Here is a 115,343-nt window from a genome sequence, read left to right on the forward strand (position 1 = left end):
CATGCTCACTAATGATTAACCACCTCATTTATTTTTTATAGGACTATATTCTATTTGGGGAATCTCTAAAATATAAGCTGATGAAGAATGCCAAAAGGTAGCGCATTGGATTTATTTAACCTAATATTGGAATATTAAGTAATTGTTAGTATATTATAGGGTGTGCGGAAAATAATCAATGGGGGTGATGAAACGGTGGTTAAGGCTTTATTTGCCAAACGTGTTGCAACGTTTATTCCCCGAGGCTTTATATGTGCATACTATGGCAGTTACATAATTACGGCATTCAATTATCAGTTAAATGAAATTCAAGACCACCAATGTCTGATCTTTCCGCTCATGCGTGAAATCTGAATCTGAAATTATAGTGAGGTATACATCTAGCTGACGGAGATGAGCCGTGCTTGATTTAAACTTTTTTATCTCAAAGAATGAGGGTGTTTAATAGGAATGGTACAGAAATCACCTTTGTCGTTTATGGTGGAAAGGAGTGGATAGCTTAAATGGAAGGGGCTATAAAACAAAAATAACTAGACAGGGGCAAGGTCTTATTCATGTTGAAATTGTCATCTTTGATTGGCATCACGAATTAGTTTTATGTTATCTGATTGACATAAGGAGGATTTGAATGAAAAGTTTAGCAGGGACACTATCATTATGTTTTTCATTTACATTATTCATCTATTTGTTTGGCTTAAAAATGGAGCATTCCATCAAATATAATGCAGGATTCTTTTTCCTTCCCGTTATTTTACTAGGACTTTCACTCTTTTTCTTTATTTCAGATTACAAAATAAATATAAAAAAATAAGGGAAGGGGGCAATGTATTTGCTTAGGCGATGACAATACATTATTCAGTAACGGCGTTGGAATTAATTCAATTGGATGTAGCTTCGAAGCAAACATCAAAGCCGAATAATCTTTTTTATCAAGCATCCTCTTATGATAATTTGGATGCTTATTAATATGTATCTAATTGGAGGGCTAAACAATAGTAAATGGTAAAATACGGATTTCAAAAAATCCTGGTAATTCGACGCTAGCCCTCTGTTAGCACATTAAATACCTAACATATATTATTCCTTCAAATCAGAGGCTAACATTCCATATACAATGCTATCAGTCCACTCATTTTTATTCCAAAAATCTTGTGTGAAATGGGCTTCTTTTCTCATGCCAATTCGTTCACATAATTTTTGTGAAGCGATATTCCGTGCATCCAGTTTAGCTTGTATACGATGTACATTAAAAACATCAAATAATTTACCTACTAAACTACTAACTGCTTCGGTTGCCAAACCTTTCCCAGCCACTTCATTAGAAAAGCTATATCCAATTTCAACTGTATCTTTCATATCTGTATACCATACAGACAAATCACCAATTACTTTGTTCTTATATACAACTGCCAAACTTAGCATGGACTCATTAGAGAGTAATCCATTTGCTACTTTCTTATTGAATTTTTTCTCCATATTTTCATGAGTCCATTTATTATGTAATAGGAACTTACAAGTATCTTCATTATTATAAATAGCAAATACGTCCTGTAAATCGGTATTCTTAAAAGGTCTAATTATTAATCTTTCTGTTGTGAATTCCAAGCTAGTTCGCCTCCCTTTCATTCATTCTACAAAATCAACCAAAAACATACAATGTTTAGGTGCTTAATAGAAAACCTTAATGAAAAAATATGAACCTGTGCCTTGAGATGTTTTCTGAAAGTTTGAGGTTGGGCCTGATATACTGACTAGTGGTGATTAGAAAGAATTAGATATTTTAAACAATGTAGTAAAAAGTAGCCTTAAAACTCAGGAGGTCACATCATAATATTACAATTATGTGAAGAAGATTTATTAACTTGATATTTCGAAATTAGTTTTTTTCAATTGTTTTTTCTTATGTTCACAAGAAATATTACTTTTGTAGTATGGAAAATTAGGAACATCATTAAAAGTGTTCTCAGATGACGTGAATTGACTCTTGAATTAGAAAAATTGCCATTTAGATAATGGAGGATATTTATTATGAAAAATAACTTAATTAAAAGTATTATAGGATTAATTTGGTTTACATTGGTTCTCAGTATTATTTCACCTAGTTTTGCACAGGCGAATGAATCTTAGGGTTTACAAATAAATTCTTTGAGTCAAGAAACAGTTGTAAATAATGGAATGGATAAAGAAAAAGTGATAAATGATTTTTTGTATAATGAAGAAGATTTCCAAGACACTCTTCCATATGAAGAGTCTTTCTCGATAAATTGAAATAAACTACTAGAAAACTCTAACTCAAATGGTGGAAATTGTAATTGAGGTGTTTTATGGAGGACATTAAATTAAATAATTTTATTGTAAGAATAGATAAGGATAAAACTCTTGAATTGTATAAAGAACTTCCGAAAAAACTCATTGTGGTTGCGAGGATTGTCAACTTTTCGCTAAGCAAATTCAACAGGCGAGTCCAGAAGTTTTGAAATTCTTGGAGTGGACCCTACAAAAAAGGCAGAAGTGTCTTTTGGACTTGCAAACCATATTGACGATTTACCAAGTCCGATGATTCCAAGTACTTTTTCAAAGCCAATTGTAGAATTAGCTGTAAGAATAACAATGCCACATGTGGACATATAATATAGAAAGTAATTATTCTATAAAACTATATATACCATTATAATTTTTAACTTCAAAGCCTAGGTACTCAATTTGAGTCGAGGCTTTTCTTTGTGTTTTGGTAAATTTAGTAATTCTAAGTATACTTTACATTAAATTTATACTAGGAGCGATGAAGCATGTTGAAAGCTTTGAATTGTCAAATGGTGCTGCAGTATTCAATCCCAATGACAGCACTCGTGGTTACTGAGGGAGTTACATCATCACAAATGACTCCAAACAATTTACATACATCCAAATTTTAATTGAGAAATTCGACTAGCAGACAAAGATTGAGCCGTGTTTGGTTTAAATCTTCTTATCTCTCGAAGAATGAAGATGTTTGATGAAAAGGTACGGAAACCATCTTAGTCGTTTAAGGTGGAAAGACGTGGTTAGCTAAAATAGAAGGGGCTAAAAACGGAAATAAAGAGCAGTGACATTGAATACTTTGCGTGAAAAACAAATCAAACGCAACCGTAAAATAGTATTTTTATAATTTTTTGGTAAAATTAATAAGTATGTCCTGTTAGAAAATGTATTGGGGGTGTCTATATTGAGAATAATTGGAGTTGCGCTTTTAATTATGGCTGGATTGATTTACACAATAGAGTGTGGGTTTACCATGCTATCAACTAGCATTGTTCAAGCTGGATTTTTTGCAGGTAATATGTCCGGAGAAGTTCCGGATATTAAAATGAGTTCGTTTACCGACAATTTATTTGTTCCACTTTTTTTTGTTTTAGGAATAATTACACTAGTTTATAGTTTTCTTAAAAAATAAAAAACAAAGAGATTTTTTTGTTCCTATTAAAGTTATTTCTTCCAAATAAGTTGCAGATGCAATTGTAAGTCGAGTAGTTGCTATTGCACGTAAGCTAGGCACAGGGTGAAGATTGGACAGGTAATATTGATCATCCCCATTTTGTGGTTAAGCCAATTTGGATTATGCCGAAGAGGTACAGAATTGAAGGTCAAATAATTATTCCAACTAATAGGAAATACCAAGCCAATACAACTAAAGGATGATGATAAATTGCCATTTACTTGATAAATTCGACCAAGGTACGATGACAAGTGGTGATTTTGAGGGATTAAAAATTATAATCTCCCAACGATAAAACAAATGCCTGTTACCTAAATTAGTAATGGGTATTTTTTCACAAATTATTGCTTAAAAAAGGAAAAATATAACGAAAGGTAGAATTACTATTCCAATCATAAACATAATAAGCCAGTGTATAATTTCGATGTTATCTAAAGAAATCATGTACGAAAATACACTTATAGCTGAGAGTACCAAAAATAAGAATCCGTTAATATGAGTATATCCCTCATTAACATTGCCTCCATATTCATTTTCAAATTCATCCTGGACTTCTGAATTAACAATCTTCTGGTATTTTTTTATCTTCTATAACTGTATTACAGTACTCACACTTTATTAATACTAAACCATCTTTGTATACTTTCGTAAAAGAATTATTGGCTAAACAATTAGGACAATTATTCATTCATTTCCACCGCAATATATCTATCTACTATTTACCATTTTAGGCAAATTAACATGTTTTGTACATTGAAATAAAAATCGGTAATTGAATTAGATAGAAGGGTATTTAACCTATTATGTAGAAATATCTGTAAAAAGGAGTAGGTATTATGAACTGTGAAGTAATAGTATTCAAACGTGAGCCTGACAATGTACCAATTATAGATTTATCAAGCTTACAATTAACAAACAAGGATTATAAGGTAGTAACAGAGGATGTTGCTCTACTATTTTTGTTGCTGCAGAATCAATTTTAGGGTGCTTCATAATGGAATGGAGTAATAGCTATAGAATTATGTCCAGCTAACTCAGCATCATCTATTTACTTATAAATGCGTCTATACTTTCATTTAAATCATCCACAATCTATCATTTGTATGTAACTTAATTGAATTTCTATAGTATCATGTAAACTAATTGTTTGGATAGAAGACAAATAATTTTGAACATCTCTTTGTAATTAGAATTTTCTGGAGTATCTAAGTAAGACCAATCTTTGGAATACCCCCTGTTGCAGGATTTTTTTTATAAATTCTTCGTCGATAGATAAAGAATCAAAGACTGTACCTTCACTAATCAATAAAATGAATAGCATAGAAAAATGATATTTTTTCATTGTAAAATTCATCCTTTTGTAACATATAGAGTGCTGATCGGTTAATGAATTTTCAGATAATAAGATAAATTAAAGTAGGAGATAGTAAATGTTTTTTATATTGATTGGAGTTTTAACTATTTTATCTGTTGGTATTACTTATCTTTGGTTTTTAGGAAGTCAAGTTTATATAGACCTTAGTCGAAGCTATGCAGCCTCAAATTTTCCAGGAGATATAACAGCTACACAAAAAATGGCTTACCAAATTTTTTTCCCTTCGTCATTACTAGTATCTTTATTCATTTTTACATTTTTACTATATTTACTATTTAAGAAAAAAATAGATTTCACATTTGGAAAAAAAGTAGCTATGTTCAGTGTATCCATAGCTTGTACTGTATATTTTTCTATCAAATTGTACATTTTTATTTTTTTATAAAATTATAATGATTGACCAAGGCTTTTTTAAGGTTATTTTTGTTTCACTCTTAGTGAAACAAAAGTTGGAATTTTGTGAATTTATAACACCGATGGACATTATAGTGAGATTTTCAGTTTTAACTTCAGGGTGATCCATACTGGATATATTTTAAAATATATTTTGGATATCTAACATTTCATAAAAGGTGATTAAATACCATAGTTTACCAATTGATAAATATTAAAACCATATGTGTTATAAATAAGTAAATTAAAATTTTTTAGGAGGTTTATCACATGGATCCAAAGGAAACACCAGAAGAAAAAAGAGAACGTTTAAGACAAAGTGAACTTAAAAAGAATCCTACTGGTTCTTTAAATGATGGCATTAATAGAGGAATTGGCGGGAATTTAACTGGTATGGGTTGGAAAGAATCGATTGCGTTAATTTTGTTGATATTTGTCGGATATATCATATATAAATTATTTTTTAGTTAAAATTTCAGAAAATTATATATTTTCAGTCTGTTATGTGTTGATATGGAAAAAATAAAGAAAGGGTGATAATAATATGTTCAAAAAAATCTTAAATTCTATTTTTGCACTAGCTATTTTCGGATTTTTGTCAACGGGTACAAGTCATGCAAGTGAGGATTTATTAAGCTCTAAGTTAGATAATGTTTAAGCTTACGTTAAAGTTAGTATTACTAATGATTAAACAGGCGAAACAAAATTTTTAGGCCCGAAAATTTTGAAGAATAATCGGAAGGCTAAATCTTTTAGTTCTGACAATGTATCATCTTTGTTAATCGCTTTATGTATGAAACGGATACGATGCAACATATCGTGAAAATGATAGTTTTTCAATTGAAAGTGAGTACCTTATAAAATCCTCTCTAAATTAGAGTGATGGCCGCAATAACTAAAATCCCACCCATTAATTCCGTTTTTGGGGTTGTAACAAGCGATTAACAAACCAACCCTCGTTACACAAAAAGTCACATTCCCCCCGAAAACCCCCGAAATCAAACAAAAAGCATGTCTTTGTACATTCATACAAAACCTTGCTATAATAAGGTTTGCGAATACATAGGAAAGAGGGTAAAAGCATGAACGCTTATGATGAATATATGAAGCAGGTTGTGAAACCAATGCGTGAGGAGCTGGTGGGAGCTGGGTTTACGGAGCTGACGACGGCTGATGCGGTGAATGAATTTATGGCTGAGACGAAGGGGACTTCGTTAGTAGTCATTAACTCGGTGTGTGGTTGTGCGGCAGGGCTTGCTCGTCCAGCAGCGCGAGAGGCGATTGCGGCAGTGAAGCCAGATCATCTTGTGACAGTGTTTGCGGGGCAGGACCCAGAGGCGACTGCGGCGATGCGCGGTTACTTTGAAGATGTGCCACCAAGCTCACCTTCCATGGCGATTTTAAAGGATGGAGAATTGGCTTACTTTATTCCACGTGAACAAATTGAAGGCTTCCCTGTGGAGCAAATTGTTGCTCATTTAACGGGCGTGCTAGAGCAAACATGCGAGCAATAAATACGATTGTAACAACAGCGGGCAGACCAGACGAGGAATCGATGGCGCTCGCTGCTTTTGCATGTCAAACATTAGGAGCTGCGTTTGAGCCGAGGAAAAAGCGCTCTGTTTGGAAGATGTCACAGGAATTTCAGGCGAATATCCTAGTAGCAGGGAAGAATCGCTATGATTATTATGCTTTTGGGGCAGGAGAGCCGTTTTTCTTCCATCCTAATTCTGCGGCGTTTCGCTTAAAACGGATCGCTCGAGGTGAGGCGGAGCCATTTTTAGAGGCTGCCCAGCTTCAGCTAGGTGATACAGTGCTGGATTGTACGCTTGGGCTAGCGGCGGATGCCATGTTGGCGGCTTATATCGTCGGGGAAACAGGGCGCATAGTAGGCTTGGAAGCGAATCCAAATGTGGCCTTCGTTGTGGGGCAAGGGATGCAAACTTATGATACAACAGAGCTACCATTAACGGCCTGTATGCGACAAATCGAGGTCGTCCATGCCGAGGCAGTCCGTTATTTAAAAGAATTGCCAGCGAATGCGTTTGATGTCGTTTATATGGATCCTATGTTCGAAGAAGTGATTGAAGAGTCCAATAATTTCGAGGCATTGCGCTTAGCAGGTGAGCATGTTAATTTAACCGATGAATGGGTGCAAGAAGCGATGCGGGTCGCTAAAAAGAGAGTGGTGCTGAAAGCCCATTTTCGATCAGAATGGTTTAGGAAATATTATTTTCAGCAATACGAGCGAGTGACAGCTAAGTTTCATTATGGTGTTCTCGAAGTGTAGGGGCTTGTTTTTAGACAGGCCTCTATTTAACTAGATTGTAATAAGAAGGAGGCTCCAAATCCCATATGACGATTAACGAAATTAGAACCCCTTTTGAACTAGATTTACTAGCCAAGGCACAATCTTTGAAAACTACAAAGCCTCCGAGTCCGTGGGAACATGAAACGGTAATTGCTGCCAATGGTGTCCTAGCATGTGGATGGGATCAAGATGAAAATATCATCCTCATAAGTGGGTCTGGCTTTAGTGTTACTGAACCGATAACGGGTCTTCGTCTTCATCGAGAACGAGATAAGGAATTGACGGAGGACTGTGTCAGTGAAGACCGCTTAATTTTTCACTCTCCGATATCAAAAAAGCCTACCGCCATTTTTGGCTTGGAAGCGGGAGATGGGATACATGTGACACCGGATGGCTGGCAGGTTGAAGTCATTTACCCGTGGTGGCCACGTGCAACAGTAGTACTCGATTATCTATTTACACCCCGTTATAGCTATTTGAACCATGCTACAGCTATTGATATACAGCGTTTGGATGGTGCTATAAAATGTGGGTTTTCTCCTTCCGGTAAACATGTAATGATTATGGGATCAGGTGGTGCCTTCATCTATTCAAGAAAAGAATGCCATTCAATATAGGAACTCAATTGATTTTTGTCCTATAATTCGAATGGTGCTAACATACTTTAAATTAGTGCTTTACATTTTTAATGTAGAGTGCTATAATTGGAAACGTGCTATTTTAGGTGGCATATTTCAGTAATCTGGCATTCTGCTTTTTGTTTTTGTAGATACTTATTCACACTGGCGCATGCTTTGGGGCTGCAAGGACGCAAAAGATGGTAGGGTTTGCGTTGCTTAAGTTAGAGAGCACACAGTGGAATTTTACCGCGGTGATGAAACAACTATTGTTTCAAGATAATATTCCCCAGATGATTGGGTTGAGACTTTTACAATTTACGAAAATGTTACCTATAAATACTAAAGGGGTAGTTTCGCATGAGCGAGGCTGCCCCTTGTCTAATTGATGAACGCTGTCGCATGAGTTGCTGGCAGTTTTTTTTGTTGCCAAAATTATGCTGGTATACATTGCCGTTTACTATGCTAGACAAATAAGTAATAATGAAAGCAAGAATTTTAGTAAAAGTCAAAATTCTATAGTTGAAAATCTGAAAAATCAAAAAGGTGAGGGAAGTTTATGGAGAAAATCAATACACAATCAGCAGATGTAATCACACAATTAACAAAAATGGCAGAAATGAAGAATGCAAGCATTGAGCAATTAATACTGTTTTATTGTCAGGAAAGACTTCTCAACCGTTTATCAACATCATCCTATTATGATCAATTTTACATAGAAGGGGATTTTTTATTCTTTACATTGGCTGAAGGAGTAGGGATGCCACCAAATGAACTAACGCTTACAGCCCAACAAAGCGCTTATCAAAACGACTTAGTTCAACAGGCATTTGCAGAAATTTGTTCGATTAAGATACCAGAGGACGGTGTTCAATTTTTCGAAAATGACATAGAAAGTATCATAATGGATACGAGTATTCACTTGAAAATACCAGCTACATTGGGCTCTATCACTACATACATAGAATTAAAAATAACCTTTATAGAAAATCGAGTCGCACCACAGATCATTACTTCCCCATCAGTGCTAGACATGAAGCCAGCGGAGCTCTATACATATCCAATTGAATATGTAGTTGCCCAAGCCCTGCTTGACATTTACCAATATCCAGCTGTGACCTCAAAGGTCGTATTGGATATAGAGAGGGTACTACAAACACAACACATAGAAGGTCGTAAATTACAGGCTTATCTTGAAGAAATGCTTGATCAACATCGTCTGACATTAGAGGTAACACCTATACTAGAAAAAGGAATCGTTAAGCAATTTTTCGATCCCATATATGAAGCCATGGTGGCAGATGGAGAGTTTTTTAAACAATGGAATAGTAAGGAGCAAGCTTGGCAATAAAAATACTACCCTTGCGAATAATAATGAGCTGCACCCCAATTGTTAGATATGTGCTACTGAGCTAATGCAAAAAATCATTTCCAACGGTATCGCAATAGGGGATAATAAAGGTGATTTTTAAAGACTGCAACCACAACCCGTGCAGAATTGGCGATAATAATGAATTGTCTCCTTAACAAGCTAGGGTATATATAAACAAGCCGTTGGAGCATAATATAGCAGTTATCAGTTATAGTAAGACCCTGAACATACGTAAATATGGTTTTATAAGAGCATCATTCCTGAAAAGGATGATGCTCTTTATTTTTAATTTAGAATAGGAACTGGAGCAGATCGAGTCGAATAGAAAGCTCTTTATTCTTTATCAAATTACCAATGTAAGCTGATTGATGGTGTTAAATTACATTTCTTGAAACTCATTTCATTAAGATTCGTTCTATAAAATGGTACTAAAAAAAGGATAAAGAATATATTTTTGGAATCTAATCTAATATATTATTCCAGCTAAATAATACACGAGGTGAGTGTGGTGGCATTTGATAATAGAAAAACGACGTTCATTTATATGGTACGGCACGGTGAATCTCCGTATGTTGGAAATGAACGGACAAGAGGGTTAACTGTGAAAGGACATTTAGGTGCTCAAAGTATAGCTGATGTGTTAAAGAGTGAAGGAATCGATATTATCCTATCCAGTCCATATACTCGTTCAATATTAACTGTTGAGCCATTAGCTAAACAATTGAGTCAGGAAGTGATCGTTTGTGAAGAATTAAAAGAGAGAATTTTTTCTTCAGAAGAAAAGCGATTACCTGATAGTAAATTATTTCCGCTATTGGAGAAATCCTTCTTGGACCCCAATTTTGCAATAGAGGGTGGAGAATCGAATACCGATTGTCAAACAAGAGCTGTAAAAGTTTTAAAAGAGCTATTAATTACTTATGAGGGACAAAAAGTAGTAATAGGAACTCACGCATTAGTCATGACCTTGATGATGGGATACTTTCATGAAACGTACAATTTAGATTTTTTGCTACAAACAACCAAGCCGGATATATACAAAATGGAATTTAGGGGACAGCAATTGGTGGGTGTTAAGAGGCTAGGCATGTAGTAAGGACGGCTAATGCATGTGCTTAAAGTTTGGTTATAGAAATCATATGTTAATAGACCAGTTTAGATTGAGCAGTTGGTTTCCTGAACGCACAGGAAACCGACTTTTTTTGGCTTAATTTTATGTGCTAGATACATCTATCGTTGCCAATAGAAAACAACTATCATCGATAATTTTTTTATGATAAAAAATGTTCAAGCAGTTTTTCAATTTCTTCCAATGAATAAATAGAGAATTTTTTATTTTTATAGCTTATAGGGCCCTCATTTCTGTTCGTGTTCATTATGCCCTCCAATAGATTAATAGTTTAATTCAAAAATTTTTGCAGGTTACTGTGGTGACGCTACGAGGAAAGCTTTCCAAATCGCTCTTTAACGAAGTAGAAAGGTGAAAATGTAAAATATTTGAAATAATTGCATGGTTAATATATTCTAATATGGTAATCAATTACCAATTAATTGATTTCAAGGAGGTTATTTATGAAAATAACAGAAGGCTACGGCAAAGTGATGATAGATGATTTTGAATTTTATGGTGAAATGAAACAAGATAAATGTTCTAAATGCAAATGTAATTTATTATATTACGATGATTTTGATGCTTATTTTTGTCCTAAATGTAATAGTTGGACTGAATCAACATGTAGTGATCCTACTTGCAAGTATTGCTCTAGTCGACCAGAAACACCGTTAACTCGCATATAACGAAATTAAACTCGAGAACTTAACCAGCTTTCAATTTCTGTGATGGCGTGCTAACTTGGCCCTACAAGGAAGGCACACGGGTGGTGCTTTAATGAAAAGAGGATTTAACGTATACATAGATAAACTTAAAAACATTCCCAAATTAAAGTTTGGAGAGAAATCGAAATTCGAGAAATGCTGTTAAGCCAACATTTCATGGATTTTCCTTTGATTATTGTTTATACAGCTTTGATGTGTAAGTGTGTTTGCTGAATAAAAACCTGTATATTGACGCTTTAAAACTACATTTTCTATCGTTCCTATACTTCAATTATAGGGTCTTTAAGTGATAAACGATATTCAACAATCGGGAACATTTCTTTAATAAGGAATGTGAAGAATGTCCAACGTGCTGCTACGATTTTTACAATGAACTGAATTGTATTAAAAAGCAATTGTAAAAAAATGAAAAACCTTGCGCTTTCCATATAAGAGGGCACATGGTTTTTCATTTAGGTTTAATTCAACGATGAGTGGGTCCTGAGAAATAAAATTTTTAATTACTATATATTGGATTTCTTAAGCTTCATAAGGTAAATCTAGTGTTGTAATAATTGAGTCGTGACCAGTAACAATTAGCGTAGCTAATAGAGCAAGAATTAATACTGTTTTTAATTTTTTCATTTGATATTCTCCTTTTAAATATATTTAAAGGTAAAGAGGTGTTAGAAAATGAATATACAAGAGTTAGGAAATGTAATATATAATACTAGAAAAAACTTAAAGCTAACCCAAAAGCAGCTTAGTGATGGAATATGTACACAACCGACAATCAGTTTAATTGAGAAGGGTGAAATATTACCAAGCTTAGATACAATTTATTACTTATCTCTCCGTTTGAAAAAACCATTTTCTTATTTCCTCCATGTCTTGTTTATGAATAATTACAGTCAAGTCCACCAGCTGGTCATGTATTTCGAAGAATTGACAGCAAAACATAAATATGAGCAAATTTATGAAATTGCGGTAAAAGAAATCGCAGAACCCGTTGATCCATGGCTTAACCATTTCTTAAAATGGCAATTAAATTTGAGTTCTTATAAATTAAAGAAAATACGATTCAATGAAGTAATACGTAATTTAAAAGAGCTCCTATCAACAAAATACTCTGTGATATTAGATAAAGATTTTTTAAAGGAACGTATTTGTAATACTATTGCGTTTATCTATGCAACGAATAATGATTATAAATCCGCATTGGTTTACTATAATAAAATCAATTTAGAGCTACTTAATGAAACTTCACCAAAAATGAGCAGGGACGTTTATATATTAAGAGTTATTTATAATAAATCCAAAACTTTCTATGATATGAAGTCATATAAGGAAGCAATAGATTTACTACAAGAAGGGATTAAACGATCTGTCAAATTAGAAAATATGTCTTTTCTTGGTCACTATAATTATTATTTAGCAAAATGTTATGAACGTGTTGGAGAAAATAAGGATTTAATAAACACGCATTATAAGAATGCAGGATTCTTCTTTAAATTATTAAATAATTCTTTGTATTATCAAATTGTCTACCATGAGCAAAGGCACTTGTTCACATGATATGTATAAAAAATTGCTTCCCTATGAATCAGGTAAAAGGGGAGCTTTTTTTTATTTACCCACTCTTCATAATTCATATACCTCCTAGTGAAACATTCTTATATCCTATTCTTACCCATTTCTAAGGCTAAATGGGTAAATATAAGTATCTTTATATTTTTCACTTCAGATCGAAATGATTTTTTACAATATTTGTATTAATATGAGTACATCCTTAAACGCAAAGGGGGGAAATGATGATGAAAAAGCCATTATTGGTACGCAAATCAAAAATCTATGTTTATAATGGTTGATTTTTGAAGTTGCTGTAATCTGTAACTAGATACTTAATGTTATGGGTTATTGAGGGTGTTTATTTGCGTAAGTGAAAGTAATTATTTTAATAGTCTAGTTATTTGGTTGACAGGCTAAAAACATCAATAGACTAGAATTATATGACTCTGTCGTTATTTCATTATAATTTAATTAGAAGGGTGTATGATATCATGGTTTTAAAGAAATTAGTACTTTCAGTTTCATGCGCAGTTATGACTTTCGGTTTAATAGGCACATCAACATCATTTGCCGCAGAGAAAAAGGATACTATTAGCTTAGAGGCGAGTCAAATTTCACAGTTTACACCAGAACAACAAAATATTGCAGATGAAGTGGTGACACAACTTCAAGCAATTAATGAAGTATTAATAGGGTTAGACACTGAGAAACAACAAGAAGATTTTTTAGGTGCACTATTTGACCCTAATTTTAGTACAGATCAATTAGATAGTAATATTGTATTAGCAGAAAATGCTAAAGAAGTAACGGTTTTAAATGACATGTTTGAAGAACTTGGATCTCCTGTTCATTTTTCAGCAGATGTCAAATCTGTTATAGTAGAGGAGAATGGTGATTTAGTTGCTATTAAAAAATCTGGGGAAAATGAAATTATGCCATTAGGTTTTTGGGGAGATCTTTGGGACGACATAAAGGTTATAGCTGGTAAAACTTGGGATATAGCTAAATGTGGAGCTGCCATTACAGCAGTATTTGTTCCAGGAGCGGCTGCCTATAAAGCAATTAAAGGATTAGGCGGAGTTAAAGCTACTGTTCAATTATTAGCTAAAGCATCAACTACTAGCGATTGGTTAGCAATTGGTGGAGGAGCGGCTGCTGAAATTTTAGGTATCGATGGAGTTCAAACCTATTGCTTTGAATAAGAGAGGTGTTTAAATGAAGAACCCTAGGACCTCGCAAAGTGGAATTTTTGATCCAATTAGTCATGGATTCATGTCATTATTAGTTTTTGGGATGCTATTTATTGCTTTAATGATTGCATTGAATGGACCTATTACTTTTGATACGCTTATTATGCCGGCTGCTTTTATTTACGTAGTAGTTCGAGTGATAGAATATGTGACAATAAAGAAGACTAATCATGTTCCGCGCTGGTTAGTACTGGGATCTTTTGGAGTGGCTGTTCTAACAGCTATTGGCATGACATACTGGATCATTTAAATACTTAGAATTTTTTAAAACATAAGGCACTGTTAAATTTTAATGTTGTTTTATCTGGTATAGATGAGCCCTTACAATCGATTTTTCCTTATTTTTAAAAATGCCTTTTTGTGGTATTAATATATATTTGAAACTAAATGGTTAAAGTAGTCGTATAAGGTATTATAGATTAGAGGAGGTCGGAAAAATGGATTATACTAAAATCTATAATAAAGAACTGATTGCCTTAGTAAAAGAGAAAATAAAGTCCGACGGTGAAATTAAAGCGGTGAAGTTTGTGAGAGAGCAAACCGATATGTCCTTAATACAGGCAAAAAAATTTGTGGATTTTTGTAAAGAATAGACATAAAATTAGAGTCACTAAACTGTGGCTCTAATTTTTATTAAAAGTATCTTCAATAGTCATTGAACTACTAAATAAAAAATACGACAGTGTCCACTACGATATGTTTCTGTCATTTTTTGTGCCTTCATTACTATGACTATCTACAAATAAAAACCGCTCTAAGTAATGATTGAGGTATTTACAAACAACTCCTTTAAAACGATTTATCCAATGTTTTAAACGTGCATGTAGTCGGTTCACAAAGAAAAAGAGACTTTATTAAACGAGAAAATTAGTCCAATTTTGATGCAGAAATCGATACTCATAAAGGCGAAGGGTGGATGCACAGTTAATGCAGCCAAAAGTTAATACGCATTACTACATAAATTTACTTTGCGTTAATCTGCATTGTAAAGAATAAATGAAAAACCCCAAAAGCTGCATAGAACAGGCTTTTGAGGGCTTTGTAGGGTACATATTACAAAATAAAAAAATTAGTCCGTGAAACATAAAGATGATAAATAACCTAACATTAATAAAAGACCAATACCCATTGCGATGCTCATGCTTTGTACCTCCTTTAAAAAACGACACATTATTCATAAATATTGTACAATGAATTATAGAAATATGAAACCTTTTAATGGCGAGAACGTATATAATAATAGGAGAATTACCAATTTGTACATAAAGAGTAGGTGATACTGAATGAAAACGTGGGTTAAAAAAAGTATTGTCATAATGGTTGCGTTTTTAACATTTGGTTTAATTACGCCAACGCATGAAATATGGGAAGCATTTGATCAAAATCCTTCGAATCGTGCATCTATTGGTCCTGCATCAGGGACAAGCACGGCTCTAGCTGCTGAGCCTGATCTTAGTAGGGACGAGCAGGTTCATATCCAAGAGGAAGAAATTGATTATAATGCCTTGCTTATGGATGCAGCGAGAGAGCAATCATACATAAAGTTTGGTACTAAAATTGGTCCAAAAATTAGCCATGAATTCGACAACATCATCTTCCCAAAAATGGAGGAGGCGATTGCAATGACTGTCGCTAGTTTGGACGAGCAAGCTTTAGCATCTTTAACCATCTCAGAAAAGCCAAGTGGTAATTATGGTGAGAAAATTTTTAACGTGATCAACACCGACACAGGAGCTGATGTAATCCGCTTCCATGTACGTACAGAAAAAAGACCACAGGAAGGCTATTATTACAACTTCCATTATCACAGTGTCGAGGACAACTTCATGGCACATTATAACCTAGGCGATATTTATTGGGAAAAAAACACACCACCGAAGTGGTTGTCATAAAAGATTCGAAACACTCGTTTACAAAACGGGTGTTTTTTTGTGGGAAAACGTTGATATATCAATGTTTGTGTTAGTTCATTAATTTATTAATGCTGAATGTAATAGGGAGAGGGACAAGTAGGAGAAATAATTTTAAGTTTTTACTTTGGATTTAGCAAAAATGTATCTTTTGGCTTATGAGGGATAAAACAACGCCAATTCACGCCAGTGAATGACGAAATAATTGGCGTGATAAGAATTGCGCGCCATATAATTGGAATATGACCACCAAGGATTTGGCAGTAATCCCCCCTTGAAATGGCGTTGCTGGAAATGATAGGATAATAATTGTTCGAGTTAAATTTAGCTATAGCTAGATAAAAAGTATTAAATGGCATGTTAGTACGTACCTATGGTATATAGTTCTACTAATATATTTATTTTATCGATTCACCACAATAAAATAATAGATTCAAAAGCTGTTTTATACCAAATATATAAAATTGACTATGGAAAAGATAAAAATAGTCATTTTACGAAAAAAAGCTTCAATTTTAATTTAGAAATTTAACGCTTATTTCATTTAGGCAAAATCTTATATTAAAAATTTTTAACCACTCCATTGAGTGGTTTTTTATTTTGCCCTGATAAGTAAGTATAGGGCAGTTCCTCACCCTTGATTCACAACCAACAACTACGTATAAATGTGATTAGGTGAAAAGATTTACAAGATATTAATATCTATTTAAAAAACAAATGTTATTTTGTTTAGGTAAAAGAATTAATTACCTATAATGGAGGAGAAGAAATAATGGAAGAAAACATTGAAGTGTTAAGAACAGAGGGGGACATTAATTTAACAAAAACTCGTTCTTTATGGCAAGAAAAACATTTGAGCAAAGAATCTTTTGAGTTTTTAAACGATGACTCTAAGTATTATTTACATCAATCTCTTTCTACTCCTTGTTTAAATATTATTGAAAAAAGCTATGGAATTTACATAGAGGATATAGATGGAAGGAAGTATATGGATTTTCATGGAAATAATGTTCATCAAATAGGCTATGGTAATGAATATGTTATCCAAGCAGTAAAAGAGCAGTTGGATATTCTTCCATTCTCACCAAGACGTTATACAAATAAAGTTGCGATCCAGTTGGCAAAAAAATTAGTTGATATTGCACCAGAAAGTTTAAATAAAGTACTGTTGACTCCTGGGGGAACTTCAGCTGTTGGAATGGCTTTAAAACTTGTTAGAAAGGTAACAGGTAAATTTAAAACTATATCTATGTGGGATTCATTTCATGGTGCATCTTTAGACGCTATTTCAGTTGGAGGAGAAGCACTTTTCCGTAACGGTATGGGCCCTCTAATGCCAGGGAGTCTGCATATAGCTCCTTACAATTCATATCGTGGTTTATTTGATGATGTCAATGGTAGATTTAAATCCCTTGACTATCTAGAATATGTACTTGAAAGAGAAAATGAAATCGGTGCAATTATTTTAGAGCCTGTTCGTTGTACAGACGTACATATCCCACCAAAAGAGTACTATCAACGTTTACGTAATATTTGTGATAGGAACAATATATTATTGATTTTTGATGAAATTCCAACAGCTTTAGGGCGAACAGGTAAAATGTTCACTTTTGAAAACTTTGGAGTTATTCCAGATATTGTTTTATTGGGAAAAGGATTGGGTGGAGGCGTATTTCCAATGGCAGCGATGCTTGTAAAAGGAGAACTTGATGTTGCCCAAGATATTGCACTCGGTCATTACACTCATGAAAAAAGTGCATTAGGTTGTGCAGCAGCATTGGCTACTCTTAATTATATCGAGGATTTTAAATTAATTGATAAAGCTAATCAATTAGGAAATTATATGAGAATACGTCTTAAAAAGATGCAAGAGCACTATGAAATTATAGGTGATGTTCGAGGAATCGGTCTTTTATACGGAGTAGAATTAGTATTAAATCGCAATTCGAAAGAAAAAGCTATATCTGAAGCAGAGCAAGTTATGTATAAATGTATGGAAAAGGGATTAAGTTTTAAAGTATCCCAAGGAAATGTGCTTACTCTCACTCCACCACTTATCATTAAGGAACATGAATTAGAACTGGCAATGGATATTTTAGAACAATCTATCCAAGAGGTTTTAGAGCAGTAATATAGATTTACGATTTATTAGACTGAAGAAACTAAACATCTCATATGAGGTGTTTTTATGAAATAAAGAAATTTGATGTAGTATTCCAAAACAAACAAATGATGTCGGTGGTGGTTATGTTAGATGGCATTGGGCAACCTAATTGTTATTTTGAAAAAAACAGTTGTCATAAAAGATTCGAAACACTCGTTTACAAAACGGGTGTTTTTTTGTGGGGGAACGTTGATATATCAATGTTTGTTGTAGTGTATTAAGTTATTAAATATAACATGAAAGGTTGAGGGGAGAGGTAAGGAATAGTATGTACCCCAAATTGTACCCCAAAATCATCATGATTTGATTTCATAAGATTTTTCAAATGAATTTAAGGTGATGATTTTATCCATGAGGGTAGATACATGTATCTCATCTTTTTCGAATGAATGTTATTGATAGTGCATTTCCATAAATTAAGTGGCATGACAGCATCGATTAAAAAACAAAAAAATTAAAAATTGGGGTTTATTAGGTTGTTCATTACGTCAGTTAATATTTTGCCGTAGGGGATGGGCAATCGCATTGTTAGCCTACTTAAAGCAAAATTGAACAAAGTTTTAGAAATCATAATATACATAACCTGCTGTAAGTGAGCGACATAAAAATAAAGCCCGAACATTGGCAAGACACTTCAACATGTGCCTTGCGCAATGATTCGAGCTACAATACCTTTATTTGAATAATGTTTTACAGTGAAAATTTATCTATTTCTTTTCTTAGTTGCTCCGCGAATAAATTCAGGTCACGAGCTTTTTCTGATACGATGTTGATACTCTTTAATTGTTCTTGTGCAGATGCGGAGACTTGCTCTGTTCCAGCAGATGTTTCCACTGCCGACCCAGAAATATTGTGAATAGAGCTAATAATTTTCTCCTTGCTCTGATTCATTTCAGATGAAAGCTGCTGAACATCACGAGCAACTTCAATTGTTTGATCTAAAGCCTCTTTAATTGTATTGAAAATATTGCTAGTGTCTGTAGCTGCCTTTGCATTTTGTTCAACGATTTCAATGCTAGTTTTGATTTCCGTTACAGCACTTTTCGAAATCGCTTGAATGGCTGTAATTTTACTTTTAATAATTTCTGTTGCGTTAGATGTTTGCTCAGATAGCTTCCGAATTTCATCAGCAACAACTGCAAAGCCTTTACCAGCTTCGCCAACACGAGCAGATTCAATCGAAGCGTTAAGAGCAAGTAAATTTGTTTGGGAAGCAATTTCTGTAATTGTATTAACAATACTCGAAATGTCTGAAGATGTTTTATCAACTTCTTGAACAATTGTACTAACTTGCTGTGATGAATCGCGATTTTTTTCCGACCATATAGAAAGCTGCTGAACTGTATCTACACCTTGATTGCTTAAATCATCAATTTGAGCTGTCATTGTTGCAATTTTTTCAGTATGCTCAAATACACGGTCAATATTGCTTGAAAGCTGTTCTAATTGTTCGGCTCCTTTTTCGGTATCGTATGCCTGCTCCTCAGTGGATTTAGCAATTTCGCTAATCGCTATACCAATTTCATCCGTTGTTTGTACAGTATCATCTGCAATCTGTAAAAGTGTTGTAGATGATTCTACTAACTCATTGCTTGTACTTTGAATATTAACCGTTATATCTCTAAGGGCGGAACGCATGGCTGTGATGCCTTGAGCCATTTGTCCAATTTCATCTTTGTGATTCGATAGCTTTACTAATTCCACACTTTCATGGAAATCTAAATTTGCGGTTTGCTGTAGCGTATTTTCTAAACTTTTTAGTGCTCTAACGATACGATCAATAATCCACCACATTAAGCTACCAATAATTAAAAAACTAGCAATGCCAATAATGATTTGAAACATTAGAACAGGTTCAATAATGGATTTGATTCCACTTTCAGGGACTCCGATGTCCATAACACCATAAAGCTCACCATTACGGTAAATAGGTTCCATAATATCATACGTCCATATACCTTGAACTTCGGCATACCATCTTGTAAATTGTTTTACCCCTTTAGTGGCCCCTTCTATTGTGTAGTCATCCTCATAGACTTTATTTAACTTATTTGAGTCACTATGTGCAACAGCTTTGACATTTTTATCAATAATAATGGCGTATGTTACATTGTCCTGTTGTACTTTTGTATCAACTAATTTTTGTAGTTCAGGTATTGGATCTGTTTCAGCATTTAAAATTGTTTCGGCTTGTTTAGCCATTTCAAAAACTTGCTCTTGAGCCTTTTCTATTAGTACTTCTTGGCTCTTTTTATTAACAATCCATACAGCTAAGCCCGCATTAACAATGGAGGCTACTAATAGTAATCCCAGTGTGAAAAAAAGTAACCGCTTTTTAATGCTCTTCATGTTTTTTCCCCCTATACCAAAGTTTCAGTGGTTTAGCCTCTTCGTTGATAGTTAAATGTAAAATCTCTAATGAATTCAAGCAAGCTCAAAAATCTGGAATAAAGTTAATCGATATATAATGGATAGAGGCTTTACTACTGGATAACATACTAAAACTTTGGTAGATTTATCATACTTAAAAATAGTATTATATAAGGGAAATATAAAGTCAATACAGTTTGTGTAGAATAAAGACGAATTCTGTCTAAAAAACATTATTCTAGAATATGTTAAAGAGTGAAGCGTTAGGCCTCCAATGGCAGATAGTGAAGATACATTTTATCGATTTTAGCAGTTTATCTTTAATGTAAAAAAAAGCACATTCTAATCTTCCATAGAAACGTCCAGTTGGACAGGAACCATTGCAAAATGTATCCGCTTATTAAAGTGTTAGCGCCAGGAGTTTCGTTAACTATTCTATGACCTTGACATCTTTGGAGCACATTCGTTCATTTTTTATAATAATAGGGTGGGTAATCACTACTATAAGTACAACATGATATTCAATTAATGATAAAAGAATCCTACGGAAAAGAAGTCTGCTTTTCCGTGGGATTTTTTGTGTTGTGTTTGGTATAGAACCAGTATCTACAGCAACTTTGTGGAGTTGTAAAAAATACATACTCAATTAACAGAATATTCCAACTTTAAATAGAACCCGATTTTAGAGGCGCCAAAAGTTCCATCAATCTATCTAACAGTTTCTGATAATTTAAAGGTATCAGGATCATCTATAAAGAAGGTTTTATAGGGGGGATTTTCGTTATACCAGCAAGACCCTAAGTCATTCTCCGTAATGGGTATTTTTTTAATTCTTCACTTCCGATTTTTGTTCCACCTACCTTTCGATGGAGAGGTACAAGCTAAAGATGTTGGAACTAATAATTACATATATAAGAAAGGGATTGGTATCTTGAAGAAAATTTTGCTTTCTGGCTATTTCAGTATAATTTTTTGTATAGGTATATTGTACGTACCTGTGTCATTAAAGTGGGGGCCACATCTTGAATTTTATGATAAAAGGTATGTTCCTTTATGGCAATTACACACGCAGGAATTCCAAGTTGATGATTATTATCCAATTTATGAGCTTGATATGATAAGAATAATTTATGAAATTGGCATAGTAACTTTATTATTCTTAATAGTGTATTTACTATTAAAGGAAGTCTTTCTTAAAAATTCATAATTATAATTCTGAAAAATAGGGTGGTTAAACGGAAAAAAGCACCCTCAACATGAGCGTGCTTTTTATAAAACAAATGGTCACTGATTTAAATTTGGGATGAATTAAGAGCATTAACGGCTCTTGTTCATTTTACGGCTGCATCCTATTTTTAATATTTACATATTTTGTTACTCGAAGAAGATATTATTTTTTTAAATTATACTGCTCCCCCCAATCTCTCATCAGTTTGATTATTGGTTCGAGTGTTCGACCGAATTCAGTTAATGAATATTCTACTTTGGGTGGTACTTCTTTAAAGATTTCTCTATGGATTATGCCATCCTTTTCTAATTCACGAAGTTGTAACGTTAGCATTCTTTGAGTAATATCGGGCATTAAACGTCTAAATTCATTGAAACGCTTCGTCCCTGACATAAGGTGATATAAAATCACACCTTTCCATTTACCACCAATTACTGCGAGTGTTGCTTCAACTGGACATCCATAGGCATCCGGACAAGCAGTATATAAAGTTAAATTACTATTATCTGTCATAAGATAACCTCCAAAATATTTAGTATACAAATTGATACTATCCAACAAAAATGTGTGTACTTACATTAAATATATCATCGTATTATTATAGCTGATATAAAGAATTAAAAAATGAATGGAAAAGGAGCAATTTTAATGATGGAAAAAATGAAAGCTGTAGGTCTACATCAATACTTACCTGTTGATGATGCAAAGAGTTTATTAGATATACAAATAGAAAAGCCGGTAGCTAAGGATAGGGACTTATTAATTCAAGTAAAGGCTGTTTCAGTGAACCCTGTTGATTATAAAGTTAGATCTCCGAAAGAAAAATATGAAGAAATTCCTAAAATTTTAGGGTGGGATGTGGCAGGCATTGTCGTCGAGGCTGGTCCTCTATGTACATTGTTTAAACCTGGTGATGAGGTATATTATGCTGGTGATATAACTCGCCAAGGCTGTAATAGCGAATTTCATCTTGTCGATGAGAGAATTGTAGGTCATAAGCCAAAGTCATTAAATTTTGCAGAATCTGCCGCATTACCATTGACTTCAATTACTGCATATGAGGCCATTTTTGATAGAATGAAAGTTAGTCATTTTTCAAACGAAAATAAAAATAAAACAATTTTAATTATTGGTGCAGCTGGTGGGGTAGGTTCTATTGCAATCCAACTAGCTAAATGGGCTGGATTAACCGTTATAGGTACAGCTTCTAGACAAGAGTCACGCATTTGGGCTACTGAACTAGGTGCAGACTTTATGATCAATCACTATGAGGAATTTATTCCACAGCTAAAAAAAATAGGTTTTGAAGCAGTTGATTATATTCTATGTTTGAATTCGACACAAGAATATTGGGTCAATATGGCGGAGGCTATCGCTCCACAAGGAACAATTTGTTCTATTGTAGAAACAGATGAGCCAATGAATTTGACATTACTTAAAAATAAAAGCGCAACATTTGTGTGGGAGTTTATGTTTACACGATCTATGTATCAGACTGAAGATATGAATGAACAACATAAATTATTAAATAGAATAGCAATTCTAGTGGATAGTAATATTTTAAAAACCACAATAACTAAAATTCTATATCCCATTAATGCAGACAATTTGAGAAAGGCGCACTCTATTCTAGAAAATGGAAAAACCATTGGGAAAATTGTGCTTGAGGGTTTTAAATAAGCAATTGTGACTGCCTTTGTATGAGGCAGTCAATTTGCTTATTCAACTAATATGGAGGTAGGGAAAAGCATGTATCCCCAATTTTTTATAAGTGATGATTTCATCCATGAGATTAGAATGCATGTACCTTATCTTTTTAAAATGAATGTGCATAAACTTTATAAATCGTCTGAGGAGTATCTCCAACTAAACCGCAACTGTAGATATAGGAGTATGTACATGTTGAAACAACTTATAAAAAAATGGAAAAATCATTAATACCGGCATATGGTTCTTGATGTCTGATTTTGTCTTCTAAATTCTGTAAAGTATATCCTTGCCATTCTTCTAAATTACCTGTATTCCATTTTTCTTTAAATAATTGATATAAATAAATCTCTCTTATTTTTAAGAAAATAGGAATTTGTATAATTATATCCTTATGAAGCATATTTTCTGTTCTATAGCCTGCAAAAAAATTACTCATAAAGAGTTCACAAAAAGAATTTGTACTGTCATTGTATGAGCTATGCTGCCAATAAGCATGATAGAAAGCTACTGCAATATCTTGAGCATACCAATTAAAAGAGCAGTCATCAAAATCAATGATAGTTATACTACCTTCCTCATTAATAATGAAGTTTCCTTGATGATAATCATTATGAATAAGCCCGAAAGTATCAGGAGTAATCGTGTATGAAGTGAGACTGTGCCCCAGCTTTTTATATTTCTCGCTAATCCATGGTTCTAACTTGCCTCTAATATTAAATACATCAGGGTTTTCAACTTTCCATTCAGGACGTTCTATCGTTTGTAATTTGAAATCTTTGGATAGTGCATGCATTCTCCCCAAAATTTTACCAATTTTTTTAAACGTTTTTTCATTCCAGTGGGATTTATTTGTAACATCAATGTGATCTCCCTTCATAAATTCAAAATATGTTTTTACCCGTTCTTCCTCATATTCTAAAGGAGTTATTGGCTTGGGTACAAGAACACCTTTTTCATATAAAAAATTCATCCACGCTATTTCCTGTAAAACCATCTCCTTTGTTTTGTTCTTTTCAGAAATTCTAGCGATCTTTTCTTTGTCTTTGATATAAAAAACGTCGTTATTAAATCCTCCATTCAACCTCACACGGTTTTCTTGCATTTTGTTTCCTCCTTTTTAACTATCAATTTACGAGAACATTTTTTATTTAACATTAACCTAGTAACTTCTTTGTCACTTCTTTCGTATTAAATAATAAATTATGCGTCATAATAATAATGTACGATAAATATCCTTTTTTTTTCTTTCCTATTTAATAAAATGTTAATTAAATTGAAGAAATAGAATTTCGAGTGAAGGTACCGACAGACTTCGGTAGTATAGGAGGGGGGATAGGTGATGGTATTTACTCCAATTAAACCAATGCTTTTACATACGGGTAACACCAATGAAATAGTAAACGATGATGAAAATATCTTAAGGTTGCCTTATCCTTTTGACTAAACAAGATAATAGATTTTCTTGACCTAGTAATACTTTGACTGCTGAATTTTCTGAGTTATAGGATGTAGGACTTCTATATAGGAACCATACTGCATTTATTGATTGCGAAGGTGTTGTGCTTAGAAATGGTTACTGGTGTTAAATACTTAACTTACCATGGCAAGTTAAAAAAACAACAGCCAGCAGAGGCTGCAGGCTGTTGTTGATGCGTATTATTTTGAGTTGTTTTCATTTGCAAATCGACCAGAAGCAAATTTTTTGTTAGCTTCAGCTTGTTGGATTTGTTGTTTAATTTGATTAACATCCGTCTCCATACCAAATTCTTGGCTCATCGAGTTCGTTGAACCAGAAGCTTGGTTTTTGTTAGCTTCAGCTTGTTGGATTTGTTGTTTAATTTGATTAACATTCGTCTCCATACCAAATTCTTGGCTCATCGAGTTCGTTGAACCAGAAGCTTGTATTTTGTTAGCCTCAGCTTGTTGGATTTGCTGTTTAATTTGATTAACATCCGTTTCATTTCCAAATTCAACGTTCATTGCGTTGGGAGTTGCGTTTGGAATTTTTGAGTTAAAGTTTTGATTGTTGTTTGCCATTAAAAATCACCTCCTGAGTTTAGTTTGTACAGAAGGTGAATTAGTATCCGTTTTTTAGTGTGTTAAAAAAATATTATGGTGGTATATCAGGTCCACTTCAATGGTATGATAAAGCTTCAGCAAATTACACGAGATTGACAAGGTGAAATTTAAAACGTATATTGAAAAAGCCTTAAAGAGGCAGATACAACTTTTTCAGATGCCTGTAGAATAGCACGGGATTTCCCGGAATGTAACTATTTTTAAAGTTGTAATCATTCAAGTTATAAAAAAGGACGGATGTAATGAAATATAATAAAACAATTATGCTAAAGCTTATCAATGAACATCGAGCGTTGCATGATGAACTAAAAAAGCTAAAATCTGAAATGGGATTAGAGAAAAATTTCGCAGTAAAAGCTTTGTATCATTCATATGTGGCAGAAGATGGCCCTTATATGAAAGAATACCAGGATTTAGAGCGATTATAATAAAAGGCGGTACCACTAAAAAGCATGTTTTGGACAATCATTATTTTCAAAACATGCTCTTTAGATTTGTTCTCATATAAAGGAGAATAGGTACTTTATTATAACAAGTCATTCAATATGGATGGCTTGTTTGTTTTTGTCTTTTTTTGTAGGCGTCATAAGGAATGAGAACAACTGAACTTTCGAACAGTTTAGTGTCATACATAATAGAGGGTGACCAACAAAGCTAATTTAGTCAAATATAAGTCTTAAGACTGATATGGTATAAGCCTATCAATGTATTTACGAGCCTTATAAAACTAAGATATTCTATTTATAGGAAATGTTTCTTGGTTTTGGGAAATGAAAATCTTAAAATCAATCATACCTATCTAAGGAGGGAAATTTTTCATGAAGAAAAAATTATCTGGGGTGTTAGCTGCTACATTAGCGTTAACGATTAGCCTACCAACAGGAGCTCTGGCGGCTTCTGGCAACAATCAGTCTACGGTTTTGGTTAGCCAGGAAGTTGCTAGCCAAGCTCTGCAAAAAATTGCGGCAGAGAAGGCTAATCTACTCATTAAGTCTTATGAGACAACAAGTGTACAGTATGCGCTAATTGATAATGGTCATATTATTGTGTCGGGTCAGACTGGGAAGAACGATATGAAAGGAAAACAGCCGTTGACTAAAGATACCCTATATGGAATTGGTTCAGTCAGTAAAATGTATGCAACGGCGGCTGTGATGAAATTGGTCGATGAAGGAAAAGTTGATTTAGATGTTCCTGTCGTTCACTATGTTCCTGATTTCAAGATGAAAGACGAGCGTTACAAACGCATTACGCCACGTATGCTGCTGAACCACTCATCCGGCTTGCAAGGTACTGGGTATGGTAATAGTTTTTTATTTGACGATAATGATACCTTCGCCCATGACAACTTGTTGCAACAATTGTCCACCCAAAGCTTAAAGGCGGACCCAGGTGCATTCTCGGTATACTGCAACAACGGCTTTACGTTGGCTGAGATTATGGTGGAAAAAGTAAGTGGTATGAGCTTTACTGAATTTATACATGATCGGTTTACAAAACCCTTAAAGCTAAATCATACGAAAACACCGCAGGACAAAGAGGAAAACGATAAGCGAGCTGGACTTTATTTTCCTACGTACCATGGGCAACTTCCTGCTGAATCGGTGAATGTGATTGGTACGGGAGGGATCTCTTCCACAGCAGAAGATATGGTACGATTCGCACAAATATTTATGGGACAGGGACAAGGAATTCTCTCTGATAAGGCAGTCAAGGCGATGGAGCAAGAAGAATATAAAAAAGGAATGTGGCCAGAGGATGGAGCCAATATCATCAACTATGGTCTTGGCTGGGATAGTGTGAAGCTATATCCATTCAGTGAGTACGGGATAAAGGGCTTAGCTAAAGGTGGCGATACAGGACTGCAACATGCTTCATTGGTCGTACTTCCTGAACAGAAGATGGCTGTGGCTGTATTGTCATCGGGCGGTAGCAGCTCTACAAATCAAATGATGGCGACAGAAATATTGCTCGCTGCGCTTAAGGAGAAGGGCACGATTAAGGAGATTAAGCCGAACAAATCCTTTGGCAAGCCAGTCAAGGCCAAGATGCCTCAAGACATAGTAAAGAAAGCAGGTTTTTATGGCAATAGCTTCAGTCATTTTAAAATAAAAATTACGAACAATGGAGAACTACTTTTACCAGCTATTTCTGAAGAAAAATATGTATATACTGCGAATGGAAGCTTTATTAATGAAACAGGTACCTCCAAGTTCAACTTCGTCACAGAGAAGAATGGCCGAACATATTTGGTGGAAAGCACATTTATAACTTTACCAGGTTTAGGTCAAGTAGCGGTTACTCAATATTTAGCCGAGAAATTAGAAGACAATGTGTTATCGAAGGAAACCGCTGCCGCATGGGCAAAGAGGGAAGGCGTTAAGTTCTATCTCGTCAACGAGAAATTTAGTTCTGCTCAATATCTCTTACCAATGATGCTTACCACACAAATTACTCGCGATGAAGAACTAAAGGGCTATTGGAATGGCAGAAAAATTACAGGTCCAAATACAGCCGCGCATCAGCTTCAGATCCCTGTGATGGCAGGCCGTGATACAACAGAATCTCGTTTCTATACAGAAGGCGGTAATGAATATATGGAGATGTCCGGATTAATATATGTCAGTGGATCCAACTTGAAATCACTGCATGCAGGCCAATCATCCAAAGTTAAGCTGCAAGCAAATGGGCATGCGGAATGGTTTACGATCCCTCAAGCAGCAGCAGGGAAAACAATGACTGTGGAGCTGCCAGCAAAGAGTTCGTTTGCCGTGTATGATGAGGCCGGACAATGCGTCAACTTTACAATTGTGAGCGGCAATAACAAAGTAAAGCTGCCGAAAAACGGAACGGTTGTATTTGCTGGTGCGCCGAACGCGGAAATGGCAATTACGTTGAATTAACTACTCCATTATGTGTGCCATAAACTATGTAGAAGATTATAAATCATACTCAAATGAAAGATAAAATGTAGGGATTCGCCAAAAAATGGCGAGTCTCTTTCCTTTTTAATGATTTTTAACTGTCTATACATAGGAAGAATAATAGGCTCATCTTATGTCGTACAACGGGGTTACTCGCATTAGATTGGCTCCAATTGTTGCTTCGGACATTTTCCTATTATGCGCAGAGGCTGATGATTCTAGTAAGTAATGCGGAGGATGCAAAGTTTATAGGGGACGTGGGAGAGAGCTAGAGCAAATTAGGCATTTGCGTAGGTCGGCTAAGTAAAGAATTGAAACATAAGATGCAGTAAAAATCTACAAAAAATAATTCTTACGGCATAGTGTAGTTTTATAAAAAAGATTGATCGTTCATAATAAAGGTTGATTAAAAATCCTATGCTGATATGCACGATTTTTTTGTTCAATAAACTGGTCATATTATTGAATAACAATTTTTAAAGATATATTTCCAAACGACGCTTTGGTAACTTTATTTGCTTATTTAGACTTGGCTCTTTATTCTTAATAAAGGTTAAACAAGTAACAAGAGGGGCGATAAATAGTGAGGATTCAAGAAGTAGAAGGTTATTTGAAAGGAAAAATAAATGTTGATACAGATTCAGTAGCGTCTATTTGGACAACATTTAAAGAATTTTGTGAGGAAGATATTGTAGGAGAAGATGAAAAGGAAATTTTATTCGAATGTGGTACTTACCGTAAAGAAATGTTTCATTTTTCGTTTGTACGCCAGTTTACTGAATACGAAGATGATGAATATTTAGGAATGAGCCAGCTTCATTGCAAACTATTATTTACTCCTATTGATGAATTTAAAAAATTACAAGTTACAGAATGGTCAATGGATTTTGAAAGCTTAGATGAATTTTTTAGACATATAGAAAATCTTAAAGTATTTAAAAATATAGTTAATTTAAAACCTAAAACAGTTCAAATTTATCAAGATGAATGTTAAGAAGTTGAGCTGTATATCTGTACATCCAATAACGAAATAACGTTCCCAAATAAAAGTTTGGGTAGACACATAAGCCAAGAAACGCTGTAAAACAAACGTTACTTGGCTTTTTCATTGGATATTGTTTATACATTTTTTATACAAAGGTATATAAAGAGAGTTTACAATAAGACTTTTCAAAATTTTGCAGAAAACATTGTAGGGGTGTTATATGAATAAAAACCTGTATATGGAGACTTTCTAAATCTGTATTCTTCTCAATCCATTATTACAATTGCTGGTGGTTTAAGTGAAACCATCTTCAACAATCGTGCGCGATTGTGGAGCAACACAGGTAATAAATAATCAAACTTTTTTATAAAAACCTAACTTCAAACTGCTAAAGAAAATCCCTTTTGATTAATCTTTTTCAAAAGGGATTCTACTTATTTAACGTAAAATAAGGGTTTTCGAGGTATTTTTGCTCAAACTTTATTGCCAAGCAACACTTATAGAACATTAAATAGTCGTTGATGTGTGGATCAGGTGTTGGTGGATATACTCATTAACTTGATCAGGTCTATCTAAATTAGTTGCGTGATGGGCATTTTTAATTATTTTTAACTGTGACTTTTTAATCTTTATATGTAGATACTCTTGTTGTCTTTGAATCATCGTATCGTGGTCACCATGTAATAATAAGGTAGGACAATTTACTTTTCCTAATTCATGGCCACTTTCCATTCTCGATACGGCATTCCAAATTCGAATCCAATTTTTATAAGACATTGCTGCAACTGTGGAATAAATATAGTGTTTATTTGCTTCGTTAAACTTTGATAGTGTATGTGCCTGTATTTTTGCTAGAAGTGACATTGGAATGAATAAGCTAGAAAATCGATTAACAGGAACTAGTATCTTTTCATACCAATTAAATTTGTTTGTGAAGGGGGTCCCTATTAATGTAAGTGATTTTACGTAATCTGGATAGTGAATGGCGGCTTGTAAAGAAATATGTCCACCCATTGATAAACCACATAAATGGGCCCGTCTAATTTTTAGATGATGCATCAAACCAATTAAATCTTTAGTGAAATCTTCAGCATCTACCTTCCCGTTCGGAAGAGATGAAGCTCCATGACCACGAACATCCCAGGTGATGGTTTGATAATATTTAGAAAAATAATCCACTTGTTTATCCCATTGCTGATGGTCCCATGATGCACCATGAGTAAAAATTAATGGCTCTCCATGTCCTTTTGTTTCATAATACAAATCTACATTATTAATTGTACATTTTGGAATGTAAAACACCTCTCATTTATCTAAGATAATCGTGACTAAATGTTAACATAAAAGTGATTGTCAGAGAAAATATTCCCATTTTACTGCGCCCGATAAATGTGTTAGCGGCAAGACATACATAACCAGCAGATGTTTTACAGATTAGGTATAGAAATTAAAACAAAAGGTTTTTTGGGAATTATATCCATGTTATTAGTTGTATTGTATAATCAAAGATACAATATCTAAAAGGTGATGATTATTTTGCTAACTATATTACAAATTATTTTTTCAATCATAGTAGTATCACTCTCAACTTACGGAATTATCACAGACGATTACCAGTTGAATTTTTTAATGATATTCTTCTTAGGATTATTGATGTTAATTTTAGGGATTAAAGAATTTCAAAGAGAGCAAAAAGTTTATGGTTGGCTTTTTATCGGAGTATTTTTATTGATAGAATATGTATTCATTCAAACTTTTTTATGATTTATTATATCCTATGCACATAGACAAGGTACTACTGCTTTTGCTTTGAAACCTGCATCCAAAAGCAAGAGAGCAACGTTTGGTGGGGCTATGAGAGTGAAAATGGTAGAATTAGATTCCAATTCAATGACTCTTACATTATTATGAAGTATGGGAGATATTAATACCCCCTTCATCATATATAGCAACGGAGGACTATCATGACACCAGAGCATATTGTTAAGAAATTTTTTGAAGAAGTACGTTCAGGCAAAAATCCCGATTACGCAACTGAATTAATGGCAGACCAAGTACTGGCACACCAAGTTATTTCAGAAGAAGAATTAACGGTTAAAAGAACGCCAAAAGATTATGCTGACCATGTAAAAGAAATGGTAGAAGCGTATGGCAATTTTTCATTAGAAATCCAAGAATTTATTGTACAAGATCATAAAGTATATGTACGCTGGAAACAAGTTGGGACGCATGTTGGCGAGGTCGATGGATATGAGCCAACGAAGCTTCCAGTGATAGAAATAGCAAGCGCAGTTTATAGAATTGAAAATGGAAAAATAGCAGAATATTGGATTCAAATTGATCGTGCTGGTATTGAAAACCAACTCAAACGAAATCAAAGTATTTAACATCCTTCGGGGTGTTTTTATTTTGCCCTGAAGAGTGGGGAAATTTACTAAGGTGTATTGTTGAATAATCTTAATAAACGGAGTCGGACCTAATGGTGGAATTACATTTATTTGTAAAAATATTCTAATGTCCACTTTGCAAATTCTTTATTAATATAGTTATACCCATTTCAGTCTAATTACCGATAGCATTTTAAGTGATTTTCCTTTATGGTTAATAGGTCGTAAAAGACACTATCAGGAATATCCTGCAAATATTGAAATGATAGGTGGAAAACAATGAATTATCAAGTATTATTATATTACCATTACACAACGATTGAAGATCCTGCTGAATTTTCAGCAACGCACTTAGCCATGTGTAATGAAATTGGTTTAAAAGGTCGTATTTTAGTAGCCAATGAGGGCATTAACGGTACTGTGTCAGGTACGATTGAGCAAACAGAGCAATACATGGCAAACATGCAAGCTGATCCATTATTTGAAGGCATAGTCTTCAAGATGGATGCGGCAGACGGACATGCATTCAAAAAGATGCACGTACGCCCACGACCTGAGTTAGTAAACTTAGGCTTAGAAGAAGACGTAAACCCACATGAATTAACAGGTCGCTACCTGTCACCAGAACAATTCCTTGCTGAAATGCAAGATGAAAATACAGTAGTATTAGATGTGCGTAACACCTATGAATACGATGTCGGCCATTTTCGTGGTGCGATTCGACCAGAAGTAGAAAACTTCCGTGATACACCGGAATGGGTACGTGCAAACCGCGAGTTATTCGAGGGAAAAAATGTTTTAACCTATTGCACGGGTGGGATTCGTTGTGAGAAGTTTTCAGGCTGGATGAAACGTGAAGGCTTTGGCAATGTCGGTCAATTACATGGCGGTGTTGCAACATACGGAAAAGACCCTGTAGCAAAAGGTCAATTATGGGACGGAAAAATGTATGTATTTGATGAGCGTTTAACGGTGCCCATTAATCAAGTAGAGCATGTGATTATTGGTCGTGATCATTATGACGGTGAACCCTGTGAACGTTACATTAACTGTGCAAACCCTGAATGTAACAAGCAAATCATTGCTTCTGAAGAAAATGAAGCAAAGCATTTAGGTGGCTGTACAATCGAATGTACCAAGCATGCGCGCAACCGTTACATCGTGCGTCACCATTTAACAGAAGAGCAAGTAGCTCAAACGATTGAGGCGTTACAAGCAGAAGCATGAAGAGCTGTCTAAGTCTACAAAACTTCATGAAATATTTTTCATAATCTCTATAAATCTTATAGAGATATTTAAAACACTCGAATGAAAGTGTTCAAACTATCCATTTCAAATGGGACTAGTTTGCTCGCTTACGTCGGGTGTTTTTTCTTTGGTATGGAATCATAATGGACTGAGGAAGAGGGGAATAGAGCTGAAACCGTTTAAAGAGAATGATCACAGGGTATTCAAAACATGTAACAGGATTTAGTTAATGCAAGCTCGCAATCATTCACCGTATATTGCTTTTATAAAAGCTTCATATCTTTTCTTATCACTATTTTTTTTGAGATGTCTCTCCCAATGACAACTTCCCTTAAATAGTTGTAAAGTATGTTGATGCATCATGTTATATTTTAAATAAAGGGGTATATATGATGAACTTTGAGGAAAATCAACATTTACATGTAGGATTTTACGATAATGGTTTTGATTTAGAAGGAATATTTTTAAAGGTGGAAAACTTGGATAAATGGTGTTTATTTTTCAATTCTACATTTTATAATATGACAATGAAAAATAACTATGATTTGTTTGATACTCACTTTGGCTATATGGTTCGGGAATATGAAATCAAAGAAGTGGATTTAACCTATGAGAAATCTAGTAAGTTATTTAAAGAATTTTTGCTAGAAGAGGGATTAATCTAATATTTTGGTTAAGGAGGATGCTTTCTTTTTGGATATGTTATGTTCTCCAAACCAACGCTTCTTTAATGTCTTTTGAATTTTTTAACAGGACAGCTAGAGGTGACAGCATTAAGAGAATCGGTCGTTTTTTAGCCACAATTGTTATAGCCTTGGATTATAAGAAAACATTGGTTTTTTGATAGTTAAATGAACATACATTATAAACAGTAAATTGCCTCCACCTTTGCTACATACACATAAAGGAGAGGAAAGCCATTATTTCTTCGTTAAAAGAAATAATGGCTTTTATTTTAGGTAACTTAGGTACGAGCATACCCAAAGCAACTTACCTTTAGTAAAATAAAATTTGAAGAGAAATTTGTCAATGAACTATAGACTAGAGCTACCTAACATAAGTGATGGTGAAGTCTTTATACTGTGATGTTGTGATTTAATTAGTATGGATAATTATTATGAAAATGTTAATAGGAATGGGACTAGAGGGCAATGGTAGGATGGTCCAAAGATTTTTAATAGGAGGGGTTTATATGTTTATTCCAAAATATTATAAAATAACAGATATGAAAGAAATTAATGAATTTATTAACATGAATTCATTTGCAACAATTGTGGCGATAAGTAAGGGGAGACCTATTGCATCTCATGTCCCATTGCTGCTTAATCAAGATCAGGATGACTATTACCTCACGGGTCACTTAGCCTACGGCAATCCTTTATGGAAAACTTTCGAGAATACGGATCAAATTTTAACTATATTTAATGGTCCACATGCTTATATTTCTTCGTCATGGTATGAGCAAGAAAATGTCCCCACATGGAATTATCAATCCGTTCATATTTATGGAAAAGCAAGTATGATAGATGGAACGGAATTAGAACAGGACTTAACAAAATTACTTGAAAAATATGAAAAATTTCGTGAGAATCCTGTCTTGTGGGAAAAGCTTTCTCCTATCATGTTACAAAAAGAAATAAAAGGAATAAAAGGATTTAAAATCAAAGTAGAAGAGGTTCAGGCTGCCTATAAATTAAGTCAAAATCGAAATAATACGGATTACGCAAATATTATAAAAGAGCTATATAAAGAAGGCGACCCACATGCTTCTGCAGTGGCTGAAGCAATGAAGAAAAACAGACATGACTAAAACAAAGGGCAGAAACGAGGTATTAAGAACGTTCCTGCCTTTAAAATTACTTTTAATTAGTGATTTCATCGATTAATAATCAAAAAGGCTGTCCTATTAATTATTAAAATTATTTAGCTGATTTAAAAAACGGAGCCATTGTATATTGAAAGTGACCTCATAATTTAATTTATATGTAGAATAGAGGCAAGATAAAGTGCAAAAGGGGTGTAAGTATGTGGTGGAAACTTAAAAAAATGATTGATGATGAACAACAAATTGTTTACAGGTATAGTCGCGAAAGTGATGAGTTGGATGGAGAAATTGCGTTTAATAGAGAAACTAATACGTTCCATTGCCTAAACTTAGCAAGTGGTGATACTGAAAGAGGAGTTGAACGGTTCTATCCGCATTTATGGAGAACAATTAGTAAAGAGAATGCGCCAGATGAACATTTTATAGCAATTGGTTAACAGTATTTAGAAAGAAGATAGAGTGAAAATAATCATTCTAATTTATTAAAGCATCCTCTAATGATGAGCCACCTCATAAGTTTGCGACATAAATCTGGGGAGTATATAAATAAACAAACAAAACAAAGCAGTTCAATGATGGATGGACCTAATACTATAAGTGTAATTGCGTGTTCCTTTTAGAGAAACATCAGGTCATAGGTATTTGAATTCCCAGACAGTTGAGCTGTGAGCAATGAACATTAAAAAAAGGGTCCATTTTTAGTGGCGACCCTTTTATGGTAAATGTAGTAATGGAAGTAGATAAGCATGTTATTTTAATTCGAAGAAGGAAGGTAATTGGGAGACTTTTTGTTATTGTCAACATAAGACGTTAAATTAATGAACATCACTAGCGCCTTGTGCCGACAATCATTAAAAGTATGAATAGGACAATGATTAGTGCGAATGATAAATTATCATGTTTGCCATAGTTGGTACCCATAATAAATCCCTCCCCTCTATCATCTAGAATATGTAAAGCTAGAGATGGGAGAGATGCTATTCATCTAATATCAATCCCTTTTTTTGAAAAAATTAGTCATGATAGTATGTTGACTAGGATCGTATGTATGTTAAGTAAATAGAAGATTGCTGAAATCGGTCGCTTAGTGCTGGAATATGAATCGATTATGTCAATTTCTGCGCTTACCCGGGAAATTTTTTTCTTATTTCCTAGGGAAGGAACCTAATACATAAGGGAAATATACATCATTAGATGTTGAAATAGTGGCGGATAAACAAATTACCGAGGAAATAAGACTGTACATGGAGCCTAATCTTATAGGGATATGATTGCTAACATAAAGGCAACATTCATTCAAAAAGGGAAATATACCTGTTATAGTTGATGCTTTGATAGATAAAAAGTTTGGTGAAAATAGAGCCAGCATAGTGATTCATAAAGATTTAAACGAAGAGTTTATATGGAAATCTGCTACTGAAGTTTGTTACTCAGAAACAGCATTTATTAAGTAAATTGACAATCAAACGCCTACTTCAATGAAGATAATACTACCTTTTTTTGAATACACTTGCGGGCACACTTTCTGTTGAAATCAATCCATCATTTATAATAATGAAACGCAAGCACTTGTCTGTGGATATCATGCTAGCATTAAAAATAAAGAATAGCTGGTTCGCATAGCTGGATGTAATTATATTGATGTTAAAAGGTGAACTACATTCAGCACAAGGCTTTGGAGATATGAATTACATGAGTGTTATTTGAAATGAAAGGATTGTACATCTCTATAATTTTCTTTGAAAATCTCGCACTTATGTTAAAATGATACAAAATAAAGGGGGGCATATGATGAAATATCCATTATTAAAAGAGGACATCACCATTGGAGTGACAGCACCTTCCTCTGGTGTTCCCGTTGAACTTCATGATTTATTGAAAACAGCCTGTATGCGTATGGAAAATAAAGGGTATAAGGTTGTTTGTGGAGAAACTGCTTGGACTCAGGATAAGGCAAAATCTGCCCCTGCTATAAAACGAGCAGAAGAGTTTAATAATATGATGTCTAATGATGAGATCGACATCATTATTCCACCATGGGGTGGGGAGCTTCTTATTGAAATACTGGAATATATTGACTTCTCCAATATTCAAACTAAATGGATATTAGGGTACTCAGATGTTAGTCTTTTATTGTTGGCAATGACTTTAACAACTGGTATCGCTACCGCACATGGTACGAACTTAGTAGATTTAAGAGGAGAGTATTCTGATGATACAACCGCTATGTGGCAGTCAGTTTTATCCTTAAAAAAGGGGGAATCCATACTACAGCATTCGTCCAATCAATATCAAAAGGAATGGCAGTTTGATAACCCCACGCCTTATGTTTTTAATTTTACCGAAAAAACGAAATGGCAAACTACATCAGATCATAGGGTGAACATACAAGGGCGGCTACTTGGTGGATGTATCGATACCATCAGACATCTAATTGGAACGAAATTCGGTAATGTTCAAAGCTTTCAAGAAACGCATATACAAGGTGAATCTATTGTATGGTTCTTTGAAAACTGTGAATTATCCACAACTGATTTACGCAGGTCTCTTGTACAAATGAAATTAGCTGGATGGTTTACTAATTGTTCAGGTATGATGTTTGGTAGAAGTGCTGCTAATACATCGGTTGGAAATTACACAATTGAAGATGTGTATCAAGAACTTTCGAAAGAACTACAAATTCCTATTATCTATGACATGGACTGTGGTCATGTGCCACCACAAATCACTTTGATTAACGGAGCTTATGCAGAAATAGATTCATATAATGGTAAAGGCACCATTTACCAACACTTTATATAAGTTTTCCTCAGTGTACAAACACCCTCTAAAAGAGTAGAGGGTGTTTGTATGGTTATGGTGCTTAGATGGAATTACGATAAGCTTTTTGTGTGGAGATGTACGTTGATTTTGATAATATATTTTGGAGATTATGTTTCCCTAATGGACCTAATTTATTTATACTAGAGCCCAACAAACCATCCTTAGCCGCATTTTTAAGTGTTTCAATTTGTTTTGTTGTGAGTTTAGAGGTTTTGCTGCCTTCAATAATTTTATTGACATTATTGATTCTCTCTTTCTCTTTAGAAGTACGGTTAATGTCGTTATTGTTTTGGTTGTTTTGTTTTTGTTGTGTGAGACCATATTTATAAGATCTGCGAGTCATTAAATATTGCATAGTTGCTGAATTTCTCGATGTCATCATAAAATGTTTCCACCTTCCTAATTTTTTAGTATTTACCATACATATCCTATTATCGTCCAAAACTCTCATTACATTAGCTTTAAAATTAAATTATGGAGAAGATGAAGATGAAAATTAACTTAGCACAGATGAATTTAAAAAAACTACCTGATGTAGAGGAATCTCAAATAAAAGAAATAAAGGAATTAAATCTTTTTGATAACGACTTAAGAAAAATACCTACAGAAATATTTGATATGACGAGTATGGAAATACTGAATATTTCAGTCAATAAAATTAACAAATTGCCAGCAGAAATCACGAACTTAAAGAATCTGAGAATGTTAGATGCAGGGCATAATCATATTGACCTCATTCCTCCTGAAATTGGTCATTTAGTGAATATGGAGGACTATTTGTATTTTCATAATAATCAATTGCAATCGATTCCTCCAGAAATCGGCCAGCTTACAAAAGTAAGATATTTAAACGTAAGTGATAATTTGTTGAGTGAACTACCAGAGGAAATAGGGAATTTAAATAAACTGGTAGAACTGCGAATAATGAATAATCGATTAACGGAGTTGCCAGAAGGTTTGAGTAGATTAACGAATTTAAGAGAATTACATTTGAAAAAAAATAAAATAACTATATTGCCTGAAAAGATCGGAGAACTAGCATTATTACGGGTTTTAGATTTAGAAGACAATCAATTACAGAAAATGCCTGATTCCTTACACAAATGTTTAACATTAAGACGGTTAAATGTAAGACATAATAAATTAAGTACGTTACCTGAATCGATAGGTCATTTGAAAAATCTATTGGAATTAGATGTAAGAAGTAATGATTTAAAGGAATTACCGGAGTCATTATTGGCAATGGAAAGCTTAGAACGACTAGATTTAAGGTGGAATCATGAATTAAAGATCCCAAGCTGGTTAGATGAATTAGAGGCAAGAGGCTGTATCGTTTATTTGTAGAAGGGAGATAGTTCGATTTCCGTGAATGCTGCTCTTGAACTTTTAACAACTGTTGTCTTTATTGTGATCATAAGTAATCCGAATGTAATGAACCAAGAGTTTATAACTCATATGAGTAAATTATTTACCACAACAACGAAGCAATTTGAAATATGGGTAGTTAGTGGGGGAATCATCATATTTATTTTATCTGTAGCCATCAATATATTTGATGGATTCCGTAAGGCTCGAATCTGTTAATTCTTTTTGCTATCTTCCATCACTACATCTAGCTTCAATCATTTTAGCTAGTCCAAAAAAGAACATATTGACCAATACGAACGTTGAATAAGATAGCTTCCATCTATTTTTTGTATGCCAGCTCATGTTATAATGAGGAGCTTAAGTTAATTAAGACCTTGAACGGATGCCAAGAAAAGCCTCCGCAGAACGAGACAGTATGGAGGTGTAAGAAAATGAATAAACGTTGGACGATTGGTAAAATTAAAGAATTTGTTGAGAACAATTCGGAAAGTAAGTTGCTAACGACAGAATATCACGGATTTTCTCAAAAGTTACTATTCAAATGTGCATGTGGAAGTAACTTTGAAAAAACATTTACTAAATTTAAAAATAAACATCAACGAAAATGTGATGTATGCCAGCCACCAAAAGAGTCACGCTAAACGTAGTGTCGATACTTAATAAAGCTTTATGTGACCTATAGTATAATAATTTTATATGAGTTTGATTTAAATCACCTTCCTCCTATAGTTCCTTTATAGAGGAGGTGATTTTTTGTGTCTGAAATTATTTCTGAAGTTTTTCCAGGCAGGATGTGGGAGAGGAATAAAGAGTCAAATTGCGCTAGTCATTAAAAAGGCAGAAATGTTGCCTACACAACATTCCCGCCCTTGTTTCAATTATTTATGGGTTATTCGTTGGAAAAATTCGCGCGTTCTATTCATATCTGATACATGCTCATTACATGTTTGGCTATCTGCACAAATATAATTACTATGGTTAGTAAATGTACCCACTACTTGCCCTTTAATGGAAGTCGTAAATAAGCCAACATCTGAATGACGATTACAGATGGCGCAAATACCGCGAACAGTATTGTTGGAAAATATACCTTTAATCCCTTGTAGTTTGTCGTCTTGTTCGAGGACAACGTATTTTCGATGTGTCCCAACATCATCCCATGCTAGGTAACAAATTTGTTGAAAATCAAGTTCATCTAAATTAGGTAGCTTCAGCTTTTTCTCCTTTTTAAACAATGATTTGAGCGTACTAGCTGTCACTGGCTTAAACGGTATGACATAGGCCTTTAACTGCTCTAACAAGGCATCGCCCTGCGCACGATCTGTGACGGTGAAAAGTTGTTCAACAAGCTGTGTTTCCTCAGTGGATAACTCTAATTTGGTAGTAATTTCCGTTTCGACAAGCCCCCGTACTGCAAGAATGACACTTTTGTCCTTCGTTGTGGTAAGGGCATGTAAAATTTTACTTAATTGCTGTTCCAGTAAGTGATAGTTTGCGACCGTTAAGAACGGCTGAATAGTTTGTTTTTCCATTTGAAATCTCTCCTGTTGTATAGGCTAATTTTAAAAGCATTTGGCCTAAGAGATCATTCAATTTCTGTTATGGATATAACTTCATTTAGACCTCTTGGACCTCAGAAGCCGTTCTAGAGCATGCATTACAAGTGAATGCGGACATTTCGATCCCTCCCTTAAGGATTTTGATTTATATAAGTTTTTTATTTTTAGTCTAACAAGTGAATTATCTTGATTTTTTAATTTTATCAAATGTTACGCTTGATTTTCAATAGTCAAATGACCAGTGAAGTGGTGGTAAGTATTTAAACATATATGACCCAATTGCCTTTGAAACTTACTTCATTAACATATTATGCTCATAATCTATATAACAGCCCGTTGGATTTGAAGTCTAGAGCTTCTTAAGAGAAATTTAGGATTGTTTGCTTATTTTTAATAAACTAATTATGTTTCTACCATAAAAAAGAATAAAGTAAATAAGTGTAACATCTATAAAGAAATAAAGTATATTAAATTGAATTGAAGTAATACCGTTTTTGGTAAATAAAGAAAATACAGATGATAACTCATTCTCACCGATGTAACTTATAAATTGAAAAGGGGCTCCAAATTTATTGGTACCATAAGATACAAAGAAAATGGACAATAAGGTCATGATAATGCTAATCCATAATAACCCCTTTTTATTTGTAACTTGCATTTAGCCACCTCCTTTTTATAGTTTCACCACCTAATAATTATAACTTAAAAATTGGAATATGGTATTTTGTTGGGAATATTAATTGAAGTATTTTCCAATAAATCTTATTTTTATATGTGTAATTCAAGTTAATAGAAGGAAAATGAGAATGGTAACATTATTAGTAGCAGTAGGGTCATTTTCAATAAGTTTTACATCCGCACAGAGTGTTAAAGCGCAGGAGCCAGTAATACAGGAAGAAGTATGCACAGCAGAATAGGGGCTTAGAGAAACTCAACAAAAGTATAATAATATTGAAGAAAACTAATATCGTAGCTGATATTTATGGAGTAAGTGCTTGGACATGGACTCAATCAGGAAAAGGAAAATCAACAATAAGTAACACAACGATTGAAACAGACGGATTTTACACTTTAGGTGTAACTTTAAATGGATTTACCATTGGAGCGAAATTACCAGGTACTATTAAGAGAACTTATGATTTATCATAAATTTTAAAAGTTTATGTAATAGAAAGCCCAGACCTTCCATTAAATTTATGGTCTGGGCTTTTCCTGTTTTCATTAAATTATAATAATATTGACCCTTATCATATGGCAAATGGCATTATTTATTTTCTGAATTGTTCGGTAAATGAATGATTGCTATAATGGAATGAATTGGTTTATAAAGGAGGAATTGTGATGACACAGAAAATGAATCGTCAACGAAACAATGCTTGGAGAATTTATTCAATTTAGGAGGCACTATGCTATTAAATCAACAAGGTTTTGATCTATGGGCGGATGGTTATGATCAAACCGTTCAACTTAGTGAGGAAAATCAGCAATACCCATTTGCAGGCTATAAAGATATTTTAAATAAAATTTTTAATGAGGTGATGCAAGTCCCAGCTTCGACTGTATTAGATATTGGCTTTGGGACAGGTGTTTTAACAGCTAAGCTTTATGACCATGGGCACATGATCTATGGTCTTGATTTTTCTTCGAAGATGATGGCTATTGCACAGGCAAAAATGCCACAGGCTAACTTAATCGAATGGGATTTATCGAAGGGTCTACCTGTAACATTGATGAACTATCAATATGATGCAATTGTTAGTACGTATGCCCTACACCATTTTACTGATGAGCAGAAGGTTACGTATATTACACAATTATTACAGCAACTAACACCCGATGGTAAAATTTTAATTGGCGATGTTGCCTTTCAAACAAGAGAGCAGCTAGAACAGTGCCGTCAGGATAGTAAAGGCTATTGGGATGATGATGAGTTTTATTTTGTTCATGAGGAGTTAAAAACTAGGTTGGAGAATTGCTGTCAGCTACAATTTTACCCAATCTCCCATTGTGGTGGTGTTTTTGTCATATCGAACTATACAGAGGTAGAGAGATAAATGCTCATTCAAGACGTTTTATATGGAGAATTCGAAATAGATGGTGTGCTAGAGGAACTTATTCAGTCAGCGCCTGTTCAACGATTAAAAGGAATTCATCAAGCTGGAGCTGGCTATTTGGTGAATCGTCAATGGGCCATTACGAGATACGAGCATTCAATAGGTGTTATGCTGCTGATTAGACGATTTGGAGGTACGCTGGAGGAACAAATTGCAGGGTTGTTGCATGATGTTTCTCATACTGCTTTTTCACATGTAGTAGATGCGGTCCTTGAAAATGCAGAAGAAGATTATCATGATACGATATTGCTAGATGTTACCCAGCCTTCTGCAATTCCAGGAATCCTTAGCAAATACAGTTATAATATGGAGAAAATTTTATGTAATCTAACGAAATGGTCTTTGCTTGAGCAGCCAGCACCAGAACTATGTGCAGATCGAGTAGATTATACATTACGAGATATGTTTCACTACGGACAAGCCTCATTTAAAGATATCCAACGATTTTTACAGGATGTATTTGTATATCAGGGGAAGCTATGTGTGAAAACGATCGATAGTGCAGAATGGTTTGTAAAAACGTATTATCAAGAAGTTATAGATTTTTTTATGGAACCAATCAATATTTATGCAACTAATAAGCTAGCACATGTCCTACAGCTCGCAGTAGCGAAAGGCATTCTATCCATGGTCGATTTTCAAAAAGATGATGCAGCAGTATGGGAGCAATTGAAAGCATCAAATGATGAAGATATTCAACGTTTATTACTACAGCTTCATGAAAAGGTAGAAGTGATTGAGGATCTAGAGAACTATGATATTCATGGTCGACAAAAAGTACGTTTGATTGATCCAAGTGTATATCAATACCAGCAATTGTATAAGGCGAGCGATTTATCAGACTATGTAAAAGAAGTGAACACCTGGGCGAATAAAAAGTTTGAGAAGGGTGTTTATGTGAGAATCATCAATGGTTAGTCTATGACAGATAGGCTAAGGTAATTCATACAAAAGGGGCTATCATAGGATAGCTCCTTTTGCTTGTTAGGCGAACATCGACAAACACAGCATAGACAGCAAGCGTACGTACTTCACTGGCATTTTTGCTCTAGCAAACTATCTGAAAATATAAACTTTATAGGAAGTACTTTTATTATATCGTATCATACGATATAATCGTATTTGACGATATATAGAAGGGGTTCCAATATGATTACAAATATAAATGAGTATTTTACTACGATCTTTTATCATCTACATACAACACATGAAGATGTGATTTCTCACCAAAGCGTGCGGATTTTACAGATGATTCAAAAGGAAGAAGAGGTAACAGTACGCGATATTGCAGGGTTACTGAATATTTCTCCTAATACAGCGTCAGAGCATGTGAAAAAACTAGAGCGACATGGCTGGGTGTCGAAAGAACGTGCGAGCGACGATCAACGTAAGGTAATTCTTCATTTGACAGTCGAGGGCTTACAAGTGCTGAAGAAAAACTCAGAATTAGATGAAGAAAAGCTAAAGCATGCCCTTAATCAGCTAACAGAACAGGAACAACAAGCCATCCTACAGGCATTCCGACGTTTAAGTGAGGTGGCGAAATAATGTACACGTTATTTAAAATTCTTAGCTCAGCAGCAATTATTGGTGTAGTCACAGAAGTGGCTCGAAGATTTCCATCCTATGGCGGGATTATTGCGGCATTACCTTTAGTGAGCATTTTAAGTATTATTTGGCTGACGGTGCAAAGTGAATCGAGTGAGCATATTCAGCGTTTTACAGTTGGTGTTATTGTTGGTTTGCCAGCAACGATGTGCATGCTGTTTGTTATTTACATGGCGATGAAATCCTCTATTCATATTGTCTTCGCTATTGGTTTAGGTATACTTTCCTGGGCGGTTTTCTTGGGCATTCAAAAGGCCATTGCAGGGGTTTTTCATATTTCCATTTAACGAGGAGTTCAGACATTACAATCATTGATATTCAACAATTACCACAACAAAATGTACTTCATTTTTTTAAGGAACATTGGGGAACTACAGAAATGGTCATTTCTAGTGGGGTTTATGACTGTAGCCAGTTAGAGGGCTTTGCTTATGTAAATGACCGTCAAGAGGTGATAGGGCTGATTACTTACGTGATTCGTAAGCAAGAGTGTGAAATCATTTCCCTCGATAGTCTAGTAGAAGGCAAAGGTATCGGTTCCGGGCTTCTCCAAGCAGTAGAACAGATAGCTTTGGATCACGGTTGTACAAGCATGACGCTTATTACAACGAATGATAATCTACCGGCGCTAAAATTCTATCAAAAACGGGGATATTACTTTATCGAAGTATTACCTAATGCGGTGGAAAAAGCAAGAGCCTATAAATCCTCCATCCCACTTATCGGCAATGAAGGCATTCCAATACGAGATGAGCTACGACTACAAAAACAACTGGACTTGTAAAAAGTCCGGTTGTTTTTTGTTATACTGAAAAAGTGGAAAGAGAGGGAAAGTATGAAAAAAATAGTATTTGCATTATTTCTAAGTGTGCTTTTGGTTGGCGCAGCATTTCTAATTTATCTTAAGAGTAATCCACCACTTGTCATTCAGAGTTACACAAGTAAACAGGGCGACGAAGCGGTAAAGGTCATTGCGATAGAAAATAAAGGATTACGTGAAATTAAGCTTAAGCAACTACTTGTCGGTGACAAACTTCCTGACAGCGCGGAGCTTATCATTAGTAAGTCTGAACCATTGAGGTCGAAACAAAGCTTGAGGGAAATACAAATATGTCATTTCATAAATTAACGCAAGTAAAGATTTTACCTCGTGCATACATAGATCAACAAGCAATTGGCAAGCAGCCACAGTATTACGCTGTTCAAGTCAAAGCAGCCGACATTGAGAAGGTAAAGATTCAATATGAATATTTACAAATACCTTTTACCCTAACAGCGGAACTCCAGCAAGGCCAATAGATAGATTAAACGCTAATTTTGTCTTATCGCTTATGCGTGTGTCATTTTCTAAGATTGTTTGATGAAAACCACTTACTCCTCCTAAAACATGGTAATATTATAGGAACAGCAATCGTGATACTAGGAGGGACCTAATGGCAATTCTCATAATGGGTATAGTACTATTTATCTGTGTTATCACTGTGGCTTTAGTGTTTATGAAGAAGTTTTCGAGGAATGAAATTATGCTTGAAGTAACAGCCACCTCAGAAGGGAAAAATGAATTAGATCAAGCCATAATGAAAATATATTTTACGTATTCTATCGGTAAACTTGCTAGTAGGAAACGTCAAATCCTAGGCAGTGTTGAGTGGTCTGAAGGATGGATGCCTGTTAGCTATAATCTAAAGGAGAATGGTATGTATCGTGAGGAGAGACTACTTTATGCAACAAAAAATCAGTCTTACTCTACCTTTGAGATTCATGCATCCAATGCAATCGATGAGCAAGGGCGAGGTGAGGGGTATGCAGTTCTCGTATTAGAAAATCCTGAAATTTCCCATAGATCATCTAGAGCTGGTGTTATCCTTGCCGTCACAGCCAATATGATTACATATCAATTATCAGATTCCACTAGCTGGAACAATGATGTTGTCATTAATTAACCTGAGAAAAGCTATCCAGTTTGGGTAGCTTTTTTTAGTGCTAAAAAGTAAAATTAGGCTGATTATGGAACTATATGATGGGAATAACGTATAAAAAGAAGAGGGCCTTGTAGGATGGAGAAGGATATAGGTGAACGAAATGTAAGGAATCGGCGCAAAAATAGGGCTTCGATGACACTTATTTTGAGATGATTTTTAGTATGATCAAATCAGAAAAATACAATCAATTATGTGTTGAACCAGTAGGATTTCGTGAATATAATCCTGTTTTACATCCCAGGAAGTGGGAGACCGAATTTATACGGTTTTCTATGCTCGCTCATACAGCTATTGATTGACTGGGATTAGTAGCAAGATTCCGATCAAGCTATTCGTCAAAGACTAAATCGCCATTTTTTAGGGCTATTTTTAGACCCTCCCTACGAATGTTGTCACACAGGAGCGATTAGCTCAGATGGGTAAGAAAGTATTAGATATGTAGTGACCCTCCATTAGTCAATGACATACAAGGACTCAGCTTTATCTTTACAGAGTACAAGGATAAAAAACCAACTGGATTGACTGTTACCATGCATTGTGAGGGGGAATATAAAATGAAAAAATGGATAATGCCAATGATTCTAGTACTTCTGTTAACAGCCTGTCAGAGCCCTGAAAAGGAAGTTCATTATATCGCCAAAAGTGATCATTGGAAAGCGATCTACCATAGTAATTCTGATCAAGGATTACGCTTATATTATCTTGAAGATAAGGCTGATTTAGGACCATTACAAATCACCATTGAAGGGGAAAAGGAATCCCAAGATATAGTGGATGTGCAGTTGAATAAAGAGGGGTATTATTCCTTTACTAAAAAAGAAAGTGAGAGTTTTTTTAAGCAGAATGCTACGCCAATTATTCATATGCAATGGCAATCTGAAAGTGAGACTTTAGAAATAAAAAATCATTAATGACTAATAATAATACACTATTGATTAACAGGCATGTTTCCTATGCCATAGGCTTATTGTGCATGATGTGCCATGGTATATAATCGACCAGAACAAATGGATAATTTATTTATTTCTATGTTTGACAAAAAAAACTGTATTCGTTATAGTAATTAACAATTTCATGCAAAAATGAAATGGGCAATGATGAGGACAAGAGAATCGATTAACCATTTTCAGAGAGGGAGGCATTCGCTGCAAGCTTCCTAATGTTGTGATCCCTTCTTACTACCTTGGAGCTGTGCTTGGAAACTTGCACCGTCTTTTGCAACGTTACAGCAAAATCAATGAGCCACTAGTCTATTTACTAGTGGGAATTTGGGTGGAACCACGGGTAATGAACACATACTCGTCCCTATGCAGGGGCGGATATGTGTTTTTTTATTTTGATTCCCATTCTAAAGCTGAATGAGGATCATGTCTCGGGTAGGTCCATAGAATTTCGAATTGTGTGAGCACAAACAGGACTTCTATGACGCCAGAGCAAAATTGATAAAAATTAAAGGAGTCGAGAACATGTCAAATCAAGTTATTCACATTCAATTTTCAGATGGTCAACAGCAAGCATTTACAAAAGGCGTGACACTTACCGAAATTGCCCAAGCGATTCGTCCTGAGCTTCGCAAAAAGGCAGTCGCGGGGAGTGTTAATGGAACCATCGTTGATTTGACGCGCCCGATTATGGAAGATGCTCAAATTACATTGTATGATGCAAGCTCTAAGGAAGGGATTGAGGTTATTCGTCATTCAACGGCCCATTTGTTAGCACAGGCTGTCAAACGGCTATACCCCCATGCACGGTTTGGGGTAGGACCCGTGATTGAAAACGGCTTTTATTATGATATTGACATTGCGGATACACTGACACCGAGTGATTTACAACAGATTGAGAAAACGATGAAACAAATTGTGCGGGAAAATGTGCAGATCAAGCGACGAGAGGTTTCACGGAATGAAGCCAAGAAGCTATTTGCTCATGATGCGTTAAAGCTGGAACTGTTGGAGTCTATTCCCGCCGATGAAACCGTGACAATTTATGAGCAGGGGGAATTTTATGATTTATGTCGAGGTTCCCATGTTCCATCTACAGGGAAATTACAACACTTCCAATTAATGCATGTTTCGGGTGCATACTGGCGAGGCGATAGCAACAATCAGATGCTACAACGTATTTATGGGGTTGCCTTTGCTACAAAAGAGGAACTGCAAAAATACTTCGTGTTTTTAGAGGAAGCTGAAAAGCGAAATCACCGTAAACTGGGCAAAGAGCTGTCATTGTTTATGTTTTCAGAGGAAGCACCGGGAATGCCCTTTTATTTAGCAAACGGTCAAATTTTACGTAATGAGCTGGAATCCTATTTACGAAATTTACAAGCAAAATATGACTACCAGGAAGTAAGAACACCTCTAATGATGAATCAGCGTTTATGGGAACAGTCAGGTCATTGGGATCATTATAAAGACAATATGTACTTTACGCAGGTGGATAATCAAAGCTTTGCCTTAAAGCCAATGAACTGCCCAGGACATATGCTAATCTTTAAAAATAACCTACATTCTTACAGAGATTTACCGATACGAATGGCGGAATTCGGGCAAGTGCATCGACATGAATTTAGCGGAGCGCTGAATGGATTGTTACGTGTTAGGTCATTTTGTCAGGATGATGCACATATCTTTGCTACACCTCAGCAAATTGAGGATGAAATTGCATTGGCACTAAACATAATTGATGAGGTGTACGACGTATTTGGTTTCCAATACACGGTTGAATTATCGACACGTCCAGATGACTATATGGGAGAATTGGCGCTATGGGATCAGGCAGAAGAGGCGCTTGAAAATGTTCTGTTAAATTTAGGCATCGACTATACAATTAATGAGGGGGATGGCGCTTTTTACGGACCTAAAATCGACATCCATATTAAAGATGCTATTCACCGAAGTCATCAGTGTGCCACAGTACAACTCGATTTCCAGCTACCTGAGAAATTCGATTTAACATACATTAATGAACACAATGAAAAAGTTCGACCGATTGTCATCCATCGTGCGGTGTTTGGTTCCATTGATCGTTTCCTTGGTATTCTCATTGAGCACTTTGGAGGGGCGTTCCCCACTTGGCTTGCACCGCAACAAGTGCAAGTCATTGCAGTAGCGGATGCACATCAAGACTATGCCATGCAAGTAGTAAAAGCCCTGCAACATGAGCAAATTAGGGTGCAAATTGACGATCGTCAGGAAAAGCTCGGTAAAAAGATTCGGGAGGCACAATTGCATAAAATACCCTATATCATTGTTATCGGTGATCGGGAGACGGCCAATCAAAACATCTCCGTCCGTAGACACGGACAACAAGCCTCTGTTGAATATACAGTATCACAATTAATGAAAGAAATAACAGAAGCCATCAAACAAAAGAGCTTATAAAAGAAAGCTTGCTTTGAATAGATTTACTATTCAGAGCAAGCTTTCAAAAAAATAATTTCTATTTTTTTGAAATGACTACTAGAATCTAGATGCGATGCATACAATGAATTAAAGGTCCTTGGTCCTCTCTTGGAATTGGGATTGACCAAGTAAAACGGTTTGTGTTTCAGCGTCGATGATTAGAAATTTTCGATAGGTCTCATCGGTATTGTGCTGAAAAGATGCTAAAAAATAAACTTGTCGATTGGGATGAACAAAAGTATGTTGAGAGAGGTCTATTGTTTCTTGTTTACTATTGGTTTTTAAATAAAAGCTTTCCATCGCCTCCGCTATATCTCTATAGGCTATTTTTTGCCGAATATTCCATGAAGCATGGGGATATTCCTCGTAAATTGTACGATTTAGTTGCTGATAAAATTCGTCCTCATCACGAAACGATTGAAATTGGTTGTTTGGATATTGATATAGTGTATTTATTTCAGTTGGTGTGCAAAGTGTGGGTGCCGTAAGGTCTACTGAATGTTGGGGTGGCAATAATATTTTGGAAACAACCATAAAAGTTAAGATGAATACATGCATTATTCAACCTCCAAATGTCTTCTTATCCAAAACATCGCCTACTTTTTTTGGATCTATACATAAGAGAGGTTGTGCTAGCATGATGCAAAGATAAAACCAGCCAGAATAATGTAGGTCTGGCTTTACCCATATCTATACTTTCTTCTATTATATGCCTCGTTATGATTAGGAAGCTTGTGCTTGTTTTAAATATCTATTTAGTAGGACGTCCAATTCTTGACTGTAATCTACTACAGCCGGGTGAGTGAAACCAAGATCCTTTGCTTTTTTATACATAATTCTACGTTTGATCTCAATTTCCGCCTTCAAGAATTGTTTAAGTAATAAGTTTACCAAGATATTTTCCTCCTAATTTTTTATCCTTATTCATAAAATTAATTCCCTATGACCTCGATTCAACTTTTTCATTGTATATCACTTATATTAAAAAAAATGTCATATTGTGTATCGTAAATCAAATTCGTAATTTAGTCACAGATAGGGACCTTCATCCTGCAAAGTAAGAAACAAACTATTTTTACCTAATAGTAAAATAGTTTCTGATAAAAAACCATTTATTAAATATTAGCTAAGTATTATGACCCTAAATAAGAAGTTATTGGGGTTATTTTCATGTTTTTATTTAGAAAAAATTAAGTGTGAAAAAGATGGGGCTTAAACCATTTATACTATGAAAAAAGTTGTTATTTGATATTGAATTTTCTAACAATTCATGGCGTTATCCGTATCTTGTCACATTTTATCAAATTAGCTTTGATGTTGTTTAGAAATGGGGACATTTCATTGTGTGTGGAGAATTATTGAGAATCTTTGAAATTAATGGAATAATAGAAGGTGGAATGAGGTGGGGAGGTGCATGCTGAAAATGCTAGCTTCTGTCGTTTCTTTTCTATTTCACTAGTAGGAGGAGCCTTTTACAGGAACCATCCATTATGTATATCCAGTCAACCTCCATTCATTTTAGTTATGTAGAAGATTTCCTTTAACAAAAAAGAAGCCTACCCTCCATTTTTAAAATGATGGAAAGCAGGCATTTTCATCAGAGGAAATGCTGTTAATGATAGGAATGAGTGCTGGAGTCCGTATGGATGCATTATATGCCATTACATATAGCGAAAAAAATTTCCAAAAAAAAGCAGTGCTATGATGAATCCCTTGAAGGTGATTTGCTCAAAGCACATGTATTATATAGGTTTATGACCGAATAGTATTCCTGAAGCGATAGGTAGATTGCCCAACTGGAAATTTATGTAGGTAGCTAACGTTATATAGAGGCCTTTACATTACAATTGCAAGAGCGTATTTGGAAGATTCATTTACCTTGATTCAGCAAATGATGAATAGAGGTGACAGGAATGACCGAATTATATTTTGTGAGACATGCACATGCCGATTATTCAGAGGTTGAGTATCACCGTCCGCTATCCTTAAAAGGGATTAGGGATGTGGATCGAGTAACAGCCTTATTGAACGATCAGCGAATCGATGCGATATATTCGAGCCCTTATAAAAGAGCCATTCAAACAGTACAGGGTATTGCTAAGTATCATGATGTGCCAATTAAAATAGTGGATGCACTAAAAGAACGACGGCTTGCCAATGGAACGATGGAAGATTTTCAGGAAGCGATACAACGAGTTTGGCAAGAACCAAGTTTTGCGTGGGCAGGTGGGGAATCTAATGAGCAGGCAATGAGGCGTGCTATACAGAGCTTACAATCCATCATTCTTTCTCACCCCCATGACAGCTTAGTTATTGGTACGCATGGCAATATTATGGTGCTGATGATGCAATCCTTTGATGCCCAATATGGTTATGATTTTTGGCAAAGGCTGTCTATGCCTGATGTGTATCGATTATCTTTCCGTGGGCTAACTTTAGTAGAGGTAGAACGTGTATGGCAAAAGGGCTGACAGACAACCAGTGAAGGTTTTTTGAGAGGGCCAACGTAAAGGACTATTACTGAGGCAGTTGGGCAAAACAACAATGTGTCTGTGGGGCAACGTGTTATGCCGATTCGTTAAATCTAGGAGAACCCCAAAGAAGACAAGATTTATGTATCTCCCTTGGGGAACAGCTACTATTTGATTTGTGTCCATTCAGAACGTAATAGACCAAATACTAATATGTCATGGAAGGTGCCGAAGCGGAATATTTCTTTTCGTAAATGCCCTTCCTTAGTAAAGCCGCATTTTTCATAGGAGCGAATAGCTGCCGTATTAAAGCTAAAGACTTGCAGCTTGATTTTTTGGATAGCCATGTATTGGAAAATGAATTCAATAAGTGTTTTCATAGCATCCGTGCCATAGCCCTTTCCTTGCCATTGCTGGCCAATTGAAATACCTACAGAGCAAGTGCTGTTTTGCCAGTTAACGGCGAAAACACCGCAGGAACCAATTAATTGCTGAGTCTCTTTTTCATAGATACCAAAGAAGAATTCATCTTTTTTTCCACTGATAGAACGGAAGAATGTGGAATGGTCCTCCATAGTTTGGGGAAAGGGAATTTCATCATTGGCTAGGAGTAAAGATTTTGTTTCACTTTCAATGGCTACAAATGATTCTAAATCAGCGGGGGACATTTGCTGTAAAGTAATTAATTGACCCGTTAAAAATGTTTTTACATAATGTTCCATGTATTATTCTCCCTTTAATAAGGGCTGCAAGTATTGTTACAACCCCTAGATTGATAGCAAAACGTTAGCGTTTACTACATTTTTCGCACTCACAGGCACTACTCCTTTAATTAGAATGCTTAAATTGTACCATGTCTACCAATTTCGGGGAATATTTTTTAAGAGAGGAAGGAATGGCAGTGCATACAGCCTATTTTAAAAATTTACTACAATTTTTACCGCAGGAGGAGCAACAACAATTACAGAAGGCACAAGGTGCCTCAGATGCACAAATTGAAAGTTTACTAGAAATATTTCCTCATAGTCCGCAATCCTTAATTGAACTACTACAGGATGTCAACGGCACTTATCATTGCAAGCATGGAAAAGAAACTATCAGTGTGCTTGTACTAGGCTCTGATTTGGGAGAATACCCGTATTATTTAAAGTCAGTTGAACAAATCCTAGCAGATTTTCAACATCAGCGTGACACAATTTTTGAGCGTTATCAGGACTTTTTAGAGTATGTGGACATAGATAATAAGATTAATATGCATGTACCGTTGAATGAGCGATTATGTTTTGCAGATTGCATGAATAATGGAGGAACATCTAGTTTGTATCTTGATTTTTCGCCAACTGAAAGGGGCCAAATAGGGCAAGTGGTTCGATATGTCCATGATCCCGATGGCTTTGAAGTCATTGCCTCTTCGTTTGATGAATATTTACAGCAGCTTGTTGAGGGGGATTATGAATTTACAGCTCTCTACGAGGAGGAGTTTTGATGGCTCTGACTTTAATGCTTTATGAGGACAAGTCTCAATCGTTAGTAGAGCAATATACCATTACAGAAGAGCAGCTTCGTTATACAAAGTCACCAAAGGATAGCATTGAACTTGCTAAGTCGGATGACAGTAGACATGCTGTTTTAGCTTTAGATGGAGATAAGCTAGTAAGCTTTTTTGTGTTACATGAAAAAGAAGGAGTGAGGCCTTATTCCTCGAATGAACAGGCATTATTAATTCGCTCATTTTCTACCGATTATCATGAACAGGGCAAGGGCTATGCTAAGGAAGCTCTACAATTGTTACCAACCTTTGTTCGTCAGCATTTTCCATCCATTAACGAGCTAGTACTAGGCGTTAATATTCCAAATGTAGCGGCACAAGCACTCTATGCAAAATGTGGGTTTGTAGATGAGGGTAAACAGGCGATTGGCTTTGGCGAAGAGCTTAAGGTCATGAGTTATTATATGGAGGGTGTGGAGATTTGAGCGATATAAAAGTGGCAAGGTTGGAGCATTTGGAGGCACTATGTGCAATCGATCATGAGGTGATTGGGAATTCATCCAGAAGTGATGAAATTCAGCAAGCGATCGAGGAGAAACGTTGTCTGCTTCACCATTTTGCTGATGATATTACAGGATTCTTAATTTTTACTCAGGACTTTTTTGGCTATGATTTCATTTCCTTGGTCATGGTTAAGCCATCAGAGCGAAGAAAAGGTATAGCCTCTGCATTAATTAATGCTTATGTAAAAACGTCCACAACGTTGAAGGTTTTTTCCTCTACGAATCAGTCTAATACAACGATGCAAAATGTATTTCAGACGTTAGGGTTTGTCAAAAGCGGCGTTATTGAAAACCTTGATGACGGTGACCCGGAAATTATTTATGTAAAAATAGCCTCACCACAGTAGTAGGGTGAGGCTTCAGACTATAGACAAAAGCCGTCGAGAAGTTCATTCTCGATGGCTTTTGTTATTTTTCTATCTCTTTCATTTTCAATATTTGGTAAATCATTGCTGTATCCAACATACTCTTCGAGCATAGATGCTCTCTTAAGCTGTCTGCCACGTCCAAGTAGCTAGTTTCTTTAAATTCATGGCAGCAAAATGAAGCATCGTCTGCATGGACCATTTTTTTAGACCTCTTAAGGTTGTCCATCGCATACCATGCTTTTCTTTTGCATCCGCAAAGACACGCTCAATCGTTTCTTTGCGCTTGGCATAAATTATCACCTCAAAAATTTACTTTTCAACACCCTATATAGATAAAAGTAAGTACTTTATGTAGAAGTTGATTGGAACGAAGGGCGGCGACTCCTGCGGGAAAAGCGGGAAAGTCGAGATCCTGGACTGAGCGAAGCGAGGGAAGCAGCTCGACCCCGCCCGCGGAAAGCGTCCGCCCGTAGTGGAAATCAACGGCTTTACTTTATTTCATTGTAAAAGAAAAAAGACTGTAAGCAAACTCTCAAATTTTTTGAGTTTTTCAACAGTCTGTAGCCTCACCACAGTAGTAGGGTGAGGCTTGCATTTATTTTTTTGCTTTTACGAATAAAAAGGATGGTCGGCGAAGCTCCTTTTCAATAGAAGGTAGCTGTTGAATAGCTTCATCGCTTGGATGAGGTTCAACAATTTTGTCAATTGATAAGCCATGATCAATTAATGTATTGATGATGGTAGCAATCGTGCGATGATATTTGACCACTCCCTCCACCAGCCATGTTTGCTGTCTTATGCCTTCCTCTTGGTAGTGATCCATTGCATAATGTAGCTGTTTACCTTGTTCATCATACATCCAATTATCCTCCGTCGTTCGACGAGCGGTAGCAATCGGGTGCTCCACTGAGAAAATAAAAACGCCGTCTGGACGTAGCATTCGGGCTATTTGACCAATGACTGCCTCAAAATTTTCAACATAATGAAGCGAAAGTGAGCTTGTGATACAATCAAAACGATTGGCGGATGCTTCATAATCCTCAATAGCTTGTAGTTTATAATCAATTTGTGGATGTGCATTTTCTGACTGAGCGATGGATAGCATATTGCTTGATACGTCCAAAGCAGTCACATGCTTGGCGTGGTGTTGGATACAGTATTGGGCGAATTCTCCCATGCCACAGCCAATATCGAGTACTTGTAAATTCGTTAAAGGTGGCAGTAAAGACTTCATGGTAGGTTGCTCTAAAAGACGATTATAATTAGTTGGTCTTTGACGTAATGCCTTGTATTGATTGAAAAATTCAGGATTGTCATAAATATTTTGTTTCATTTTAACCTCCAGCTTGTGAAACATAACGTTATGTCATTTGTGCGCACTATTATTTTCCCATGGGAAATGAAAAAGAAATAGACTTATAATACAATTTTTTGTAAGATGTAGATAGAGGCATGCCATTATTAAATCGTGTTTTAGTTCCAATTATTAACAATTATTTTTTCGGAAGAAAGCTAGTGGGTTCTACTCATCACAAAGTTTTCTATATAGCCTCACGTCTTTGGTGTATTATTTTCTAACTTTCCTGGAGCATGGTAGAGCGTTACTTGGTGCTACCATGATGATCCCCATGTCTATCGGTGATTCATGTTTAAAAGAATTTCACCCAGCGACCTGTTTTTTTTACAATGTTTTCCTTCATAAAGCCTATATAATTATGGCTCCTATCCAGTATTTTCATATCCTTTTTGTTAAACCTCCTAATACTTTACGCATCATACTTCTTTTCATCATCACTCTTTTTCAACTCGTTTTGTTATACCTAATAGGGTTCACCATTGGTTCAGCCTCCGCGCTTTACTAGAAGAAATTGACTGTCGAGGTAACGTACCTGTTTATTTACTGCCCCTATAGCTGAACTAGATAAGCCCATCCTATGCCAGCAGTGTGGATAGCCGCTTTTTTGTTGCTTACTTTCAATAATTCGTGAATGAGGTCAATCCATTGTGCCTGTTGCTATTTTTCATGGAAGGATGAATGTCTTTTATGGTTAGAATATGGCCGTTTCTTCAGATAAACAAGACCTTGTCAAATATCTTATGATTTGTTTCGTCATAAAAATGTAACAATTCTTAAAAATAAAAAAAATTAAAAGGAAATTATGGCACTTCCTGTCATCCGAAGCGTTCTTATTATTTGGAAGCAAATTCCGTATTAAAAGACGTTGGAGGGATTCCGTTGAATCAAGAAACCTTATTAGCCATTAGTAGTAATGCCTTATTTTTTGCCTTCATCCTATTACTGATTGCCATTGTGCCATTAGGACTTGCTGTCAAATCGAAGGGGAAGATGTTTGGTCAGTTTGGTATACTCCTTACCTCTGTTGCCTTTGTCCTACAGCTCGTTTATTTTGTGGTGAGATGGGTAGCTGTAGAACATGCACCCGTCAGCAATATGTACGAATTTATGACGTTCTTTGGCATCATGCTTACAGGGAGTTATCTCATCATCCATTTTTTATACAAGCAACTTGTTGTGGGCTTATTTACAATTCCTGTGTCCTTAATCATTCTTGGCTATGGAAGCGTTTTCGCAAAAGAAGTGTCACCACTCGTTCCGTCTTTACAAAGTCACTGGTTAACTATACATGTGATGACCGTCGCTTTTTCCAGTGCTATTTTATCGGTGTCCTTTGCCACTGGATTAATATTTTTATTAAAAACATTGGATGTTTCCAAAAAATCCATCAGTACATATTCGTTAGAATTCGTCTTGTATTGCTTGGTTGTCGTAATTGGATTTATCGGCATTTCGACTTTTTTCAGCCTTGCAGCGGATGACGTACAGGTACAATTCGAAAATGCTCAAGGTCAGTCAGAAAAAGTAATCTATTCCATGAAACCCTTGATTGTGAATAAAGGAGCGGTCACAGAAACTGGTGATGCGGTTGGATTCATCCAAATGACAAATAAAATAGATGCTAAAAAGTTCAATTCAATTGTCTGGGCATTTATGATTGGTACGGTCCTCTATGCTGCCATTCGTCTGGTCACAAGAAAATCGGTGAGTGCCATATTAAAGCCATGGACAAGTCGCGTACAGCCACAATTAATGGATGAAATCTCCTATCGAGCAGTTGTCATAGGCTTCCCGTTATTCGCATTAGGTGGACTGTTGTTTGCCATGATTTGGGCACAAATAGCTTGGAGTCGTTACTGGGGATGGGACCCTAAAGAAGTTTGGGCATTGATTACTTTTTTATTTTACGCAGCCTTTCTTCATTTCCGTTTATCCAAAGGCTGGGAAGGAGAGAAAACAGCATGGCTTGCCATTATTGGCTTCGGTATCATCGTGTTTAACCAAGTGTTTGTTAATCTAGTGATTGCAGGCTTGCATTCTTATGCGTAGGAACTCCTTTTCTTATTTGCAACAGGACCCCGCTCCTAAATAAATGAGGGAGCCACTCATTCAGATAGATGGCGTGCTTCGAAGTATTCAAGCTAAGCCATACTTATGAAAGGAAAATTGCGATGAAGGTGTCCTTTTTTCTAAAATTGAATATGGTTAGTCTGCTGTATGGTTTGATTTTCTTTCTATCTATGGCCTTACAACTCAATTATTATCGACTACTACGACTTACGGGCTGGGCAGGGGATAAGTTGGATCTTTTCCTTCTTATTGTTCAATTAGTGGGGCTTATTGTAGCGACGATATTTATGTATAGGCTCTCAGTTACATGGCTTGGGCATCGTCGATGGGTTTATGCAACAATGATTTTATGGTTCCCGTATACTGTGATGTTCACAATGATTTTTGCCTATCTGTTTCCTATTTCCCATCGAGGAGATATGCCAGTCCCAGTGCAAGGACTTATCCTGTTGGTCATGCTTGGGGGATACCCGTTGTATATTGCCATCATAAGTCTTACTGCGAGAACATGAAAAAAGAGACATCCAATTTAAGGATGTCTCTTTTCATTTGCTCGTCTATGTGAGGTGAATATTATAGTTTCACTACATTCGTTGCTTGAGGTCCACGGTTGCCTTCTTCTACGCCGAATTCAACTTTTTGGCCCTCTTCTAAAGTTTTGAAGCCATCTGTTTGGATAGCTGAGAAATGTACGAATACATCATTGCCACCTTCCACTGCGATGAAGCCAAAACCTTTTTCTGCGTTAAACCATTTTACTGTCCCTTGTGTCATGTAAACACCCTCCCCAAAAAATTCAACAATCAATTTCTTCAATACATATAAAAAGCGTATTCCCTTTGAATACTCGTTTTTAATCGTAGCAATGAAGTAATGTAATTATTAGTTTTATTATAGTACAGAATTGTTTGTATATCCAGTAAATTCCGTTTTTAGTAAGAAAAAATTTACAATTGTAATCTATTAGTAATGAAACGATCTTCTAGCATTAGTCAATCCATGCCTTTTCCTTTGCAACAATCACTGCCTCCGCACGAGATTCAACGTTTAATTTAACGAATAGCTTGGACAAATAATTCTCAACGGTTCTTTGGGTAACACCGATGGCAGATGCAATGGCTTTATTTGTACAGCCTTGAGCCACGAGCTGTAAAATCTCCTGTTCTTTATCACTGAGCAATACTTCCTGGCGGCTATTCGGCAAGTTAGAGCGTTGCTGGACAAAGTCTAAGAAGTCTGCTGCCAGTAAAATTTCACCACGAAGGGCAGCTTGAATGGTTTGAATGACTTGCTCTTTGGTTGCCAGCTTTGATAATAAACCGTCGATCTTTTTCTCAATTAATAGCTCATAATAATCAGAAAGCTCGTAGCCTGTATATAAAATAATGAGGGCATCTGGTTGTTTTTTCTTAATCATTTCGGCAAGTTGGATACCGTTGATGGGTTTCATATTAATATCAATGAGAAATAACTGAAAGGCTTCTGTATCCATTCTTCGTATAACTGCTGTACTATCCTGTTCGGTTTCAATCTGGACATTGACTAAATCCTGTAACAATGTTTTTGTACCATCTAAAACGACAGGATGGTCATCTATAATAAGTATGTTCATCATATGAATCCCCGTCCTCTTGTATTTGAATAAAAATATGCATTCCTTCATTATGGCTAGATTGGATGGTAATGTCCCCATTAAAGGCACGGACACGCTCACGAATTCCATTGATGCCCATAGAAGCGGAAGACTGAATTAAATCCTCTATATTACAGCCTACACCGTTATCATCATATTGAAGAATAAAGCCTTGAGGTATCGCTTGAAGGATTAAAGACACTTCTGTGGCATTGGCATGTTTAATCGCATTATTTAATAGCTCCTGTACTAGGCGATAGACGACTAGATGGAGTGTGACATCCTTAAATTCTACTCGTTCAATTTGAGAGCTTACTAAAAAATTGGCTCGTATTTTTACCTTTTGAATTAATTTTTTTAAGGCCATTTGTAAGCCAAAGGTATCCAATAGGGGCGGGCTTAAATTCTCACAATATTCCCGTAAATCCTTTGTGGCATTCAGGAGCTGTTCACGAATATCCAAAATGGTTTCCCTTTGAATTATAGGGGTGCCAGCGAGGACATCGAGTTCTCTTGCTAAATGTAGCTGCTCCTGCAAAACCGTATCATGTAGTTCCTGTGCTAAAATACTCTTTTCCTTCTCAATGATATTCCATAATAGTTTATCAAGCCAAGGAAGGGGTGTATCACTCGTATTTTTCATTTGTTGAACTTCAAGTACTAAATCTTCAATTTGCTGTAAATTATTAATAGACATTGAAACATATAGTGCAAGTAGCTCGAGCCACAGCAGTTCTTCCTTTTGTAGCGCATGCTTAATTTCTAACACTATTTTTTCGTCACCTGCATCATGTAGCAGCAATTGAGTATAGTGGGTTTCGGGCAGGGGAGCAGGTGTATCTTCTGTGACTATGCTTATGTTGAAGGCTGTCGTGCCTAGCTTTTCGGTGATTTCATACTTAAAGCGCTCCAGTAAATCTTGTTGATTTTTAGCCTTCCCCATACGTTGAACGGCGGCATATAAATTATGTACATAATTTCCAGTAGAAGAAAAAATAATTTTTCGATACTTAAAATCAATACGTTCCTTTATATAAAAACTAGCCATCATCACCATGAAAACTAGTAAAAAAATACTTGTAACATGCACTATGGATAATTGTCCCATAAACAAAAGAGCAATACCTGTCGTCAGTAGGAGAGCACTGAAAAACGCCAGAGTCGAATAATAACGTAATCGAGATAATTGGTATTCAATATCAAATAATCGTTCGTTCACTTGGATGAACAGAAATGAAAAAGGTATAAATAATAAAAATAACGAGGCTATGTCAGCGTGTAATAACGGCTTATGCCCTAAAATTTCAGGTGTCACGAAAAACATCAGAAATGGTAAAAACGGAATGATAAAGGCAATGGCAATCAACCGAATTTTAGCCAATTTTGTGCGCAAATAACTCGTTAATAAAATATAAATAGCATATAGCACAAGGATGGCGAATATACCTAAGTTCAGGAGAGGGGTAATCTCTCGGAATGACGGTTTTAAGCCTTCCAATAAGTAACAACCAGGGATGATGAATGGTGAAAAATACAGCCACTTGCTGTCCATATAAGTCCATTGAATTTGAAGATAATGGAAAAGGTGCTGTAAAAAATGAATGAAAAGCACCATGCATAAAATAATACCTATACCAATAACTACTTGGCCAATGAGATTGCCCCTTGCTGATGCCCCTGTACTAATATAAGCCAAGGAGCAGGTTAATAAAAATAACGTCAATAAAAATGTTGGAGGGTTATCCTTGTTGCGTCGCCATAAATAAATAGCTACACCGAAAGCGAGAAGAAAATAGAAAATCGGGAATAGAATTTGCAAATATAATTCTTCTGGCATATCTATATGCCTCACATCAATTGTTTGAATCGTCCCATCAGACTTTTGGATAGTTAGTTGTTTGGCACTTCTAATCAGTGAGAATAATTGCACAGAGCGATTTTCCCAGGAAGGTTGCCCATCAATGGCTAGAACAATATCACCCTGTTCAATATTTTGTTGAGAAGCCCAGGAAGAATAGTAGCTATCCATAATAGCTGCTTGCCCGCTTGTCGTATCAAGGGTGAGACTAATAAAAGGTGTTTTTATGGCAATTGCTAATACGTAGGTGCCGAGCATTAAATAGGTAAGAAAAATACCATATGTCCATTTTTTCATTATGAAACCTCTGTTTGTTAGATGATAATAAACTCCTATATATTATCGCTAATTATTGATAAATTTGGAATACCGAAATATAGGCTTTCGGAAAACCACTATTGCGTTTTCGGAATGACGAAATAGTTTTTTCGGACATGGCTATGATAGTGTAAATTTAATAATTATGACGAAAAGGGGGACTTTTACGTGAAAAAAGGCGTTTTAACACTGATTCTTTTTTTCTTGATTGCGTTGATTACGAGCCCATTGACCACGAAGGCTAAGATGGTTAATGAAGATAAAGTGGAAGTTGAAATTTGTCTAATCGGTAGTGATAACCATTTTGTTTATAAAATTCCAAAGAGATTACATAAAGATATCCCATATACGGAGATGAGAAATGGCATTCAAGCATCCCTAGCCAGCCATTGGGAAATTGAAGAGGCTCGTTACGATACCAATAAATCAGATGTATCCTATACCTTTTACATTCAGGATCTATTTCAAGAAAAACAAGATGGACAGCTAAAAGTAGCCATTCCTTATAGTATTTTGGTAGGAATGTTTGGCGAGCAAGATCCAATTCAATTGAAAATTTTAGCGAGTAAATTATCGAATTGGACGGTGAATACGAAGGATTGGGCAGCACTCGGTTTTATGGAGCCTTTTCCTTTTTTAAGTGAACGTCAATATGTGTATGAAGGAGCCGTTAATGATTTATTAAACCAAAGAGTCGGTCATTTTGATGGTACGATACAGAAACGTCCATTTATCCTTTATGCGGTCATTTATTTTAGTTTTATGGTGGTTCAATTGCTTGCTTGTTTTATTTTATCGAGACGGTTAAAAAGGAAAGTCATCGACAATCCAGCCAATTTACATCAGTTCCGTAAGCTAAATTACATGTATCAATCATTGCCAATCATGATTATTGTTGCGCAAATTGTATTCCTTGTTTTTTCGGGGCTGATTACAGCATTCGGTCTATATTTTAGTCCAGGCATCGATTTATTAGTGATTGTAGGCCCTGTTTTATTAAATATTATTTTGCTTCCTACCTTTTTTGTCACGACAGAGAATGAGATTTCGAGAGAGCTGAAGAACTCTTCCTCTCATTCAGGCTTACAATGAAATAATTTCTTCATACGAAAATCCGGGATGAAATGGTATAATGGTCAACAGCAAACTGGAAGGAGCTGTTGAAGAAAAATGACGCATCCAGAAATGGCGTACTTAAATTTACTACAACATATATTAGAAAATGGCACGAAAAAAGAGGATCGAACTGGTACGGGGACATATAGCGTCTTTGGTTATCAAATGCGTTTTGATTTAAGCAAAGGGTTTCCACTTTTAACGACAAAGCGCGTACCTTTTAAGCTTGTCGCGAGCGAATTGTTATGGTTCATTAAAGGGGATACGAATATCCGTTATCTATTGCAACATAATAATCATATTTGGGATGAATGGGCATTTAAAAGATGGGTGGAATCAGATGATTATACTGGCCCGGATATGACCGATTTTGGTCGACGTTGTTTAGTCGATGACGCATTTAATACCATGTACCAACAAGAGTTAGCCTCTTTTTGTGAGCGTGTTTTAGCCGATGATGATTTTGCTCAAAAATATGGAGAGCTTGGTAATGTCTATGGCAAGCAATGGCGTCATTGGTCAACTTCTACTGGGGAAAGCATCGACCAGTTACAGGATGTCATTCATCAAATAAAGCATAATCCAGATTCACGTCGGATTATTGTCAATGCGTGGAACCCTGAGGATGTAATCAATGCAGGTGCGAAGGGCAGTAAAGCCGCATTGCCACCATGTCATGTTATGTTCCAATTTTATGTATCTAATGGCAAATTAAGCTGTCAGCTTATGCAAAGAAGCTTAGACACTTTATTAGGCTGTCCTTTTAATATAGCTTCTTACGCATTGTTAACTCATTTAATTGCACATGAGTGTGGATTAGAGGTGGGTGAATTTATTCATAGCATTGGGGATGCTCATATTTATGCGAACCATGTAGAACAAGTAAAAGAACAGCTTGCTAGGGAGCCAAAGGACCTACCGACATTACACATCAATCCAAATAAAACTTCGATTTTTGATATCGAGCTTGAGGATTTATCAATCGAGGGCTATGACCCACATCCCGCTATTAAAGCGCCGATTGCGGTCTAACATAAGCAGCAGCCAGTTTGGCTGCTGTTTTTTAGGCTCAATAAGTAGGTCAAAATATATGTTTTACTAAATAGGCTAGCAGTTGGATGACTGATTGCTAGGAACTTGATTATAGTAATTGTGGGATTGTTAGCATGATTTGAAATGGAATGTCGGTCAAATTTATGGTAGAGGTGAAATGGTGAAGAAAACAACAGTACTTCAAGTGGAAGATAATCCCCAACAGTCTAATCATCTAGAACGAAAAATGGTTTCCGAGCAAAAGGCGCAGGACGCTCACACTTCCCATTTATCCCGGCAACAACTTTTCGACATGATGCAAGTGATTGAAGAAATTCGTATGAAAGGCTATAAAGAAAGACTATAAATGTAAGCGCCTTCTAAGCTATAATAGCTGTGGAGGTGTTTTTTATGAACGTAATCTTTCTAGATTCAGTCACGGGCGATGAATTATTACACATGGTTTCACACGATGTGGCAGGTATACTTGCGGCTGTACAGGGAGAAAGTGTGACTTTTCCGGTAGGTCATTTTAAATATGAATTTCATAATTTAGATTTTTATGAGGACAATGGGCAAATACGACAGGAGCTAGTGATATATGTAAATAAAATCTAAGTTGTATGTATAATGACATGAAGAAACGTAAAAATAAAGACAGGTAGTGAAAAACAAAGTGCTTGCTTTTTTACTTACCTGTAACTATAATGGTTACAACAGGTGGTGATACATATGGTGAACAGTCGATTTTCGGTGGCGATCCATATTCTTTCGCTAATTGCTACAACATCTGATAAAAGCTTACTTACATCGGACTTTATCGCTGGGAGTGTAAATACAAATCCAGTGGTCGTAAGACGAATGATTGGTGTTCTGAAAAAGGCAGGATTACTTTTATCACATTCCGGGGTTGCAGGGTACGAGCTTTTAGTGGAGCCAAAGAATTTAACACTTTTAGCAATTTATCAAGCAATCAATGGGCCAGAACAGCTTTTTGCAATTCATGATGAGCCAAATCCAGCGTGTGCAGTGGGACGAGAAATCCAACATACTTTGGAAGATGTGTATACATCTATTTGGCAGGCAATGGAAGCACAGCTACACGCACAAACTTTGCAGGATGTGCTAGATCAGCTTCGTACTTAAGCGAAGATGGTCTTTCTGTATCTAACCTGTAACTAAAATAGTTACAACTATAATTTAAGGAGGAACATACAATGAAAATTGCTGTCATTGGTGCAACAGGTAAAGCAGGACAAAAAATAGTAGAGGAAGCGGTGCAACGTGGTCATGAAGTAACAGCCATCGTTCGTTCTGCAGCAAAAGTAACAACAGCTATCCCCGTAATTGAAAAAGACGTGTTTCATTTAACGCAAGAAGAAATGAAAGGCTTCGATGTAGTGGTGAATGCGTTTGGCGCACCAGCAGGTCAGGAGGATTTACATGTGAAAGCTGGTCGTCATTTAATCGAAATTTTTAAAGGCATTGATACAAGATTATTTGTTGTCGGAGGGGCAGGCAGCCTTTTTGTAGACCCTGAAAAACAAATTCGTGTGATGGAAACACCAGATTTCCCAGCTTTGTACCTAGCAACTGCGCAAAATCAAGGACAAAACCTACAGGATCTACAACAATCTGCTATCCATTGGACATTTTTAAGTCCGTCTGCATTTTTTGATCCAGAAGGTCCACGTACAGGTCACTATACAGCAGGGGTAGATCATTTATTAGTAAATGAAGCTGGTGAAAGTTATGTAAGCTACGCAGATTATGCAGTGGCAGTATTGGATGAGCTTGAAAATCCTCAACATCAAAATAGCCGTTTTACTGTCACATCGAATAAATAATAGAAGAAGGAACAAACCAATAGAATGGACCTAGTCGGTTATTCTATTGGTTTTTTTGCATAATTGCTGAACGAGACAGTAGCTGTTGTAATACGATCTCAAACAGTTGCCTAATTATTTTGGTAATCGGCTAATAATGCTAGCGCATTATTAAAATGTGCTCGGTTTTTAGCGATTTCTTTGCTTTTTTGAAGGATTTTTTTCGTTTACAGAAAAATGACTGTTTACAATACGACTTTTATTAGCTACTATCAAGTGTGAGTATTACATAAAAGGAGACGACAATGATGTCAACACAACGTATAGAAAAAGATTTTTTAGGTGAGCGCGTATTACCAGCAGAGGCTTATTACGGAATTCAAACATTACGTGCAACGGAAAACTTCCCGATTACAGGCTACACAATTCACTCTTCACTTATTAAAGCGATGGGGATTGTGAAGAAAGCAGCTGCTTTAAGTAATATGGAAGTACACCTATTATCAAAAGAAATTGGTGAGGCAATTGTCGAAGCAGCACAAGAAGTAATTGATGGCAAATGGGATGCAGAATTCCTTGTAGACCCAATCCAAGGTGGAGCAGGAACATCCATCAATATGAATGCCAACGAAGTCATCGCCAACCGCGCCCTGGAAATTTTAGGAAAAGAAAAGGGTGACTATCATACAGTAAGTCCAAACAGTCATGTCAATATGTCACAATCAACAAACGATGCTTTCCCAACAGCTATTCATATCGCTGTGTTAAATTTAATAGATGAATTATTAGAAACGATGGATTATATGCAATCTGTTTTCCATCAAAAAGCAGAGCAATTTGCACATGTCATTAAAATGGGACGTACGCATTTACAGGACGCTGTGCCAATTCGCTTAGGACAAGAGTTCGAAGCTTATTGCCGTGTCATCAACCGTGATATTGTACGTATACGTCAAACACGTCCAAACTTATATGATGTAAATATGGGCGCTACTGCTGTAGGAACAGGTTTAAATGCCTTCCCAGATTATATTAAATCTGTCGATGAGCACCTTGCAGAAATCTCTGGTTTACCATTAAAAGGTGCGACACATTTAGTTGATGCTACACAAAATACAGATGCTTATACAGAAGTATCGGGTGCGTTGAAAATTTGTATGATTAATATGTCGAAAATTGCTAATGACTTACGCTTAATGGCTTCTGGTCCACGTGCCGGATTAGGGGAAATCCTTTTACCAGCTCGTCAACCAGGTTCTTCTATCATGCCGGGTAAAGTGAACCCTGTGATGCCAGAAGTACTGAACCAAGTGGCTTTCCAAGTAATTGGTAACGACCATACAATTTCATTAGCTTCTGAAGCTGGTCAATTAGAGTTAAATGTTATGGAGCCTGTTTTAGTATTTAACCTTATCCAATCTATCAGCATTATGAATAATGTCTTCCGTGCGTTTACAGAAAACTGCTTAAAAGATATCGAAGCAAATGAAGAACGTATGAAAGAATATGTAGAGAAAAGTGTAGGGGTACTAACTGCTGTGAACCCTCATATTGGCTATGAAGTTGCTGCTCGTCTTGCGCGTGAAGCGATTCTAACAGGTCGTTCAATCCGTGAACTTTGTATTGAAGCGGGTGTCTTAACAAATGAACAGCTAGACCTAATTTTAGACCCATATGAAATGACACACCCAGGAATCGCTGGCTCTAGCATCATGAATTTAAAATAATGGTAAGGACTGTAGATATGCCTTCGTGGCTGTCTACGGTCTTTTTTATGGAGATTTAGACCTTTATTCTTATGAAAAGGGGGCTTTTTCTTATGTTTTTAGGATTATTCAACTATAATAATGGTATGGAAGTAATATTTTAGTTGGAGGAATTTGTTATGAGTTTACGAAATAAGAGTTTACTTGGCTTTTCAGCTTTAAATGTGTTAATGATTATTATTTTATTTTTAGATTTGGCCAATGTAACAACATTAGAATGGCTTGCAACTGTTTTAACCATTTTAGGAATTGTCCTTACACTTTCGTACACGGTCTATGTCCATTTTAAAGTGATACAGCCCATCAAACAGCTGACGGAGGCTGCACAAGGGATTACTACTGGCAAATTAGATACAGTTGTCATTGAGGTACATGACAAAGGTGAAATCTCTCAGCTAGCACAATCTTTTTTAGACATGAAAAATCAATTACGAACAATGACGCAAAAAATTGCGAATAGCTCTACAGATTTATCGACGAGTATTGAAGAATTATCAGCAAGTACAAATGAAATTACGCTAGCTGTGGAAGAAGTAGACCAACAGATAGAGAAAACATCGGATGGCTTGAAGCAAGCTGCACAATCCGCTAGTGATAGTGCCCAAGCTATGCAAGAAACTGTTGATGGAATTGAACGAATTACGGTAGCTACACAGGATGTTTTTAGTCATGCCAAAGAGGCGAATGAGGTTGCTGGAAACGGGGTAAGCATTTTACATGTAGCGAAAGAACAGATGCAATATATTTCATCGTCAACAGAGATAACTAGTGGTCTTATGCAGCAGCTGTCCACTAAAATGTCAGATATTAAATCGATGACTGATATGATTACAGCGATTACAGATCAAACGAATTTATTAGCTTTAAATGCTGCCATTGAAGCAGCAAGGGCGGGAGAACATGGTAAAGGCTTTGCAGTAGTGGCCGAAGAGGTGCGCCAATTAGCTGAGCAATCGAAGCAATCTGCTACGCAAATCGTTGACTTAGTCGTAGGTATTGAACATGATACAAAACAAGTCGCTTCCTCTGTGGACGAGGATTTGAAAAATGTTCAGCAAGGTGTTTATGTCATTGATGAGGCGACAAAATCATTTGGGACAATCTCTCAGCATGTAAGTCGAATGAATAACCAGCTTGAAGACATTTCCGCAACAGCTGAACAGCTTGCTAGTAGCGCTAATGAGGTGGCATCAACCGTCATAACGATTGCGGATGGAATGGGCAGATTATCGAATTATACAGAGGCTGTTTTGCAATCAATGGATGAGCAAACTGCGTCTATGCAAGCTGTCAATCACGTCACACAGGATTTAAGCATACAAGCTGATGATTTACAAAAATTAACAAATAAGTTTGGGGTATAAGATATAAGTGAAAAATTTCAAGGGTTTATAGCCCTGAAATAATAACCCTAATAACATAAAATTACAATTTTTTTAGTATAATTTTATTTTCACTTTACTCAACATGATAAGAGGCTTATTTACAGTTGACCGATTTTCTGTAAAATAAGCCTCTTTTTTTGTGAGTTATTTATAAAACTTGTAAATTCACAGATAAATAAAAATGTTGAATTTTTTAATGTAGTTTTTTATAATGGACTAGCTGTTACCTCTATTACTCACTTCAACTATTGCAACCCGCGTTTGCCGGGTCAACAAGTCATTTCTATTTCTCTTCGCATATCCCTTGCGAAATCATAATTTGTAAGACAACAATTATATGCTAAAAAACTAAATGGTTATTAAAAAGCACATGCAATTGAAAGGAAGTATGCTTCGAAAATTGTTATTGAAAGATAATTCTGAATATAGGAAAGAGAGAGATTAATTTGAAGCTATCACCAGTAGAACAAGAAAAACTACTCCTCCATGTAGCAGGAGAACTTGCGCTGAAAAGAAAAGCTCGCGGCTTAAAGTTAAATTATCCAGAAGCAGTTGCTCTTATTAGTAGTTTTATAATGGAGGGTGCTAGAGATGGAAAAACTGTTGCACAGCTAATGAGTGAGGCAAAGCATGTTCTGTCAGCAGAGGACGTAATGGAGGGTGTCGGTGACATGATTTCAGATGTACAGGTGGAATGTACCTTCCCAGATGGTACGAAACTGGTCACAGTTCACCGTCCAATTCAGTAAAGGAGTGTGGGTAAATGATTCCTGGAGAAATCCGACCAAAGAAGGGTGTAATTGAAATCAATGTAGGCAGGGCAACCAAAAAGGTACTAGTAGCCAATACAGGAGATCGCCCGATTCAAGTAGGTTCACATTTTCATTTTATCGAAGTCAATAGATTTCTAGAATTTAATCGAGAAGATGCAATCGGTATGCATTTAAATATTCCATCGGGGACGGCCGTTCGCTTTGAACCTGGGGAAGAAAAAGAAGTAGAGCTTGTCGAATTTGGTGGTAAGCAGCATGTCTTTGGCTTAAATAAGCTAACAGAAGGGTCTACCCATCATAAAGATGAAATTTTAGACAAGGCAATTGAAGGCGGCTTTAAAGGAGCGGAAGAAAAATGAAGGTAACACATGAAGCTTACGAGAAAATGTTCGGTCCTACAGTTGGCGACAAATTGCGTTTAGCCGATACGGATTTGTGGGTCGAAATTGAGAAGGACTATACATCCTATGGAGATGAAGGTGTCTTTGGTGGTGGTAAATCATTGCGTGTTTCGATGGGGCAAAACGGTAAAAATACACGCAATGAAGGTGTGCTAGATACCGTCATCACAAACGTCGTCATCATTGATTATACGGGTATTGTGAAGGCTGATATCGGTATTAAAGATGGTCGAATTATTGGCATCGGCAAAGCTGGCAATCCGAATAGTATGGATGGTGTCGATCAGGACATGATTATCGGCGTAGGGACAGAGGTATATGCAGGTGAAGGGCTTATAGCTACAGCAGGTGCTATTGATACCCATATCCATTTCATCAGTCCCGATCAAGTAGAGACGGCCCTATTAGCAGGAACAACTACTTTTATTGGCGGCGGAACAGGACCAGCAGCAGGTTCAAAGGCGACAAGCTTAACTGCAGGTGAATGGCATCTACATCGCATGTTACAGGCCATGGAAGGCTTTCCAATCAATGTTGGACTACTTGGAAAAGGCAGTGCCTCAGACCCAGCACCAATTATCGAGCAAGTTCGTGCAGGTGCCATTGGTTTGAAAATTCATGAGGACTGGGGGGCAACACCTTCTGCACTAGACCAAAGCTTAACTGTTGCAGATGAATACGATATTCAAGTAGCCCTGCACTCCGATACATTAAATGAAGCAGGATTTGTAGAAGATACAATCAATGCCATCGGTGGCCGTGTTATTCATATTTTCCATACGGAAGGTGCTGGTGGTGGACACGCGCCAGACCAGCTAGTAATGGCATCTTTACCAAATATTTTGCCAGCTTCGACGAACCCTACGAAACCATTTACAACGAACACGATTGATGAGCATTTAGATATGCTGATGGTGTGCCATCACTTGAAGCATGATGTGCCAGAAGATGTCGCATTCGCAGATTCACGTATTCGTCCTGAAACGATTGCTGCAGAAGATATTATGCAGGACTTAGGAATCCTGAGCATTATGTCTTCGGATTCACAGGCGATGGGCCGTGTGGGAGAGGTGACGATTAGGACGTTCCAGACAGCAGACAAAATGAAAAAGCAACGTGGACCTTTACCACAGGATGAGGGCAAGGAGCATGATAATTACCGTGTCAAGCGCTATATGGCGAAGCTAAATATTAACCCAGCAATTGCACATGGTATTAGCCATGAAGTAGGTTCATTGGAAGAAGGAAAATTAGCCGATATCGTTTTATGGGACCCAGCATTCTTTGGCGTAAAGGCAGAAGTGGTCATCAAGGCTGGTATTGCCGTCTATGGGATTACGGGAGATCCAAATGCATCCATTCCAACACCACAGCCAATGAAAGGCCGTCAGACTTATGGCTTCTATGGACAGGGTCCTCAAAATTGTGGCATGACATTTTTACCAAAAATAGCTGTCGAAGAAGGTTTGCCAGAAAAATTAGGCTTGAAAAGAATGATTGGGACGGTTTCGAATTGCCGAAATATTCGCAAATCTGACATGAATCTAAATAGTGAGACGCCAGAAATAGATGTGAATCCAGAAACCTATGAAGTAAAAATTGATGGAGAATTAGCAACATGCGAGCCAGTGGATGTACTACCGATGGCTCAACGATATTTCTTATTCTAAGCAATTAAAGTGAGTGTAACAGCCAATAAAAAGACGATGAGGTGCTAAACATATGTTAATTGAAAAAATCATGGGGAACATTGCACACGAAGAAGAACATCATGAAAAGAAAACAGAGTGGATTGAACTAGAGTGGGAGGAATTAAGCAAACGAATCCTACGCACAGAAACAGATCAAGGTACAGACATTGCTTTACGTTTAGAAGGGAATGAACCATTAAAATATGGCGATTTATTATGGGAGGATGAACACCGTCGTATCGCCATCCGTACAAAATTAGAGCCTGTTATTGTTATAACGCCAAACGACATGCATGAAATGGGAAAATCAGCTTTCGAATTAGGGAATCGCCATACCCCTTGCCTAATTGAAAACAATGAAATCATCGTACGAGCGGATCATACGATTAATCCATTATTAGATGAAATAGGGGTGCACTATGAAACAACAGAAAGACGTTTCAAGCAGCCATTCAAATACCGTGGACACTCTCACTAATTTATCGATACTGCAACTATTGCAAATTCATGATTCGGCATTTCCAATAGGTTCTTATACACATTCCTATGGTATGGAAACGTATATTCAAGCAGATCTCATTCGCACAAAGGATCAATTAATCGAATTTTGTCAGGGCTATTTATTTCATAATTTAGTGCATGGAGATGCGATACTAATTAAAGAAGCATTCCACGCAGCAAAAGACAGAGATCTTGCTCGTCTTACAGAGCTGGATGAACTTTGTGGGGCTATGAAGCTGGCCAAAGAATCTAAAGAGGCGAGTGTAAACGTAGGGAAGCAATTTGTGCGAACGGTGACACCACTTATGGAATGCCCTTTTTTATTGCAATGGAAGGAGAAAATTGAGCGTGAAGAAGTGAAGGGACATTACGCTGTGCTTTATGGAATTTATTGCGAGGCACTTGGTGTCAATGTCTTTCACGCAGTGATGACCTTTATGTATGCTTCAATTAGCGGCTTAGTACAAAATGCTGTACGTGCAGTACCATTTGGTCAAAATACAGGTGTCCAAGCATTGAATGAGCTATTGATTTCGGTAGAAGAAGCAGCGCAAACAGTGATGTTGTTAACGATGGATGATTTAACGAATAATGCGTTAGGGATTGAATTGGCATCCATGAAACATGAGTTTTTATATTCCAGATTATTTATTTCATAGAAAGAGAGAGGATAACAATGAAACCAATACGTATTGGCATCGGCGGCCCAGTTGGGTCAGGAAAAACGTCATTAGTAGATCAATTAACACGTGTGATGCATGAGCATTATCAAGTAGCGGTAATTACCAATGATATTTACACAAGGGAGGACGCCCAATATTTAATTACGAATGGTGTTTTAGCCGAAGAGCGTATTATTGGGGTAGAAACAGGAGGTTGTCCTCATACAGCTATTCGTGAGGATGCATCAATGAATTTTGCAGCGATTGATGATTTAACTAAACGCTTCAAAAATTTGGATATAATTTTCATTGAAAGTGGTGGGGATAACTTATCTGCAACATTTAGTCCTGAGCTAGTGCATGGCTATATTTACGTCATTGATGTGGCAGAGGGACAGGATATCCCACGTAAAGGCGGTCCAGCGCTAACGCGTTCAGACTTACTGCTAATCAATAAAACATCATTGGCGCCTCATGTGGGGGTCGATCTAGACATCATGGATCAGGATGTGAAAAAAATGCGTGGTGGCCGTCCATACATTTTTGCAGATGTTCGTTCTCAAACGAATGTAGATAAGGTGGTTGAATGGATTCAGCACCATATGCTACTTGAAGGTGCAGAAGCCGTTGACAACCATGGTTAATCCACAGAAAATAAATCATTTTGGCAAATTAGAAATGGCCTTTGAGCCTAGGAGGGGCTATACACGACTGGTTCATGTGTACCAACAGCCTCCCCTAAAGGCTAGCCGTGAATTATATGAAGGTAGTGATCCAACTGCCACAGTATTCTTGATGGAATCCTCTGGTGGGATGGTAGCGGGAGACCGCAATGAAATCAATGTCAAACTTGCGTCAGGAAGCCGAGTAAGGCTGAAGCAACAATCGGCATTGAAAATCTATCCTTCCCATACAGGCGATCATTGTACCCAGGCTATTACCGTTGAGATGGCTGATGAGGCACGATTAGAATGGCTCCCTGAAGTAACTATTCCATTTGAACGAGCCAAGTTTCAAGCAGATACAACCATTCGCATGAAGGAGAGCTCGACATTAATTTGGGGTGAAATTGTTGCACCAGGTCGAGAAATGCGAGGGGAAGTCTTTGATTATCAAGCCTACCAGTCGAAATATAAGGTCTATGTAGAGGAACAACTTATTGCGTTTGATTCCATCCATTTCAAACCACAGGAAATGAATTTTGCAGCGCTTGGCTTGCTCGAAAAAGCACTTTATATCGGCTCTTTATGGATTGTGTCACCACTAGTGAAAAATCTTAACATGCGAGATTTACAGGATTTAATTCAACAGGAGCAATCTCTTCAGGCAAGCGTAACAAAGCTAACAGATCAGGCGATTCATTGTAGATGGCTCGCCAAAGAGCAACGAACACTTCACAAGGAAATAAATCGTATGTTTGAACAGATGACAGCATTATTGTAATTTCTGTTGTGATAAAGGAGATAGTGAATTGAAAAAGTTTTCAGTATGGATACTTCTAATGATACTTTGTCTTGCAGGCTGTACGAAAGAGTCCAGTCAAGGCGAGGAGAAACAGTCATCTGCTTTGTCGTCTTCACAAGCAAATGAGCTTGTTTTTGCGTCAGAGTCTGAGTTTGCAGGTTTAAATCCTCTTTTAGAGGAAACGAATTTAGATGCCTTTTTATTTAGAGGTTTGATGCGTTTCGATGAACACAATGTACCAGTATTTGATATGGCTAAAAGTATTAAAATATCAGATGACCAGATGACGTATACAATTGTGATTAATGATCATGTGCTATTTCATGATGGGCAGGCTTTAACGGTGGACGATATTATTTTCACCATTGAAAGTATTCTTGACGATGCAAACGGCTCCTATTTAAAATCTGATTTTATCCATGTGACGGGCATGAAAAAAATCGACGACACGACAATGACCATCCAATTAGATGAACCATTTACACCGATGCTAGACAAATTAACTGTGCCTATTTTGCCAAAGCATGCCTTCGAAGGACAGGAAATGAGAACCGCTTCATTTAACCAACAACCAATCGGCGCAGGGCCTTATAGGTTTGAACAATGGGATAAAGGGACAAGCCTGACGCTAAAAGCATTTCCTACTTTTTATGGGACAAAGGCTTCGATTGAACAAGTCATTTTTAAATTTATCCCTGATAGCAATGTGCGTGCCCTACAGCTAAAATCGGGTGAGGTGGATATTGCATTACTTGATCCAAATCAGGTTGAGGAACTGTCAAAAGTCGAACGTTTAAAAATGTACGAGGTTGAATCCGCTGATTATCGAGGTGTTTTATTTAATATGAAGTATCCTATTTGGAAGGATGTTTCACTAAGAAAAGCAATTAGCTACGCAACGGATCGTGCAGGCATTGTAAAAGGTATATTACATGGCTATGGAACAGAAGCTTATTCACCGCTACAACAACATAATTTTGTAAATGAAAAAATCGAACATTATACTTACGATGTAAAAAAAGCAAATAAGCTGCTCGAGCAAGCAGGCTGGCAATTAGCCGATGACGGTTTCCGCTATAAGGATGGTCAAAAATTAACATTTACCATTACTGCGCCCATAACTGATACTGTGCGTGTAAATATGGCCAATTATGTGGCAGAGGGCTATAAAGCTGTTGGGGCAGATGTGAAAGTGGCCGCGCTAGATTGGAGCAATATTGTTATTGAAGAAACAGAAGCCTTTATGGTTGGATGGGGAAGTCCCTATGATGCGGACCATCATACCTACAGCCTATTCCATTCTGGAGAATCCAGTCTCACAAGTGCTGGCTATAATTACGGCAGCTATGCCAATGCAAAAGTAGATGCATTGCTAGAGGAAGGCCGTACTACAGTCGATCCTGAGCAACGTAAGAAGGTCTATATGGCATTGCAGGAGGAGCTAGCTCAAGACCCACCTTTTGCCTACTTTGCTTATGTAGATGCTGTATATGGTATCGATAAACAAATTAATGGTGTTAAAGAGCGAATTTTAGGTCACCATGGGGCAGGCTTCTTATGGAATGTTGAGGAGTGGAAATGGAATGATCGCTAAATGGCTTGGGAAGCGAATGATAATGGGGACAATTGTCCTCATTATCGTGAGCTTCCTCTCTTTTTTCATGATGCATGCCGCTCCTGGTAATCCCGCAGCAGCTTATTATGGAGGCAATGCCCAAACATTATCGACCGCAGAGAAGGAACGTATTGAACAAGCCTTTGGACTCGATCAACCTGTTCTCTTACAGTATGGACGGTGGTTAGGTGAAGCACTACAAGGTAATTTGGGATATTCAGCTAAAGAAGGAAGACCTGTTTTGACGATTTTACTTGAGCGGTTACCCAACACACTACAGCTCGTTGTTCTGACGTTATTTCTAGTAACGATTGCCTCTATTTGGCTAGGCTTACAGGCTGGCATGAGGGAGGGCTCATTACTCGACCGCGGACTTTCCATCTTTAGTATTGCAAGCTCAGCCATACCACCATTTTGGCTAGGCATAGTATTCATCATGGTCTTTTCCATAACATTAGGGTGGTTTCCATCTTCAGGAATGAATGATGTGCGGGGCAACGGAGGGTTCATGGATCGTTTATATCATATGGCACTCCCGCTTATAGTCCTCGTGATGTCGCATGTGGGCATCTTTGCCCGTTTTTTGCAGGATAGTGTGAAAGTAGAGAATCATAGCTACTATGTTCAAGTAGCACGCGCGAATGGAGTACCAGAACGTGAAATTCGAAGGATGATTTTACGAAATGCTGTCATTCCTTATATCAATTATGTTGGGGTGACCATCCCATCATTTTTCGGAGGCTCCATTGTGGTCGAAACATTATTTGGTTGGTCAGGCTTAGGACAGCTTTTGGTAAAATCCGTCATGCTCAAAGATTTCCCCGTTTTGATGGGGGCTATTTTAATCATAGGCGTGGTCGTGGTCATCTGTTTATTCGTCATTGACATACTGATGATTGGTTTGAACCCTCGATTAAGAAGAGGGGGCTTTGTATGAGAAAACAGCGATATCCGATTTTTTGGCTTGTGCTTTTAGCTCTTATTTTTACAACGACTATTTTTTCTTCATTATTAGCTCCTTTTGAGCCTAATGTAATGGATATGAATCAAATTTATCAAGCACCTAATGCCACACATTTATTAGGGACTGACCAGTTGGGTAGAGATGTTCTTTCTCGCTTATTGGTGGGGGGGAAGGTGACGCTATTTATTGCCATTGTATCGGTCGTCCTATCTAGCATAATTGGTATCATATATGGGGGCATAAGTGGTTATTTTGGTGGTGCCATTGATGCAGTAATGATGCGTATTCTCGAAGCCTTTTTAACAATTCCTTCATTGGTCATCGTGCTAGCTCTACAGGCAATGATGCAGGGCAGTATGTGGCATATGGCGATGGTGATGGGTATCACGGGATGGTTTGTGACAGCTCGTATCGTCCGCTCAGAATTTATCCGATTAAAGGAGCAAGAGTTTGTGCAGATGGCGAAAATGTTCCGCACGCCGTTGTGGAAAATTCTCTTTGGCCATTTATTACGTAATTGTATGCCTGCGATATTTGTGGTAACCATTTTTAATTTTGCTGGGGCTATTTTTACCGAAGTTTCCTTAAGCTTTTTAGGAATTGGTGTCCCACCAGCTACTCCATCATGGGGAACAATGCTGTACACAGCGCAAAATGATTTACTTGTGGGGGCTTGGTGGATGGGTCTTTTCCCTGGACTGTTAATCTTTATAACGATTTTATGTGTGCAAGTTATTGGAGGTACTTTCAAACAAGGAGGGAACCGAACGCATGTTTAAAGTTGACAATTTGGCTGTTCAATTAGACGGCAAATCCCTTATTCAAGGCTTGACTTTTACTGTACCTAAAGGTCAAATTACCGCTATCATTGGCGAGAGTGGCAGCGGCAAAAGTACGACCCTTTCAGCTCTGCTTGGGATGCTACCAGCACGAGCAACTATGGAGGGTTCCATTGTATTTAATGAAAGAAATGTCATGACAATGTCAGAACCGGAGCGTGTGAAGCTACGCAAAAAGCACTTTTTTACCATTTTTCAGGATGCAATGAATAGTTTTTCACCCACCCAAAAAATAAAGCATCAACTCTATAGGTTGACCGCTTCGAGGCTAGGGCAAAAGGAAGAGGAATTTTTAGATAAAATCACAGCCATTTTAAAGGAGTTAAACCTACCTAAGGATGTGTTAAATCGCTATCCATTTGAGCTTTCAGGTGGCATGCTACAACGCTGCATGCTTGCCTGCGCCTTCTATCATGAACCAGACGTTTTGATGGCGGATGAACCAACCTCTGCTCTAGATATGCTCCATCAACAAGAATTTATCAAATTGCTAAAAAATCTCCATGCCCGCTTAGGGACGACGATACTATTGATTACGCATGATTTAGGAGTTGCTAAGATGGCTGATTCTATTCTGGTGATGAAAAATGGCGAAATAGTAGAAAGTGGGAGAATGTCTGAAATTTTTAAGGAGCCCAAGCATCCATATACGAAGCAGCTTGTCGCTCATCATTTTTAGGAGGCGGTTGATATTGTTGCTTCATGTAAATCATGTTAGTAAAAGCTATCAAGCAGGACAGCAAGTATTACAGAATATAAACCTAACCGTGGGAAAAGGTGAAATCGTAGGACTCGTAGGAGAAAGCGGCAGTGGGAAAAGTACTTTAGCCAAAGTGATAATGCAGCTAGAAAAGCCTGAAAAAGGGGCGGTGTTTTTTGAAAATCAATTGATGACGAAGCAAAATCGCTCGCATTTTTATGAGAACTGCCAAATCATTTTTCAAAATGCTACGGCTGCCTTAAATCCAGTATGGACCGTCAAGGAATTGTTACGTGAGCCTCTAATGGCAGCACATAAGTCTTTGACTGATCGCGAACTACAGATAATGCTAGAAAAAGTGATGCTCCCAACCGATATATTAGAAGCCCTGCCATCTGAGCTAAGTGGAGGGGAGCGACAACGGGTTAATTTACTAAGGTCGATTTTAGTCGAACCCCAACTATTAGTTTGTGATGAAATTGTTTCGAGTTTAGATCGCTTGATTCAACGAGAAATGATAGATTTATTAATAACTTTAAAAAAAGAAAAAAACATGGCCATTTTATTTATATCGCACGACTTAAAGGCGGTTTCTTATTTGTGTGATCGTATTTATGTCATGAAGTCGGGTAAAATTGTCGATGAGAGCCATAAAGGCGAAGGTGGCTTTGCTTTTACAGACCGATATGCGCAAATGCTGTTTCAAGCCGTAGTATGATTAATCCAAAAACACTTTCCTTATTTGAATGGAAAGTGTTTTTTATTCTTGCAGCAATGATCTAAGTGGGGCAATCAAATCTTCAGAGATGCTATAAATCGTATGGGTATCCTTCACGTTCATCAACGTTCCCTTTTGCCCCATTTCCCCTACCCAAAGATGGAAGCCATATTGGTTTCCATCCATATCCACTACTTGTACATCATATGGAGGGGTAGCCATATTAACAATTCCCTTATTTCTCACAGCAGTAGTAATGACTTCATGGAACATTTCAAGAGACTCTTCATCCTCATATTCTTAGATAAAATCAGTATTCACAGTGTCAAATCCTTCGCCGTTAGAAATGCTGACCTTCGCCATTTTTCCACTGCTAGCTCTTTATCCGTACAGCCTAAAACAACTATAGCTAGGAGGGACATGATAATAAATAGGAATGCTCGCAATGAACCCCCTCCTTACAGAAAAAATAATACCAAAACTTGGAGTCGTAGCCTGGTTCTCTTCATAATATATTAAACAAACAAAAGCTGAAAGGGGATAAAGAATGGGCTTATTTGATGGATTAATCGGCAATGCAAGCGAGGTGAATTTTGAAAAATTACAGGAGGAGGTCAAAGATTTATTAATTCCAAACGAAACCATCAAAAATGCCTATAAAATTATTAGAGACATATTTATTTTTACGAATAAACGATTAATCCTCATTGATAAGCAAGGAGTTACTGGTAAGAAAACGGAATACCATTCGATCCCCTATAAAAATATTATTCATTTTTCAGTAGAAACGGCTGGTACATTTGATTTAGACGCAGAGCTAAAAATATGGGTATCAGGCAGTTCGCTACCTATCCAAAAAAGTTTCAATAAGGCGACCAATATTTATAAAGTGCAAAGTGTTTTAGCGCAGTATGTTTTAGTATCGTAATGATGAAATAAAGCCACCATCATGAATCACATTCAAAGCCCGCATAGATGCGAGGCTTTTTTGGCTGTGCTTAGAAAGGGGGAATAGGGATGGGGAAATTACTATGTGAGGGGTGTATGCTGTCGCCCCGTTCCAATTAGGGAGCAAGCGCACAGAGCTTAGAAATTAGCAAAGAAACGCTGACTGGTTCTACCTTACGCATAACCTTTTATATTGTAAAATAATAGATATATTTCAATAATATTGCTAGAATTCAATGGATGGAACTGTTTTTTGAAGAAGTGTGATTCGTAACATTAGATTGTTGGGGGGTGAGGGAAATGGTTGAAAAAATTGAAATGAATAATAAATCTATCATTTCATTAACGCTTGGTATTCTTTCTATCATCGTACCATTTATTGGATTAGTTCTTGGGATTTTCGGAGTAGTTTTATCAAGAATGGCAACAAAGGAAATTGCTAAAAGAAATGAAAATGGCAGAGGTTTGGCAATTTCTGGTTTAATTTGTAGCGTGATCGGGATTATCATTCAAACCTTTGCAGTATTGTCTATTATCCTTTTTTATTCAATTACTGGTGTTTAGCTTAGTATTTGACCTTAGAAAATACCGTTTTAAGTTGGACGGGAAGAGGAAAAGTGGAAATGGCCATGAGTCAGGATACCAGCCTGTTACGAATACACACCATAAACCTCTTTTTTTGTGTTGAAAATGCATGACCTTCCCAAGCCCCCTGTTTTTAAGATTTTGCTCAAAGCTTTTTTTCTTTTTGAAGAATAATAGTTATACACATTACTATTTGTAAAGATGGTGAAACGATGGAACAGATGCTAAAGGAAATAATGTCTCCAAGTCATCAATATAAAGTTCAAATTATAAAACGGAGAGATGGTCTTTTTACAACAGAAGTATATATGTGGCAAGAAGACTGCGGATATGAATTTTGGAGTCCTATTAAAAAAGGATTGAGTTTGATTGAGACTGAGGAAGTAGCCGTAACAGTAGCCATTGAACAATTAAGACAATACTCTGGTGAAGTTATTACTCTTTAGTTACATCACTCAACGCTGTCAGATGTAGCGAGAATCGTTGAATCGCGTAGTTGTGCGTATAGGTTTGTCTGAGGTGCGTTTATAGGTTGTTTATGTTAGTATTTCAAAATGATGCAAGTGTCTTATCCCGATTTAACTCGCGGTTTTGCGTTAAAAAAATGAGCGTAGGAATCCCCTGCGCTCGTAACTCATTTTATCAAATATTACATAACTAATAACCTAAAATAAAAGTGTCGTAACTCCTTTTTTAAAAGCCGTTAATCATTCGCTAAAATTTATTCTCATGCGAGTATGTACGCCGAAAAATAGATGAAGGTGATACGGATGTTAAAAGAAGATATTCGGTAAAGGACGTATTAGGACAAAACATTAACTAGTGTCGTTGATTTAATATGTGAAAAAGACGACCATTTTGCTGATTCGTTGGAAAAGACCAGAACGTATAGCGGTAAAGAAATTGAAGCTATTCAGTATTATGCTGCGTAGAAAATCCGAGGGGATTTCGAAAGAGATGACCCGCATGAAGCTGAGGAAGTATCATACTATCAAAGTAAATAGGAAGACATGTTGTCAGAATTTCAGAGTTTGTAAGATTAAGTGAAGAAATGGTTTGGAAAATATTGTGATATTTGACTTTAGAAATCCACTACTTTACAATTGATTTTAGTAATCTAATAGGAATGTGGAGTACACCCGATTCCTATGACAATTGAATAGCGTGTAGTAATAGGTGTAAATTGCGTGCAATTTGCTTAAAAGGGAAGTCGGTGTGAATCCGACACTGTCCCGCAACTGTAAATGTGAGCGACTTTTCAGCAACCACTGTCAAATGATGGGAAGGGGAAAAGTGGCGATGACCATGAGTCAGGATACCTGCCTGTTATGAGTACACACCATAAACCTACGAGGAATAGGAGGTGGCATGTTGACAAAACAGAATGCTCTGTTCGTCACAGTACGTCAAACGCCCAAAGTTCATGAAAGGGTTCATTTTCGAACTCCTTCACATTTACTTAGGGTTTGTTTGGCATTGTGTGATGAATCACATTAAAGCGAAGGATTTCCTCAAACATAGAAGGAAGTCCTTTTTGTTTTGAAAATATGTACGCAAAGGGGATGCACATAGGATGAATATTCATGCAACGATAACACAGGAAACGCCTTTTGTAGATATGACCATTTGTAAGCAGCCAAGGACAGAAATTGCTAAAAAAGCGAAAACAAGAATGGTGGTTGAATCACTGATTGATCAATTATTAGCAACGAAGCTGATTCGCAACAACCGCTTTTTTGAGCGAATTTTATATAATAAAGACATTATTTGGATAAGAAATGGTGAGGTAGAAGGCCATCTTTTTGCTCTGGCAACGTTAACGGATCAACTGAAAACGAAGACGAATAGCTTTATGATGTATATGCCGACGAACCCTATTATATATGAGGTGAACGGGGAGCCGTATCACTTAATTACACGCATTGATTCAACACGAGCAAAGCCTAACCTTGATCGCCTTTCACAAGAGCCCAATCCCGTGTTAAGCGCTGCACGTGTCAATGATTTACTATGCTCCATTGTTATACGTTTTTATGAAACTTATATAAATGATTTAATGGAAATTTCTCATCAGGATCAACTAATCGCATTCGCGCAGCAGGAATATAAACAATTTCTGGATGCGGTTCAGGAGTTAAATGGTGATCACTTAAATTGGCATCCACGAGGGAACGGCCATGAGCTATTGTTAACATTAATTGATCAACTACAAATATTAAAAAGTCAGCCTGGTAAAGTTTTAATCGACTTCACTAATACGCAGGGCTATGTGGTGGTTGAACCTGCTTATCAGGTCCATAAGCCCTCAAAGAAAGCTGTCGGTGCGATATGAAAACAAGCCCTCCATGAAGCGGGGGGCTTGTTTTATTTATGCCAGCGTATCATGCTTCATCTGAGGCTATTAGCCTAACACACCGTCCTTGCAAATACTTTACTTGACTTATCCCTGAAAGTGCATGGCTGCTTGAGCCTCTTGCCAAGGGACAGTATAGCCTTTGCCTTTAGCGCAAAAAATGCTGGAAGAACTGTATTCAGGGTCCGCATTTTTATCATAGCCTATCTGGGCTATTACTTCTTCTGCATTATGACACACATCATAGCCATCAAATTGGAGGGTAAGTGAGCCTTTCCCATTGGTATAGGCAGCAAAGATTGTGCTATAGCTCATAAAGGTTGCTACAGGTGCACGTCCTGTCAAAACAACGTCAGTTTCGGTGAGGTCTGGGTCGTCGAATGTGCCGGCAGCCTGTTGAATGTCAGTCATCATACGGCCAATAAAATCATTGGAAGCTTTCATTTTAAAGCGATAATATGGCTCAAGCAGGATGTTCTGTGCTTGTTCTAGTCCTTGACGTAGTGCTCGGAAAGTAGCTTCTCGGAAATCACCACCAGAGGTATGCTCATTGTGACCACGCCCCGTTAATAGCGTAAAATGAATATCTGTGACGGCGTAGCCTGTGAGTAAGCCGTGATGATCACGCTCAAACAAGTGCTTCTCAACGAGACGCTGGTTGCCCACTGATAAATCATCGGCATGACAGGCATTACTAAAGGTAATTCCTGCTCCGCGTTCATTAGGCTCCATTAATAAATGAACCTCTGCATAATGCTTGAGTGGCTCAAAATGACCGTAGCCTGTAACGGTTGTCCCAATTGTCTCCATATATAATATTTGCGGCTCTCCAAAAGAAATGTGTAATGCAAAACGTTTCAATAACACGTCAATCAGGACTTCTAACTGAATGACACCCATTATGTGCACATGGATTTCCTGAAATTTTTCCTGCCACACGACACGCAATGACGGCTCCTCGGCCTCTAGTAAACGGAAAATCCTTAATACTTCTTTTATATGTTGCTCACCCTCATATTGAACTTTTGCCTGTAATGTAGGGACAAGCTCATAGGGCAGTGATAGCAATTTACTGCCAATTCGATCCCCAATATTTGCCTGACTGAGCCCTTTAACAGCGAAGATTTCACCAGCCTCAACTTGCTGAACAGTTTCAAATCGACTGCCGTTATATAGGCGAATTTCTGTTACTTTTTCTGTGATATCTCCAAATGTAAATTCATCCCGAACATGTAACTTGCCTGTAAGGGCCTTGATGAACGTTAAACGTTGATGTCCATCATGGCGTATTTTAAAGACCTCTCCTTGAAAAGGTGCTTCTGGCTCGAAGTGAGTACCCGTTAGGAATGGAAGTTGAGCAATAAATTCCTCAATGCCTTCATCCTTCAACGCAGAACCTATAAAACAAGGAAAGGCATCCTCATTTTTAATCATCGTTTGTAGTCTAGTCATGCATTGGCGATGTTCCAATGTTTCATTCAAAAAGTTATCTAGCAGTTCTTCATCACGCTCTGCCAGCAATTCCATAATCGTGCTTGAAACATAGTTTTCCTGCAGTGGTTCATCTATGAGGATTACATGTTCTGAGAAATCCTTATGCAGCTGAGTCATAACAGCTCTCACATCTGCTCCGTCACGATCTATTTTATTAATAAAAAAGAATGTAGGGACATGATAGTTCCGTAAAAGCTGCCATACAGTTTCTGTATGACCCTGTATACCCTCTACAGCACTAATAATAATGATGGCATAATCCATGACACGAATGGCACGCTCCATCTCAGGGGAGAAATCGACATGCCCTGGTGTATCGATCAGCGTATATGTATCGTCGCCGATAGTCATGCGACCTTGCTCGGCAAATATTGTAATGCCACGTTTACGCTCAAGCTCATGATTATCTAAATAGGCATCCTGATGATCGACACGCCCCCGCGCTTGAATACTATTGGTATGATAAAGCATTTGCTCAGAAAAGGTTGTTTTTCCTGCATCAACATGAGCAAGAACCCCAATCGTCTTGTACATACTAAATCCTCGTTTCTATAGGTGGCTATGTTCTCATTGTATCAGAATACTAGCACAAATAATTCTTGTAAAATGATTCGTCTTTTTGTCGAAATAGTGCTAATATAATGATGATTGCAGATTTTGCAATTTACTCTGATTGCGAATTAACTCATGAACTGCTAGTCTATCAATAGAATGAATAAAACATATTGGTGCAAATGGCATTTGTCATTTTGCTTAAAAGGGAAATCGGTGTAATTCCGATGCTGTCCCGCAACTGTAAATGGGGAGTCTATACAGGATGCCACTGTAGTTTAACTATGGGAAGGTGTATAGATGATGAACCTAAGCCAGGATACCTGCCAGTATGTGTATGCTAACTAAGAACCACGAGGATGGGGATAGTGATAAAGGTAACTATACCGTTTTTTCACTATGCTACTCTCTTGGCGACAAGAGGGTTTTTTTATGCCCTTCCAATGATCCTGGTAGCAAAGAAGTCTCTGATTTCTTTCTATATTTATGACAACAAAGGAGAAAAGGACATGAAAAAATGGAGAAGTATATGGCTGGTCATGCTCATCGCGCTCATCGCAGTTTTAGGAGCGTGTGGTACAAAGGACAAGCCTGAATCAGCAACGCAAACTGAAAAAGTTGAACCGTCTGAGGCGACAACGACTGAGGTAATCATTAAAAATAATGGAACTACCCAAACCTATAAGGAAGCACCTACAAAGGCAATTAGCTTAAATCAGCATGTAACAGAAATTATGCTTGCATTAGGGCTAGAGGATTCCATGGTAGGGACTGCTTATTTAGATGACGAAATCTACGAGCCGCTTCAAGCAGCCTACGATAAAGTTCCTGTTCTTTCAGATCAATACCCAACGAAGGAGCAAGTCATTGATGCCGGGGCAGATTTCTTGTATGCAGGCTGGAAAAGTGGCTTTGGTGAAAAAGGTGTAGGAACACCAGAGGAGCTTGAGGAATTAGGAATTCATACGTATTTACATACAGCTTCTAATATGACAAAGCCAACATTAGAGGATATTTTCACTGATATTCGTCATATTGCAGAAATATTCCGCGTGGAAGATCGCGGCGAAGCATTCATTGAACAAATGACAAAAGATGTCGAAGAAGTTCAAGCTAAATTACCAAAAGATAGAGAAAATTTACGTGTTCTAGTCTTTGACAGTGGTGAAAAAGATGTATTCACAGCTGGCCAAAACTTTATGAATGAGCTGGTGACAATCGCTGGCGGTCAAAATATCTTTGGAGATGTGGAGTCAGGGTGGACAACCGTGTCGAAGGAAGATGCAGTAGATCGCAATCCAGAGGTGGTTGTCATAATTAATTATGGTGAAACAACGGCTGAACAAAAGATAAATTTCTTAAAAAATGATCCAGCCTTGAAGGAAATGGAAGCAGTCAAAAATGATCGCTTTGTCATCCTTCCACTTTCAGCGGCATCTGAAGGGGTCCGTGCAGCAGAGGCCATTCAAATTTTAGCTAAGGGCTTCTACCCAGAAAACTTTTAAAAATTTCGAGCTAGCAAAGTGCTAGCTCCTTTTTCTTAAGGAGCGATAACTATTGAACGCATTTCGTCAAAACATACCAGATAAAACATTTGAGACCCTTAATCAGCAAGGTGGATTTTCGCGATTAGCAGTAAGCCCTGGCATTATCAATAAGCATTACACACCAGCCCAATTTCAAAAAATAGCAGAAATTGTAGGAGAGAAGGGAGCCATTAAATACTCGGCTTCCTATAGCATATTATTATCGATTCCCTCTAGTGAATTAACTGAAGCTACCCGTGCCTTACAGGAGGCTGGACTGTTTGTTGCATCGTCAGGGCCTCATATTGTTATGAAAGCATGTGATTTTTGTGACGGTGAAAAAATGGAAGCAGTTCCTCAAACAGAACAGCTCTATCAGGCGTTGGATGGTATAACCGTGCCTGCAAGAATGCGAGTCAATGTGAATGGCTGTGCATCCGCCTGTTATAATCCCACATATGATGACATCGGTTTGGTCTATCAGCATGAGAGCTTTGATGTTTATCTAGGAGCCATTCCTATGGGGACGAAAGCACAGGCGGGTACTCTCTTTGCAAAGAGAGTAAGGATCGACCATATTGAAAATTTTTTGCTACAAATCATTCGTCTTTATCAGGACCAAGCTCGTTCCAATGAACCTTTTTATAAGTTTTATCGCAGAACAAAATCGAATGCGGATTGGGAACTAGTAAAAAAATCGATCGAGTAGCAGGAATAATACTTAGGGTGTCGAAATATTGTAGTAGAGCATAGAAAATGACAATACAAAGGAGCAAGAACATGACATCTAAACAAGGGATTCAACCAGAGGATCTTTATCGCTTGAAATCAGTGGCAGATCCACAGCTCTCACCTGATGGGACTGAGGTAGTTTATGTAGAGACACGTATTGATGAGAAGAAAAAGGACTATATATCTAATTTGTTTTATATGAATTTAAAAGACAAACGTCCTCAGCAATGGACATATGGTGACTATCGGACAAGCTCTCCTGTGTGGTCGCCAGATGGCAGTCAAATTGCTTTTTCTTCTACAAGATCAGGCAAGCCGCAAATTTTTGTGCTTTCGAAAACAGGTGGGGAGGCAAAACAAGTAACGTATTGTAAAAACGGTGCGTCAACGCCTGTCTGGTCTCCATGTGGAGAGAAAATTGCCTTTTCCGTTATGCTCGGTAAAGATGAAACTATTCTAGATAAAGTTGAAGATGACAAGAAAGAAGAAAAAGAACTAAAGCCGCTAGAAATCGATAAGATGAAACATAAATCAGATGCTGGTGGATTTACGGATATGGACCAGCATACCCACATCGCTATTGTCGATTTAAAATCTGGTGACTTAGAGCAAATGACAGAAGGGAACAAGCATTGCCATCTGAGTACATGGTCGCCCGATGGCAACTATCTTACGTACTTAGCAGATCAAGCAGAGGATTTAGATTTTTCATTTAATGCGGATATTTACTTATTAGATATAGAAACAAAAAAGAGTCGCAAGGTAACCGAGGGAATTGGCTCTTATTACCAAACATCATGGTCTCCTAATAGCCGCTTCCTTTCCTTCGTTGGGGGAAAACGTGAGTTTGAAAATGCCACACAAGCGAAGCTATGGATTTATGATATGGAACAAAATCTGCTCAACTGTGCCACAAGTGAATTTGATGCCCCTGTCGGTGACTATGTCATCGGTGATTTCCTGCAAGGGGTAGCAGCTCCACCTGTGCAATGGATGAATGATAATCATAGTTTCTACTTTCAAGTAACAGATCACGGCAATGCGGCAATTTATTTTGGTAATGTGGATGGAGAGATTTATCCAGCTATTCACGATGATCAATATGTTTATGGATTTTCATTAGATGCTCAAAATGACCAAGCAGTTGTCGCAATAAGTACGACAACAAATCCGGGCGATTTATATTACGTCAACTTAAAGACGGGTGAAAAAGAACGGTTGACAACCGTCAATGAAGAAGTTTTAAAGACGAGAGAGATAGCTGTTCCTGAGAGTATTGAGTTTGAAGGAGCTGAGGGCTGGAAGGTCAATGGCTGGATCATGAAGCCAGTGGGCTATGAAAAAGGGAAGAAATATCCTCTTATTCTTGAAATCCATGGTGGTCCACATGCGATGTACGGCAACACTTATTTCAATGAATTCCAAATCCTAGCTGCTCAAGGCTTTGCGGTGCTGTATACAAATCCGCGCGGAAGTCATGGCTACGGACAAACGTTTGTGGATGCAGTACGTGGTGATTATGGTGGCAATGACTATCAAGACCTAATGGCTGCAGTGGACTATGCTTTAGAGCACTATGATTTCATTGATCAGGATCGACTAGGTGTAACAGGTGGGAGCTATGGTGGCTTTATGACCAACTGGATTGTTGGGCATACGAACCGCTTTAAGGCAGCAGTTACACAACGCTCAATTTCAAACTGGATTAGCTTTGCAGGTGTGAGTGATATCGGCTATTACTTTACAGACTGGCAAATACAAGCGGGGCTCGATAATATGGAGAAGCTATGGCATCATTCTCCATTGAAGTATGTAGACAATGTTGAAACACCGTTGCTCATTTTACACGGTGAAAAAGATTATCGTTGTCCGATTGAACAGGCGGAGCAATTATTTATCGCCTTGAAATATCGTAAGAAAGAAACAAAATTCGTCCGCTTCCCTGAATCGAATCATGAACTGTCAAGAAGCGGAAAACCAACATTAAGAATTCATCGTCTGGAATATATACGAGATTGGTTTGTGGAAAAACTTTAACAAAGAGGTGGCTTAGGAAGTGAACATACTTCTTAAGCCTTTTTTATCGAAAAAAAGAATCACAGCAAAGTGTGATTCTAGATCAGTTAGTCGATTTTTTGAATAAAAACGACCTTCAAATAATTAAATTCAGGATATTCACGAGGCACACGGAAATCCTTTGGTAAACCATATTCCTCTACAATTTTATAGCGTGTACGAGTCTCTTTAAATGCTTGGTCGATAAATCCTTTAAACTTTTTCATACCGAAGCTTGCATTATTTGTAGAAGCCACAATAATACCATTTTTGGCTGTAATCGCAATTGTATCCTTCAGTAATTTTGGATAGTCCTTCGCCGTTGAGAACGTCATTTGCTTTGTACGAGCAAAGCTAGGTGGATCTAAGACAACAAGGTCAAATTTTAATGCGTGACGCTGTGCATATTTAAAATAATGAAAAACGTCCATTACTTTTATATCCTGGGCTTCATAATCAATTTGATTGACGCTAAACTGCTCAATTGTTTTGGCTAAACTGCGCTTCGCAACATCAACACTTGTTGTTTTAATAGCTCCTCCAAGCGCGGCTGCTACTGAAAATGCCCCTGTGTAGGAGAAGGTATTAAGCATATTGGCTGTGTTTGCATAGCGCTCACGAATAGCTAATCGTACTTCCCGTTGATCAAGAAAAATCCCTGTCATCGCACCATCATTTAAATGGACTGCATAGGTCATCCCATTTTCCTTGACCAAAATTGGAAATTCGCCAGGAGTCCCCATAACAAAATCATCCTGTTCCATATATTGGCCTTTACCATCAAATCGTTTTTTCTCATAAATAGCTTGGTAGTTGATGGTTTCAGCAAGCGCCTCATAAACGACTTCTTTCAATGAGTAAATACCCTCGCTATACCAACTCACCATATAGTAGCCATTAAAGAAATCGATCGTTAGGCCACCAATGCCATCACCCTCACCATTGAAAACACGGAAGGCTGTTGTATGTTCATTCTGGAAAAATGCTTCTCGGAGTTGTATGGCTTTTTTGAACTTTTTAATGAAAAAAGCTTTATCGATGGTTTCATTGATATCAGTCGTCAAGACCCAGCCAATCCCTTTATTTTGAATACCGAAGTAACCTGTACCAATAAAACGATTATGGTGATCCATCAGCTTAAGTAGTGTCCCTTGCTCGGAAGGGAGTTGTCGTGCATCCACCGCATCTTTTGAAATTAATGGGTAGCCTTTTTTTAATTGATCAGCAAAAGGCTGCTTTATTTGTAGGGCAATTGTTTGTGTCATGTTGTCATCCTTTAAAAAACGTTTTGCTCTATTATCGCACTGTTTGGACGGGATAGCCAAACTTATTTCAGGAATTCAGCAATTTTTGCCACTGTTTCGATGGTCGCCTCTTCAAAATAATGCATCTTGCTAAAATAGCTATGAATCAAACCAGACATGGTCATATGCTCTACAGGTACTCCTGCGTCCACCAGTTTTTGGGCATAACTTAAACCTTCGTCAAAGAGTACATCTGCCTCTGCTGCAATGAGGAGGGTTTTAGGCATATGGCTTACATCCTCAAGTTGTAGAGGAGATACAAATGGATTCGCATAGTTGGATTCCTCTGTATAGTGCTGAGAAAACCATTGCATACCTTTTTTATCGAGGCCGAAATTTTCACCATAAGCCTGATAGGATACGGTCGTGAAATCTACATTCGTAACGGGATAAATGAGTACTTGTGCTTGCAAAGACGGACCACCCGAAGAAGCAGCTAAGTGGGTCACGACCGTTGCTAAATTTCCGCCGGCACTGTCCCCAGCAACCGTCAACTGAGCAGCATCGCCGCCAAATGCTTTGATATGGTCATGCACCCATACTAAGCTATCGTAGGCATCCTGTAATGGAGTTGGAAAAGGAAATTCTGGAGCTAAACGATAATCTACTGAAACGACAATAGCTTGTGCTTGTTCTGCTAATAGCTGACAGCCAGCATCAACTGACTCTAAATTACCATATACCCAGCCACCACCATGATAATAGACAATAACCGGTAATGGTTGGTGATGAATAGGGATATAGAGTCGTAGCGTAATTTGAGCACCATCACGCACTGTAATTGCTTGTTCTTGTATGGACGCAAGTGTTGGTTTGTGTACGGATTGCCATGGCATAACCGTCCGCATCGCACGAGCTTCCTGTGGTGTGACTTGATAGTAAGGTGTCACACCATGCTGAGCTTGAATATAATGAACAGCTTCTTTTCTTAATGTAGTCATCCTCATCATTCCTTTATCTTGACGTTTATATCTTATATTATAAACTATTCATATAATTTTACTAGGATTTAATTGTAGAAAAAGAAAAATCTTTTATAAAAGAGGTGAAATGATTGAATTGTGTTTATAATAAAAGGGAAGAAAGTATTTGGAGGGACAGTATGATTTCTTTAATTGTGGCACATGATGACAACCATGTAATTGGGTATAATAACGGAATGCCTTGGCATTTACCTGGAGATTTGCAGTATTTTAAAAACAAAACAATGGGCAAGCCAATGATTATGGGCCGAAAAACGTTTGAATCCATTGGTCGTCCACTACCAGGACGTCGTAATATTGTTATTACACGAGATGAAAATTATCGTGCAGAAGGCATTGAAATTGTGACAAGCCTAGAAGAAGCAATAGCAATGGCAGGGGATGTACAGGAAATTATGATTATTGGCGGCGAGCAAATTTTCCGTTTATCGATGGAAATAGCAGATCGCTTATATATTACGAAAATCAATCATTCTTTTCAGGGCGATACCTTTTTCCCAAGCTATGAGCAGGATTTTGTAGAGGTTGCTGCTGAACAGCCTGAAACAGCTTCAGAAGGCTATACATTCCAATATCAAATTTTTGAACGTAAATAACATGGAGAGACGCACGGTTTTGCTAGACCGTGCTACTTCTATATTTAGGGGAGATATTGATGCGCAACATAGTATTATCGAGTGGAGAAAATGTTTATGTTGATTGCTTGAGCTGTGCAATCATAAGTGGACAAATCGAGCCCAATGGGGGTGTTCTAATTGAAACGGATTATTTTCACGCCCATCAGGATATAGCTTATCCAATAAAGGGATTAGTTATAGTAGCCTCAAAGTGTCATATTCATTGCTTGGATGAATTAAATAATGACGAAAAACTGGATTACATCCATCTCTTAACAAAAATAAGACAAGCTCAAAGGGAAGTATTGGGCATAGCATACGTTTATTATTTTTACAACGAAGATATGACTCATCATTTCCACATTTGGATGGTGCCCCGCTATGAATGGATGAATGCATTCGGGCGATCCGTTGAATCCTTGAGGCCCGTGTTACTTCATGCCAGGAAAAATATGAATAATGAGGAGCATGAAAAAGAAGTAAGGGAAGCGATTAAGCTTTTAAGAGATTCCATAAAAAATCGCTCCTTGTGAAGAAGGGCACTGAAAAAGTCCATATCTTTTTTTCATTTGGCACTGTGACTCTACTGTTGTTTTCCGAAGCATTCCGCTCGCTTTCCGCGGGCGAGCGCCGAGTCTCCTCCTACGCTTCGCTTCGTGCGGGGTCTCGTCTGTCTCGCTTTCCCGCAGGAGTCGAGCGATGCTTCTGCAAACAACGCAATGTATCATACTATTATTTTAGTCACACTTTCCTTTATCATAAAAGAATGAATATGTAGGTGGAGCCCCAATGATTTCAAATCAGGAAACCCTTACTTTAAGTCCATACATGGCAATCTATGATATTGTTGTGCCAAAAGATAACATGCTTCGCCAGGTCAATGAACTTGTTGAATTTTCATTTTTTTTAGAAGAGCTAAAAACAAAATATTGTTTAGATAATGGACGTAATACCATTCCTCCAATTCGCATGATTAAGTACTTATTATTAAAAGCGATGAATGATGTATCAGACGTCGACCTAGTAGAGCGCTCAAAGTATGATATGTCATTCAACTATTACTTGGATATGGCAACAGAAGATCCAGTGAGACAGAAATAAGGCACTTCCTGTTCAAAATTGAACAAGAAGTGCCTTATTTTTATCTGAAAAAGGTTCGATTTTATGAAAACATAAGTTTTTCAGTGCCCTCTTATGAAGGGAGCGACTTTTTTATAAATAGAAGTACACACAAGCGTACATGGAAGCACAGCCAGCTAGCACAAAAAGATGCCATATTGCATGGTTATAAGGTAGAGAGCGCCAAGCATAAAAGATGGCACCAATCGTATAAAACAGCCCACCCGCTAGCAATAAAGCAAAGCCGTAAAAGCCTAAGTATAGATAAACGGGCTTAATAGCAAAAATGATTAACCAGCCCATGCCAATATAAAATATTAAAGATAGGACTTCAAAACGATTGATGAAGAAACATTTAAAAAGAACACCTAGGACAGCCAATGTCCAAATAATACATAACAAAGTCAAACCTAATGTGCCACCAACGGCAATTAATAAAAACGGCGTATACGTACCAGCAATTAAAATGTAAATGGACGAGTGGTCCAAAATAGCGAAAAAGTGTTTATATTTTTCTGGCATACTGTGTAGCAATGTGGACATTAAAAACAAGATGATGACAGAGGCACCAAAAATACTAAAAGTAGTAATATGTAGAGCATTACCTGTTTGCACAGCTGTAAGCAGTAAAACAACTAGAGCCGGAATACTTGCAATAAAACCAATACCGTGTGTAATGGCATTCCACAGCTCTTCCTTCCAAGATTTATAGTCAAATGAATCAATCATTTACAACACTCCTTTCGTTCATGTATTTACTATACCCCAATAATTTATATATGAACATTTACATTTGTCATATATTTCATATCAAAAATGTCATAAGGCTGTCATATTCTTTTAGGGGCTTTGATAGACAAGAGATAAAGGAAACGCTATAGTATCAAAGGTAGCGTTTACATTCTAAAGAAATCAAGGCTTAACCTAATGACAAATGTCATGTTTACATAATGATTCATTAGTCTATATAATAAATTTTAATGAAGTAAAAGGATGTGTCGAAGTGGGACGAATTCATATAGTAACGGACTCAACTTGTGATTTAACTAAAGAAGAAGTAGCACAGCATGGCATACATATCGTGCCATTAACAATTCAAATTGATGGTGAAACATATATAGATGGTGTGGATTTAGAGCCACAACCTTTTTTAGGCTTAATGAAAAATGCTAAAAATTTGCCGAAAAGTTCGCAGCCTGCACCAGGGAAATTTAAGGAATTATATGATGAGTTAGGCAAAGATGGCGATCAAATTATATCCATCCATATGACAGGTGGTATGAGTGGCACGGTGGAGTCAGCACGACAAGCAGCTCAAATGACAGACGCCGATGTGACTGTGATTGACTCACGCTTTATTGCAATTGGTCTAGCTATCCAGCTACGTGAGGCTATAAAAATGCGCGATGCTGGAGCAACGGTTGAGGACATCGTGGCCCGTCTGGATAAAGTACGTGCAAACACACATTTGTATGTGATTGTGGATACCCTTGAGAATCTAATTAAAGGCGGTCGAATTGGTAAAGGAAAGGGCTTTATCGGCTCATTGCTGAACATCAAAGTTATTGCTAACCTAGAGGGTGGCGTTTACAATCCTGTTTCCAAGGTTCGTAGCCATAAACAGGTTGTGAATTACTTATTTAAACAATTCCAAGCAGATACGGCTGGGAAAACAGTTAAAACGGTCGGTATTTCTCATGCAGATGGCCTCATCACAATGGGTAATCCATTAAAAGAGTTAATCGAAGGAACTGGTTTTGATAAAGTTGAGATTGCCTTTACATCCCCAATTATTTCGACACATACTGGACCAGGTGCAATCGGATTTATTTATTTTGCAGAATAATAGTGAGGAGCTACTACATAAGTAAATGTAGTGGCTTTTTTTCATTTTTTACCTTTTAGCTGGATGCTTGTTCGGCATTTGGAAAAGAGGAAATTTGACAACAACACAAAATTATGGAGAACAGAGGGTAAGTCACTTTTCATTAGGGTATGAACTATTCTATAATAGAAGGTACAGAAAGGGATGGAAGGTGGTCAAATGGACATTTGGCGATTTATGTTGTCATGTTTGATCGTCTTAGTACTAAGTGGTTGTGCAATATCAATCGATGAGCCGAATCCGCAAGCAGAGCCTGACGGCGAGCAAGCAGAAACGGAGCAAGATATGACGCAGGATGAGCAACAAACAGTAGAAGAGGAAAAAACCTCCAAGAATATGCTGACGCAAATTTTTGAACATTTTTTTGAGCCATCAGCAGAGGATTTATCGCAAATTGATGAAGAAAATGCAAAGCAACTGCATTACTTGGCACTGGGAGATTCATTAACAGATGGTGTCGGTGATGAGTATAGTCAAGACGGTTATGTAGGAAGATTAGCAGATTCATTGCTTACGTGGCCTTCGATTTCCGAGGTGGATGTTGATAATCGTGGCAAACGGGGCAGACGTAGTGATCAGCTACTAAAATTAGTGAAAAAAGGGCATTATGATGAAGAGTTGCAGCAAGCGCAGCTCATTTCTTTAACAATGGGTGGCAATGATGTCATGAAAGTGGTTAAACAGGATTTGTTTAATCTGAAGCGTGACGCATTCGATAAAGAATTGCGGACCTATAAGCAGCGCTATAGCAAAATCGTTGAAGGAATTCGTGCAAAAAATCCGACAGTGCCTATCCTACTCATTGGATTCTACAATCCATTTTCGATTGTGACCAATGAGGCGAATGAATTCGATACAATTATCACAGAATGGAATAATGTGATTGAGGAAGTAGCGAGCGAAGATTCCAATGCATGCTACGTATCGGTGGAGGATTTATTTGATTCAAATGAAGAGCTCGTCTATCATACAGATTTTTTCCACCCCAATGCAAAGGGATATGAAAAAATGACAGAACGTATACTAGCAGCAATGGAGCAGTGTGGTATGGAAGAAAAGATTAACAAGGCAATAGGCTTCGAGGAGTGACAAAATGAATAAATGGAAAGTCGCGTTTTTCGCCTTAGCAGGCACAGTGCTTTTTGCAATCCTCCTCGTCGTTTTTTTAGCAACTAGACCAGTAGATGGAGTCGATGTTGCGAAGAGTTCAGCAGGTGAAAGTGAAAGCAAAGGGAATGTACTCGTGGTGCAAACCACAACAAAGGAATTAGAATCGATTTCCAAAAAATATTTAAAAGATGCAGCAAAAGGCTCGCCTTTACCACTTGATTTTACAATCGGCGATGATATTCAATTACGAAGCACACTTACCGTGTTTTATACGGAAATCCCGATTTCCATGAATTTTGATCCAATTGTGGATGACAAGGGCAATATTATTTTAAAGCAGACGGGAATGAATGTCGGGCTATTAAACATTCCGCCGGAGACGACCATGAAAATTATGCGGGATTCGGTGGAATTCCCTTCTTGGATTACCGTGAACCCCAATAAAGCAGAAATCTATATTGATTTATCGCGAATTAACATAGCATCAGGATCACGTGTCCGTGCTAAAGAATTAGACTTACCAAATGACAAAATTTTATTAGAAATTATTGTTCCTGGTGAATAAGGAGTGAAATGAATGGCAAAGCAATATGCAACATTTGCAGGAGGCTGTTTTTGGTGTATGGTCAAGCCATTTGACGAAACACCTGGCATTGAGTCGGTGCTATCAGGCTATACAGGTGGACATGTTGTCAATCCAACCTATGAGCAAGTGTGCTCAGAAACTACTGGACATGTAGAAGCCGTGCAAATCGTATACAATGATGATCTTTATAGCTATGAGCAACTACTATCCATCTATTGGACCTTAATAGACCCGACAGATGCAGGAGGCCAATTTTACGATCGTGGCGAATCCTACACAACAGCCATTTACTATCATAATGAAGAACAACGACAACTAGCAGAGCGTTCAAAGGCTGATTTAGAAGCCTCTGGAAAATTTGATAAACCGATCATGGTGAAAATCTTACCTGCTAGCACATTTTACCCGGCTGAGGACTATCACCAATATTATTATAAGAAAAATCCAATGCACTATGAACGCTATTCGGTTGGAAGTGGTCGCCGAGCGTTTCAAGAGCACCACTGGGGGAACAAACATGAATAAAGAACAACGTTTAAAAGAACTCACAGACATGCAATATTATGTGACACAGGAAAATGGGACAGAACCACCATTTCGTAATGAGTTTGATGAGCATTTTGAAGAGGGCATCTATGTAGATATCGTCTCTGGGAAACCACTATTCAGCTCATTGGATAAATACAACTCAGGCTGTGGCTGGCCAGCATTTACAAAGCCCATCCAAAAAGAAGAAGTAACTGAACACTTCGACACTTCCCACGGTATGCGTCGGGTAGAGGTACGCAGTAAAGAAGCAGACTCCCATCTAGGACATGTCTTCCCAGACGGCCCAAGTGAACTAGGAGGCTTACGCTACTGCATTAACTCAGCATCCCTACGTTTCGTAGCAAAAGAAGATTTAGAAAAAGAAGGCTACGGCCAATTCCTATCATTATTCAAATAAAATATCATCCTAGCAAGAGCGACCTTGCTAGGTTTTTTTGTGCATTAACTAAGTAGAGGATAGAATGTGTGAAGTGAGGATAGAACGAGCGGATAGCACCTCTGACCTTGGCTGATTCACACCTCGCCATATTGAAGCATCTCCTCCTCAAAAAATAAGAAGGAATCCTTTCATTGGAAGGATTCCCTCTTAAATTTACAATAACGTTTAGAAAAAACTTAAACTTTAAATGCTCCTACTAGATTTCGCAGGCTGTCAGCTTGTTGAGCAAGCTCAGTGGCAGCCGCGTTGATTTCCTGCATGGAAGCGGAGCCCTGTGTGGCAGCGGCGGCGGATGTTACGGTGTTAGCCGCGGACTGCTCAGCATAGGCATTGACGTGAATGAAGTCGCTCGCTACGGCATTGCTAAAGTCAAGTGTAGATGCAATTTTATCCACCATGGCTGCAATTATCGTTGTTGTTTCTTGTGTATGCGATAAAATGTTGGCCAAAGATTGATTGGTTTCATTGGTTACTTCTACGCCTCGAATGACCGTAGTGACTCCTTCATGGTTTTGAGCAATAATAGATGTAACTTCATCTTGAATAGATGTCACGATAGCAGTTACTTCCTTGGCAGCACTTTGGGATTGCTCAGCTAGTTTTCGAACTTCATCCGCTACCACGGCAAAACCTCGACCATGCTCGCCAGCTCGAGCCGCTTCAATCGCTGCATTTAAAGCTAGTAGATTTGTTTGCTCGGAAATGGCTGTAATGGTACCAATGATTGATGTAATGTCGGCAGATTTACGACCTAAAGCCTCGACCGTGGATGTTGTGGAAGCCATAGTTTCTTCGATTGATTGCATAACAAGCGAAGATTGCTCCACAGAAAGGCTTCCTTCATCGGCTGCTTGCTGCATGGCTATAGAGGCACGATGTACGGCACTGGCTTGTTCGTTCAATTGATGCATAGAGTGCTCTAAATCACTCATTTTTTGTTGTGCACTATTCATACTAGAAATGGTATTATCACTATCGCTTGCAATATCTGCAGTCGCATCCGCAATATCTTGAATGGTACGAGCATTTTCATCTGCTAGCGACATGAGCTCCTGACTACTGCTTGATACATGATCAGCCAGTTCACTTACACGTCGAATTAAATTGGAAATGGATTCAATCAACGTATTTGTGGAAGCAGCAATAATGGAAAATTCATCATGATTTCGCACTTTCACACGCCTCGTCAAATCGCCTCCTGCCTGAGCAATATCAAGGATGGAGTCATTAATCGCTTGTGTATTACGTTTCAAAGATTTAAAGAGCATAAAACCAAACATAACAATGGCTAAAAACCCTATAATAGATACGATAAAGAATGTAGTGATCGAAAGGTTTACTTGTTGATTAAGCTTGTCTAATTTAGCTTTATTCGATTCATCCATTACAATATTTATGGATTCAATATTATTATCAATATGGGTTTTCATTGTTTCCCCAGTAGCCCCCATCATAAGCTTACGGGCCTGCTCAAGACCAAGTTCATCACGCATAGTCATCACTTTTTTTGAATAATCCAAGTAATTTCTATAATACTGGTCAATGGCCTGTATATGACCAAGCTCAACTTCCCGATCCTGAAATTGTTCATTTAAAGCCGTTAATTTTTTATTAATAGTATCAATTTTCAAATGATATGAAGTAGAATAAATGCCATTACCTGTAATTAAGTAACTTTGTTCCAAATTCGTCAGCCTTGCAATCTCATACGCAAGTTGATTTACTGTTAACTGCTCTAAGACATTCTTCTTAGTGAAATCCTCCATCTCCTGCTGAAGCTTCTGTATATTGACATAAGACAATATACCCATTACACCATTAATTACAATAAGAAGTGCGAACATCATAAGCACTTTTCCTCTAATTAAATGGTAAAAACGTTGTCGTTTTACTCTATTAGGACGGGGATTGATCCCGTTTTTCTCTTGTATAGAAGCTTTCTTTCTCTTAAAAAAGCTAAAAGTGAAGAGAGTCGGGCGTTTTTTTGCTGCATCATGAATATTCTTAGTCTTTTTCATCGCATCACCTTCCTAATTTTTAGTAATCGATTTCCATTTTATCTTATTTTACTAGATATTTCTATTATTTTTTCTAAAAATTTAAATTTTTCTGATAGCTATAGCTGTGACAAAAGTCAGGATTGTCCAAGAAAATAGTGCTAAAACCTTGGATAGGTAATATATCTTAGTAGTGGAAATTATGACGAATAACGGTTTTTCTGATACACTATCGAAAAGTAAATGCAAGAAAAGGGGAAATTGTGTGATGAAAAAAAGTTTTTATTTATATGTCCTAACATTTCGGGGCGGCGACTGGTCAGACCCTAAGGTACGGTTTGCAGAGGAAATGTTTCATGAGCATAATTTTCCAAAGCAAAGCACAGACTTTAACGAACTATCCAACTACATTGAATCCTATGCTACAGAAAATTTAACAATTGAAGCTTTTGATCATTTGTGGGAATTATATGAGGGACAGGCATAATTGTACGAAAACTATAAATAATTTTTTAGTTGCTAGACGTCTAGCATTGCGTAAATGACAGAAACACAGTATTATTTATAGTGATAACTGACAGAAAAGAGGGATTGCAGTATGAGTGTTCATATTAATGCAAAAAAAGGTGAAATCGCTGACACAATTTTACTTCCAGGAGATCCACTTCGTGCAAAATACATCGCGGAAACATTTTTAGAGGATGTAACTTGCTACAACGAGGTACGTAATATGTTTGGTTATACGGGTACGTATAAAGGCAAACGTATTTCAGTACAAGGAACTGGTATGGGTGTGCCATCTATTTCAATCTATGCGACAGAATTAATGCAAGAATATGATGTTCAAAAATTAATCCGTGTAGGTACTTGTGGTGCAATTCAAAAAGATGTGAAAGTGCGTGACGTGATTTTAGCACAAGCAGCAACATCTGATACACGTATGAACCAAATCATTTGGGGTGGAGCTATCGACTTCGCACCAATCGCAGACTTTGACCTATTATTGAAAGCGTATAACGCAGGGAAAGATGCTGGACTTAACTTACAAGTAGGGAATATCTTCACAGCAGATTTATTCTACTCAGATGAGCATCAAAATGAAAAATTAGCACAATACGGTGTACTAGCTGTAGAAATGGAATCAGCAGCTCTTTACACATTAGCCGCTAAATTTGGCCGTAAAGCACTTTCTGTTCTAACAGTAAGTGACCACATCATTACAGGTGAAGTAACAACTTCAGAAGAACGTCAAACAACATTCAACGACATGATGGTTGTCGCATTAGAGGCAGCTATTCAAGACTAGTTGATAAAACAGCGTTTTCAACATGTATGAAATACCTTAATAAAAGCAACCGACCAAAAAACGACCATTTTTGTAAAATGGAGTTAAAGTAGTCGGTTGCTTTTTCTTTATCTTTCATAGTTAAGTGACTATAGTTAACTCCACTGTTCCTCTTTATCTTGTGCTACAATTTTTAATTAAATAACTTTTTCTTTAATCTCATCTGATATATATTTTATCTTCTCAAGTCTCTCAACTACGTAAACGTATTTTAGTTGAGTCGCTGTTGTGAATACACTCGGTAGGTCTTCATCTATACCATTGAATTTTTCGTATGCTAATGCAAGATTGTTATAGTCTTGTTGTACTTCGTTTGCTTTTCCTTCTGTTTTAGTAATTAAAGGATCGAAATCGCCATTCATTACTATTTGAATATATTCTTTTTCGTCTGCTGTAATTTCACGACTATAGGCTCCTACTATTTACACTCCTGTTTTTCTTCACCACATGCAGCTAAACAAGAGTGTAAAAGATGGGTGAAGGTTGTTCTTTGCGGGTTGAGACTAATCAATTGGATGGAATTTTTTTATGTTGCTATTTCAAAATTTAAGCTGGATGATAACAGGAATATAGAGGATGAGGTTAAGTTCGGAACCCGGATTAAGTATGGAAGTAATGAAAGAATTTCATCAAGTGCTGGGTGAGGCGATTGACCATCAAAAAGAAAGAGTAGCGTTGCCATAAGTAAAAATAAAAGGGCTAAAAAATAACTAAAGGTATAAAGAGTGCACTTCTTTATACCTTTAGTCCACAATAAGAGCCTGTTAAAAATAAGGCTCACACGTTTTTAAGCATAGATTTATAAAATTAAAGAATTTGCGTTAATTCTGAATTTACAAATCGTTGGGCATCGATAATTACACCTGAAGCTGTTCGACCGTACACACTGTATAATCCTCCAGTTTGATTAGGAACAATTTCAACCTCATATTGAGCAGAACCACTCACACTTGGAGTTACAAATGTAGAAGCGTTGGCATTAGCAGCAAAAGGAGTTGTTGATAATAACTGTCTCGTGCCGTTTAGTCTGAAAACCCTTACTACTCCTGTTAATAAACCTCCAGTAAGATTAAGAACTTTGATACGAACGCTAGAGGCATTAGCTGGTAGATTTCCTGTATTTTCAATTGGACCAGTAGTTAAAGGCATGTAATTTTCACCTCCTTTTAACTTAAGATTAATAATCTGCAGATTACATTTTCATAATATGCATTACGCTTCTACATTCTATAGACTTATTAATCAAGTTTCTTTAAAAACAAAGGTAAAGTGTGAATTGTTTAGTAGAAAATGTATTATTAGTGAATCTATAAACATAGGTGAATCCATATAAAAAGACAAAATACCCTAGTAGTTGCAAAATATAATATGGAGAGATCAAAAGAAAACGGACATATTGAGGAATAAACAAAATAGAGCGATTAAAATACATCGCTCTATAAGCCTATTATGTATGTATGCTTTAAAGAAATTACTGGCTTCTTTCGAGTTCGTCGATACGTTTTTCTAATTTTTTGATTTTAGAATCAGCTGAAATAGCAAAGACAAATGACAAACAAGCAAAAGAAAAAGCCATAAGTGCAAAAGAGTCCATTTAAATACCTCCTATTATAAAGAAAAAGTGTTGTAATTAATTTACGGATGCAAATGGAAAAGGTTTCAAATTTACGATTGAAAAAGAGAAAGCTTCAGCGTCTTCACACGCTACAGCTCGAATTGAGATACAAAGGTTACCACCATCAAAAAAATGCGAGCAGAAATGGTTATAGGGGCAAAAACAGCACAATACGGAATTGGGGTTACTTGACTAAAGGCAACTGGTGGCATAAGCAAACCACTTATGATGTGATGAATAAGATAGTGGTGAAATGGTAAATATCTTTTTGAAATACAGAAGCAATCCTACAAGTTCTGGGGCAATTAAAAAGAGACCACCTTTTTACTGGCGGTCTCCTTTAAAAGCAGTCGACTTTCGGTGACCAAAAGCGACCAACCTCTTATATTTAGTTAACGTAATAAAAAGGTAAACAATTTTAGTTGTATTTTAAATAGTGTAGAATGTTGTTAAATCAACATTCATGAAGTATCCTGTTCTTTAAAAAAGTACAAGTAATTCAACGACATGATGGTTGTCGCATTAGAGCCAGCTATTCAAGACTAATATCGTAATTTGTGAAGCAACCGACAAATGTTAGTCGGTTGTTTTTCTTTTTTTTCTTAGTGAAAATCCAAGGGCCACCTGGCTGTAAAGGACCCTTGGATGATTGACAAAAGAAGTTATAGTTATCTCTTATCACTAATGATTAGCAATCTTCTTTTTGCATGAATGTTGCGCCAACAATGATGAGTAGAATGAATAGAATCACGATTAAGACAAATGTTGAACTATTACCTTTGCCATGGTCCATGCAGTAGCCCATGTTATACTCATTACCATAACCGCTGTAACAGCAATTGTAATTACCTACACTACCATAATATCCTGCATTTCCTACGTTTCCGTAATATCCCATGAAAACCTCTCCTTTCTTCAATTTATAGTATGTAATTTGTCATTGAAGGGAGTGGGGTATTCGTCTAATGTCAGCTAAAAAAGAGTCACGGATAGATAAGGTCTATCCTGGATACATAAATAAACGCCAATGTACTCCAATTTGAGGTACTATAAAATTAGCAAAAGAAAAGGAGAAATAAAAAATGTTTACCTTTCATAAAAATGATAGGACATTCGTGGAAATCGAAAAGGATATTATGAACTCAAATCAGGAATATAATTTAATCGCCTATGATCAAAAGGTTCTTGGGAATGAGGATATTCTAGCTATACATGAAGAAACAGAAGAATTACAGGTTGAAAGATACTTGGTAAAAAAAGGGGATGACTTTCTAGCTATTTTGGATTATGGCATGTTAAGCCCTCGTCATCAAAAACCTTGGATCAGTCTATTGGCGGTCCATAAAAAATATCAAGGTTTAGGATATGCCAAAAAAATATACATGATGTACGAGGAATTAATGAGAAGTCAACGAGCAAACTGTATTCATATCGCAGTACATTCTACTAATAAAGGCGCTGTCAACTTCTGGACTTCGCTTGGTTTTATACAGTTTGACGAGAGAATTTACGAAGATAAAGTTATCCTAAGCTTTGAGAAGATTTTAATTTAAGCATTCTAACTGTACTCCTGTTTATTTTTAAAGAAGTAAAATATAAACAGGAGTGGTATATATTAAAATTTTTTGAATACACCGACGAGAAGTATAACCAGCCCAATGAGAAATAAAAAGGGGAACAAGATGACCATGAGTCCTACTGCTGCAAAACCGTCGCCTTCTTTTATGCCATACAAAATAGAAACCACCCAGGCAAACAGTGGTGCTATGACTACCATTAAAGTGATTCCCCAAATAATGAATGTTGTTTTCTTCGATTTACCGAGACATATAATGAAAACGATAGATACGATTAACACCAAAGCAATAACAACAACGCCAATCGCCAATTTCAACCCTCCTAATCTGTAGTTAAAGGCTGCCAATTCATTTGGGTGCTTTTATGCATCCCATAATAGTTCTACTACTTTATTGACATCATCCCATTCATAAACTAGCTCCTCTACTACTTTGCCCCCAATATTGATGTCTAGGCTTGTTAAAAGCTTTGCGCCAAAATGTTCGTAGAAATATTTTGATGTATTGTCAGCCAACACCTCTACATATATTTTGGAATAGTTTTTCTGCTGAAAGAAAAGAAATAGTTCTTTCAATAAAAGCTTACCTAGTCCGTTCCCTTGATAGGCTTCTAGGAGATAGAGTGTTTCTAAATAAATGGAATTGGGAATAGGTGCTGTTTCTCTTTGAGTCGCAGAAGAAAAGCCAATAATATCTCCGTCGTCATTTTCAGCTACAAGTATAAATTTAGTAAGATCTTCGAGATGACGTTCCCATAAAAGTGTTCGTTGTGTATAAGATAATTTTTCTAAAAATTCATCTGGAATTATATCTTTATAGGTTGTTCTCCAACTATCGACATGTACTGTCCCAATACCTGTAGCATCTTCGACGATTGCCTTTCTAATTTTCATCATGAACCCTCCCAACATCTATCTTTTAAGTAATATAACATACCATTATTTGGATGGATAATATAAAATAGGAGATACGTATCGTGCAAATTAGTGCAGAAACCTACAAACACCGCAATCATTCGTTATTTCTTGGTACAAGAATAAGAAACACATACATATCACTTATGAAATAGGAGGTTTACCATGAGTAGCAGCTATCAGGTAAGAGACAGCTATTTTATGATTGTTGATCCACTTTCAGTGATTATGATCGGCATGACTTTTTTATTTCTACTAATGTTTGTTTTAGTGTTGTGGAAAAAAAGAAACAACGTATAACATGCCTCGACTATATCCTTATTAAGGGAGTAGGGATAATTCATCCATCCCAACGCTTTTATGAAATAAAACAAGGTCTATCTGTATAACCATAATAGAAAGGTAGAGTGCATTGGAAATTATTCAACCTTATCCTATTCAACCCGCAGTGAAAGTATTATTATCCTATGCCACATCCAAAGCAAAGGTGGATCAGGCATATGATTTGTATGTACATTCCCTGGCATGGAAATTTATATGGCTATTACATGGATCAAGAACTTGTTGGCTGTATAGGAATTGAAATAGGTGATGCACATCCGTGTGTCATTAAACATATAGCCGTATCGCCAGCGCATCGTGGGAAAGGAATTGGGCGTAGGATGGTTCAGTCTATTCACCATCATCATTCATTTTCTTCCATTTATGCCGAAACGGATAGAGATGCTGTGATTTTTTATAAAAAGATAGGATTTCACATGACAAGTTTAGGAGAAAAATACCCAGGTGTGGAGCGGTTTGCCTGCCTATTAACGGGTCCTACATTGTAGCATACAGCTTTCAATTAAATACGTCATAAATTATCCATCTACATAGGGAAGAAAGGAGCGGCATCTATTAAAAAGATTTTCGGAGTGTTAGTAATTGGTCCCTTTACCTTATCCATAAGAGAGAACAATGTGAAACGTCATCGTTATGGGGAAATTTATGGTGCGGTAGTGAACAGTTATTTAAAAAAAATTTAATTAAATTAGGAGAAAATGGATGAATACAAATTTAGATAACATCATACTGGACATTCAACAGAAGATTAATTTTTCAGGTACCGTGCTTGTAGAGAATCCAAAGCAGGGTATCGTAGTCAACCAAAGTTTTGGGTATGCAAATCGTTCTGAGGAAATCAAAAATCATGCAAAAACTCGTTTTGGTATTGCCTCTGGCTGTAAGATTTTTACTGCAATAGCTATTTGTCAGCTAATAGAACAAGAAGAACTTTCTTTTGACACTAAACTATGTGAATGTCTCAATCAGTCATTTCCACATTTTGATAAGGAAATAACGATTAATCATTTACTGACGCATACATCAGGGATATCAGATTATTTTGATGAGGAGGAAATGGATGATTTTGAAGAGTTGTGGATTGAAAATCCAATGTATCAGCTTCGAACATTGAGTGATTTTTTACCTTTATTCCAAAATCGTCCTATGAAATATCAAGTAGGTGCTAGATTTCACTACAATAATGCAGGTTATATTTTATTAGGATTAATTGTTGAGCATATATCAGGTATGGTCTTTTCAGATTACATTCAACAATTTATTTTTGATCGTGTAAAGATGACGGAATCTGGCTATTTCTCATTGGACGCTCTACCTTCTAACACGGCCTTAGGCTATATCGACAATGCAGATGGTACATGGAAAACAAATATCTACTCATTACCTGTCAAAGGTGGTTCTGATGGGGGAGCATTTGTCACAGTAGGTGATATGGCGAAGTTATGGGATGCTCTGATGAACTTTGAACTACTAAATGAAGCTTTAACGAAGCAACTTCTATTAGCACATGTAGAAATGAGTGAAAGTAGTGGTTATGGACATGGCATCTGGATTAAGAAAAATAGTCATCAATCTATTTTGAAATATCATGTTATGGGGTACGATCCTGGAGTATGCTTCCACTCGGCATATTATCCAGAATCCTCTTTCAAGGTAGTGATCTGTTCCAATCAATCAAATGGAGCAATCGATATGATGAGAGGGATAGAAGAGGGGTTATTTTTAATTTAAGAACTTTGAATTGTACGTAGTCCCTAACAAATTTAAGGGGAAAACCGATTTTGTTTTTTTAGTTTTTTCTGCTTATATGTAATATAAGAGGTTTTCAAGGAAGCATAACTACCAATAGCTGCATAGCCATAAAACCAGCCCATAAACAAGCCAGCTAACAGGTGGTGGCGATGGCTGATGAAGACGGAAATGAGTAAGCCGATAACTAAAGCGATGAAGGGAACCCAAAAAGGTTTAATATGGCATAGCTTTTTCATCAACTGTGTTAGCATCATCACCACTGGAACAGCGATGACGGCATCCCAAAAGTTCGTATGTATTAGTGGGAAATGTTCCATTTATTTTTCACCTCGATTAGAACTATTTACAACTATTATTTGCTGTGAAAATTATTTTATACTCAAAAATTAAGAGCATTTTCTAGGAGGTAACAAATGAAATTTGTCCTTATATTTGGTCCTCAAGCTGTTGGGAAAATGACAGTTGGGCAGGAATTAGCCAAAATAACTAATTTAAAGCTATTTCATAATCATATGACAATTGATTTAGTTAGTCATTTATTTGACTACGGTACGAAAGAGGGGAAGAGATTAGTCAATTTATTTCGACAGGAGATTTTCAAAGAAGTTTCAGCTAGTCATTTATATGGATTAATTTTCACATTTGTTTGGGCGTTCGATGTTCAAGACGATTGGGATTATGTAAAGGGGGTTACTGAGCTTTTTGAATCCAAAGGGGGCAAGGTATACTATGTAGAGCTTGAGGCTGCTTTAGAAGAAAGACTGCATCGCAATAAAGGCTCGAATAGACTGAAGCATAAGCCTTCAAAAAGGGACCTTATTTGGTCTGAAAATGACTTGTTAACCTCAATAGAGAAAAACAGATTGAACTCTTTAGAGGACGAAATCCAATTCTCAAACTATATAAAGATAGACAGCACAAATTTAAGTGCGGAAGATGTAGCAAAAATAGTCCAAGAGCAATTTCACTTATAAAAAAAAACGCTTGGCTCCCAAGCGTTTTTTATTCAGGAGAACCCTGTCTTTTAACTTTAATGATTTCTGAAAACGTTTTGCGTCCTGGATTTATTTGCTGAACATCAATAGATATTTTACGAATAGAGTTCTCTTGTAAAGGGATTTTTCCTTCTTTTTCTATTTTTCTCCATGCTTTGACGTTATCTCGATAGAGTACCTCTGATAATCGAAAAATATCTACATCTAATTTTAATCCCTCCGTATAGGTTTCTCTGATTTCCTTTTTCACTTCCTGAATAATTTGTTTTTTCAATTCCTTTTCGCTGACTTTCCCTTTAAAGCCTTGGACGGTTGCATGAAGTTTTAATTCCACATCAAAATAAACATCCTCTTTATTTACAATAGGTATTTTTTCTACTTGTAATTTATTAATACTAACGGTCAACTCCTCGTTACCGTCAGTTCTTAATTTAAAGGTGATTTCACCTCGGTTTGTGTAATTATGCATCCATTGATTACCTCTAGCAGCCTCATCCTTCAAAAAACCTTTTACGCCGTCTTTCGACAAAATACCGACACCTGAAAAATACGTTTCTTCTACCTTTTCATCGACCGTTTGCCAATCTTTTTTGATGGAGACATAAGGTACAGTCACTTCGTGGTTTGGCTCATTTAACCCAATAACGATTTCTCGTAAATTTTTTGGTTCAATAAACGTTTCTTGTTCTGTTGGGTTGATTGGGTTACTTAGTTTTGAAGAAGACAGTGAATTTTTTAATATTGGTGAGACAAGGAGGACATCGTTCACTGATTCCTTTGTACAATACATCCAAATTTGATATCTTGTATCTCGAAAGCGAATAAACGTATCAATAACTGGGATAAACCGCTCATTTTCCATGGCTCTCTCTGAGAAGATAATATATCTCATATGCCCCCAAAAAATTTGCTGGTCAGACGATCGGTACAATTTGTAGATAGCTTCTTCTATGGTTTTTCCCTTGGCATGACCAATTTCAGCAGGTTCAGTATTTGACCTGGGTTGAATGGATTTAGCGACATCTGCAAAATTAATAATTTGTAAATAGACCTCATATTCATCATTAACGTAATCAACACCGACTGCATTGATATAGTACATTCTTTGTGGCTCTGTAATATCCCAGCAACCTGCGAGCAGGGTTGTAAGAAAAATCATCACTATAAATTTGAAGGTTGTTTTCATGGTTTCTCCACTCTCAAGTAGCTATTTTATAATAATAGCTTGGACAAAAGGTGGTGTTTTTATAAAAAAAAGTAGGGTAATTCAATATGTTTTAATTGTCTATTAAACCTTGGGGTAAAATAAATCGAAGAAGATGAAAAAAATATTTTTTTATTTGTAACTTTTTTAAACGATATACGCCTAATTCATTAGTAGAATACAAAAAACTAAAGCAAGGTAGTAAAATTCACTTTTCACAAGATGACCAGGGCTCACTGACGAGCACCTGGTCATTTTGTGTTTATAGAAAAAAGGACATGAGCTCTTTTCATGTCCTCAATCCTTTAATCGTTAAGCATTGCTTTTAATGTTCGTTTTTGCCAGCCTAGCTTGAAGTAGGTATATTGCATAATGAAATGTACACAGAAGGTAATTGGGTAGGCGAGCCATACACCATTTAAGTCTAATGAAGTGTGGTGGGATAATAGGAACGCTAACGGTACCTGAACTACCCAAATAGTAATAACTAAGAAAATTGTAGGCCATAAAACGACGCCTGTTGCACGCATCGTAGCTGAAACCGTTTGTGTATGACCGAAAATTAAATAACTCCAAAAGGCGATATATAAATAATTTTTGGCAATGAGTACAGTATCATGTGAATCGATAAAAAAGGCCAAAATTGGCTCAGCAAATAGATACATGATAAGTATAATCGCACCACCTAAAAGATAGTTAATACGAACACCCATTTGGCGAATTTTTTTAATCATTTCTGTAGAATTCGCTCCTAATGCTTGAGCGACAAATACAGATGTGGCAATAGCAATACTCATCGCAGGTACCTGTGCATAACTAGCCACCTGATTCACAACACCATAAGCTGCAGTTGCATTGGAGCCATAAACGTTAACAAAGCCTATGACAGCTATTTCTGCCACAGATATAGCAACCATACTAATACTAGATGGAATCGCTAGCTTTAATAATGAAGCTAAAATATCTTTCTTTAATTTAAAATGCTGTAAAATAGATTTGTCTAAACGGAGTAAATGCTTGGTTTTATGCAAATATGCCAGTAACAGAATCATTGTTACTAGGTTTGATAGCACAGACGCATAAGCAGCGCCATTTAAGCCAAATGCAGGCAGGCCAAACCAACCGAAAAGTAATGGAGGAAGGAAGGCGATATTTAACACAACACTGATTACTAAAAATAGGAATGGTGTTTTCGAATCACCAACTCCACGCATAAAGGTTGTATACACCATATACCAGAACATAATTGGTAACGTGAAGAATAAAATTTGGGCATAGCTAATACTCATATCTAATATATTAGCCGGTGTTTGCATAAAACGTAAAATCCATTCAATAAAAAAGCCACCAAAGATTGCCACAACAATGGATAAAATCGTTGTGAAGGCGAGCGTTACACCAACAACCTCCTTCATCCTAGCATGATTACCAGCCCCGAAGGTTTGCCCCACTAAGATGGAGCTACCTGATCCAATACCAATGGCAAATGCCATTAAAAAGAAGAAAAATGGAAAAAAGGCTGAAATCGCTGCTAATGCATCGACACCCAAATTACGCCCCACTAAAAACATGGCAAAAACCTGCCCAACGGATTGTAGGACATTTGCCAACATAACCGGAATTAAAAAATTTAAAAAGGCCTTCCGAAGCTTTTGATCGTCTTGTAACATTTGTGCATTCATCATTATGTTCCTCTTGAGTTTTAATAACCCATTTCTTTTAAGATTCGTGACAATGTGCGTAGTCGTTCACCGATTAACTCACCATCATTATTTAACGCTTGCTGAAAGAGCTGAATATCTTCATGGATTTGCTCATTTTCTGTACAAACCTCCACAGTCATGGCATCGCCCTGTAAGCCTACACGCTTAATCACGGGGTTTTCTTCATCATATAAATGCTCATAGCGATAGGCCTCTTTAAAATGAAGTTGCGCCTCACAGACTAAAATAGCAAGGTCAAGCACACGATGTAGGGGAAGCTCTTCTGATTGACGAGACCATTTGCCACCTGTATGACGCCAAACCTTTGCTGAAATATCCACCTTGCCTCTGTCATTCCACTGAGCTAAGCCGAGAGAAAGCCCTTGAGCATCAGTTTGATAGGCTGTACGTCCATCGATATTGGCATAGTTTTCGGCAACAATTACGGGTTTATGTTTTAAATGTGTGGGGATGTTCATGAAAAAAACTCCTTATCATTTGGATTTAGTAATTTACTAAATTACTGCTTTAGTAAATTTAGCATTAGCGACTTCATAAGTCAATCTTTAGTGGAAATAAACTTTATTGCATTGGCTAGCGACAAATTGACGGTGATGAAGCTAATTGTGATTCTACGTTTTCCCTTCTTTTTTGAATCATATGGAGATGGACGATTTATGCTGCTAGGCATTAGTAAATAGAATGATAACGAAGTATTTATAAAGGGAAGGAGTATGTACAAGTGTAGGTGTAGGGAAATACATATTTTAAAAAGTATGCTGAATGTTCTGGACTATGTCTTGTGGATTATAGCAAACTTCAATTTCGTCGGTCTTCTTCACTTGTGTTCGGGGGAAGCATTTAGATGATAATCAAAAAGTTCTTAATAGAATGTTTAGATAAGCTGTAACTTTTTCAGGATGAAAACAACTACTGTAATAGTAGGATACAAAACTAAAGCAAAGTAGTAAGCTTCACTTTTTCACAAAAGGACCAGGCTTCCCAACATAGTGGGTATCCTGGTCCTTTTATGTTGAGAGAAAATTGCCTGTAATTTGGTTGAATTTCATGGTAGTATGGAATAAAAATTTAGGAATTTCTTACAAAAATATAGATGGGACTATTTTTTACTATAAAGGGGGGAATGAGATTGGAAGTAGTATACTTTGCAGGTGGTTGCTTATGGGGAGTTCAAGCTTTTATAAAAACGTTACCAGGCGTTGTGTTTACAGAGGCAGGAAGAGCCAATGGAACAAGTTTTACACTTGAGAGTGATTACGATGGGTATGCCGAATGTGTAAAAACAGGATTTGATCCGTCCGTTGTATCCATCAGGGAATTAATGGGGTATTTTTTTGAAATGATTGATCCTTACAGTTTGAATAAACAAGGACAGGATGTAGGCGAGAAATACAGAACTGGCGTTTATAGTGAAAATCCGGAACACTTACTTGAGGCACAGGCGTTTCTTTGTAAGAGAAATGATTATGATTTGATTGTTGTTGAAGTATTACCTCTGACAAATTATGTAAGAAGCGCAGAGGAACATCAAGATAGGTTAGCGAGATGTCCAAACGATTATTGTCATATTCCAGTAGAACTATTAAATAAGTATCAGTAAGAGAGATTATTATTTTAGGAGGAAATAATTGACAACCACTTATGTGAATTGGGGAGAATCCATCGTTAAATTAACTTGGGAAAAAAATAACTTATTGCCCCCACATCATCTAATAACAAGTGTTCACGGCTTTTGTTTTCAAGGGGATCAATTAGTATTGGTGGATGTAAATCATCGAGGATGGGATTTTCCAGGAGGACATATTGAACCGGGTGAAAGCCCAGAGGATTGCTTAAAACGGGAAGCACTGGAAGAGGGCTATGTGGAAGGGGAATGTAAGTTGATAGGGCATATTATCGTTGACCATAGTGAAAATCCATTATGGACAAAAAATAGTCCCTACCCTAAAATTGGCTATCAACTATTCTACAAAATGACGATAACAAATCTGCTCCCATTTGAGGGAGAATTTGAATCTGCTCAACGTATGTTTATAAATCCGAATGATATTGCTTTTTATTATCACAAATGGAATATTCTTTATAAGGAAATATTGGATTGTGCACTACAGCAAAGACCTTCAAAACAGTAAGGTTTTTTCATTTTCAGCAGAGTTAATAGTAGACCATACACGGCTCTTCTAAATGTTTAAAATGAAACAGACGTGCCCAGTTGGAGATAAACGTATACAGTGTTTTCATGAAAAATGAAAACTTTACCAATAATTTTCGTAAATTGAAAAGAGAGGGGGGTTTTTTAATGAACCGAAAATATTTTATTATGATGGTTATTGCATTTATGATAGAATTCGTCCTAACTTATTGGATTGCCTCCGTATTTTCTGTCAGATTTATTGAGGTTATGTTTTTCACAGGGGCTGCCTTTACATTAGGAACGCTCTACTTTACAAGTAGTGGAGGAGCTATGTCAAGGTTTTTTGCAGCACAATCTGGAGCCATAACAGGCATCATCCAGGAGCGAGATCGATTTCAGTTTAAAGCAGGTCCTGTATTTATAGCATCACTACTATTCGTACTGATAGGTTTGGTATTCTTTATCTTACTTGTTACAGGCATCATACCACCGCAGAAGATATAGTATTTATGGGAAATCAAGATAGTCTCTAGACTGTCTTGTTTTTTTTAGGGCAAAATGGGTTGTTCAGATTCTGTATAAGTTGAGTTGGTAGAATAGGTGGTTATTGAATCACTCTACCATTTTAGATTTAGGAGGTGTTATGGTCATTCACTATGAAACATAGAATTATGGCTATCATTATATTATTTATAGTGTTGTTAACAGGTTCTCGTATGTTGTGGCTCCATTCATTTACGCAGCCAGATCAACCATCTGCAATAAAGGGGCAAATCGATGTCCGTGATTTTGATTTTCAACATGATGCATTAACACTTGATGGCGAATGGTCCTTCCATCCATCACAGTGGTTGATGGATCATCAATCCTCCAACCACTCATACATACAAGTCCCAGATGGTTGGGACAACGTTTTTCGGAAAGGAGAGCAAAGCCCATTTGGATACGGCTCTTATCAACTAAAAATACTGGTTAATACAGAAGAGGCAAGAACCTTTAGTTTAAGAGTTCCAAGTATTCGCAGTGCTGCAGAAATATATGTAAACGACCGCTTAATTGCGAAATCAGGAGAGCTAGGTGAAAATCGAGCGCAAACAATGGCTAAAAATATACCCTTTACAGCATCATTTGAGATAAATGGTGAAAGTGAAATCGAACTGGTCATTCAAGTAGCCAACTTTCAAGATCCTCGTAATGGGGGAATTGTACGCTCTATAAAATTTGGACAAGAAGATGTGATCAATCGGGAGACACAATTGTCCATCACGATGCAGTTATTCGTGGCAGTGGTCTTGGTCCTGCATGCCATTTACTCTGTTATCCTCTATTTAGTTGGAAATAAAGATAAACGCCTACTATTCTTTTCGATCTTAACCGTAAATATCATGTTTTATTATTTATTAGGAAGTGATGATAAACTTCTTTCATTTTGGTTTCCCATCAATTATGATTGGGGATTTATATT

126 protein-coding genes, 3 pseudogenes and 2 riboswitches (1 of these 131 only partly in view) are annotated in these 115,343 nt (G+C 36.9%); of the genes and pseudogenes, 94 read left to right on the plus strand and 35 right to left on the minus strand.

All coding sequences use genetic code 11. The features are described 5' to 3' along the window. Positions 1–628 precede the first annotated feature (628 nt). Positions 629–811 (plus strand): hypothetical protein, encoded by a 183-nt coding sequence (locus tag AC3CH7_RS15655; protein WP_036215091.1) that lies wholly within the window; start codon positions 629–631, stop codon positions 809–811. Between the two features lie 266 nt (positions 812–1,077). Here AC3CH7_RS15655 and AC3CH7_RS15660 read toward each other — a convergent pair whose 3' ends face one another. After that, positions 1,078–1,605, minus strand: coding sequence for a GNAT family N-acetyltransferase (locus tag AC3CH7_RS15660; protein ID WP_197148914.1), 528 nt, complete (start codon positions 1,603–1,605; stop codon positions 1,078–1,080). Positions 1,606–3,205: 1,600 nt separating this feature from the next. On the opposite strand from AC3CH7_RS15660, the gene AC3CH7_RS15665 reads away from it, so the two are divergent. The 14 genes from AC3CH7_RS15665 to AC3CH7_RS15730 all read left to right on the plus strand — a co-directional run bounded on the left by AC3CH7_RS15665 (position 3,206) and on the right by AC3CH7_RS15730 (position 14,770). Further along, the gene (locus tag AC3CH7_RS15665; RefSeq protein ID WP_488381500.1) at positions 3,206–3,433 is read left to right on the plus strand and encodes a hypothetical protein; all 228 of its coding nucleotides are present in this window, start codon (positions 3,206–3,208) and stop codon (positions 3,431–3,433) included. An 878-nt stretch (positions 3,434–4,311) separates the two neighbouring features. After that, on the plus strand, positions 4,312–4,458 hold the full coding sequence (locus AC3CH7_RS15670) for a hypothetical protein (RefSeq protein WP_171821088.1): 147 nt from the start codon (positions 4,312–4,314) through the stop codon (positions 4,456–4,458). Positions 4,459–4,905: 447 nt separating this feature from the next. Continuing rightward, complete coding sequence (locus AC3CH7_RS15675) at positions 4,906–5,235, plus strand: hypothetical protein (RefSeq protein ID WP_036161453.1); 330 nt, start codon at positions 4,906–4,908, stop codon at positions 5,233–5,235. 278 nt (positions 5,236–5,513) lie between these two features. Beyond that, entirely contained in the window at positions 5,514–5,714 is a 201-nt protein-coding gene (locus AC3CH7_RS15680; protein WP_200991191.1) for a DUF6366 family protein, read from the plus strand. 611 nt (positions 5,715–6,325) lie between these two features. After that, the gene (locus AC3CH7_RS15685) at positions 6,326–6,757 is read left to right on the plus strand and encodes a BrxA/BrxB family bacilliredoxin (RefSeq protein WP_012294187.1); all 432 of its coding nucleotides are present in this window, start codon (positions 6,326–6,328) and stop codon (positions 6,755–6,757) included. Then, the gene (locus AC3CH7_RS15690; protein WP_488381499.1) at positions 6,745–7,533 is read left to right on the plus strand and encodes a class I SAM-dependent methyltransferase; all 789 of its coding nucleotides are present in this window, start codon (positions 6,745–6,747) and stop codon (positions 7,531–7,533) included. The genes AC3CH7_RS15685 and AC3CH7_RS15690 overlap by 13 nt, the downstream gene beginning before the upstream one ends. Positions 7,534–7,598: 65 nt before the next feature. Next, positions 7,599–8,171, plus strand: a complete 573-nt coding sequence (locus AC3CH7_RS15695) for a hypothetical protein (RefSeq protein WP_488381498.1) — start codon at positions 7,599–7,601, stop codon at positions 8,169–8,171. 559 nt (positions 8,172–8,730) lie between these two features. After that, positions 8,731–9,522: a nucleotidyl transferase AbiEii/AbiGii toxin family protein gene (locus tag AC3CH7_RS15700; RefSeq protein ID WP_289449058.1), complete on the plus strand. Its 792-nt coding sequence runs from the start codon at positions 8,731–8,733 to the stop codon at positions 9,520–9,522. Positions 9,523–10,087: 565 nt separating this feature from the next. Beyond that, positions 10,088–10,636, plus strand: a complete 549-nt coding sequence (locus AC3CH7_RS15705; RefSeq protein WP_488381643.1) for a histidine phosphatase family protein — start codon at positions 10,088–10,090, stop codon at positions 10,634–10,636. 479 nt (positions 10,637–11,115) lie between these two features. After that, entirely contained in the window at positions 11,116–11,340 is a 225-nt protein-coding gene (locus tag AC3CH7_RS15710) for a hypothetical protein (RefSeq protein ID WP_031417169.1), read from the plus strand. A gap of 711 nt (positions 11,341–12,051) precedes the next feature. After that, entirely contained in the window at positions 12,052–12,933 is an 882-nt protein-coding gene (locus AC3CH7_RS15715; RefSeq protein WP_207974148.1) for a helix-turn-helix domain-containing protein, read from the plus strand. Between the two features lie 485 nt (positions 12,934–13,418). Next, positions 13,419–14,129: a hypothetical protein gene (locus AC3CH7_RS15720; RefSeq protein WP_036161455.1), complete on the plus strand. Its 711-nt coding sequence runs from the start codon at positions 13,419–13,421 to the stop codon at positions 14,127–14,129. A gap of 13 nt (positions 14,130–14,142) precedes the next feature. Further along, positions 14,143–14,427, plus strand: coding sequence for a hypothetical protein (locus tag AC3CH7_RS15725; protein WP_036161459.1), 285 nt, complete (start codon positions 14,143–14,145; stop codon positions 14,425–14,427). Between the two features lie 187 nt (positions 14,428–14,614). Then, on the plus strand, positions 14,615–14,770 hold the full coding sequence (locus tag AC3CH7_RS15730) for a hypothetical protein (RefSeq protein ID WP_012294197.1): 156 nt from the start codon (positions 14,615–14,617) through the stop codon (positions 14,768–14,770). Between the two features lie 111 nt (positions 14,771–14,881). On the opposite strand, the pseudogene AC3CH7_RS15735 reads toward AC3CH7_RS15730, so the two are convergent. Beyond that, positions 14,882–15,013 (minus strand): annotated as a pseudogene (locus AC3CH7_RS15735) (IS1595 family transposase); the annotation flags it as partial. A gap of 447 nt (positions 15,014–15,460) precedes the next feature. On the opposite strand from AC3CH7_RS15735, the gene AC3CH7_RS15740 reads away from it, so the two are divergent. Both AC3CH7_RS15740 and pbfA read left to right on the plus strand, forming a co-directional pair. Continuing rightward, positions 15,461–16,069 carry a YpjP family protein gene (locus tag AC3CH7_RS15740; protein WP_031417167.1) on the plus strand — a complete coding sequence of 203 codons (609 nt, stop codon included), beginning with the start codon at positions 15,461–15,463 and terminating at the stop codon, positions 16,067–16,069. 790 nt (positions 16,070–16,859) lie between these two features. Beyond that, the gene (pbfA, locus tag AC3CH7_RS15745; protein ID WP_036161519.1) at positions 16,860–18,218 is read left to right on the plus strand and encodes a (R)-1-hydroxy-2-aminoethylphosphonate ammonia-lyase; all 1,359 of its coding nucleotides are present in this window, start codon (positions 16,860–16,862) and stop codon (positions 18,216–18,218) included. Between the two features lie 723 nt (positions 18,219–18,941). Here pbfA and AC3CH7_RS15750 read toward each other — a convergent pair. Further along, positions 18,942–20,600 carry a methyl-accepting chemotaxis protein gene (locus AC3CH7_RS15750; protein WP_012294270.1) on the minus strand — a complete coding sequence of 553 codons (1,659 nt, stop codon included), beginning with the start codon at positions 20,598–20,600 and terminating at the stop codon, positions 18,942–18,944. 1,411 nt (positions 20,601–22,011) lie between these two features. Continuing rightward, positions 22,012–22,362, minus strand: a complete 351-nt coding sequence (locus tag AC3CH7_RS15755; RefSeq protein ID WP_012294272.1) for a winged helix-turn-helix transcriptional regulator — start codon at positions 22,360–22,362, stop codon at positions 22,012–22,014. A 111-nt stretch (positions 22,363–22,473) separates the two neighbouring features. Here AC3CH7_RS15755 and AC3CH7_RS15760 point away from each other — a divergent pair, with 111 nt between their 5' ends. Then, a complete protein-coding gene (locus AC3CH7_RS15760; protein ID WP_012294273.1) occupies positions 22,474–23,529 on the plus strand; it encodes a zinc-binding alcohol dehydrogenase family protein in 1,056 nt (351 codons plus the stop codon). A gap of 232 nt (positions 23,530–23,761) precedes the next feature. Here the strand turns inward: AC3CH7_RS15760 and AC3CH7_RS15765 are convergent, their stop codons facing one another. Next, positions 23,762–24,661 (minus strand): phosphotransferase enzyme family protein, encoded by a 900-nt coding sequence (locus tag AC3CH7_RS15765; protein ID WP_281486510.1) that lies wholly within the window; start codon positions 24,659–24,661, stop codon positions 23,762–23,764. Positions 24,662–25,215: 554 nt separating this feature from the next. Further along, entirely contained in the window at positions 25,216–25,596 is a 381-nt protein-coding gene (locus AC3CH7_RS15770; RefSeq protein WP_289449053.1) for a gamma-type small acid-soluble spore protein, read from the minus strand. A gap of 284 nt (positions 25,597–25,880) precedes the next feature. Here AC3CH7_RS15770 and AC3CH7_RS15775 point away from each other — a divergent pair, with 284 nt between their 5' ends. The 3 genes from AC3CH7_RS15775 to AC3CH7_RS15785 all read left to right on the plus strand — a co-directional run bounded on the left by AC3CH7_RS15775 (position 25,881) and on the right by AC3CH7_RS15785 (position 29,556). Continuing rightward, positions 25,881–26,066 (plus strand): hypothetical protein, encoded by a 186-nt coding sequence (locus tag AC3CH7_RS15775; RefSeq protein WP_012294276.1) that lies wholly within the window; start codon positions 25,881–25,883, stop codon positions 26,064–26,066. A gap of 390 nt (positions 26,067–26,456) precedes the next feature. After that, positions 26,457–28,541 (plus strand): serine hydrolase domain-containing protein, encoded by a 2,085-nt coding sequence (locus tag AC3CH7_RS15780; protein ID WP_289449052.1) that lies wholly within the window; start codon positions 26,457–26,459, stop codon positions 28,539–28,541. Between the two features lie 604 nt (positions 28,542–29,145). Next, complete coding sequence (locus tag AC3CH7_RS15785; RefSeq protein WP_036215994.1) at positions 29,146–29,556, plus strand: hypothetical protein; 411 nt, start codon at positions 29,146–29,148, stop codon at positions 29,554–29,556. Positions 29,557–30,054: 498 nt separating this feature from the next. Here the strand turns inward: AC3CH7_RS15785 and AC3CH7_RS15790 are convergent, their stop codons facing one another. Beyond that, a complete protein-coding gene (locus tag AC3CH7_RS15790; RefSeq protein ID WP_416277765.1) occupies positions 30,055–30,849 on the minus strand; it encodes an alpha/beta fold hydrolase in 795 nt (264 codons plus the stop codon). Positions 30,850–31,176: 327 nt separating this feature from the next. Here AC3CH7_RS15790 and AC3CH7_RS15795 point away from each other — a divergent pair, with 327 nt between their 5' ends. From AC3CH7_RS15795 to AC3CH7_RS15820, 6 genes are all read left to right on the plus strand, one after another. Continuing rightward, entirely contained in the window at positions 31,177–31,311 is a 135-nt protein-coding gene (locus AC3CH7_RS15795; protein WP_268988075.1) for a DUF3953 domain-containing protein, read from the plus strand. A 200-nt stretch (positions 31,312–31,511) separates the two neighbouring features. Beyond that, positions 31,512–31,934 (plus strand): ester cyclase, encoded by a 423-nt coding sequence (locus AC3CH7_RS15800; RefSeq protein ID WP_012294281.1) that lies wholly within the window; start codon positions 31,512–31,514, stop codon positions 31,932–31,934. 279 nt (positions 31,935–32,213) lie between these two features. Next, positions 32,214–33,161 (plus strand): oxygen-dependent tRNA uridine(34) hydroxylase TrhO, encoded by a 948-nt coding sequence (trhO, locus tag AC3CH7_RS15805; RefSeq protein WP_012294282.1) that lies wholly within the window; start codon positions 32,214–32,216, stop codon positions 33,159–33,161. 413 nt (positions 33,162–33,574) lie between these two features. Next, positions 33,575–33,847 carry a DUF3986 family protein gene (locus AC3CH7_RS15810; RefSeq protein ID WP_031419674.1) on the plus strand — a complete coding sequence of 91 codons (273 nt, stop codon included), beginning with the start codon at positions 33,575–33,577 and terminating at the stop codon, positions 33,845–33,847. Positions 33,848–34,374: 527 nt separating this feature from the next. Beyond that, on the plus strand, positions 34,375–34,992 hold the full coding sequence (locus AC3CH7_RS15815) for an FMN-binding negative transcriptional regulator (RefSeq protein ID WP_031419676.1): 618 nt from the start codon (positions 34,375–34,377) through the stop codon (positions 34,990–34,992). A 215-nt stretch (positions 34,993–35,207) separates the two neighbouring features. Further along, entirely contained in the window at positions 35,208–35,444 is a 237-nt protein-coding gene (locus AC3CH7_RS15820) for a hypothetical protein (RefSeq protein WP_012294285.1), read from the plus strand. 391 nt (positions 35,445–35,835) lie between these two features. On the opposite strand, the gene AC3CH7_RS15825 is transcribed toward AC3CH7_RS15820, so the two are convergent. Then, entirely contained in the window at positions 35,836–35,928 is a 93-nt protein-coding gene (locus tag AC3CH7_RS15825) for a YjcZ family sporulation protein (RefSeq protein WP_080695193.1), read from the minus strand. Positions 35,929–36,795: 867 nt separating this feature from the next. On the opposite strand from AC3CH7_RS15825, the gene AC3CH7_RS15830 reads away from it, so the two are divergent. After that, positions 36,796–37,809, plus strand: a complete 1,014-nt coding sequence (locus AC3CH7_RS15830) for a S66 family peptidase (RefSeq protein WP_197148355.1) — start codon at positions 36,796–36,798, stop codon at positions 37,807–37,809. 61 nt (positions 37,810–37,870) lie between these two features. Here AC3CH7_RS15830 and AC3CH7_RS15835 read toward each other — a convergent pair whose 3' ends face one another. Further along, entirely contained in the window at positions 37,871–38,212 is a 342-nt protein-coding gene (locus AC3CH7_RS15835) for a hypothetical protein (RefSeq protein WP_031419681.1), read from the minus strand. A gap of 107 nt (positions 38,213–38,319) precedes the next feature. Between AC3CH7_RS15835 and AC3CH7_RS15840 the strand changes: the two genes are divergently transcribed. From AC3CH7_RS15840 to AC3CH7_RS15850, 3 genes are all read left to right on the plus strand, one after another. After that, positions 38,320–39,174, plus strand: a complete 855-nt coding sequence (locus AC3CH7_RS15840) for a leucine-rich repeat domain-containing protein (protein WP_230584397.1) — start codon at positions 38,320–38,322, stop codon at positions 39,172–39,174. Positions 39,175–39,195: 21 nt separating this feature from the next. After that, positions 39,196–39,414 carry a hypothetical protein gene (locus AC3CH7_RS15845; RefSeq protein WP_197148356.1) on the plus strand — a complete coding sequence of 73 codons (219 nt, stop codon included), beginning with the start codon at positions 39,196–39,198 and terminating at the stop codon, positions 39,412–39,414. Between the two features lie 215 nt (positions 39,415–39,629). Further along, a complete protein-coding gene (locus AC3CH7_RS15850; RefSeq protein ID WP_031419684.1) occupies positions 39,630–39,839 on the plus strand; it encodes a hypothetical protein in 210 nt (69 codons plus the stop codon). A 237-nt stretch (positions 39,840–40,076) separates the two neighbouring features. Here the strand turns inward: AC3CH7_RS15850 and AC3CH7_RS15855 are convergent, their stop codons facing one another. Together AC3CH7_RS15855 and AC3CH7_RS15860 are read right to left on the minus strand one after the other, a co-directional pair. Further along, positions 40,077–40,730 (minus strand): FusB/FusC family EF-G-binding protein, encoded by a 654-nt coding sequence (locus AC3CH7_RS15855; protein ID WP_036168098.1) that lies wholly within the window; start codon positions 40,728–40,730, stop codon positions 40,077–40,079. 397 nt (positions 40,731–41,127) lie between these two features. Then, positions 41,128–41,415: a hypothetical protein gene (locus AC3CH7_RS15860; RefSeq protein WP_031419686.1), complete on the minus strand. Its 288-nt coding sequence runs from the start codon at positions 41,413–41,415 to the stop codon at positions 41,128–41,130. A 293-nt stretch (positions 41,416–41,708) separates the two neighbouring features. Here AC3CH7_RS15860 and AC3CH7_RS15865 point away from each other — a divergent pair, with 293 nt between their 5' ends. The 11 genes from AC3CH7_RS15865 to thrS all read left to right on the plus strand — a co-directional run bounded on the left by AC3CH7_RS15865 (position 41,709) and on the right by thrS (position 49,841). Then, positions 41,709–41,906 carry a hypothetical protein gene (locus AC3CH7_RS15865; protein WP_198696172.1) on the plus strand — a complete coding sequence of 66 codons (198 nt, stop codon included), beginning with the start codon at positions 41,709–41,711 and terminating at the stop codon, positions 41,904–41,906. A 257-nt stretch (positions 41,907–42,163) separates the two neighbouring features. Further along, entirely contained in the window at positions 42,164–42,811 is a 648-nt protein-coding gene (locus tag AC3CH7_RS15870; RefSeq protein ID WP_012294293.1) for a class I SAM-dependent methyltransferase, read from the plus strand. Next, a complete protein-coding gene (locus AC3CH7_RS15875; protein ID WP_488381497.1) occupies positions 42,812–43,789 on the plus strand; it encodes an HD domain-containing protein in 978 nt (325 codons plus the stop codon). 231 nt (positions 43,790–44,020) lie between these two features. Further along, entirely contained in the window at positions 44,021–44,419 is a 399-nt protein-coding gene (locus AC3CH7_RS15880; protein ID WP_031419688.1) for a MarR family winged helix-turn-helix transcriptional regulator, read from the plus strand. After that, positions 44,419–44,766, plus strand: a complete 348-nt coding sequence (locus tag AC3CH7_RS15885) for a DUF3147 family protein (RefSeq protein WP_012294296.1) — start codon at positions 44,419–44,421, stop codon at positions 44,764–44,766. Before AC3CH7_RS15880 ends, AC3CH7_RS15885 begins: the two co-directional genes overlap by 1 nt. Before the next feature lie 14 nt (positions 44,767–44,780). Beyond that, positions 44,781–45,263, plus strand: coding sequence for a GNAT family N-acetyltransferase (locus AC3CH7_RS15890; RefSeq protein ID WP_031419690.1), 483 nt, complete (start codon positions 44,781–44,783; stop codon positions 45,261–45,263). Between the two features lie 51 nt (positions 45,264–45,314). Beyond that, entirely contained in the window at positions 45,315–45,608 is a 294-nt protein-coding gene (locus AC3CH7_RS15895) for a hypothetical protein (protein WP_488381496.1), read from the plus strand. Next, complete coding sequence (locus AC3CH7_RS15900) at positions 45,590–45,778, plus strand: hypothetical protein (protein ID WP_488381495.1); 189 nt, start codon at positions 45,590–45,592, stop codon at positions 45,776–45,778. The genes AC3CH7_RS15895 and AC3CH7_RS15900 overlap by 19 nt, the downstream gene beginning before the upstream one ends. A gap of 134 nt (positions 45,779–45,912) precedes the next feature. Next, positions 45,913–46,422 (plus strand): hypothetical protein, encoded by a 510-nt coding sequence (locus AC3CH7_RS15905; protein ID WP_036168112.1) that lies wholly within the window; start codon positions 45,913–45,915, stop codon positions 46,420–46,422. Positions 46,423–47,015: 593 nt separating this feature from the next. Further along, entirely contained in the window at positions 47,016–47,372 is a 357-nt protein-coding gene (locus AC3CH7_RS15910; protein ID WP_031419694.1) for a hypothetical protein, read from the plus strand. A 555-nt stretch (positions 47,373–47,927) separates the two neighbouring features. Next, the gene (gene thrS / locus AC3CH7_RS15915; protein ID WP_488381494.1) at positions 47,928–49,841 is read left to right on the plus strand and encodes a threonine--tRNA ligase; all 1,914 of its coding nucleotides are present in this window, start codon (positions 47,928–47,930) and stop codon (positions 49,839–49,841) included. A gap of 108 nt (positions 49,842–49,949) precedes the next feature. On the opposite strand, the gene AC3CH7_RS15920 is transcribed toward thrS, so the two are convergent. After that, positions 49,950–50,420, minus strand: coding sequence for a hypothetical protein (locus AC3CH7_RS15920; protein WP_036161549.1), 471 nt, complete (start codon positions 50,418–50,420; stop codon positions 49,950–49,952). A gap of 165 nt (positions 50,421–50,585) precedes the next feature. Continuing rightward, positions 50,586–50,756, minus strand: a complete 171-nt coding sequence (locus tag AC3CH7_RS15925) for an aspartyl-phosphate phosphatase Spo0E family protein (protein ID WP_025117185.1) — start codon at positions 50,754–50,756, stop codon at positions 50,586–50,588. Between the two features lie 1,019 nt (positions 50,757–51,775). Between AC3CH7_RS15925 and AC3CH7_RS15930 the strand changes: the two genes are divergently transcribed. Further along, positions 51,776–52,333: a histidine phosphatase family protein gene (locus tag AC3CH7_RS15930; protein ID WP_099805180.1), complete on the plus strand. Its 558-nt coding sequence runs from the start codon at positions 51,776–51,778 to the stop codon at positions 52,331–52,333. 167 nt (positions 52,334–52,500) lie between these two features. Here the strand turns inward: AC3CH7_RS15930 and AC3CH7_RS15935 are convergent, their stop codons facing one another. Further along, entirely contained in the window at positions 52,501–53,055 is a 555-nt protein-coding gene (locus AC3CH7_RS15935; RefSeq protein ID WP_031419701.1) for a GNAT family N-acetyltransferase, read from the minus strand. 173 nt (positions 53,056–53,228) lie between these two features. On the opposite strand from AC3CH7_RS15935, the gene AC3CH7_RS15940 reads away from it, so the two are divergent. Genes AC3CH7_RS15940 through AC3CH7_RS15950 form a run of 3 tightly spaced genes read left to right on the plus strand, consistent with a single transcriptional unit; the run spans position 53,229 to position 54,732 of the window. After that, the gene (locus AC3CH7_RS15940; RefSeq protein WP_241740542.1) at positions 53,229–53,819 is read left to right on the plus strand and encodes an SMI1/KNR4 family protein; all 591 of its coding nucleotides are present in this window, start codon (positions 53,229–53,231) and stop codon (positions 53,817–53,819) included. Next, positions 53,819–54,307, plus strand: coding sequence for a GNAT family N-acetyltransferase (locus AC3CH7_RS15945; RefSeq protein WP_036168123.1), 489 nt, complete (start codon positions 53,819–53,821; stop codon positions 54,305–54,307). The genes AC3CH7_RS15940 and AC3CH7_RS15945 overlap by 1 nt, the downstream gene beginning before the upstream one ends. Beyond that, positions 54,304–54,732 carry a GNAT family N-acetyltransferase gene (locus AC3CH7_RS15950; protein ID WP_036168127.1) on the plus strand — a complete coding sequence of 143 codons (429 nt, stop codon included), beginning with the start codon at positions 54,304–54,306 and terminating at the stop codon, positions 54,730–54,732. Before AC3CH7_RS15945 ends, AC3CH7_RS15950 begins: the two co-directional genes overlap by 4 nt. A gap of 141 nt (positions 54,733–54,873) precedes the next feature. Here the strand turns inward: AC3CH7_RS15950 and AC3CH7_RS15955 are convergent. Together AC3CH7_RS15955 and AC3CH7_RS15960 are read right to left on the minus strand one after the other, a co-directional pair. Then, a pseudogene (locus tag AC3CH7_RS15955) lies at positions 54,874–55,047 on the minus strand (transposase); the annotation flags it as partial. A gap of 301 nt (positions 55,048–55,348) precedes the next feature. Further along, complete coding sequence (locus AC3CH7_RS15960) at positions 55,349–56,086, minus strand: class I SAM-dependent methyltransferase (protein WP_036161554.1); 738 nt, start codon at positions 56,084–56,086, stop codon at positions 55,349–55,351. 903 nt (positions 56,087–56,989) lie between these two features. Between AC3CH7_RS15960 and ccsB the strand changes: the two genes are divergently transcribed. Both ccsB and AC3CH7_RS15970 read left to right on the plus strand, forming a co-directional pair. Further along, on the plus strand, positions 56,990–58,159 hold the full coding sequence (gene ccsB, locus AC3CH7_RS15965; protein ID WP_031419871.1) for a c-type cytochrome biogenesis protein CcsB: 1,170 nt from the start codon (positions 56,990–56,992) through the stop codon (positions 58,157–58,159). Between the two features lie 152 nt (positions 58,160–58,311). Further along, the gene (locus AC3CH7_RS15970; RefSeq protein ID WP_080695248.1) at positions 58,312–58,692 is read left to right on the plus strand and encodes a hypothetical protein; all 381 of its coding nucleotides are present in this window, start codon (positions 58,312–58,314) and stop codon (positions 58,690–58,692) included. A 61-nt stretch (positions 58,693–58,753) separates the two neighbouring features. On the opposite strand, the gene AC3CH7_RS15975 is transcribed toward AC3CH7_RS15970, so the two are convergent. The 3 genes from AC3CH7_RS15975 to AC3CH7_RS15985 all read right to left on the minus strand — a co-directional run bounded on the left by AC3CH7_RS15975 (position 58,754) and on the right by AC3CH7_RS15985 (position 61,968). Continuing rightward, a complete protein-coding gene (locus AC3CH7_RS15975) occupies positions 58,754–58,954 on the minus strand; it encodes a cold-shock protein (protein ID WP_012294314.1) in 201 nt (66 codons plus the stop codon). 214 nt (positions 58,955–59,168) lie between these two features. Further along, complete coding sequence (locus tag AC3CH7_RS15980) at positions 59,169–59,792, minus strand: response regulator transcription factor (protein ID WP_230591387.1); 624 nt, start codon at positions 59,790–59,792, stop codon at positions 59,169–59,171. Next, positions 59,770–61,968, minus strand: coding sequence for a sensor histidine kinase (locus tag AC3CH7_RS15985; protein WP_488381493.1), 2,199 nt, complete (start codon positions 61,966–61,968; stop codon positions 59,770–59,772). Before AC3CH7_RS15985 ends, AC3CH7_RS15980 begins: the two co-directional genes overlap by 23 nt. A 189-nt stretch (positions 61,969–62,157) precedes the next feature. Between AC3CH7_RS15985 and AC3CH7_RS15990 the strand changes: the two genes are divergently transcribed. From AC3CH7_RS15990 to AC3CH7_RS16085, 20 genes are all read left to right on the plus strand, one after another. Next, complete coding sequence (locus AC3CH7_RS15990) at positions 62,158–63,081, plus strand: hypothetical protein (RefSeq protein ID WP_031419867.1); 924 nt, start codon at positions 62,158–62,160, stop codon at positions 63,079–63,081. 78 nt (positions 63,082–63,159) lie between these two features. Next, a complete protein-coding gene (locus AC3CH7_RS15995; RefSeq protein ID WP_012294318.1) occupies positions 63,160–64,137 on the plus strand; it encodes a thymidylate synthase in 978 nt (325 codons plus the stop codon). A 178-nt stretch (positions 64,138–64,315) separates the two neighbouring features. Continuing rightward, on the plus strand, positions 64,316–64,504 hold the full coding sequence (locus AC3CH7_RS16000) for a hypothetical protein (protein ID WP_012294319.1): 189 nt from the start codon (positions 64,316–64,318) through the stop codon (positions 64,502–64,504). Between the two features lie 44 nt (positions 64,505–64,548). Next, positions 64,549–64,755, plus strand: a complete 207-nt coding sequence (locus AC3CH7_RS16005) for a hypothetical protein (RefSeq protein WP_031419865.1) — start codon at positions 64,549–64,551, stop codon at positions 64,753–64,755. 114 nt (positions 64,756–64,869) lie between these two features. Next, on the plus strand, positions 64,870–65,283 hold the full coding sequence (locus AC3CH7_RS16010; RefSeq protein WP_012294321.1) for an Rrf2 family transcriptional regulator: 414 nt from the start codon (positions 64,870–64,872) through the stop codon (positions 65,281–65,283). A 71-nt stretch (positions 65,284–65,354) separates the two neighbouring features. Next, positions 65,355–65,984 carry an NAD(P)-dependent oxidoreductase gene (locus tag AC3CH7_RS16015; RefSeq protein ID WP_012294322.1) on the plus strand — a complete coding sequence of 210 codons (630 nt, stop codon included), beginning with the start codon at positions 65,355–65,357 and terminating at the stop codon, positions 65,982–65,984. A gap of 284 nt (positions 65,985–66,268) precedes the next feature. After that, complete coding sequence (gene aspA / locus AC3CH7_RS16020; protein ID WP_012294323.1) at positions 66,269–67,690, plus strand: aspartate ammonia-lyase; 1,422 nt, start codon at positions 66,269–66,271, stop codon at positions 67,688–67,690. A 158-nt stretch (positions 67,691–67,848) separates the two neighbouring features. Continuing rightward, positions 67,849–69,093, plus strand: a complete 1,245-nt coding sequence (locus AC3CH7_RS16025; RefSeq protein WP_031419862.1) for a methyl-accepting chemotaxis protein — start codon at positions 67,849–67,851, stop codon at positions 69,091–69,093. Positions 69,094–69,560: 467 nt separating this feature from the next. Beyond that, positions 69,561–69,863 (plus strand): urease subunit gamma, encoded by a 303-nt coding sequence (ureA, locus tag AC3CH7_RS16030; protein WP_099805177.1) that lies wholly within the window; start codon positions 69,561–69,563, stop codon positions 69,861–69,863. 14 nt (positions 69,864–69,877) lie between these two features. Next, positions 69,878–70,246 carry an urease subunit beta gene (locus AC3CH7_RS16035; protein ID WP_012294326.1) on the plus strand — a complete coding sequence of 123 codons (369 nt, stop codon included), beginning with the start codon at positions 69,878–69,880 and terminating at the stop codon, positions 70,244–70,246. Further along, the gene (gene ureC / locus AC3CH7_RS16040; protein ID WP_488381492.1) at positions 70,243–71,958 is read left to right on the plus strand and encodes an urease subunit alpha; all 1,716 of its coding nucleotides are present in this window, start codon (positions 70,243–70,245) and stop codon (positions 71,956–71,958) included. Before AC3CH7_RS16035 ends, ureC begins: the two co-directional genes overlap by 4 nt. A gap of 52 nt (positions 71,959–72,010) precedes the next feature. Next, positions 72,011–72,457: an urease accessory protein UreE gene (locus AC3CH7_RS16045; protein ID WP_197148377.1), complete on the plus strand. Its 447-nt coding sequence runs from the start codon at positions 72,011–72,013 to the stop codon at positions 72,455–72,457. Beyond that, positions 72,399–73,139, plus strand: a complete 741-nt coding sequence (locus AC3CH7_RS16050) for an urease accessory protein UreF (protein WP_488381491.1) — start codon at positions 72,399–72,401, stop codon at positions 73,137–73,139. The genes AC3CH7_RS16045 and AC3CH7_RS16050 overlap by 59 nt, the downstream gene beginning before the upstream one ends. A 17-nt stretch (positions 73,140–73,156) precedes the next feature. Next, complete coding sequence (ureG, locus tag AC3CH7_RS16055) at positions 73,157–73,786, plus strand: urease accessory protein UreG (protein WP_036168136.1); 630 nt, start codon at positions 73,157–73,159, stop codon at positions 73,784–73,786. Next, positions 73,779–74,585, plus strand: a complete 807-nt coding sequence (locus tag AC3CH7_RS16060; RefSeq protein ID WP_036162731.1) for an urease accessory protein UreD — start codon at positions 73,779–73,781, stop codon at positions 74,583–74,585. Before ureG ends, AC3CH7_RS16060 begins: the two co-directional genes overlap by 8 nt. Positions 74,586–74,613: 28 nt before the next feature. Then, a complete protein-coding gene (locus AC3CH7_RS16065) occupies positions 74,614–76,200 on the plus strand; it encodes an ABC transporter substrate-binding protein (protein ID WP_422762399.1) in 1,587 nt (528 codons plus the stop codon). Beyond that, positions 76,190–77,158 carry an ABC transporter permease gene (locus tag AC3CH7_RS16070; protein ID WP_036216051.1) on the plus strand — a complete coding sequence of 323 codons (969 nt, stop codon included), beginning with the start codon at positions 76,190–76,192 and terminating at the stop codon, positions 77,156–77,158. The genes AC3CH7_RS16065 and AC3CH7_RS16070 overlap by 11 nt, the downstream gene beginning before the upstream one ends. After that, complete coding sequence (locus AC3CH7_RS16075) at positions 77,155–77,964, plus strand: ABC transporter permease (RefSeq protein ID WP_099805175.1); 810 nt, start codon at positions 77,155–77,157, stop codon at positions 77,962–77,964. Before AC3CH7_RS16070 ends, AC3CH7_RS16075 begins: the two co-directional genes overlap by 4 nt. Beyond that, complete coding sequence (locus AC3CH7_RS16080) at positions 77,957–78,703, plus strand: ATP-binding cassette domain-containing protein (RefSeq protein ID WP_099805174.1); 747 nt, start codon at positions 77,957–77,959, stop codon at positions 78,701–78,703. Before AC3CH7_RS16075 ends, AC3CH7_RS16080 begins: the two co-directional genes overlap by 8 nt. A 13-nt stretch (positions 78,704–78,716) precedes the next feature. Beyond that, on the plus strand, positions 78,717–79,442 hold the full coding sequence (locus AC3CH7_RS16085) for an ABC transporter ATP-binding protein (RefSeq protein ID WP_180276554.1): 726 nt from the start codon (positions 78,717–78,719) through the stop codon (positions 79,440–79,442). A gap of 42 nt (positions 79,443–79,484) precedes the next feature. On the opposite strand, the gene AC3CH7_RS16090 is transcribed toward AC3CH7_RS16085, so the two are convergent. Continuing rightward, positions 79,485–79,715, minus strand: a complete 231-nt coding sequence (locus AC3CH7_RS16090) for a YhfM domain-containing protein (RefSeq protein ID WP_243432698.1) — start codon at positions 79,713–79,715, stop codon at positions 79,485–79,487. 44 nt (positions 79,716–79,759) lie between these two features. Further along, on the minus strand, positions 79,760–79,888 hold the full coding sequence (locus AC3CH7_RS16095; protein ID WP_279382353.1) for a hypothetical protein: 129 nt from the start codon (positions 79,886–79,888) through the stop codon (positions 79,760–79,762). A gap of 101 nt (positions 79,889–79,989) precedes the next feature. Here AC3CH7_RS16095 and AC3CH7_RS16100 point away from each other — a divergent pair, with 101 nt between their 5' ends. The 4 genes from AC3CH7_RS16100 (at position 79,990) to AC3CH7_RS16115 (ending at position 83,307) form a co-directional block, all read left to right on the plus strand. After that, a complete protein-coding gene (locus tag AC3CH7_RS16100; protein ID WP_012294339.1) occupies positions 79,990–80,370 on the plus strand; it encodes a PH domain-containing protein in 381 nt (126 codons plus the stop codon). Between the two features lie 320 nt (positions 80,371–80,690). Further along, a complete protein-coding gene (locus AC3CH7_RS16105; protein WP_036216056.1) occupies positions 80,691–80,954 on the plus strand; it encodes a DUF4190 domain-containing protein in 264 nt (87 codons plus the stop codon). Positions 80,955–81,187: 233 nt separating this feature from the next. Then, positions 81,188–81,421, plus strand: a complete 234-nt coding sequence (locus AC3CH7_RS16110) for a hypothetical protein (RefSeq protein WP_012294341.1) — start codon at positions 81,188–81,190, stop codon at positions 81,419–81,421. Positions 81,422–82,132: 711 nt separating this feature from the next. Next, positions 82,133–82,316: riboswitch (cobalamin riboswitch) on the plus strand. 232 nt (positions 82,317–82,548) lie between these two features. Continuing rightward, on the plus strand, positions 82,549–83,307 hold the full coding sequence (locus AC3CH7_RS16115) for a hypothetical protein (protein WP_036168153.1): 759 nt from the start codon (positions 82,549–82,551) through the stop codon (positions 83,305–83,307). A 108-nt stretch (positions 83,308–83,415) separates the two neighbouring features. Here AC3CH7_RS16115 and AC3CH7_RS16120 read toward each other — a convergent pair whose 3' ends face one another. Then, positions 83,416–85,356, minus strand: coding sequence for a GTP-binding protein (locus AC3CH7_RS16120; RefSeq protein WP_488381490.1), 1,941 nt, complete (start codon positions 85,354–85,356; stop codon positions 83,416–83,418). Positions 85,357–85,531: 175 nt separating this feature from the next. Further along, positions 85,532–85,719: riboswitch (cobalamin riboswitch) on the plus strand. A gap of 164 nt (positions 85,720–85,883) precedes the next feature. Between AC3CH7_RS16120 and AC3CH7_RS16125 the strand changes: the two genes are divergently transcribed. The 3 genes from AC3CH7_RS16125 (at position 85,884) to AC3CH7_RS16135 (ending at position 89,669) form a co-directional block, all read left to right on the plus strand. Then, positions 85,884–86,879: an ABC transporter substrate-binding protein gene (locus tag AC3CH7_RS16125; RefSeq protein ID WP_447402943.1), complete on the plus strand. Its 996-nt coding sequence runs from the start codon at positions 85,884–85,886 to the stop codon at positions 86,877–86,879. Between the two features lie 52 nt (positions 86,880–86,931). Continuing rightward, entirely contained in the window at positions 86,932–87,609 is a 678-nt protein-coding gene (locus tag AC3CH7_RS16130; protein WP_488381489.1) for a precorrin-3B methylase, read from the plus strand. 71 nt (positions 87,610–87,680) lie between these two features. After that, positions 87,681–89,669, plus strand: a complete 1,989-nt coding sequence (locus AC3CH7_RS16135; RefSeq protein WP_488381488.1) for a S9 family peptidase — start codon at positions 87,681–87,683, stop codon at positions 89,667–89,669. Positions 89,670–89,755: 86 nt separating this feature from the next. On the opposite strand, the gene AC3CH7_RS16140 is transcribed toward AC3CH7_RS16135, so the two are convergent. Then, complete coding sequence (locus AC3CH7_RS16140; protein WP_036161571.1) at positions 89,756–90,952, minus strand: class I SAM-dependent rRNA methyltransferase; 1,197 nt, start codon at positions 90,950–90,952, stop codon at positions 89,756–89,758. Positions 90,953–91,014: 62 nt separating this feature from the next. Further along, complete coding sequence (locus tag AC3CH7_RS16145) at positions 91,015–91,932, minus strand: alpha/beta hydrolase (RefSeq protein WP_036168167.1); 918 nt, start codon at positions 91,930–91,932, stop codon at positions 91,015–91,017. 161 nt (positions 91,933–92,093) lie between these two features. On the opposite strand from AC3CH7_RS16145, the gene AC3CH7_RS16150 reads away from it, so the two are divergent. The 3 genes and pseudogenes from AC3CH7_RS16150 to AC3CH7_RS16160 form a co-directional block, all read left to right on the plus strand. Beyond that, complete coding sequence (locus tag AC3CH7_RS16150) at positions 92,094–92,570, plus strand: dihydrofolate reductase (protein ID WP_031419846.1); 477 nt, start codon at positions 92,094–92,096, stop codon at positions 92,568–92,570. A gap of 59 nt (positions 92,571–92,629) precedes the next feature. Next, positions 92,630–93,124 carry an HIT family protein gene (locus tag AC3CH7_RS16155; RefSeq protein WP_488381487.1) on the plus strand — a complete coding sequence of 165 codons (495 nt, stop codon included), beginning with the start codon at positions 92,630–92,632 and terminating at the stop codon, positions 93,122–93,124. 256 nt (positions 93,125–93,380) lie between these two features. Then, positions 93,381–93,680 (plus strand): annotated as a pseudogene (locus AC3CH7_RS16160) (transposase); the annotation flags it as partial. 123 nt (positions 93,681–93,803) lie between these two features. On the opposite strand, the gene trhA reads toward AC3CH7_RS16160, so the two are convergent. Continuing rightward, a complete protein-coding gene (gene trhA / locus AC3CH7_RS16165; protein ID WP_036168196.1) occupies positions 93,804–94,439 on the minus strand; it encodes a PAQR family membrane homeostasis protein TrhA in 636 nt (211 codons plus the stop codon). Between the two features lie 274 nt (positions 94,440–94,713). Between trhA and AC3CH7_RS16170 the strand changes: the two genes are divergently transcribed. The 5 genes from AC3CH7_RS16170 (at position 94,714) to msrB (ending at position 98,237) form a co-directional block, all read left to right on the plus strand. After that, entirely contained in the window at positions 94,714–95,556 is an 843-nt protein-coding gene (locus tag AC3CH7_RS16170; protein WP_031418146.1) for a DegV family protein, read from the plus strand. Positions 95,557–95,754: 198 nt separating this feature from the next. Continuing rightward, positions 95,755–96,684, plus strand: a complete 930-nt coding sequence (locus tag AC3CH7_RS16175) for a GDSL-type esterase/lipase family protein (RefSeq protein WP_227256843.1) — start codon at positions 95,755–95,757, stop codon at positions 96,682–96,684. A gap of 4 nt (positions 96,685–96,688) precedes the next feature. Further along, on the plus strand, positions 96,689–97,270 hold the full coding sequence (locus AC3CH7_RS16180; protein ID WP_012294355.1) for a YpmS family protein: 582 nt from the start codon (positions 96,689–96,691) through the stop codon (positions 97,268–97,270). A 12-nt stretch (positions 97,271–97,282) separates the two neighbouring features. Beyond that, complete coding sequence (gene msrA / locus AC3CH7_RS16185) at positions 97,283–97,816, plus strand: peptide-methionine (S)-S-oxide reductase MsrA (RefSeq protein WP_031418147.1); 534 nt, start codon at positions 97,283–97,285, stop codon at positions 97,814–97,816. Further along, entirely contained in the window at positions 97,809–98,237 is a 429-nt protein-coding gene (gene msrB / locus AC3CH7_RS16190; RefSeq protein WP_012294357.1) for a peptide-methionine (R)-S-oxide reductase MsrB, read from the plus strand. Before msrA ends, msrB begins: the two co-directional genes overlap by 8 nt. A 218-nt stretch (positions 98,238–98,455) precedes the next feature. Here the strand turns inward: msrB and AC3CH7_RS16195 are convergent, their stop codons facing one another. Next, positions 98,456–100,297 carry a methyl-accepting chemotaxis protein gene (locus tag AC3CH7_RS16195; protein WP_031418148.1) on the minus strand — a complete coding sequence of 614 codons (1,842 nt, stop codon included), beginning with the start codon at positions 100,295–100,297 and terminating at the stop codon, positions 98,456–98,458. Positions 100,298–100,544: 247 nt separating this feature from the next. Here AC3CH7_RS16195 and AC3CH7_RS16200 point away from each other — a divergent pair, with 247 nt between their 5' ends. Together AC3CH7_RS16200 and deoD are read left to right on the plus strand one after the other, a co-directional pair. Then, a complete protein-coding gene (locus AC3CH7_RS16200; protein WP_031418149.1) occupies positions 100,545–100,763 on the plus strand; it encodes a YozE family protein in 219 nt (72 codons plus the stop codon). 111 nt (positions 100,764–100,874) lie between these two features. Further along, the gene (gene deoD, locus AC3CH7_RS16205) at positions 100,875–101,582 is read left to right on the plus strand and encodes a purine-nucleoside phosphorylase (protein WP_031418150.1); all 708 of its coding nucleotides are present in this window, start codon (positions 100,875–100,877) and stop codon (positions 101,580–101,582) included. A gap of 846 nt (positions 101,583–102,428) precedes the next feature. Here deoD and AC3CH7_RS16210 read toward each other — a convergent pair. The 3 genes from AC3CH7_RS16210 to AC3CH7_RS16220 form a co-directional block, all read right to left on the minus strand. Then, positions 102,429–102,770, minus strand: a complete 342-nt coding sequence (locus AC3CH7_RS16210) for a hypothetical protein (RefSeq protein WP_031418152.1) — start codon at positions 102,768–102,770, stop codon at positions 102,429–102,431. A gap of 322 nt (positions 102,771–103,092) precedes the next feature. Then, complete coding sequence (locus tag AC3CH7_RS16215; RefSeq protein ID WP_257216131.1) at positions 103,093–103,215, minus strand: hypothetical protein; 123 nt, start codon at positions 103,213–103,215, stop codon at positions 103,093–103,095. Positions 103,216–103,924: 709 nt separating this feature from the next. Continuing rightward, entirely contained in the window at positions 103,925–104,134 is a 210-nt protein-coding gene (locus AC3CH7_RS16220; protein WP_031418153.1) for a YjcZ family sporulation protein, read from the minus strand. A 184-nt stretch (positions 104,135–104,318) separates the two neighbouring features. Between AC3CH7_RS16220 and AC3CH7_RS16225 the strand changes: the two genes are divergently transcribed. Then, positions 104,319–104,789 (plus strand): GNAT family N-acetyltransferase, encoded by a 471-nt coding sequence (locus AC3CH7_RS16225; protein WP_036161589.1) that lies wholly within the window; start codon positions 104,319–104,321, stop codon positions 104,787–104,789. Positions 104,790–104,851: 62 nt separating this feature from the next. On the opposite strand, the gene AC3CH7_RS16230 is transcribed toward AC3CH7_RS16225, so the two are convergent. Continuing rightward, positions 104,852–105,124 carry a hypothetical protein gene (locus AC3CH7_RS16230; RefSeq protein WP_036168217.1) on the minus strand — a complete coding sequence of 91 codons (273 nt, stop codon included), beginning with the start codon at positions 105,122–105,124 and terminating at the stop codon, positions 104,852–104,854. Between the two features lie 51 nt (positions 105,125–105,175). Continuing rightward, positions 105,176–105,706 (minus strand): GNAT family N-acetyltransferase, encoded by a 531-nt coding sequence (locus tag AC3CH7_RS16235; RefSeq protein WP_036216087.1) that lies wholly within the window; start codon positions 105,704–105,706, stop codon positions 105,176–105,178. A gap of 186 nt (positions 105,707–105,892) precedes the next feature. On the opposite strand from AC3CH7_RS16235, the gene AC3CH7_RS16240 reads away from it, so the two are divergent. The 3 genes from AC3CH7_RS16240 to AC3CH7_RS16250 all read left to right on the plus strand — a co-directional run bounded on the left by AC3CH7_RS16240 (position 105,893) and on the right by AC3CH7_RS16250 (position 107,800). Then, positions 105,893–106,027, plus strand: coding sequence for a hypothetical protein (locus AC3CH7_RS16240; RefSeq protein WP_257216129.1), 135 nt, complete (start codon positions 105,893–105,895; stop codon positions 106,025–106,027). 200 nt (positions 106,028–106,227) lie between these two features. Then, positions 106,228–106,557, plus strand: a complete 330-nt coding sequence (locus AC3CH7_RS16245; RefSeq protein WP_230584403.1) for a GNAT family N-acetyltransferase — start codon at positions 106,228–106,230, stop codon at positions 106,555–106,557. A 214-nt stretch (positions 106,558–106,771) separates the two neighbouring features. Next, positions 106,772–107,800, plus strand: coding sequence for a serine hydrolase domain-containing protein (locus AC3CH7_RS16250; protein ID WP_012294371.1), 1,029 nt, complete (start codon positions 106,772–106,774; stop codon positions 107,798–107,800). A 32-nt stretch (positions 107,801–107,832) separates the two neighbouring features. On the opposite strand, the gene AC3CH7_RS16255 is transcribed toward AC3CH7_RS16250, so the two are convergent. After that, positions 107,833–108,138, minus strand: a complete 306-nt coding sequence (locus AC3CH7_RS16255; protein ID WP_012294372.1) for a hypothetical protein — start codon at positions 108,136–108,138, stop codon at positions 107,833–107,835. 96 nt (positions 108,139–108,234) lie between these two features. On the opposite strand from AC3CH7_RS16255, the gene AC3CH7_RS16260 reads away from it, so the two are divergent. Further along, the gene (locus tag AC3CH7_RS16260; RefSeq protein WP_488381644.1) at positions 108,235–108,795 is read left to right on the plus strand and encodes an AAA family ATPase; all 561 of its coding nucleotides are present in this window, start codon (positions 108,235–108,237) and stop codon (positions 108,793–108,795) included. Between the two features lie 28 nt (positions 108,796–108,823). Here AC3CH7_RS16260 and AC3CH7_RS16265 read toward each other — a convergent pair whose 3' ends face one another. The 3 genes from AC3CH7_RS16265 to AC3CH7_RS16275 all read right to left on the minus strand — a co-directional run bounded on the left by AC3CH7_RS16265 (position 108,824) and on the right by AC3CH7_RS16275 (position 112,202). Beyond that, complete coding sequence (locus tag AC3CH7_RS16265) at positions 108,824–110,002, minus strand: Ger(x)C family spore germination protein (RefSeq protein WP_012294374.1); 1,179 nt, start codon at positions 110,000–110,002, stop codon at positions 108,824–108,826. A gap of 323 nt (positions 110,003–110,325) precedes the next feature. Continuing rightward, positions 110,326–111,705, minus strand: coding sequence for an MATE family efflux transporter (locus tag AC3CH7_RS16270; RefSeq protein WP_012294375.1), 1,380 nt, complete (start codon positions 111,703–111,705; stop codon positions 110,326–110,328). Between the two features lie 17 nt (positions 111,706–111,722). After that, entirely contained in the window at positions 111,723–112,202 is a 480-nt protein-coding gene (locus AC3CH7_RS16275) for a DUF6530 family protein (RefSeq protein ID WP_012294376.1), read from the minus strand. A gap of 671 nt (positions 112,203–112,873) precedes the next feature. On the opposite strand from AC3CH7_RS16275, the gene AC3CH7_RS16280 reads away from it, so the two are divergent. The 4 genes from AC3CH7_RS16280 to AC3CH7_RS16295 all read left to right on the plus strand — a co-directional run. Beyond that, positions 112,874–113,344 (plus strand): peptide-methionine (S)-S-oxide reductase, encoded by a 471-nt coding sequence (locus tag AC3CH7_RS16280; protein ID WP_036161596.1) that lies wholly within the window; start codon positions 112,874–112,876, stop codon positions 113,342–113,344. Between the two features lie 28 nt (positions 113,345–113,372). After that, the gene (locus AC3CH7_RS16285; protein WP_198695970.1) at positions 113,373–113,876 is read left to right on the plus strand and encodes an NUDIX hydrolase; all 504 of its coding nucleotides are present in this window, start codon (positions 113,373–113,375) and stop codon (positions 113,874–113,876) included. 167 nt (positions 113,877–114,043) lie between these two features. Further along, on the plus strand, positions 114,044–114,382 hold the full coding sequence (locus AC3CH7_RS16290) for a hypothetical protein (RefSeq protein WP_036161603.1): 339 nt from the start codon (positions 114,044–114,046) through the stop codon (positions 114,380–114,382). Between the two features lie 152 nt (positions 114,383–114,534). Continuing rightward, a protein-coding gene (locus tag AC3CH7_RS16295; protein ID WP_488381645.1) for a hybrid sensor histidine kinase/response regulator crosses the window boundary here: on the plus strand, positions 114,535–115,343 show its start. Its footprint extends 2,254 nt past the window's final position; only the first 809 of its 3,063 coding nucleotides appear in the window; its start codon is at positions 114,535–114,537; its stop codon lies off the right edge, out of view.

The sequence above is a fragment of the Lysinibacillus sp. F12 genome (assembly GCF_057773605.1).

Coding starts and splice junctions, on each gene's coding strand:
- AC3CH7_RS15910 (WP_031419694.1), top strand. CDS start 47,016: ATGAAAAAATGGATAATGCCAATGATTCTAGTACTTCTGTTAACAGCC.
- AC3CH7_RS16110 (WP_012294341.1), top strand. CDS start 81,188: ATGGAACAGATGCTAAAGGAAATAATGTCTCCAAGTCATCAATATAAA.
- AC3CH7_RS16015 (WP_012294322.1), top strand. CDS start 65,355: ATGAAAATTGCTGTCATTGGTGCAACAGGTAAAGCAGGACAAAAAATA.
- AC3CH7_RS15720 (WP_036161455.1), top strand. CDS start 13,419: ATGGTTTTAAAGAAATTAGTACTTTCAGTTTCATGCGCAGTTATGACT.
- AC3CH7_RS16270 (WP_012294375.1), bottom strand. CDS start 111,705: ATGATGAATGCACAAATGTTACAAGACGATCAAAAGCTTCGGAAGGCC.
- AC3CH7_RS15860 (WP_031419686.1), bottom strand. CDS start 41,415: ATGCAAGTTACAAATAAAAAGGGGTTATTATGGATTAGCATTATCATG.
- AC3CH7_RS16235 (WP_036216087.1), bottom strand. CDS start 105,706: ATGAAAATTAGAAAGGCAATCGTCGAAGATGCTACAGGTATTGGGACA.
- AC3CH7_RS16200 (WP_031418149.1), top strand. CDS start 100,545: ATGAAAAAAAGTTTTTATTTATATGTCCTAACATTTCGGGGCGGCGAC.
- AC3CH7_RS15750 (WP_012294270.1), bottom strand. CDS start 20,600: ATGAAGAGCATTAAAAAGCGGTTACTTTTTTTCACACTGGGATTACTA.
- AC3CH7_RS15875 (WP_488381497.1), top strand. CDS start 42,812: ATGCTCATTCAAGACGTTTTATATGGAGAATTCGAAATAGATGGTGTG.
- AC3CH7_RS16080 (WP_099805174.1), top strand. CDS start 77,957: ATGTTTAAAGTTGACAATTTGGCTGTTCAATTAGACGGCAAATCCCTT.
- AC3CH7_RS15760 (WP_012294273.1), top strand. CDS start 22,474: ATGAATGGAAAAGGAGCAATTTTAATGATGGAAAAAATGAAAGCTGTA.
- AC3CH7_RS16245 (WP_230584403.1), top strand. CDS start 106,228: ATGATTTGTATGTACATTCCCTGGCATGGAAATTTATATGGCTATTAC.
- AC3CH7_RS16100 (WP_012294339.1), top strand. CDS start 79,990: ATGGGCTTATTTGATGGATTAATCGGCAATGCAAGCGAGGTGAATTTT.
- AC3CH7_RS15730 (WP_012294197.1), top strand. CDS start 14,615: ATGGATTATACTAAAATCTATAATAAAGAACTGATTGCCTTAGTAAAA.
- AC3CH7_RS15885 (WP_012294296.1), top strand. CDS start 44,419: ATGTACACGTTATTTAAAATTCTTAGCTCAGCAGCAATTATTGGTGTA.
- AC3CH7_RS15800 (WP_012294281.1), top strand. CDS start 31,512: ATGACACCAGAGCATATTGTTAAGAAATTTTTTGAAGAAGTACGTTCA.
- AC3CH7_RS16195 (WP_031418148.1), bottom strand. CDS start 100,297: ATGAAAAAGACTAAGAATATTCATGATGCAGCAAAAAAACGCCCGACT.
- AC3CH7_RS15655 (WP_036215091.1), top strand. CDS start 629: ATGAAAAGTTTAGCAGGGACACTATCATTATGTTTTTCATTTACATTA.
- AC3CH7_RS16035 (WP_012294326.1), top strand. CDS start 69,878: ATGATTCCTGGAGAAATCCGACCAAAGAAGGGTGTAATTGAAATCAAT.
- AC3CH7_RS15715 (WP_207974148.1), top strand. CDS start 12,052: ATGAATATACAAGAGTTAGGAAATGTAATATATAATACTAGAAAAAAC.
- AC3CH7_RS15675 (WP_036161453.1), top strand. CDS start 4,906: ATGTTTTTTATATTGATTGGAGTTTTAACTATTTTATCTGTTGGTATT.
- AC3CH7_RS15920 (WP_036161549.1), bottom strand. CDS start 50,420: ATGCATGTATTCATCTTAACTTTTATGGTTGTTTCCAAAATATTATTG.
- aspA (WP_012294323.1), top strand. CDS start 66,269: ATGATGTCAACACAACGTATAGAAAAAGATTTTTTAGGTGAGCGCGTA.
- AC3CH7_RS15985 (WP_488381493.1), bottom strand. CDS start 61,968: ATGAAAAAATGGACATATGGTATTTTTCTTACCTATTTAATGCTCGGC.
- pbfA (WP_036161519.1), top strand. CDS start 16,860: ATGGAAGAAAACATTGAAGTGTTAAGAACAGAGGGGGACATTAATTTA.
- AC3CH7_RS15970 (WP_080695248.1), top strand. CDS start 58,312: ATGGTTAGTCTGCTGTATGGTTTGATTTTCTTTCTATCTATGGCCTTA.
- AC3CH7_RS16010 (WP_012294321.1), top strand. CDS start 64,870: ATGGTGAACAGTCGATTTTCGGTGGCGATCCATATTCTTTCGCTAATT.
- msrA (WP_031418147.1), top strand. CDS start 97,283: ATGGCAAAGCAATATGCAACATTTGCAGGAGGCTGTTTTTGGTGTATG.
- AC3CH7_RS16060 (WP_036162731.1), top strand. CDS start 73,779: ATGGTTAATCCACAGAAAATAAATCATTTTGGCAAATTAGAAATGGCC.
- trhO (WP_012294282.1), top strand. CDS start 32,214: ATGAATTATCAAGTATTATTATATTACCATTACACAACGATTGAAGAT.
- AC3CH7_RS15900 (WP_488381495.1), top strand. CDS start 45,590: ATGTCATTTCATAAATTAACGCAAGTAAAGATTTTACCTCGTGCATAC.
- AC3CH7_RS15880 (WP_031419688.1), top strand. CDS start 44,021: ATGATTACAAATATAAATGAGTATTTTACTACGATCTTTTATCATCTA.
- AC3CH7_RS15775 (WP_012294276.1), top strand. CDS start 25,881: ATGAAATATAATAAAACAATTATGCTAAAGCTTATCAATGAACATCGA.
- AC3CH7_RS15680 (WP_200991191.1), top strand. CDS start 5,514: ATGGATCCAAAGGAAACACCAGAAGAAAAAAGAGAACGTTTAAGACAA.
- AC3CH7_RS15980 (WP_230591387.1), bottom strand. CDS start 59,792: ATGAACATACTTATTATAGATGACCATCCTGTCGTTTTAGATGGTACA.
- AC3CH7_RS15685 (WP_012294187.1), top strand. CDS start 6,326: ATGAACGCTTATGATGAATATATGAAGCAGGTTGTGAAACCAATGCGT.
- AC3CH7_RS16215 (WP_257216131.1), bottom strand. CDS start 103,215: ATGGACTCTTTTGCACTTATGGCTTTTTCTTTTGCTTGTTTGTCATTT.
- AC3CH7_RS16000 (WP_012294319.1), top strand. CDS start 64,316: ATGGTGAAGAAAACAACAGTACTTCAAGTGGAAGATAATCCCCAACAG.
- AC3CH7_RS16005 (WP_031419865.1), top strand. CDS start 64,549: ATGAACGTAATCTTTCTAGATTCAGTCACGGGCGATGAATTATTACAC.
- AC3CH7_RS15940 (WP_241740542.1), top strand. CDS start 53,229: ATGGCAGTGCATACAGCCTATTTTAAAAATTTACTACAATTTTTACCG.
- AC3CH7_RS15820 (WP_012294285.1), top strand. CDS start 35,208: ATGTGGTGGAAACTTAAAAAAATGATTGATGATGAACAACAAATTGTT.
- AC3CH7_RS16105 (WP_036216056.1), top strand. CDS start 80,691: ATGGTTGAAAAAATTGAAATGAATAATAAATCTATCATTTCATTAACG.
- thrS (WP_488381494.1), top strand. CDS start 47,928: ATGTCAAATCAAGTTATTCACATTCAATTTTCAGATGGTCAACAGCAA.
- AC3CH7_RS15905 (WP_036168112.1), top strand. CDS start 45,913: ATGGCAATTCTCATAATGGGTATAGTACTATTTATCTGTGTTATCACT.
- AC3CH7_RS15690 (WP_488381499.1), top strand. CDS start 6,745: ATGCGAGCAATAAATACGATTGTAACAACAGCGGGCAGACCAGACGAG.
- AC3CH7_RS15855 (WP_036168098.1), bottom strand. CDS start 40,730: ATGGAAAAACAAACTATTCAGCCGTTCTTAACGGTCGCAAACTATCAC.
- msrB (WP_012294357.1), top strand. CDS start 97,809: ATGAATAAAGAACAACGTTTAAAAGAACTCACAGACATGCAATATTAT.
- AC3CH7_RS16275 (WP_012294376.1), bottom strand. CDS start 112,202: ATGAACATCCCCACACATTTAAAACATAAACCCGTAATTGTTGCCGAA.
- AC3CH7_RS16025 (WP_031419862.1), top strand. CDS start 67,849: ATGAGTTTACGAAATAAGAGTTTACTTGGCTTTTCAGCTTTAAATGTG.
- AC3CH7_RS15755 (WP_012294272.1), bottom strand. CDS start 22,362: ATGACAGATAATAGTAATTTAACTTTATATACTGCTTGTCCGGATGCC.
- AC3CH7_RS15835 (WP_031419681.1), bottom strand. CDS start 38,212: ATGATGACATCGAGAAATTCAGCAACTATGCAATATTTAATGACTCGC.
- AC3CH7_RS16260 (WP_488381644.1), top strand. CDS start 108,235: ATGAAATTTGTCCTTATATTTGGTCCTCAAGCTGTTGGGAAAATGACA.
- AC3CH7_RS16090 (WP_243432698.1), bottom strand. CDS start 79,715: ATGTTCCATGAAGTCATTACTACTGCTGTGAGAAATAAGGGAATTGTT.
- AC3CH7_RS15695 (WP_488381498.1), top strand. CDS start 7,599: ATGACGATTAACGAAATTAGAACCCCTTTTGAACTAGATTTACTAGCC.
- trhA (WP_036168196.1), bottom strand. CDS start 94,439: ATGATTGATTCATTTGACTATAAATCTTGGAAGGAAGAGCTGTGGAAT.
- AC3CH7_RS16115 (WP_036168153.1), top strand. CDS start 82,549: ATGAATATTCATGCAACGATAACACAGGAAACGCCTTTTGTAGATATG.
- AC3CH7_RS16125 (WP_447402943.1), top strand. CDS start 85,884: ATGAAAAAATGGAGAAGTATATGGCTGGTCATGCTCATCGCGCTCATC.
- AC3CH7_RS16220 (WP_031418153.1), bottom strand. CDS start 104,134: ATGGGATATTACGGAAACGTAGGAAATGCAGGATATTATGGTAGTGTA.
- AC3CH7_RS15975 (WP_012294314.1), bottom strand. CDS start 58,954: ATGACACAAGGGACAGTAAAATGGTTTAACGCAGAAAAAGGTTTTGGC.
- AC3CH7_RS16135 (WP_488381488.1), top strand. CDS start 87,681: ATGACATCTAAACAAGGGATTCAACCAGAGGATCTTTATCGCTTGAAA.
- AC3CH7_RS15670 (WP_171821088.1), top strand. CDS start 4,312: ATGAACTGTGAAGTAATAGTATTCAAACGTGAGCCTGACAATGTACCA.
- AC3CH7_RS15945 (WP_036168123.1), top strand. CDS start 53,819: ATGGCTCTGACTTTAATGCTTTATGAGGACAAGTCTCAATCGTTAGTA.
- AC3CH7_RS15870 (WP_012294293.1), top strand. CDS start 42,164: ATGCTATTAAATCAACAAGGTTTTGATCTATGGGCGGATGGTTATGAT.
- AC3CH7_RS15795 (WP_268988075.1), top strand. CDS start 31,177: ATGATATTCTTCTTAGGATTATTGATGTTAATTTTAGGGATTAAAGAA.
- AC3CH7_RS16210 (WP_031418152.1), bottom strand. CDS start 102,770: ATGCCTTTAACTACTGGTCCAATTGAAAATACAGGAAATCTACCAGCT.
- AC3CH7_RS16175 (WP_227256843.1), top strand. CDS start 95,755: ATGGACATTTGGCGATTTATGTTGTCATGTTTGATCGTCTTAGTACTA.
- AC3CH7_RS15710 (WP_031417169.1), top strand. CDS start 11,116: ATGAAAATAACAGAAGGCTACGGCAAAGTGATGATAGATGATTTTGAA.
- ureG (WP_036168136.1), top strand. CDS start 73,157: ATGAAACCAATACGTATTGGCATCGGCGGCCCAGTTGGGTCAGGAAAA.
- AC3CH7_RS16145 (WP_036168167.1), bottom strand. CDS start 91,932: ATGACTACATTAAGAAAAGAAGCTGTTCATTATATTCAAGCTCAGCAT.
- AC3CH7_RS15930 (WP_099805180.1), top strand. CDS start 51,776: ATGACCGAATTATATTTTGTGAGACATGCACATGCCGATTATTCAGAG.
- ureC (WP_488381492.1), top strand. CDS start 70,243: ATGAAGGTAACACATGAAGCTTACGAGAAAATGTTCGGTCCTACAGTT.
- AC3CH7_RS15850 (WP_031419684.1), top strand. CDS start 39,630: ATGAATAAACGTTGGACGATTGGTAAAATTAAAGAATTTGTTGAGAAC.
- AC3CH7_RS16265 (WP_012294374.1), bottom strand. CDS start 110,002: ATGAAAACAACCTTCAAATTTATAGTGATGATTTTTCTTACAACCCTG.
- AC3CH7_RS16050 (WP_488381491.1), top strand. CDS start 72,399: ATGAAACAACAGAAAGACGTTTCAAGCAGCCATTCAAATACCGTGGAC.
- deoD (WP_031418150.1), top strand. CDS start 100,875: ATGAGTGTTCATATTAATGCAAAAAAAGGTGAAATCGCTGACACAATT.
- AC3CH7_RS15995 (WP_012294318.1), top strand. CDS start 63,160: ATGACGCATCCAGAAATGGCGTACTTAAATTTACTACAACATATATTA.
- AC3CH7_RS16120 (WP_488381490.1), bottom strand. CDS start 85,356: ATGTACAAGACGATTGGGGTTCTTGCTCATGTTGATGCAGGAAAAACA.
- AC3CH7_RS15830 (WP_197148355.1), top strand. CDS start 36,796: ATGATGAAATATCCATTATTAAAAGAGGACATCACCATTGGAGTGACA.
- AC3CH7_RS15815 (WP_031419676.1), top strand. CDS start 34,375: ATGTTTATTCCAAAATATTATAAAATAACAGATATGAAAGAAATTAAT.
- AC3CH7_RS15765 (WP_281486510.1), bottom strand. CDS start 24,661: ATGCAAGAAAACCGTGTGAGGTTGAATGGAGGATTTAATAACGACGTT.
- AC3CH7_RS15825 (WP_080695193.1), bottom strand. CDS start 35,928: ATGGGTACCAACTATGGCAAACATGATAATTTATCATTCGCACTAATC.
- AC3CH7_RS15810 (WP_031419674.1), top strand. CDS start 33,575: ATGAACTTTGAGGAAAATCAACATTTACATGTAGGATTTTACGATAAT.
- AC3CH7_RS15700 (WP_289449058.1), top strand. CDS start 8,731: ATGGAGAAAATCAATACACAATCAGCAGATGTAATCACACAATTAACA.
- AC3CH7_RS15725 (WP_036161459.1), top strand. CDS start 14,143: ATGAAGAACCCTAGGACCTCGCAAAGTGGAATTTTTGATCCAATTAGT.
- AC3CH7_RS15895 (WP_488381496.1), top strand. CDS start 45,315: ATGAAAAAAATAGTATTTGCATTATTTCTAAGTGTGCTTTTGGTTGGC.
- AC3CH7_RS16045 (WP_197148377.1), top strand. CDS start 72,011: ATGTTAATTGAAAAAATCATGGGGAACATTGCACACGAAGAAGAACAT.
- AC3CH7_RS16140 (WP_036161571.1), bottom strand. CDS start 90,952: ATGACACAAACAATTGCCCTACAAATAAAGCAGCCTTTTGCTGATCAA.
- AC3CH7_RS16150 (WP_031419846.1), top strand. CDS start 92,094: ATGATTTCTTTAATTGTGGCACATGATGACAACCATGTAATTGGGTAT.
- AC3CH7_RS16250 (WP_012294371.1), top strand. CDS start 106,772: ATGAATACAAATTTAGATAACATCATACTGGACATTCAACAGAAGATT.
- AC3CH7_RS15960 (WP_036161554.1), bottom strand. CDS start 56,086: ATGAAACAAAATATTTATGACAATCCTGAATTTTTCAATCAATACAAG.
- AC3CH7_RS16255 (WP_012294372.1), bottom strand. CDS start 108,138: ATGGAACATTTCCCACTAATACATACGAACTTTTGGGATGCCGTCATC.
- AC3CH7_RS16225 (WP_036161589.1), top strand. CDS start 104,319: ATGTTTACCTTTCATAAAAATGATAGGACATTCGTGGAAATCGAAAAG.
- AC3CH7_RS16290 (WP_036161603.1), top strand. CDS start 114,044: ATGAACCGAAAATATTTTATTATGATGGTTATTGCATTTATGATAGAA.
- AC3CH7_RS16240 (WP_257216129.1), top strand. CDS start 105,893: ATGAGTAGCAGCTATCAGGTAAGAGACAGCTATTTTATGATTGTTGAT.
- AC3CH7_RS16155 (WP_488381487.1), top strand. CDS start 92,630: ATGCGCAACATAGTATTATCGAGTGGAGAAAATGTTTATGTTGATTGC.
- AC3CH7_RS15740 (WP_031417167.1), top strand. CDS start 15,461: ATGAAAACGTGGGTTAAAAAAAGTATTGTCATAATGGTTGCGTTTTTA.
- AC3CH7_RS16180 (WP_012294355.1), top strand. CDS start 96,689: ATGAATAAATGGAAAGTCGCGTTTTTCGCCTTAGCAGGCACAGTGCTT.
- AC3CH7_RS16075 (WP_099805175.1), top strand. CDS start 77,155: ATGAGAAAACAGCGATATCCGATTTTTTGGCTTGTGCTTTTAGCTCTT.
- AC3CH7_RS15770 (WP_289449053.1), bottom strand. CDS start 25,596: ATGGCAAACAACAATCAAAACTTTAACTCAAAAATTCCAAACGCAACT.
- AC3CH7_RS15705 (WP_488381643.1), top strand. CDS start 10,088: ATGGTACGGCACGGTGAATCTCCGTATGTTGGAAATGAACGGACAAGA.
- AC3CH7_RS15780 (WP_289449052.1), top strand. CDS start 26,457: ATGAAGAAAAAATTATCTGGGGTGTTAGCTGCTACATTAGCGTTAACG.
- AC3CH7_RS15840 (WP_230584397.1), top strand. CDS start 38,320: ATGAAAATTAACTTAGCACAGATGAATTTAAAAAAACTACCTGATGTA.
- AC3CH7_RS15935 (WP_031419701.1), bottom strand. CDS start 53,055: ATGGAACATTATGTAAAAACATTTTTAACGGGTCAATTAATTACTTTA.
- AC3CH7_RS16070 (WP_036216051.1), top strand. CDS start 76,190: ATGATCGCTAAATGGCTTGGGAAGCGAATGATAATGGGGACAATTGTC.